The sequence below is a fragment of the Rhodococcus sp. LW-XY12 genome, assembly GCF_019317345.1.
In the GTDB taxonomy this organism is placed as follows: Bacteria; Actinomycetota; Actinomycetes; order Mycobacteriales; family Mycobacteriaceae; genus Rhodococcus; species Rhodococcus pyridinivorans.
On the sequence record NZ_CP079225.1, the window covers coordinates 3,392,247 to 3,507,589 of the forward strand.

Genomic DNA, 115,343 nt, shown 5'->3' on the forward strand with positions numbered 1-115,343 from the left:
GGCATCTGCTCGATGAACCGCAGTTCCACGCCCTCGTCCAGGCACCACGCGAGAAGATCGGCCGCACCTTCGAGGGTTTCCGGCATCAGGACAGCGTTGACCTTGACCCGACCCAGTCCGGCGGCCACCGCGGCGCGGATACCGTCGAGCACCGAATCGAGCCGATCGCGGCGCGTGAGCCGCGCGAAGTGCTCGCGGTCGATGGTGTCGAGGGAGATGTTCACGCGGGTCAGTCCGGCGTCCGCCAGCGCCCGCGCACGGTGCCGGAGACCGACCGCATTGGTGGTCAGCGCGATCGGCAGCCCCGGCGTCTGCTGCGCGCATCCGGCGACGATCTCCTCGAGATCGCGGCGCATGAGCGGTTCCCCACCGGTGAAGCGCACCTCGTGGACACCGAGTCGACCGGTCGCGATGCCCACCAGACGCACGATCTCCGCGCTCGCGAGCAGCTGGTCGCGCGGAATCTCGGGAAGGCCCTCGGCCGGCATGCAGTAGGTGCAGCGCAACGAGCACTTCTCGGTGAGGGACACGCGCAGGTCGCGGGCGATGCGACCGAAGCGATCGAGAAGCTCGGGCACGTCGGGCCGATCGGACGCGTCGTCTGCGCGATCGCGCACGACCGGGATGCCCATGTCCACCGCTGTCATACGACCATCGCTTTCATACAGCCCAGTATGCCCACAACCGCCGATCGTGACATCGCATCCGGACAGACGGGGCACACGCGGCGCGTCGTGGGCGGCGGGGCACGGCCCTCGTGTGCCTAGGATGGCGGCATGACGAGCGGCAGGCGGTCCGTGGAGGAACACGAACAGCACGTGGCGGCGTTGCTCGACCCGTTGCGGAAGAAGAGCCCGTTGCGTGTGCCGCTCGCGCACGCGCTGCACCGCACCCTCACGGAGGACGTCGAGTCGCCGCTGGACCTGCCACCCTTCCGCAACTCCCAGATGGACGGCTACGCCGTCCGCGCCGGCGATCTCGCGTCGACCCCCGCCGACCTGCCCGTCCAGGGCGTGCTGGCCGCGGGCGACACCGTCGCGGCACTCGAACCGGGGCACGCGCTGAAGATCATGACGGGCGCTCCCGTCCCGGACGGCGCCGACGCCGTCGTCCCGGTCGAGGACACCCGTGCGACCACCCCCGACTCGGACGGCGCCGGCAGCGTGACCGTCGAGCGCAGCGTCACGCCCGGAGCCTATGTGCGTGAGGCGGGAACCGACGTCTGCAAGGGAGATCTGCTGCTTCCCGCGGGCACGGTCCTCGCCGCCCGACACATCGCCGCGCTCGCCGCCGTCGGCCTCACCTCGATCCCCGTCCGCGCACGGCCGCGGGTCGCGATCATCTCGACCGGCAGCGAACTCGTCACGGCCGGGAGCGAACTCGGGCCGGGCCAGATCTTCAACTCGAACGGACCGGCGCTCGCCGCGAGCGCGTCGGCCAACGGTGCCGACGTCGTGACCATCGACCACTGCCACGACGATCCGGAGGAGTTCGTGACGATGCTCGAACATGCCGTGGGCGTCGCCGACGTCGTGTTCACCTCCGGCGGAGTGTCGAAGGGCGACTTCGAGGTCGTGAAGGACACGCTCGCGCCGCGGGGCGGGCAGTTCGTCTCGGTGGCGATGCAGCCGGGCGGCCCTCAGGGCACCGCCGTGGTCGACGGCGTGCCGATCCTGACCTTCCCCGGCAATCCTGTCAGCGCGCTCGTCTCGTTCGAGGTGTTCGCGCGACCCGCACTGCGGGCCGCCGCCGGCTATCCGCCCGTCGTGTGCGAGAGCTTGCCGCTCACCGAGGATCTCACGTCGATCCCGGGACGCCGGCAGTTCCTGCGCGGGCGACTCGACGAGAAGGGGGTGACCCCCTTCCGCGGGCACGAGTCGCATCTCGTCGCCGGACTCGCCGCCGCCGACGTGCTCCTCGACATCCCCGCCGACACCACCTCCCTCGAAGCCGGAGACCTCGTGAAAGTACGGATCCTGTGACCGACCTCAGCCACCTGGACGACCAGGGACGCGCCCGCATGGTGGACGTCTCCTCGAAGACCGACACCACACGGATCGCCGTGGCGGCAGGCGAACTCGTCACCACTCCCGAGGTGGTCGCGCTCGTCCGCGCCGACGACATGCCCAAGGCCGACGTCCTGGCCACGGCCCGCATCGCCGGCATCGCGGCGGCGAAACGCACCTGGGAGCTCATCCCCCTGTGCCACCAGCTGGCGCTGTCGTCGGTGAAGGTGATGTTCGACTTCACCGACACCTCGATCACGATCGAGGCCACCGCGAAGACCAAGGGCCCGACCGGAGTCGAGATGGAGGCGCTCACCGCGGTCGCCGTCGCCGGCCTGACCCTGCACGACATGGTCAAGGCCGTGGATCCGGCCGCCGTTCTCGACGGCGTGCGGCTGATCTCCAAGGAGGGCGGCAAGCGCGGCCACTGGACCCGTGACGACGCACCCGGCCGGGACGGGACCCCCGGGGCCGGCGAACAGCCCGTGGAGAAGACCGGACGCTCCGCCGCCGTGGTCGTCGCGTCGACCGGTGTCGCCGCGGGCACCCGCGAGGACCGCACCGGACCGCTCATCCGGTCGTGGCTCGAGGACAAGGGATTCGCGGTCCGCGGTCCCCTCGTCCACGCGGACGCCGACATCGCAGCCGGTCTCGCCGACGCGGTCCGTCCGGGCCCTGCCCTGGTCGTGACGACCGGCGGAACCGGGGCGTCGCCGACCGACGCGACCCCCGAAGCGACTCTCGCCCTGCTCGATCGTGAACTGCCCGGCATCGCGGAGTCGATCCGGCAGCGCGGACTCGAGGCCACCCCGCACGCCGTGCTCTCGCGCGGCGTCGCCGGTCTCGTCGGCCACACGGTCGTCGTGAACCTGCCCGGCTCGCCCGGCGGGGTGAAGGACGGTCTCGCCGCCCTCGACCCGATCCTCGACCATCTGTTGGCACAAGTCGCAGGAGGCGGCGCTCATGAGTGAACTACTGGCCCGGATCTCCTCGGAACCGCTCGATCCCGCGGCGGTGGACGCCGCGGTGGCAGGCGCCGAACACGGTGCGGTGGTGCTCTTCACCGGTGTCGTCCGCAATCACGACGGTGGACAGTCGGTGACCGCGCTGCAGTACCAGGCACATCCGGATGCCGAAGCGTTCCTGCGGCGGTGCTGCGAGGACGTCGCGGCGAAGTCCGGGCTCCCGGTCGCGGCGGTGCACCGAGTGGGCGATCTCACCATCGGCGATCTCGCGCTGGTCGCGGCGGTCGCCGCCCCACACCGCGCAGAAGCCTTCGCCACCTGCGCCGAACTGGTCGAACGCATCAAGGCCGAAGTGCCGATCTGGAAGCGTCAGCACTTCACCGAGGGTGCCTCGGAGTGGGTGGGTCTGTAGTCACATCAGGGACTGACGCACCCCGTGCGGTAGGGTGACATGGTTCGGGCGTCACGACGACGCCCACCGTCGTGGGATACCGGCGGCCCGGGATCGTGCCCGGCCCGCATGCACAGATGCAGTACGCACAGATGCACCGGCCTTCCTTGCGGCGATCGCACAGCACCACGGGCACACGGTCCGTCGAGTGCACACACGCCGCATCGAAAGGCAGCGCTGTTCCATGACCACATCTTTCTCCGATCTCGGGGTGCCCCGCCCGCTCGTCGCCACGCTGAACGACGCCGGGATCACCAGCCCCTTCCCCATCCAGGTGGACACCCTCCCCGACACCCTCGCCGGTCTTGACGTGCTCGGACGCGGACGCACGGGTAGCGGTAAGACCCTGGCCTTCTCGATCCCGCTCGCCGCTCGCCTCGCAGGCAGGAGCACCAGGGCGGCAGGCCGTCCGCGTGGCCTGATCCTGGCTCCCACCCGCGAACTGGCGACCCAGATCGCCGCGGCCATCGAACCGCTCGCGCATTCGTCGGGTCTGAAGGTCACCACGATCTTCGGCGGCGTGTCGCAGAAGCGCCAGGTCGAGGCCCTCCGCCGCGGCGTCGACATCGTCATCGCCTGCCCGGGCCGCCTCGAGGACCTCATGCGCCAGAAGTTCGTGGTGCTCGACGACATCGAGGTCACAGTGCTCGACGAGGCCGATCACATGGCAGACCTCGGCTTCCTGCCCGGCGTCACCCGCATCCTGACGGCGACACCGAAAGACGGTCAGCGCCTGCTGTTCTCGGCCACCCTGGACAACGGCGTCGACAAGCTCGTCAAGCGGTTCCTGAAGAACCCGGTCATGCACTCGGTCGACGAGGCCACCTCCCCCGTCGCCGCGATGACCCACCACGTCTTCGACGTCGCGGGCATGGATACGAAGAAGGACCTCGTCCGCACCCTCGCATCGGGAACCGGTCGCCGAATCCTGTTCATGCGCACCAAGCATCAGGCCCGCAAGCTCGCCAAGCAACTCACCGACTCCGGCATCCCAGCGGTGGACCTGCACGGCAACCTCTCCCAGAACGCCCGCGACCGCAATCTCGCCGCGTTCTCGTCGGGTGAGGCGCGGGTGCTCGTTGCGACGGACGTCGCCGCACGTGGTGTCCACGTCGACGACGTCGAACTCGTCGTGCACGTCGATCCCCCGGCCGAGCACAAGGCGTACCTGCACCGCTCCGGTCGCACGGCCCGCGCCGGCAGCACCGGCGACGTCGTCACCGTCGTCCTACCCGACCAGCGCAGGGATCTCGCGGCCATCATGCGCAAGGCCGCCATCGACGTCACCCCCATCAAGGTGACGGCGGATTCCGAGCACGTGCTGAAGCTCGTCGGCGAGATCGCGCCGTACGTCGCGCCGGCACCGAAGCAGGCTTCCGCGCCGTCGCGTCCGCAGCGCAACGGCGGCAGCCGCCGTTCGTCGGCTCCCCGCCAGGGCTCCGGTTCGGGTCAGCGTTCCTCGTCGAGCGGACAGCGTTCCGCCGGTGGTCAGCGCTCCTCGGGTGGGCAGCGCTCCTCGGGTGGGCAGCGCGCGGCCGGCGGTCAGCGTTCGACCGGTCAGGGCGCCGCAGCTGCCACCGGTGGCCGTCGTCGTCCCCAGCGCCGTACCTCCGCCGCTCGCTGAGCCGAAGGGCCGGCCTCCCGCGTCAGCGGGGGTGAGTCGGCCTGCCGCCTCAGCGGGATGAATCGGCCTGCCGCCTCAGCGGGATGAATCGGCCTGCCGCCTCAGCGGGATGAATCGGCCTTCCGCCTCAGCGGGGCGTGAATCGGTGTATCGCGTACATCGCGTCCGCGGACACCGGTTCGGTCGGCACGCAGCGGAGTAGTCGCTCGCGTACGTCGTCGGATTCGAGATCGGCCCCGATGACGACGAGCTGCGTCCCGTCGGGCACGTCGTCGCCGCGACCCGCCGGTTCGAACCTGATGTGGTCGCCGACGGTGTGCAACAGATAGGTGCCGGTGTCCAGTCCGGCAGCGACTCGCACGTAGCCCTTGATACGGAACACCCCTGCGGGCTGGTTCTCGAGGAAATCGACCAGCACGCGGGGGTGCAGTGCATCTGCTGACTCGAAGGTGATCGCGTCGTAGCCGTCGTGCAGATGGGTGTGCTCGTGGTCGTCCTGCTCGTAGAGCAACCGGTCGAGGGTGAGCTGCTCCCCCGGCTGCGGACCCGGCCGCTCCGGGATGTCGAACAGCAACGCCGGGTCGATGCGACCGTGATCGGTCGAGACGACCGCGGCGCGGGAGTTGAGCCGGCACAGGCGCGTCAGCAGATCGTCGTGGGCCTCACCGTCGATCCGGTCGGTCTTGTTGATCAGCACCAGATCGGCGAGCGCCACGTGCTGTTCGAGCTCGGGATGCTGCTCGGCGGTCGCGTCGAACTCCACCGCGTCGACGACCAGCACGAGGCCACCGTAGGAGACGTATTCGTTCTCCGAGCCGGCGACGAGCCGGATCATGTTGCGGGGCTCGGCGAGTCCACTCGCCTCGACGACGATCACGTCGAGATCGGACGAGCGGTGGGCGAGCTTGTCGAGCATCGCGTCCATGTCGCTGACATCGACTGCGCAGCACAGACATCCGTTGCTCAGCGAGACCATCGAGTCGACCTGCCCCGCCACCATCATCGAATCGATGTTGACGGAACCGAAATCGTTGACGATCACACCGATCCGCGCACCGCGGGTGTTGCGCAGCAGGTGGTTGAGCAGCGTCGTCTTCCCTGCGCCGAGAAATCCGGCCACCACGATCACCGGGATCTGCTTCTTCGCCATGGTGGTGAGACTAGCCGTGCGCTCGTACGCGGTTCGGACGGCAACCGCCGCCGGAACCGCGCACCGGCAGCATCAGCTGCCGCGCTTGATCCACTCCTCGAGGTGCGGCGACTCGGTGCCGATCGTGGTGCCGTCGCCATGACCGGTGTGCACCTTCGTCTCCGCGGGCAGGACGAACAGCTTGTCGCGGATCGACCCGATAATGGTCGGGAAGTCCGAGAACGAGCGGCCCGTTGCGCCCGGTCCGCCGGAGAACAGGGTGTCGCCGGTGAACAGCTCACCCGCTTCCGGCAGGTACAGGCAGGTCGAACCCGGCGAGTGACCCGGCGTGGCGATCGCCTGGATGTCGGTTCCGGCCACCCGGATCCGCTCCCCGTCCTCGAGCGTGCCGTGCGCGACACCCGGGTGGGTCATCTCCCACAGCACGTCGTCGGCCGGGTTGAGCAGGATCGGCGCGTCGAGCTTCTCGGACAGCTCCGGCGCCACGGTGATGTGGTCGTTGTGTGCGTGCGTGCACACGATCGCCACGACCTTCCGTCCACCGACGGCGTCGATGATCGGCTGCGCGGTGTGCGCGGCGTCGATCACCACGACCTCGGAGTCGTCGCCGACGAGCCAGATGTTGTTGTCGACCTCCCATTCGCCGCCGTCGAGCGCGAAGGTGCCCGACGTGACGACCCGGTCGACGCGGATCGGCGAGGTGCTCACAGGACCACCACCGAACGGAGGACCTCACCGCGGTGCATCGTCTCGAACGCCTTCTCGACGTCGTCGATGCCGATGCGCTCGGTGACGAACTTCTCGAGCGGCAGGCGTCCCTGCTGGTACAGGTCGACGTAGGTCGGGAAGTCGCGCTCGGGCAAGCAGTCGCCGTACCACGAGCTCTTGAGCGAGCCGCCGTGCGAGAAGAAGTCGATCAGCGGCATCTCGAGGGTCATATCCGGGGTGGGTACACCGACGAGGACGACGGTGCCGGCGAGGTCGCGGGCGTAGAAGGCCTGCTTGTAGGTCTCCGGCCTGCCCACCGCGTCGATGACGACGTCCGCACCGAAACCGCCCGTCAGCTCCTTGATCGCCTCGACCGCGTCGACCCCGCTGGAGTTGACGGTGTGGGTGGCACCGAGGTCGGTGGCCCACTCGAGCTTCTTGTCGTCGCGGTCGACGGCGATGATCGTGACGGCACCTGCCAGGCGCGCACCCATGATCGCGGCGTCGCCGACACCGCCGCAGCCGATGACGGCGACGGACTGGCCGCGGGTGACTCCGCCCGTGTTGACGGCGGCACCGAGACCGGCCATGACACCGCAGCCGAGCAGGCCGACGACGGCCGGATCGGCGCTCGGGTCGACCTTGGTGCACTGACCGGCGTGGACGAGGGTCTTGTCGGCGAACGCGCCGATGCCCAGCGCCGGAGTGAGTTCGGTGCCGTCCTCGAGTGTCATCTTCTGGGTGGCGTTGAAAGTGTCGAAGCAGTACTGCGGCTGACCGCGCTTGCATGCGCGACACTGGCCGCACACCGCGCGCCAGTTCAGGACGACGAAGTCGCCCACGGCGACCGAGTCGACGCCCTCACCGACGGATTCGACGACACCGGCGGCCTCGTGGCCGAGCAGGAACGGGAACTCGTCGTTGATGCCGCCCTCGCGGTAGTGCAGATCGGTGTGGCACACGCCGCACGCGGCGATCGCGACGACGACCTCACCGGGGCCGGGATCGGGGATCACGATGGGCACGACCTCGACAGGCGCTCCCTTCGAGCGAGCGACGACTCCGCGGACTGTTTGCGACATGCTGTCTCCGTTTCGTGATGCGACCGGCAGTATCCGGTGTTTCCGACTTCCGGTGATTCCGACCCTAGCCACTCCCGCGGCGCTCTGCTCCTGATCGTTCGGCGGGCCCGACCCAGCCGAACGGCCAGTCGCTGAGCGGCGAACTCGAATTGTCCGATTGGCGCATTTCCCTTGGATTTCGCGGCTCGGTGTTCGCGCCTGCATTTCTCCGTCGCCACCTCGGTAAACCCGTGTCGATGTAACGCTGCGAGCGACCTTCACGAAATCCGTTACGACCCGCCGCACTTCGGCGGGCCGGCAATTCCTCGGTCAGAAACGGATTGGTAGAGGCCCATGGCACTTCGAAAGTCGCTGTCGCGTCGGCGGATTCTCGCCGGCGTCTTCGCCCCCACCGCGCTCGGAGTCGTGGCAGCGGCCGCGATCGTGCTTCCGCAACAGGACACCCCCACCGTTGCCGACCCGTACCTCGCCGGCCTGGCGAAGACCACCGAATGTCACGACATGGTCAGCCTGGGTATCGGCGGTCGCGGTGACATCCCTCGCGACGAGTCGAAGATGCTCGTCGACGAGAACGGCAACCGCCTTCCCGCCGCCCAGCAGGGCGCCTACCGCAGCCATTGGGTCGAGCCGGTCATCAGCGCACCGCTCGAGAACCACGAGGCCGGCGACGGCTACGCGGCCATCTACATCGAGTACCCGGCCGACCTAGCCAGCTACGAGAACGCCGTGAACAAGGGCGCCGAGAACACCATCGAGGTCATGAAGGCCATCCGGCGGTCCTGCCCCGACACCCAGTTCGCCATCGTCGGGTTCAGCGAGGGCGCCGACGTCGCGCGCCGCGCCGCGATGCAGATCGGTGCGCAGGAGCAGAGCGAGGACGGTTCCTGGGAGATCATCGATCCCGACGCCGTCAGCGGCGTGGTCATCCTCTCCGACGCGGGCCGCGAGGCCGGAGAAGGCTTCTTCCCCGGCGCGGAAAACGGCACGAACCCCGACGGCTTCGATCGCCCCTACCAGCCGGGCAGCGACGCCGTTTCCGGACGCGGTGTCCTCCCCGACACGAACGGTGGTTTCGGTCATCTCGCCGGCAAGGTCGCCTCGTTCTGCTCCGAGGGCGACTTCACGTGCTCGGCACCCGAGAACATCGCGCTGATCGAACTGCTCGCGAACGTGGGTCGTCAGGTCAACGGCGACGCCCTCGAGCGTGAGGGACTGACCCCCGCGACCGGCGCCGACCTGGCCCAGGTCGTCGGCCGGGTCGCGCTGCTCGCCCTCGCCGACATCTCGGCGAATCCGGACTGGATGCGGTCGGACGAGACCTTCCTCGAGGTGCTGATCAAGGTCTCCGACCCGAGCTACGATCCCGCCGCCCGCCCCACCACGCCTGTGGCTGCCGACGCCGACTCCGGCGCCACCCGTGAGGACGGGGCCGAGGCGCCGATCCCCGCGGAGCGTCTGTCGAACCTGGCGTACCTGCCGGAGAAGATCGTCAAGGAGGTCGTCGGGTTCATCCGGAGCAACCAGAACACCCTCGCGGTGGTGCTTGCCGACCCGTACGACCAGACCTTCGGCTACGACCGTGAGAACGACGACCACTACGGGCACCACTTCGACTACTGGGACGACGACATCGACGGCAAGGGCACGTCCACCGTCGAGTACGCCGCCGCCTGGCTCGAGCACCTGGCCCGCCAGGCCAAGGAGGGCAACGCGGTCGATGCGAACAAGGTCGACAAGGCCGCGGTGCTGATGATCGCCGAGGAGACGGCGAAGGCCGAGACCGCCGAGGCGTCCACCACGCCGGAGACCTCGCCGTCCTCGACTGTGACCGACGATGCGACGGTCGCCGACAGCAGCGTGCCCACCCCCGTCGACGCTGTCCCGGCTCCCGCAGGCGACCCCGCTGCACCGGTGGCCCCGGCTGCACCCGAAGCGGGCGTGACGACAGCCACGCCCACCCCGATGACCACCACGGCTCCGGTCTCCACCCCGTCGGAGACCACGACTCCGGCCACGGGCGAGACCACCACGGGCGCCGGGTCGACCACCTCCTCCGGAACGCCCACGACGACCGTCGCCCCGACGACCACGTCGCCGGCACCGGCTGCCTGACCGTCCTCGACGGGCCACCCGCCGACCGAGAACTCGGCGTCAGCCCGCGGCGCGGACCCCGGCCTCTGCACCGAGAGCCGCGGCCTCACCGCGAGTGCTGACGCCGAGTTTTCGTAGTACGCCGGCCACGTGGAACTTCACCGTCGACTCGCTCACGCCGAGACGTTCGGCGATGACGCGGTTGCGCCGTCCGGCCACGAGATGTTCGAGGACCTCGATCTCCCGGGGCGCGAGCGCGGCGAGCGCATCGAGAGCGGGTCCGTCCGTCGCAGCGATCGGCAGGTCGAGCGGGAAGCTCACCGCGATCCGTGTGCCCCAGCCGGGGGTCGACTCGGATTCGATTCCACCGCCGAGGGTTTCGACGCGGTCGCGGAGCTGGCGCCCGAGTTCGACGACGTCGATCTCGCCGCTGCCGTCGTCACGCACGTCCACCAGCAGGGTCGAGTCGTCGCAGGTCCACGCGACGCGCACCCGCGTCACGTCGGTCTGACCGGACATCGCCAGCACGGCGCCCCGGGCGATCGCGCGGGCCGCGTGCGCGACCTCTCCGGGCAGTCCCCGTCCACCCACCGGCGGAGCGACCATCTGCAGGTCGAGCGGGCGGTGCCGCACCAGATCGCGCAGTTCACCGTGGAGTCGCGCGAACGCGGTGGTCAGTGCCTCCTCCGCGAGTTCGCGGTGCAGGTCCACCGCCGATCGCAGGCCGATCAGGGCCTCGGTCGCCGTCTCCCGCGCCGTGGTCCGGGCACGGGTGTCGTCGAGATCCTTCGACCGCAGGGTCGCGAGGATCGTCTCGAGGGTCACGGCATGGGATTCGGTGAGCTCGGCGACGGTGCGGGCCCGCTCCGCGGAGGCGGCCCGCGATTCCGCGAGATATGCCGGGCTGGCGGTGTGCACCTGCAACCGGATGCCGGTCGCGACCACGCCGAACGCCGCCCGCACGAGAACGAGGGCCGCGGAGGTGGCCCGGGCCCCGCGAGGCACGAACACCAGGAGCGTGTCGGTGCTGTCGAGGATCGCGCACACCTCACGATCGCGACCAGCGAGACGGAAGCTGCCGCGGCGGATCTCCCCCGCGACGAGGTCGTTCCGCACCCGGTCCAGCTCGGCGATGGTCACCCGGTCGACGATCGACGGGTCGCCGGCCACCTTCCGCGGCCGGCCGGTGCATTCCCTCGTGAAGATCACCAGGGCACTGTGCGGAGCGAGGTCGTCGACATAGGTGGAGAATCGCTGCGCGATCTCCGCGAGCGGACCGGTGAGGACGTCGCGCAGCTCGGCGATCAGGACCTCAGGGCGACGGGCAGCGGGACTCACATGCCCACGATATCGGCGTCCACCGGCGCCTTCCCGGAGGAGCCCCGGCCCCTGCCGACGCGTGCATCGCGTACTGCGCCACTTCGGCCCCTCGGACCCCGGCCGGCGGTAACATTCCGACCACTGGGGCGACTTCGATTCCTCGTCCGTGGGAGGTGCTGCGAACAGTGGCGGACCCCCGCGCGACGACGGGCACCGCGACCGCGATCGACGGTCGCGACGGGTTCCCCGCGACCGTGCCGGGTCTGCTGCTCGACCGGGTGTCCCGCTCCCCCGACTCCGTCGCCTACCTGTGCCCGGACGGTGAACGGTGGCGTCCTTCGACGTGGACGGACGTACGCCGCGAGGTCTTCGACCTCGCGGCGGGACTGATCGGTCGGGGTGTGGGAGCCGGATCGCGGGTCGCGATCTGCGCGACGACCTGTTATCGGACCGTCGTCGCCGACCTCGCGATCGCGTGCGCGGGCGGCGTCACCGTCCCGATCTACCCGGCGACCCGCGACGACGAGGTGCGGTCGCAGATCCGGCGTGCGCACACCGTCCTCACCGTCGCCGACCGGCCGGTCGCCGCCACCGACGTCCTGGGCATCGACGGACTCGACAAGCTCGCCGACGAAGGGCGCCGTCTGCTGCGCACCGACCCCGACGTCGTGGAGCGACGGATCGCGGCGTTGTCCCCGGACGACGAGGCCGCGCTGATATACACGGCGTGCGAGGACGGCCGCACCAAGGGCGCGTGCCTGACCCACCGGGGCACGACCTACGGCGCCCGTGCCGTCGCGCAGACCGGGATGATCTCGTCGTCCGACCGTCAGTTGCTGTGGTTGCCGCTCGCGCACGTCTTCGGCCGGTCGTTACTGCTCATGGCCATGCACACAGGTGTGAGCACCGCCGTCGACGGTCGCGCCGACCGCGTCACCGCGAATCTGCGCACGGTCCGGCCGACCTTCCTGGGATCGGTCCCGCACGTGCTCGAGAAGATCGCCCGGCTGGAACGGGACGAGCTCGGGGGTCGGCTCCGCTTCGTCGTCTCCGGATCGGCGCGATTGTCCGAAGACGTCGCCCGGCGGTTCGAGCAGCTCGGTGTACCGGTGCTCGAGTGTTACGGGATCACGGAGACCTCCGGACCGTCGTGCGCGAACCTGCTCGGCGCGCACCGCCCCGGCACGGTCGGCCGACCACTGCGCGGCACGGAGGTCCGGATCGCCGACACCGGCGAACTCCTCATTCGGAGTCCCGGAGTGATGACCGGTTACCACGACGATCCCGCGGAGAGTGCCGCCGCGCTCGACGCCGACGGCTGGTTCCACACGGGCGATCTCGCCGAGATCGACGCCGACGGATTCGTCGTCGTGACAGGGCACCGCAAGGACACCTTCAAGACCAGCACCGGAAAGTACGTCGGCCCCACCGCGCTCGCCGACCGCTGGCGCCGGATGTGTCCGGGCAGCGAACTCGTCGTGGCCGGGGAGCTGCGCCCGTACTGCGTCGGTCTCGTGTTCACCACCGCGCCGGAACCGGTCGTCGCGGCCGCGCTGGAACAGCTCGACGCCCGATCGGATCCGTGGGAACGCATCCGCCGTTTCGTCACGGTGAGCGAGCCGCCGGAGACCGACGATCTCGACCCGGCCGGGCGTCCGATCCGGGATCGCGTGCTCGCCCGGTACGCCAGTCTCGTCGACGAGATGTACGCGAACGGTCGTCGCGCGGGCCAGGACGGGTCGCGGCAGACGAATGCCCTCTGAAGTAAGGTTCGCCTAAACGCAGGTCACCGCGCGGGCGGAGAGACCGGTCGTTCCGCCGTCCACGATCCCCTGCCGAGGAGAACGCACCCATGGCCCGTAGTCTTCGCCCCCTCGAGGTCTTCCCGATCACCACGCGGTACCTGAAGGTGCTCCGCGTGACGGACGTGAGCCCCGGGATGCGGCGGGTGACCCTCGGGGGCGAACAGTTGCGGGCGCACGTCGCGCCGAACGGATTCCCGGTGGAGGCGTTCCGGTCCGACGGTGTGGACGACGAGTTCAAGCTGATGTTCAAGCATCCCGAACTCGACGAGGCCCTCGGCCCCACCCAGGCCGACGGCGTGGTGAACTGGCCGCGCGATCCGAAGCTGCTCATGCGCACCTACACCGTCCGGCGCTGGGATCCGGCCGCCGGCGAGATCGACGTGGACTTCGTGCGCCACGGCGTGGGTCCCGCGTCGAGCTGGTCGTACCGCGCGGAACCCGGTGAGACCATCCAGATCGCCGGACCGAAGTCGTCGGCCGGACACCCGCAGGGCGTGGACTGGACGCTCGTGGCAGGCGACGAGACGGCGCTGCCGGCCATCGGGCGCTGGCTCGAGAACTGGCCGGAGGGTGCACGCGGCCGGATCTTCGTCGAGATCGCCGACGACTCGAATCGGCAGGATCTTCCCGTTCCCGCCGGTGTGGAGCTGACCTGGCTGAGCCGCGACGGCGCCGAGCCGGGCACGACCACCCTGTTGTTCGATGCCCTCCGGGCCGCCGAGTGGTGGGACGGCACGGTCTTCGCGTGGGTGGCCGGTGAAGCCCTCACGCTCACCCCGATCCGGCGGTGGCTGCGCAATGAGAAGGGCCTGCCGAAGGAACAGGTGGAGGTCACCGGCTACTGGCGTCGTCAGGAAGTCGCGGTGTCGGAGGCCGACGCCTCCCTGCCCGATTTCGAGACGACCGAGGACGAACGCGACCGTTTCGACGAATTGACCGAGATCGCACCGGGTTTCGCGCTGCGGGTCGCAGCGACCATCGGACTGGCGACGGCCTTCGACGCGTCGCCGCGCACCCTCGACGAACTCGTGGCCAAGACAGGGACCGACCGCACCGGTCTGGGCAAACTTCTCCGTTATCTCGTCGCCGTGGGGGTGGCCGAGGATCTGGGCGAGGGCCGGTTCCGGCTCACCGGCGTCGGCCGTGAACTCGAGGACGACCACCACCTCGAGGAACTGCGACTCGACGGTGTGCACGCGCAGCGGGAACTGGCGGGCATGCTCGCACTGCTCGCTGCCGTCCGCACGGGTCGCGGGGACGACGCACATCGGTTCGGCAAGAGCTTCGCGCAGCGCGTCACAGACGACACCGCTCTCCTGACGGATCGGTACGAGCAGGAAACCGAAATGGCCGTCTACTTCGCCAGTGCCCTCGCGGCGAAGGTGCCCTCCGATGTCTCGACGATCGCGGTCTCCGGTGAGGCCGCCGGTTCCTACGCCCACGCCCTCGTCACGGCGAATCCGTCGGTACGGGCGACCGTGGTGGCCGCGCCGTCGGAGATCGAGGTCCTGCGTCGCGTCCACGGCGAGCACGAGCGCGTCGCCTATACGCCGGGCAGCATGCTCGAAACCCGCCCCGAACCGGTCGACGCGGTGCTGCTGACCGGGCGGTTGAACGAACTGCCCGATGCCGACGCCGTGCACGTGCTGCAGCAGGCGGCGGCGGGACTGAATCCGGACGGCCGGGTCCTCGTCTTCGGCACTGTGCTCGACGACATCGCCGGTGAGCACGACTACGAGGACGATCTCGTCGACTTCGCACTCAGCGGCGGCGGTGGTCGTACGCACGAGGACCACCTGGCACTGTTCGAGGCAGCCGGCCTCGCGGAACCCGAGCGCACGACGGTGGGTTGGGGCATGACGCTGTACACGTCCACCGGCTCGGCGGGCTGAGATCGTGAGAATGCAGCGGCCTCGCGACGCGCGGGGCCGCTGCAGAACGACGAGAAGAGCTGCTGCGAGGAAGTCTCCCGCGAGGAATGTCTTCCGAACGGTGGACCTAGCGGGAGGCTTGTCGAAACTTGCCCCAGCGCTGGCACGGATGGTCGCGAGCCACAGGGCCATTCGAAGCGTGCGTGTCCACCAGGCGCACCGAGGCGGAGCCTTCCTCAGCTGTCTCGACCGGATGAGGTTCGTCAGGTTCCGGAAGTTCAGGGCCGAGCCGCGGAGGCGCTCCAGGCACCCGTTGACGGTCCCGGTCGGGCCGTTGCACGTGCCGGTCCGGTCGAAGAACGCGAGGATGTCTCGTGGACGAGACGCCGCGTGTCCGTCCCGCGCGAGAGCGCCCGGCTACCGCATCCCCGGCACCACGGGTCCGGCTCGGCGACGCGGCACTCGATCACCGCGCGATCCGGCTCGAGCAGCTGACCGACGGCCACAAGACCGAGCTCGTCGAGGTGTCAGAAGACGGTCAGGTCGGGGGGCGCGAAGGTAGCGTGGTGCACGTCGAGGTCTTCCGGCGGATGGTCAGTGTGAGAACTTCCATCATCGGAAGGCCTCGACTTTCATCCGGCGACCGACGCGCTCAGCCACCCACCCCCTCAACTGCGAAGAGCCACAACACCGGCCACACCTGTCGCCGATCGCGTGCGTACGCCCTTTGCGGTCCGCAAGAAAATGAGTACACTCATTAATGTGAGCGAGGTGCAGCAGCTTTCAGAGCGCGGACGGCGCCCGGGCGTTCGGGAGATGGAGTCCCGCCGCGAGCAGAACATGCGGCTCAAGCGGGAGCGAATCTTTCGCGCCGCGTCCGATCTGTTGCGTGCGCGCGGGTTCTCCGCGGTGACGACGCAGGAGGTGTCCGCCGCGGCCGGGGTCGCAGCGGGGACCTTGTTCCGGTACGCAGCGACCAAGAGCGAGTTGCTGCTCATGGTCTACAACGAGGCACTCCGGGCATCGATAGATGAGGGCGCCGCGCGTGCGGCGTTGACGCCGGATCCTGCCGCCGCGGTCTTCGCCCGCCTGCACCCCCTCGTCGTCGCTGCCGCACGTGAGCCGGAGAACAGTGCTGCGTACCAGCGGGAGCTGCTGTTCGGCCCTCACGACGCGAAGTTCCGGGCCGAGGGCATGGCGTTGATCTTCGAGCTCGAGGCGTCCCTCTCCGACACGCTACGACGCGCCGCTCCGACCCTCAGCGACGGGGAGGCACGCGTCGCAGGATCCTCGCTGTTCGCCGTCACTCATCTCGCGATCGCTCGGATGACGGCCTCGGACATCCCCGAGGCTGACGCGATCGACGACCTCAGACGTCAGGTCACGCTCATCGTGACCGGCGTGCTGCACACACCCCGGCGGCCGATCCGCCGCCCGAGAAGGAATGAAGGAAACAGAACAATGAGCAACATCACACACGTGACCGTCCTGGGAACCGGAGTCCTCGGCACCCAGATCGCCTTCCAGACCGCCTACAGCGGCTTCCAGGTCACCGCATATGACATCAGCAGCGATGCCATCGAGGCAGCCAAGAAGCGGTTCGACGCTCTCGTCACCACCTACAAGGACGACGGAGTCGCGGGGGCAGCCGAGGGGAAGGCGGACGAGGCGCTCACCCGCGTCCGGTTCTCCTCCGACCTCGCCGACGCGGTCGCGGACGCGGATCTGGTCATCGAGGCGATCCCCGAGGTACTGTCCATCAAGCAGGACACCTACCGAAGGCTCGGCGAGCTCGCACCGGAGAAGACGATCTTCGCAACGAACTCGTCGACACTTCTGCCCAGCGACCTCAAGGACTCCACCGGACGCCCCGCCAAGTTCCTCGCGCTGCACTTCGCGAACCGGGTCTGGAAGTTCAACACCGCCGAGGTGATGGGCACCGCCGACACCGATCCGGCCGTGTTCGACGAGGTCGTCGCCTTCGCCGGCAACATCGGGATGGTTCCGATCCCCGTGTACAAGGAGAAGTCCGGCTACGTCCTCAACTCGCTACTGGTGCCGTTCCTCAACGCCGGGTACGCACTCGCCGCCGGCGGATACGCCGAGCCGAAGGACATCGACAACGTGTGGCGGATCGGCACGGGAGCGCCGATGGGCCCCTTCCAGATCACCGATGTCATCGGCCTGGTCACCCCGTACAACATCCTCGCCCACGGCGGGGAGGAGGACCAGGCGCTCGCGGCCTGGCTGAAGAGCGAGTACATCGACCACGGCAAGCTGGGCGTCGCCACCGGCGAGGGCTTCTACACCTACAACTGACCCACGACCGCGGCAGAACAGTCCACGAGAGGACGTGCAAGCCAGATGTACTACAGCAGTGGAAACTACGAAGCCTTCGCCCGCCCCCGCAAGCCCGAGGGAGTCGAGAACAAGACCGCCTGGTTCGTCGGCGCCGGGCTCACCTCGATGGCCTCGGCGGTGTTCATGATCCGCGACGGGCAACTCGCCGGCGACAAGATCACAATCCTCGAGCGCCTGGACCTGCCCGGCGGCGCGCTGGACGGTATCAAGAAGCCGGACAAAGGGTTTGTCATCCGCGGCGGGCGCGAGATGGAAGACCACATGGAGTGCCTCTGGGATCTGTTCCGCACCATCCCGTCGCTCGAGGTCGACGGATCCGTCCTCGACGAGTTCTACTGGCTCAACAAAGACGACCCCAACTACTCACTCAACCGGGTCACACACCGGCAGGGCGAGGAGTTCGTCACCAACAATGAGTTCGGCCTGAGCGAGAAAGCTCAGAAGGAGTTGGTCAAGGTCTTTCTCGCCTCGCGTGAGGAGATGGAAGACAAGCGCATCGACGAGATCTTCGGTGAAGAGTTCCTGAGCAGCAACTTCTGGCTCTACTGGCGGACGATGTTCGCGTTCGAGAACTGGCACTCCGCACTCGAGCTGAAGCTCTACCTGCACCGGTTCGTGCACCACATCGGCGGGCTCCCCGACCTTTCGGCGCTGAAGTTCACAAAGTACAACCAGTACGAATCGCTCGTGCTGCCCATGTACCGCTGGCTCCTGGACCAGGGCGTGAGATTCGAGTTCTCCACCGAGGTCACCGACATCGACTTCGTTTTCGACGGCGACCGTAAACAGGCCACCCGCATCCACTGGACAAAGGGCGGCGTGCCCGGCGGCGTCGACCTCGGTCCCGACGACCTCGTGCTCGCCACGATCGGTTCGCTCACAGAGAACTCCGACGACGGCACCCACCACAATGCGGCCAGACTCGACGAAGGTCCCGCGCCGGCGTGGGACCTGTGGCGGCGCATCGCGGCCAAGCACCCCTCTTTCGGACGCCCCGAGGTGTTCTGCGGCGACATCTCGAAGACGAAGTGGGAGTCAGCGACGGTCACCACCATCGGCACTGAGATCCCGAGGTACATCAAGAAGATCGCCAAGCGCGACCCGTTCTCCGGCAACATCGTCACCGGCGGCATCGTCACCGCGAAAGACTCGTCCTGGCTGCTCAGCTGGACAGTCAACCGCCAGCCGCACTTCAAAGCGCAAGCACCCGACGAGATCGTCGTGTGGGTCTACGGCCTGTTCGTAGACGTGCCCGGCGACTTCACCGGCAAGACAATGCAGGAGTCGACCGGCGAAGAGATCACCCAAGAATGGCTCTATCACTTGGGTGTGCCCGTCGAGGACATCCCGGAGCTCGCGGCAAACGGCGCGAAGACCGTGCCTGTGATGATGCCCTACGTCACCTCGTTCTTCATGCCCCGCACCGCCGGTGACCGCCCCGACGTGGTGCCCGAGGGCGCAGTGAACTTCGCGTTCATCGGCCAGTTCGCCGAAACCACGCGCGACACGATCTTCACCACCGAGTACTCGGTGCGTACTGCGATGGAGGCCGCCTACCAGCTGCTGGGCATCGATCGCGGCGTGCCGGAGGTGTTCAACTCCACCTATGATCTCAGGTTCCTGCTCGAGGCCACCGCGCGCTTGCGCGACGGCGAGGAGGTAGAGCTCCCCGGCCCGAAGTTCGTCGGCAACCGCATCATCAAGCACCTCGACCACACTCAGATCGGACAACTCCTCACCGACTTCGGAGTCATCCCCGAGCTCGACGGCACGACGAAACGAGTCCGTGCCGATGACGCCGGAGCCTGACCCGCAGACGCTGACTCCGTCCACCGAGCGAGGATCACCCCGCGCCGATCTCCGGCCTGAGTTCCACAACTTTTGGTGACCCGCGTTTATCGCATCGATGAGTTTGCGGGCGTCGTCGTTGATGCTCGGCTCGACGATCATCTCGTGGTCGCCGATGGCGACCACGATCGTGCGCAGGGGTTCGAGGGCGCCGACGACCTTCTTGATCGATACGCCGGTGATGTTCTGCAGGTATCGGGCAACCGCCAGCGCGGCGAACACCACGGTCAAGTGCGCCTCGATGGAATCCCTGGTCCGGTGGAATGTTAGGGACGTGCTTCGGATAGCAGGGTTCTGATGATCGGGTAGCGCGAGTATGAGCATCGGATAGCGGTGCCGGTCCTCGTGTGCTCGTGTCGGTTCTACGCGTGGCAACCAGGCTGCGCGTGGATCCGAACAGGAGGCACGGGTGACTGATTACCGATTGGTGATGTCGCTACTGCTGCAGGACAGGTCCTACCGGGACATCGAGGCGATCGCGGGTTGCTCGCATCGCACGGTCGCGAAGGCGAAGAAGGTCTGCCACGAGCACGGGTTGACCGCCACGAGCCAGGTCGAGGCGCTCAGCGTCGAGGAGATCGACGTCTTGTTCGCCGATGGGCGCAAGACGCCGTCGAAGGAGTTCGTCGCCTTCGACGTGGCGGCTGCCGTGAAGAAGCGCACGGGCAAGAAGAAGCTGCCGCTGCGGGTGCTGTGGGCCAACTACCTCGACACTGACGGCACGCCGGGGCAGCGGCACTACAGCTACCAGCGGTTCTGCCAGATCATCGGCGAGTACGTCGAGGTCAACGAGCTGACGATGCGGATCACGCACGTGCCCGGGCACACGATGCAGGTCGACTGGGCGGGCACGAAGATGGCCATCTTCGATCCCGTCACCGGCACCAAGACCACAGTGTCGGTGTTCGTGGCATCGCTGCCGTACTCGGGGATGGTCTTCGCCTGCGGCTGCCTGGACGAGAAGATGCCGAACTGGCTCGACGCGCACTTGCAGGCGTTCGAGTACTTCGGCGGCGCGGCGCAGGTGATCGTCCCGGACAACGCCTCGACGGCGTCGAACCAGATCGCCCGCGGTGACCGGGCCCGCGAGGTCAACCGTGAGTACCGTGACTTCCTCGAGTATCACCAGACCGCTGCCGTGCCCACTCGGCCGGTGCGCCCGACAGACAAGGGGCACGTCGAGGCTGGGGTGAAGGTGGTGACGAACTGGGTGATCGGACGGCTGGCCGATCGGCGGTTCGCTAGCCTGGATGATGCGAACGAGGCGATCGCCGCCGAGGTCGAGGCGATCAACGACCGGACCCCGTTCCGCGGCCAGAAGACCAGCCGCCGGGAGCTGTTCACCGAGCACGAGCAGTCGGAACTGTTCGACCTTCCCGAGGCCCGCTGGCAGCCAGTCATCTGGAAGAAGTCCAAGGTCAACAGGGATTACCACGTGGAGATCGCCACGGTGAAGTACTCGGTGCCCTACACCTTCGCTGGCCAGCACGTCGATGTGAAGATCACCGGCCCCACGCTCACTGTCATGGCTGGCGGGGAGGTCATCGCCTCCCACGCCGTCTCCGGTAGGCGGCACGCCTTCGTGACCGACCCTGACCATGTTCCCGCGCAGCATCTGCAGTCATCGGACCTGTGGTCGCGGGCGTATTTCGTGCGCCAGGCCCACAAGATCGGACCGCACACCGTGGCCGCGATCAGTGAGGTCCTGGATCGCCAGCGGATCGAGGCTCAGGGCTACCGCTCGTGCCAGAACATCCTCGCCCTGGCCCGCGGGGACAACAAGATGCTGCTCGAGCGGGCCTGCGGGCAGCTGGTCTCCGAGACCTCACGCCGGGCGATCAGCTACACCGCCGTCAAGCAGCAGCTGGCGGCCCTGAGGGCCCAGGCCGCCGCTCGACCCACCACCACGACCGCAGCGACGACGCCGGCGACCGCAACGCCTGTAGCGGTACCGCCGGATCGGCGAGATACCACCGGGGCGCATCTGGCCGGGCCGGAGCAGTTCAGCCTCGCCGTCCTCACCGGAGGCCCGAGCAGCGGCACCGCGGGGCGGGAGGAGCTGCAGTGACTGATCGTCATCTCACCGACGCCGACATGCCACTGTTCACCCAGTTGCGGATGACCGCGTTCGGCCAGACCGTCATCGACTTGGCCAACGATCCCGCCTGCGACGAGTGGACCTTCTCGGAGAAGATCTTCCACGCCCTGGACAAAGAGATCACGGCCAGGCAGGAACGCCGGACCCAGAAACTACTCAAGGCCTCCAGATCGCCAAACCCTGATGCTTGCGTAGAAGAGATCCGCTACCTGCCTGACCGCAACGTCAACCGCGAGCTAATCGCACGACTTTCCAGCTGTCAATGGATCGACGCCACCCGCAATCTCGTCGTGCTCGGCCAGTCCAGCGTGGGCAAGACCTACCTCGCCCAGGCGCTGCTCAATGCCGCGTGCCGAAAGTACTACACCGCGAGGTTCTTCCGGCTCGACGACCTGGCCAACCGGCTCGCCGTGCTGGAGCCGACCTCGCAGCGCAGGCTGGACTTCCTCACTGATCTGCACAACTGCGACCTGCTGGTTCTCGATGACTTCCTGACCACGCCGGTGGCTCCGCACACCGCGGCGGAGCTGCTCAACATCCTTGCCGCTCGGGAAGGGCGGGGCTCGACGCTGGTGACCTCGCAGTTCGATCCGCCAGATTGGTACAAGTCGCTCCAAGACGCGGTCATCGCCGAATCGATCCTCAACCGGATCGTCGCCGGCGCCGAGATCATCGCCCTCGACGGCCCGAACATGAGACGGCACCTCGCCACGGCAACGCCATAGCGGCCCAGCGGTCGGACGGGCAGATGCCGCTATCCGATGCCCGTCCGACCGCTACCCGATCATCAGAACCGCGCTTTCCGAAAGGCGTCCCAAACAGTGGAAGACCGGTCTGGCCTTGAGGTCGGACTTGGCCATCCGGAACGACTGCTCGACCTTCCACAGGTCGTGGTACGACGCCACCGCGGCGTGGCCATCCATGATCGTCGAGTCGATATTGGTGACGTACCCCTTGTATCCGGCCGCTTGGCGAGCCCGTTCGATCGAGGCCTCGTCCAAAGTGACGTTCTGTCCGATGAGCTTGACGAACCGCTGCTTCTTCAAGGGCTCGGCCCGGTGGGCCACTCGCTGAGCACGGTCGATCTGCGCGCTGAGCGTGCGGCGATCCCGCTGGGCGCGCTCCCACTTGTAATGCCACACCACTCGGCGGTCGCGCCTGTCGCGGCCTTGCCCCATCGGGCGGGTCAGCTCCACGATCTCGCCGTCGTCGATGCGTTGCCGCGGCGACCGAAGTGCTCTTCGAGCTCCTTGGGCGCTTTGGAGGTGCGGGAGCCGACGATGAACAGTAGACCTGCGTCTTCGAGTCGTTGAGGTTGGCCGCTGAAAGCATCCCGGCGTCCGCCACGACGACCATGTCCGCGATTGCGTGCCGCTCCTGGAAGGCGGTAATCACCGGGATCAAGGTCTTGGTTTCGGCCTTGTTGCCCTCGAAAACGTGCACGTCCAGCGGGAATCCGTCCCGGGCGACCAGCAGGGCGACGCCGGGGCCGCCGGCGGCCGTGACGTGGCGCCAACAAGCGGCCGCGATGAGAGTGCGGTAGTCGCGAGCAATTACCCGACCCAGACAGTTGTAAAGCGTGTTGACGTGCGGGGGATCTAGGCCAAGGCGCCCAAGCACCCGTACCGAATCTAGTTTGCTCGTCGGCTCGACCAGACGGGCCAGTACCAGGTCGCGGAATACCGAATCCGCCACCACGCCCAACCCCAGGCGCTCGTAGCTGCCAGCCAAGCCCTGCCACAAAATTCGTGGCGACGAGCGTTTGACTACGGCTGCCGTGCTGGCGGGCAGATCGATCACCGCCGAGGCTCGATCCTCCAGCCTGAGATCGAGTTCGTGCTGGTTAGCGTTGATTCGTTGCTTAGCAATCTCGATCAATGATTAGGTCGTCGGTTCGATTCCGACAGGCGGCTCCGGCGAACAGCCCCTGACCTGCGCAAACGCAGGGCAGGGGCGGTTCGGTTCTGGTGGTCGCGCGATGCGCTGGCCTCACGGTTCTGCCCGACACCGACGTCGCTCTCCTCTGCGACGGACCCCTCGCCGGCTGAGCGCTCGGGCCGGCATCCTGCCCGTGTGCCGATAGGCCTCGCTCCGCTCGGCAACGCAGCGTGGCGTTGTGTCGCGACCTGGACGTGCGAGGTGTCAACGGTGCGTCGGCGCAGCGATCGTTGTGTGCGCAGCGAGATGCTCCATGCCGCACGCGCGGCGCGCACGAACGCAACGCCCCGGAACGCCAACGACCCGTCATCGCTGCGACGCGCAACGCGTCTCCCGTCACGGCAACGGATCGCAACCACGACCCGCCCACGGCGCCTCGCGGGACGGAGGGCAAGTTGACACAGTTGCGCTGCCATGGAACCGCGCTGGCTCTCTCGATGACCACCGGTGAAACAGTGCCGCTCCAGGCTTGCGCCTGGTGTTGCCTGGCCTCCTCGTGATCGGCCCGTCGGGGATCGTCAACGTGGTGCGGGTGTCGAGGCGGTCGGGTCCGACGGCTCGGCGGGGCGCGATCGTCTCGTGCGTTGGCGGACTACGGGAGCTTGGACGCGAGGACGTCGGCCGCCAGGATCTCGGGTGCTGCGCCGAGGAGGTGCTGGTTGGCCATCAGGGCTGCGACGATGGCGCCGTTGGCGTGGGCGTCGCGAGCGGCCTCGTCGGGGAATGCATCGAAGATCCAGAAGGTGTCGGCGTGGGTCCTAGCCGCGAACCAGACAATCGTTCCTACTTCTTCGTTGGCGAGTGCGACAGCGCCGGCGAGCAGATCGGCGAGCGCGTCGTGCTGTCCATCGGCCGCGACGATCTTGGCGACGAATGCATACGGAAGTGATGCTGGTGTGGACATGAGGGGTTCTCCTTGAAGTCGGGGTTCTTCGTGGGGCGAGTTCAGCGTATGACGAGCGAGGGCCGGTGGGGAGTGGCGTATACGACAGTATTGCTATTGTTCGCGCCATGCGTATCGGACTGATCGCGATCGACGGCTGCTTCGGTTCGGCTGTCGCGTCGGTCATCGACATCGTGCGGGTGGCCGACGGAGCCCGCGGCGATGTCGACCCGCGGATCGACCCGATCGAACTCGCCATCCTCGGACCGAAACGGCGAGTGACCACGACGGCATCGATGACCCTGTCGGTAGACCACCCGCTGTCGGAGTCCGGAGAGTTCGACGTGGTCGTCGTCCCTGCGCTTGGAACCCTCACGGCCGCCGCTACCAACGACGCCCTCCAGAGCCGAGATGCACGTTCGGTCATCGCCTCACTCGGGCGCCTCGACGACGCGACCACCCGGATCGCCGCGGCGTGCACCGGCGTGTTCGCCGTCGCCGAGACCGGACGGATGCATCATCGGCGGGCGACGACCAGCTGGTTCCTGGGGCCGGAGTTCCTGAAGCGCTATCCGACCGTCGCCCTCGATCTCGACACCATGGTCGTGGTCGACGGGAACCTCGTCACCGCCGGCGCCGCGTTCGCCCACATCGACCTCGCGCTCTCACTCGTGCGATCGATCAGCCCCGACCTGGCCCAATATGTCGCCAAGCTCCTCATCATCGACGAGCGTCCGTCGCAGGCGGCCTTCGTCGCCTACGAACATCTCCGGCACGAGGACCCGATCGTCGTCGAGTTCGAACGCTTCGTGCGCGCCCGCCTGGACGAACCGTTCAACGTCGCCTTCGTCGCGCAGTCGCTCGGCACCAGCCGGCGCACCCTCGAACGACGAGTCCGTGCGGCGCTCAACCTCACTCCGCTCGGCTTCGTCCAACGGCTTCGCATCGAACGAGCTCGGCACCTCTCAGCAACCACGGACCTCACCTCCGCCGAGATCGCGCTACGGGTCGGCTACGCGAACGCCGAGACTCTGCGCTCCCTCCTGCGCAGGGAGCGACGCCGTTCCTGACCTATCGCCATGCCTGTAGCCGGTGTCCTAGCGCTCGGTTGGAACCACCTCTCAGCACGTCGCGTCGACGCTCCTGCGTCGCCCCTGGACGACCCACTCGACACGCCCGCAGCACAGGCCATGTGACGTGCCCCGGCTTCCCGGACGGTCGGGGTCGGGTGGCTGTGATGTCGCTGCGTTCTCGTCGAGGGGTCAGCAGACCCGATCAGGGTCGATTGGGATGAGCCGCGAAGGCGGTCAGGTCAGGTCGGCCGAAGCCGGCCGGCGGGGTAGCGTCGGACACGTCGAGGTCTTTCGGATGGATGGCGTAGGAACCTCCATCGTCGGGAGACCTCGACGTCTATCTGCGGACCGACGCGCCCGGCCGACCTACACCGTCATCTGGGAAGAGCCTGTAATGGTCGCACGGAATGCTCAGGCTGGGGAGAAGCGGTAGAAGTATTTGGTGACGTAGAGTTCGTCGACGATGGTGGTGACCATCAGGATGAGGTCGGGGCCGTCGGTGAACAGGTTGCTGTCCATGTCGAGGTCGCTGTCGGAGTACTTGCTCACCCAGGTGCCGTCCACGAGTCGCTCCATGCGGAGGTATGGCGCCACGCTGCTGACGATGCGTCCGTCCTGGTCCTCGATCGAGTCGGTCAGGACGCCCTGCTCCTTCTCGGCGGAGGTCCAGGGGACCTTGGCGCCGCCTCGCATGGAGAAGTGGACCTCGCCGTCGGAGTCGGTGATCTCGAGCGTTTCGCCTCCGGCGGGGGAGATGGTTTCCGGGGTGTAGAGCGAACGGTCGCGGAAGATGATCGCGTAGCTGCCCGAGCGGTGTCCGGCGTCCTGTTCGGAGAAGCCGGTCAATTCCCACCGGCCGAGCAGCGCTGTCGGGTCAGTCGTCTGGGGAGCGGGCATGGCAAGTCCTCTCAGTGGGGGTCGGGTCAGGGGGCCAGCGCGGCTCGAAGCTCCATGGAGTTGTCATCGTTGAAGCGCCAGGCCTCGGCTTCGTTGCCGAGGTGGTAGGTCACGGTTGCGGACTTCGCCTCGAGGTCGCACTGGATCACCCCTGCGACAGGTTCGCCGGGTTGGTCTTCCCGGTTGTCGAGCCAAGTGTTGTTGACTACCGCTTTTAGAATCCCAAACGTCTTGGGGTGGATGTCGCCGACGTTATCCTCACGCTGAGACCCATAAGCGGCGGCAAGGAGTTTTATTGTGTTTGACTCGTAAAAGAGGATAAAGGCAGCGTGGTCTGCGGGATATTCGGCGAGAAAATAGCGGTCGTTGGAGAGTTTCTCGACAAGAGCTTCGACTGTTTCGTTATCAACTGTCAATGTGGTTGGCATTGCTGTATCACTTTATCCTTGATCGGCTAAACGTCTGGCCTGCCTCGTTTTTGAATCTCTCGGTTATGGTTTCGGGGAGGCCAAGTGAACTGTATCCAACGGTAACTTCTGCTGCCCGAGAGCCATCCGGTGGGTGGCTCAAAACTATCTCACCTCGGACCACCGCCGAGGCTCGATCCTCCAGCCCGAGATCGAGTTCGTGCTGGTTAGCGTTGATTCGTTGCTTAGCAATCTCGATCAATGCCGCAAGCTCGCCGGCGTGTGAGCCGAGCCGATGTGCGCGATCATCTGGCGCCGACCGCGGATCTTCTCCCAGATCTGCACGCCGATGGCCCCGGAGGCGGTCTTGCACTGCACCACGTACAGATCCACCACCTCCAAACTCCGCTCGATTAGTGACCCGCGCGCCACATGCTCGAACTCGTGACCTGCAGCGATCCTAACGAATTGGCTAGAAACGACGTCAACTTGTGGAACTCAGGTATGACACGGGGTGATCCTCGCTGATGCCCTGCACCCGTTTGACGAATTCGTCGCCGGGCTGAACCTCGACCGCGTCGACACTCTCGTCGGCTCGTTCCTCAGCGTCGAGTGCGGTTTCGAGCACGGTCTTCGTCAACTGCCCGAGCAGTCCGTTCGGGCCCATCAGTTAGACGCCTTGTTCCTCGGCCTGGGCCAGTAGTTGCTGCGCCAACTCCAGCTGGTTCATCTCGTCCGCCATGGGCTCCAGTGTTTCCGTCATGGTCGATCCTTCCGCCAAGCTCGCTGCTCGGCGTGTCAGGCCGACCCGGATCACGTCAACACCGACATCCCCGATCCGGTGACCGCAGAAACGAGCCTGCCCCGCACTCAGGCGGGGCAGGTTTCGATTTTCTCAACTTACGTGGAGCTAAGGGGACTCGAACCCCTGACCCCCACACTGCCAGTGTGGTGCGCTACCAGCTGCGCCATAGCCCCTTGCACGGCCCTGACGGGGACCGCCACCGAAGACTACAGGCGAGAGCGTGAACTCTCGCCTGTAGCGATCTTGTGGAGCTAAGGGGACTCGAACCCCTGACCCCCACACTGCCAGTGTGGTGCGCTACCAGCTGCGCCATAGCCCCGTATTCGGTTGTACCGTTGCACTCCGGTTGACCCCTTCGCGCTGAAAGAAAACTACACCATCGCGCTCGACGCCAACAAATCGGCTGGTAGACAGCGTGACTGTGGCGGGAGCACGCACCGTGCGCAGCTCCCGCCACCGCTCCGTCTATCCGACGAGTTCGGTCACCCAGTTCTCGTCGCCGAGGGCGTCGATAACGGTCCCCTCGTACACGACAGCCGGCGTGCCGGCCGCTCCGGTCGTCGCGAGCAGACGGCGTCCCGCCTCCGCGTCGGCCGAGGCCTGATCGATCCGGGCGCCGTCGGTGATGCACTGCGCGACGTCCTCGGAGGCACCCGCGTCGCGCGCCATCTGCGCGAGACCCGCGTTGTCGATGTCACCGTCGCCACCCTCGGCCGGTTGGTTGTCGGGCGACAGCAGGGCGTCGTGGAATGCGGAGAACGCGCGGGCATCGCCGCTCTCGGCGACGCACTGCGCCGCCGCCACCGCGCGGGTCGAGTAGTCGCCGCTGCTCGACGCCCGGTCGAGGAAAGCGAGCATCCGGTACCGGATCGCCAATTGGCCGTCGTCGATCGCCTGGGCGAGCTCCTGCGAGTGCTTGTGTTCGAGTTCGGCGCAGTAGGGGCACAGCGGGTCCTCGAACAGGTCGACGGTCCGTGGGGCGTCGGGGCGGCCCAGCAGGATTGCGCCGTCGTCCTCGATCGACACTTCCACCGCGCCGTTCTGCACGGAGCCGTAACCATCGTTGCGGGGATCGCCGCTGCCCGACGACCACAGGACACCACCGATGACGAGCGCACCGATCACCAGGATCGCGATGCCGCCGAGAATGTAGGTGACCCTGTTCGACGTCGGCTGCGGTGTGTACTTGCCGGATGAGACCTTCTTCGCGCTCACGGATGCTGCCCTCTACTGCTCGTCGGTGGGGAAGGACGATCTCACTCTGCCATCGACGGCTGAGGGGCCGCTGAGAGGGAAGCACATGAACCCGGACCGAGCGCGAACCAGGTGCGCGGCCGGACGACCAGCCATATCGACATCGCCAGGAAGCCGACGTCGCGGGCGATCTCGATCGCGTAGTCGCGGCCGTCGACGCCCTCGACCACACCTCCTCCCCCGAAGCAGCCGCAATCGATCGACAGGCCGCGCGCCCACGCCGAGGCGATCGCGGCGACGAGCGCGACCAGCCCCAAGGCGCTGACGAGCGCTGCGAAGCGCGTCGCGAGACCGACGAGCAGGACCAGGCCCAGGGCCAGTTCGAGAACGGGGAAGGCGGCGGCGAACGGCCGCACCCAGCCGGCGGGCAAAATCTGGTACGCCCGTACCGCCACGACGGTCTGCGTCGGATCCGAGAACTTCACCCAACCGGAGACGAGCCACACCGCCGCCAGACCGTATCGGGCGAGCGTGGAGACGAGACCGACCCACATGCCGGCGACAATACCGGGCGGTCGTCTCACCGCGCCGTGTCGTCGGTCACCTGTGTCGCCTGCTCGACGACCCGGGGGCGTCCGACGACGAACCACGGCAGCGTCGCCGCTAGCATGATCACACCCGTGACCGCGAAGGCCGTCGAGTAGGACAACCGGTCCGCGAGGAAGCCTGCGGCGACCGGACCGATCACCGCGCCGACATCGGCGACCATCTGGAAGGTCGCGAGCACCGGCCCGCCCCGGGCCTTGCTGCCCACGACGTCGGCGACGGCGGCCTGCTGCGAGGGATTCGACAGCCCGGACCCCATACCCGCCACGAACGAGGTGATGAGGAACCAGACGACGCTCTCGGTGAATCCCATGGCGATCGTGCTGACCCCGCACACCACCAGACCGGCCAGGACGAAGGGTCGCCGCCCGAACCGGTCGGACAGCTTGCCCGACTTGATGAGGACGAGTGCGTTGCCCACCGCGAAGGCGGTCAGCGCGACACCCGCGAACGCCTCACCCTCGTCGAGCGCCTCGACGACGAACAGAGGCACCATCGCCACGCGGACCCCGAACACCACCCAGCCGTTGGCGAAGTTCGATCCCAGCGCCGCGCGGTAGACCGGCGAGCGCAGCGCGTCGCGCAGGCGCATGACGGGCACGCCGTCCCCACTGTCGGGACGGGCGAGTTCCGACGAGCGCAGGCTGATCCCCACGACCGAGGCCGCGACGAGCAGCGCCACGGCGTAGATGAGAAAGGGTGCGCGCAGCCCCAGTCCGATAAGGACACCGCCGAAGAGCGGGCCGAGGATGTTGCCCATGAGGAAGCTGGTCGCGTACAGGCCGGACACACGCCCGCGGGCGTCCGGGGGCGCGATCCGCACGAGCAGACCGAGCGCCGACACCGTGAACATCGTCGACCCGATGCCGCCGAGGGCCCGGAAGACGAGCAGCTGCCAGTAGCTCGCCGCGAATGCGCACGCGCCCGTCGACAGGGCGACGATGAGCAGGCCCGTGATGTAGACGGGCCGCTCCCCCAACTTCTGCACCAGCGACCCGCTCGCGGGTGCGAAGAGCAGTCGCATCGCCGCGAACGACGACACGACGACCGTCGCCGCCGTCACACCGACGTCGAAGCTTCGCGCGAATTGGGGCAGCGCGGGAGCGACGAGACCGAAGCCGAGCGCGATCACGAAACTCGCGACGACCAGAACCCAGATTTCCCGCGGCAAAGCCGCATCACGTGTCCGCATGATGCCCACGATGTTAGCGAGGCGCACGACCTCGCCCGGTCGCGCGGTGGGCGAGCGGGCTCAGGACAGGACGGACGAGACGAGTTCGCATGCCGCCTGCTGGACCTCGGCGAGATGGTCGGGGCCGCGGAACGATTCGGCGTAGATCTTGTAGACGTCCTCGGTGCCGGACGGGCGGGCGGCGAACCACGCGTTCTCGGTGGTGACCTTCAGGCCACCGATCGCGGCACCGTTGCCGGGTGCCGCAGTGAGCGTCGCGGTGATCGGTTCGCCGGCGAGCTCGGTGGCGCCGACCTGCTCGGACGACAGTTTCGACAGCACCGCCTTCTGCTCGCGCGTCGCCGGGGCGTCCACGCGCGCGTAAGCGGGGTCGCCGTACCGATCGACGAGTTCGGCATAGTAGCGGGACGGGCTCTTCTCCGTCACCGCGGTGATCTCCGCCGCGAGCAGGGCGAGGACGATGCCGTCCTTGTCGGTCGTCCACACCGAGCCGTCGCGCCGGAGGAAGGACGCACCGGCGCTCTCCTCCCCGCCGAAGCCCAGCGAACCGTCGCTCAGCCCGGGAACGAACCATTTGAAGCCCACCGGCACCTCGAGCAGGTCGCGGCCGAGGCCGGCGGCGACCCGGTCGATCATCGACGAACTCACGAGCGTCTTGCCCACCTTGCTCGACTCCGCCCAACCGGGGCGATTGCGGAACAGGTAGTCGATCGCGACGGCGAGATAGTGGTTCGGATTGAGCAGACCGGCGTCGGGGGTGACGATGCCGTGCCGGTCGGCGTCGGCGTCGTTGCCGGTCGCGAGGTCGTAGGCCTCGCGGTTGCCGATCAGCGATGCCATGGCGTTCGGCGACGAGCAGTCCATGCGGATCTTCCCGTCGGTGTCGAGCGTCATGAACCGCCAGGTGGCGTCGACGAGCGGATTGACGACGGTGAGGTCAAGGGCGTGCCGTTCGGCGATCTCGCCCCAGTAGTCGACGCTCGCACCGCCCATCGGGTCGGCGCCGATCCGTACCCCGGCAGCACGGACGACGTCGAGATCGACGATGTTCGGCAGATCGTCGATGTAGGCAGCGAGGAAGTCGTGTCGTCCGGCGGACGCGAGCGCCGACGAGAGCGGCACCCGCTTCACCCCGTCGAGTCCGGCGGCGAGCAGTTCGTTGGCGCGAGCGGCGATGACCGACGTCGCGTCGCTGTCGGCCGGACCACCCGACGGGGGGTTGTACTTGAAGCCACCGTCGCGCGGAGGATTGTGCGAGGGGGTGACGACGATCCCGTCGGCGCGGGCACCGGAGCCGGAATTGTGCTGCAGGATCGCGTGACTGACGGCCGGAGTCGGGGTGTAGCGGTCGCGGGAGTCGACGACCACTTCGACGCCGTTCGCGACGAGCACTTCGAGCGCGCTCGCCCAGGCCGGTTCGGACAGGGCGTGCGTGTCGCGGCCGAAGAACAGCGGGCCCGAAGTGCCCTGCTGGGCGCGGTATTCGACGATGGCCTGGGTGGTCGCGAGGATGTGGGCTTCGTTGAACGCACCGTCGAGGCTCGAGCCGCGATGACCGGACGTGCCGAAAGCCACCTGCTGCGAGGCGTTCTCGGGATCCGGTTGCACGGTGTAGTAGGCGGTGACAAGGTGTGCGAGATCTTCGAGATCCGCCGCGGTGGCCGGCTGTCCCGCTCGTTCGTGCGCCATGTGCTCTCCTCGTCGATGGTGGTGTTCTCATCTTGCCGCCGATCCGCGGCACGCGCGGGATGAGTACCCCGATCCGCGCGTCGGTACGGATACTGACGAAAAGGTCATCACGGCCATGGGACCAGAGTTTCTGACCCGAAAGTAGTATTGGCGTTCACAATTAGGTGGGCTAACTTCAGTGAACGAAATGAAGACGATGCCGGGGAGGACATTTCTTCGTTTCGCTCTCGCTGTTTCGGCGCCGTCTCCGACGTCTCCGGGACCGACAGCGACCGTGCCCGTCGTCGAGAACACTCACCCTCTGAGTCTCGACGGCGGGCACTGCCGTTTCCCGAAGCTGCCGATCAGGCTCACCCGGACAACAAGAAACCCGGGTAGGTGATCGATGGTCGATCACCTACCCGGGTCGATGGTGGAGCTGCCGGGAATCGAACCCGGGTCCTCCGCCGCCTCGCGAGGGCTTCTCCGTGTGCAGTTCGCTATGTCTCTACTCGGATCTCCCGTTCTCGCGAACAAGACGAGATGACGATCCCAGTCGCTGTTTGTTGTCCCGCACGTCTCCGCGACCGAGCCGTACGGTAGAGCTCTCTAGTCGATGCCAGGATCCGGGTCGAGAGCAAACCCGGGCTGACAGAGACGCGCTCGCTTAGGCAGCGAGGGCGTACTCGCGCTGAGTGGACTCGGCGCTTAATTGGTTGCAGCGACGCTTACGGTGGTCTCTTGCCTGCACCGACACGCTTCCCCTTGCTCAACGTACGCAGTCGAAACCGTTCAGCCCCGTACGCGCCTGCGACCTTCGCAGGACTACCTACTGTAACGACCCGAAGGCCCGATGTCATTCCCATTTTCGAAAACGATTCGTTGCCGGGTCATGAGCCTACTCACACCGCCGCTCACCGGCAACGGAACCGGGTCGGGGTGACCCGAGTCCGGCGTCGCCGGGTGTCACCCGTAGCGCTCCGTCCGGTGACGCGCTTTCCACGATGCCGGGTCCAGCGCCTCCAGGATTCGTGTTCTTCCCACCCCACCCCGGATCAGCCGGGCAGGCTGACGAGTGCGACGGCCAGTCCGGCTGCGAGCAGGCCGAGCAGTTTCACCCGGCTCACGCGCTCTCCGAGCACGATGACGGCGAGTAGCACCGTCACCGCCGGATACAGCGCCGCGATCACGCTCACCAGCGACAGCAGGCCGTGCTGGTAGGCGAACAGCAGTGCACCGTTCGCGATCACGTCGATCACGCCGATCCCGATCAGGATCGGCAGGAGCGACCGGATCGGCCACACCACGGTGCGCCACGAGAAGGCGATCACCAGCCAGACCACGAGGGTGGCGGTCGCGCGGGAGGCGGCGAGCGGCCACAGGCCGGTGCCGGTGCCGACCTGACCGAGGCCGATGAACGACAACGCGAAGGCGATGCCCGATCCGACCGTCCACCACGCGATCCTCGACGTGAAGCGCGGGTGTCCGACACCGGTGACGGTCTCGTCGGATTCGCGGCTGACCAGCCCCACCGCGATCACCGCGACGACGATGCCGAGATAGGCGAGAAGACCGGGCCGGTCCCCCGTCGCGATCCCGAACAGCACGGGGATTCCGGCCACGACGACAGCGGTGACCGGTGAGACGACCGACATCGGCCCGTTCGCAAGTGCGAGGTAGAACCACCAGACGGCGATGCCGCCGGCCACGCCCGCTGCGGCACCCCACGCGAGGGACGCCGCGGTGAGGTCGCCGCCGACGATCGACGCGGCGATCAGGGACACGACGAGCGAAGCCGGGTAGGTGACGGCGACGACGCCGAGTGCGCTCGCGCGACGGGAGGCGGCACCCCCGGCGAAATCGCTGAGGCCGTACCCGACCGCCGCGAGAAGCGCGAGCGCGACCGCGATCAGCGGCTCATGCCCTTCACTCGCCGGCCGAGCTCGCGGGTCACCTCACGTTCGGCGGTCCGGCGGGCGAGATCCTGACGCTTGTCGTAGTCCTGCTTGCCCTTGGCGAGCGCGAGCTCGACCTTGACCTTGCCGTCGGAGAAGTACATCGACAGCGGCACGAGGGTCTGGTTGCCCTCCCGGGTCTTGCCGACGAGCGCGTCGATCTCGCGACGGTGCAGCAGCAGCTTGCGGGTGCGGCGCGGAGCGTGGTTGGTCCACGTGCCGTGCCCGTATTCCGGAATGTGCAGACCCCGCAACCACACCTCGCCGTCGTCGACGGTCGCGAATGCGTCCACCAGGGAGGCCTTTCCCTCCCGCAGGCTCTTGACCTCGGTACCGACGAGGGCGATGCCCGCCTCGTAGGTGTCGAGGATGGTGTAGTTGTGGCGCGCCTTCCGGTTGGTCGCGATGACCTTCCGGCCCTTTTCCTTCACGTGCAGGCCTTTCCGGTCCACGATTGATCGAACAGAACACCGTCCAGCATAGGAACCTCGCACGACACCTTATTCACGCACGTACAGACGCAAGGTCACATACGAGGTGAGAGCGGCCATTCCCACGCCCACGAGGACCAGGAACGGCGAGACCAGAAGGATGTCGCTGTCGGTGATGCGGGCGACGATGTTCGCGTCGTAGACCTCGGTGAGCATGTCGTCGACGAACATGCTCTTGGCGACGAAGAGTCCGCCGATAGCGAGTGCGGCACCCACGATCGCGGCGATCACCGCTTCGAGGAGGAAGGGCAGCTGCGTGTACCAGCGAGTCGCGCCGACCAGCCGCATGATGCCGACCTCGGTGCGGCGGGTGAAGGCCGCGATCTGCACCATGTTCGCGATCAGAAGCACGGCCGCGATCGCCTGGATCGTGGCGATGGCGAACGCGCCGTTGCGGATGCCGCCGAGCACGCCGAACAGACGCTCGACGAGATCCTGCTGGTTGAGCACGCTGTCGACTCCGGGCCGGGTACCGAAATCGTCCTGGATCGCCGCGAATCGATCCGGATCGGACATCTTGATCTTGAAGGAGGCAGGGAAGCTGTCGGCACTCACGAGTTCGGCGAGTTCGGGCTGATCGGCGAAGACACGATCGGTGGCGTCGAGGACGGCGTCGTCGCGGCTCAGGTACTGGACCGACACCACGTCGTCGGTGCTCTCGAGGTCGCTGCGCAGGGTGGAGCAGAGATCCTGCTCGCACTCCGGATCGAGCGAGGAGATGTCCTCGGTCAGGAACACCTGCACCTCGACCCGGTCGAGGAAGATCCGTTCCGTTTTGCCCGCCATCTGGACCACGAGCAGCCCTGCACCGAACAGCGCGAGGGAGATCGCCGTGGTGAGGATCATCGCGATGGTCATGGTGAGGTTGCGGCGCAGGCCGGTGGTGACCTCGCTGAACAGGAAGCTGGCACGCATCGGGTGGGATTCCTTCGGTTGCCTGGTGGGGATGCTCGGGTGACGGGATCTAGCGGCCGACGCCGTAGACGCCGCGTGCCTCGTCGCGCACGACGCGTCCGAGATCGAGTTCGACGACCCGTCGCCGCATCGAGTCGACGATGTGGTGGTCGTGGGTCGCCATGAGCACCGTCGTGCCCGTGCGGTTGATGCGTTCGAGCAGCAGCATGATGTCCTGGCTGGTCTCGGGGTCGAGGTTGCCGGTCGGTTCGTCGGCCATCAGCACGAGCGGCCGGTTGACGAACGCACGCGCGATCGCGACACGCTGCTGTTCGCCGCCGGACAGTTCGGCGGGCAACCGGTCGGCTTTGCCGGACAGTCCCACCAGGTCGAGAACCTCCGGCACCGTCCGTTCGATCACTCCGCGCGGCTTACCGATCACCTCGAGAGCGAACGAGATGTTCTCGGCGACCGTCTTGCGCTGGAGCAACCGGAAGTCCTGGAAGACGCATCCGAGATTCTGGCGCAGCTTCGGTACGCGACGCGCCGGCAGCCGGTTGACGTGGAAATCGGCCACGTGGATGTCGCCGGTGGTGGGCTTCTCCTCTCGCAGGAGCAACCGGAGGAAGGTCGACTTCCCGGATCCGGAGGGACCGATGAGAAAGACGAACTCGCCCTTCTCGACGTGCACCGAGACCCCTTCGAGCGCGGGACGCGTGGACGTCTTGTAGGACTTGGACACATTCTCCAGCCGGATCACGTGGACATGCTAACCGTTACCGGACGGTGACCTACGGCACCGGCTCGTCGGTGCTCTACGACGACGGAGCGTCCGTGTCCTCGGTCACGTCGGATCCTGCTGGTCGTTCAGTCCGGGGATCGTGGGCAGGTCGAACGGGAACTGCCTGTTCGTCGTGGTGGGGGGCGCTGTCGTCGTGGCATCCTGCGGCGGCGTCCCGCCCTGTTCCCTGCCCGGCACGCCGGTCGCCGTCGTCGGCGGGAAGGTCGACGAGGTCGTCGGCGGATAGGGCGTGTCGGTGGTCTCCGGCACGGACTTCTCCTGCGGGGCGGTGGTCGCCGGCGGCACGTACGGCACGTAGGGCGTCTCGGAGATGATCACGGCGGTCGACGGCGCATCGGGGGTGTCCTCGGGCTGGTTGAGGAACAGGTAGGTCACCCACAGCGCAAGCCACAGGGTGCACAACGCGAAGGTCGTGGTCCTGATCCGCCCACCGAGGAGGTGCGACGGGATGCGCCTGCGGTGCTTCTCCTCCGGCTCGGTGGCCGCGCCCCCACCCGACGTCCCTCCACCCGGTGTCACTGTGCCTCCACTCGATCGACCACGCTGGCGGTGTCGAGCTGGGGCGTGACGGTGATGCCCCGTTCACGCAGTGCTCGCGCGATCCGCGCACGCAGCAGACGGCCCACCTGGAACTGCTTGCCGGGCAGCGTGCGCGCGACCATGCGGACGCTGAGCTGATCCACCTCGAGGCTCTCGACACCCATCACACTCGGTTCGTCGAGCAACAGCTCCCGCAGGCGGGGTTCCTTGTATGCGGCGACACCCAGTTCGCGCAGCATCTCGGTGACGTCGGCGATGTCGGCGGTCACCGGGATCGGCACGTCCACCACGGCGCGCGCCCAGTCCTTCGACAGGTTGACGGCCTTGTTGATCTGCCCGTTGGGGACGGTGATGACCTCACCCGCCGTGCTACGCACCCGGGTGACGCGCAACGTGACGTCCTCGACGGTGCCGATCGCGTCCTCGGACGCACCGGTCACGGAGATCTGCACGGTGTCGCCGAAGCCGTACTGCCGTTCGGTGATGATGAAGAACCCCGCGAGGATGTCCTGCACGATGCGCTGGGCACCGAAGCCGAGCGCCGCGCCGAGCACGGTCGCCGGCGCGACCAGGCTGCCGATGGGCAGCTGCAGATAGTCGAACACCTTCAGGGTCGCAACGATGTACACGAACGAGATCGCCATCCACGTGACCACCTGGGCGACCGAATGGCGATGCTTCGTCGCCTCGGACCGCACGAGGTCGTCGGACTGCGTGTAGCGCTCGTCGATGCGGCGCGTGATGCGGCTGCCGATCCAGGAGACGAACCGGGCGATCAGAACCGCACCCAGAATCGTGAGTGCGATCAGCAGCCCGCTCGTCGACAACCAGTCGAGCAGTCTAGCTCCGGGAAGAAACGGCACAGGCCCCTCTCCTGTTTCCGATCACGATTTCTGCTCTTCTCGCATACGCCAGCGGATGCCCGATTCGAGGAATCCGTCGATGTCGCCGTCGAGCACCGCCGAGGGGTTGTTGACCTCGTACTCGGTGCGCAGGTCCTTGACCATCTGGTAGGGATGCAGCACGTACGAGCGCATCTGGTTGCCCCACGAACTGCCGCCGTCGCCCTTGAGCGCATCCATCTCGGCGCGCTCCTCCTGGCGCTTGCGCTCGAGGAGCTTGGCCTGCAGGACACGCATGGCCGCGACCTTGTTCTGCAACTGCGACTTCTCGTTCTGACAGGTGACGACGATGCCGGTCGGGATATGCGTCAGGCGCACGGCGGAGTCGGTGGTGTTGACCGACTGGCCTCCCGGGCCGGACGAGCGGTAGACGTCGACGCGGACGTCGTTCTCGTCGATGTCGATGTGGTCGGTGGTCTCGACGACGGGCAGCACCTCGACCTCGGCGAAGGAGGTCTGGCGGCGGCCCTGGTTGTCGAAGGGGCTGATGCGGACGAGACGGTGCGTGCCCATCTCGACCGACAGGGTCCCGTAGGTGTAGGGCGCCTTGACGGCGAAGGTGGCGGACTTGATGCCGGCCTCTTCCGCGTAGGAGGTGTCGTAGACCTCGACGCCGTAGCCGTGCTTGTCGGCCCAGCGGATGTACATACGCATGAGCATCTCGGCCCAGTCGGCGGCGTCGACGCCACCGGCGCCCGCGCGGATGTTGACGAGCGCGTCGCGCTGGTCGTACTCGCCGGACAGCAGCGTGCGCACCTCCATCGCCTCGATATCGGCGCGCAGGCTCTCGCGTTCGGCCTCGGCGTCGGCCAGGGCGGCGGTGCGGGCCTCGCCCTCCTCGCCCTCGGCGAGCTCGTACAGAACCGGGAGATCCTCGAGCCGCTGGCGCAGGCCCTCGACCCGGCGCAGCTCACCCTGTGCGTGCGACAGTTCGCTGGTGACCTTCTGGGCGTGGTCCTGGTCGTTCCACAGCTCGGGGTCGGCGGCCTGGTGTTCGAGTTCGTCGATGCGCCGTCGCAGCTCCTCGACGTCGAGGACCGATTCCACGGTGCGGAGGGTCGTGTCGAGCTCGGTCAGGGCTGCGGAAACATCGGGATGCACGATTCAACAGGTTACCGGAGCGACGAACCGGCCCGCCGTGGGCAGCGATCGACACGGCAGGGCCCGGTCGGGTCGAGCACCGCGCCGACCCCGGAGTGGACGGCAAGCTGCTCGGCCCCGGACGACGGCGGCTAGCGTTTCCGCCATGACCACCGACTACACCGCCGACCTGGACCTCGCACTCCGACTCGCCGACGCGTCCGACGCCATCACCCGCGACCGCTTCGGTGCGCTGGACCTGAAGGTGGACGACAAGCCGGACCTGAGTCCGGTCTCCGACGCCGACCTCGCCGTCGAGCGCGCCATCCGCGAGATGCTCGGCGAGCAGCGACCGGACGACGCGGTGCTCGGCGAGGAGTTCGGTGGCGACGCGGTCTTCCGCGGGCGGCAGTGGGTCGTCGATCCGATCGACGGCACGAAGAACTTCGTGCGTGGCGTACCGGTCTGGGCGAGCCTGATCGCGCTCCTCGAGGACGGTGTGCCTGTCGTGGGCGTGGTCAGCGCCCCGGCACTGAACCGTCGGTGGTGGGCGGCCGCGGACGGCGGCGCCTGGGTGTCGCACGACGGTGCCGAGCCCCGGCGCATCTCGGTGTCGGAGGTGACCGACCTCGCGTCGGCGTCGCTGAGCTTTTCGAGCCTGAGCGGCTGGCACGAGCGTGGCATCCGTGATCGTTTCGTCGCCCTGACCGACGACGTGTGGCGGGTGCGCGCCTACGGCGACTTCTTCTCCTACTGCCTGCTCGCCGAGGGCGCCCTCGAGATCGCGCTCGAACCCGAGGTTTCGCTGTGGGATCTGGCCGCGCTCGACGTGCTGGTGCGCGAGGCAGGTGGACGGTTCACGAACCTCGAGGGTGCGGACGGTCCGCACGGCGGCAGTGCGGTCGCGACCAACGGCACGCTGCACGACGAGGTGCTCGGTCGACTGAAGTGAGTGGCCGGCCCCACGCACGGATGGTCACGCGTGGGGCCGGGTTCGTCAGCGGACCGGGCGATGCACAGCGGTCTCGAGGTCGGCTTCGTTCGTGACGCCCGGATCATCGAGGTAGACGTTGAAGTGGTGGGTGGCCACGTCGTCGTCGACCCGGGCCGCGGACAGGCCGTGTTCGGTCAGGAATTCGGCGATCGCCTCGTGGGCCCGCGGGATCGATTCGGCGTACGGCCCGGTCACGGTGGCGACGACCGCCCGGCGTGAGGGGAACTCGTGGACCGTCAGCGGCTCGCGGGCCGTGGTTCCCGGCGCCACCGGCAGGAACACCGATTCGTCGACGTCCGACTCACGGAACTCGCCGTCGTGTTCGATGCATCCGCCGGGTCCGGTCGGGACGATGCCCTGCTCCTGCAGGGCGGGCATGAAGCGTTGCCACAGTTCACCTTCGGCCGAGTAGTCGGCGACGGTGCCGCGGAGGCAGACGTAGGTCTGCGGCGGAATCTCGCGCGGCATCGGCGGTCTGCTCGGGGAGGTATCGGCGGTAACCGCTGACCTCGTCGACCACGGCGGGGATCAGCACTCCCTGCGAGTCGTAGTGCCGCAGCATCCGCACGCTGATCCGGGTCAGGGACGAGAACTCTCCGATGGACATCAACCTGGTGGTGTCGGCCATGGCGCCGAGTCTGCGACCTCACACGGTGTGAGAGTCAACTCGTGCTCGCGACACAGCGGACGATGCTGGGCGACACGCGTCCACCGCGGAACTTACTGCGCGGTAGACAGTGACCTTACTCAGAAGTAAGATCGGGAGTGTCCGCTGCCGCATCGAGAGACTTCTGGTGATCATGAGCAAGCAAGACAGCGTGGGCCGCCACACGCCTCGCGACACGTCCGCCGTCGGCCTCAATCCGATCAAACGCGACGCCATGGGTGCTGCCATGCGCGTGCTCACCCGGATCACGGGTTCCGAACTGGCCGACCGGTACAAGATCCGCGAGACGATCGACCGGATCACGTACCAGTCCACGAAGACCGGCTTCAAGACCCTCGGCGCCGCCACGCGCACCTTCAAGAAGATGTCCGGCGGCGCGAGCGGCCCGCAGCGTCTCACCACCGCGAAGAACGCCGACTTCTTCGATCTCACCCCGACCGACGATCAGCAGATGATCACGGAGACGGTGCGTGAGTTCGCCGCCGAGATCCTGCGCCCCGCCGCGCACGACGCCGACGAGGCCGCCGCGGCCCCGGCCGATCTACTCGCGCGCGCAGCCGAACTCGGCATCACCATGGTCAACGTACCCGAGGCGTTCGACGGCGCCGCCGACGAGCGCGGCGTGGTCACCAACGTGCTGGTCGCCGAGGCCCTCGCGCACGGCGACATGGGCCTGGCCCTGCCGATCCTCGCGCCGAGCGGTGTGGCCGTGGCGCTCACACAGTGGGGCACCGAGGACCAACAGAAGACCTACCTGCCGGCCTTCGCCGGCGACGATGTCCCCCAGGCGTCGGTCGTCATCGCCGAGCCGCGCGCCCTGTTCGATCCCTTCGCGTTGCAGACCAAGGCGGTGCGCTCCCCCAGCGGCTACCGGCTCAACGGCGTGAAGTCGTTCGTCCCGGCGGCGGGCAGCGCCGAACTGTTCGTCGTGGCAGCCGAACTCGACGGTAAGCCGTCCCTCTTCCTCGTCGAGGCGAAGAGCAAGGGCGTCGTGATCGAGGCCGATCCGGGCATGGGCCTGCGCGCCGCCGGACTGGGCCGCCTTCTGCTCGAGGACGTCGCGGTGCCGGAATCGGCACGTCTCGGCGACGACGACGCCGACGTCCGCGCCGAGCAGTACGCCGACGCCGTGCGCCTGTCGCGCCTGGGCTGGGCAGCTCTGGCGATGGGCACCGGTCAGGCCGTGCTCGACTACGTGGTCCCCTACGTCAACGAGCGCGAGGCGTTCGGCGAGCCCATCAGCCACCGGCAGGCGGTGGCGTTCATGGTGGCCAACATCAAGATCGAGCTCGACGGTCTACGTCTGGCCACCCTGCGCGGTGCGTCGCGGGCCGAGCAGGGCCTGTCGTTCGCTCGCGAGGCGGCCCTGGCCCGCAAGCTCGCCACCGACAAGGGCATGCAGTTCGGCCTCGACGGCGTCCAGCTGCTCGGCGGCCACGGCTACACCAAGGAGCACCCCGTCGAACGTTGGTACCGCGACCTGCGAGCAATCGGAGTCGCCGAGGGCGTCGTCCTCGTCTGATCGGCCCGACCCGAACAAGGAACCTGTGATGATCAATCTCGAACTTCCCCGGAAGCTCAAGGCTTCCGCGAACCAGGCCCATCAGGTCGCCGCGCAGATTTTCCGGCCGATCTCCCGCAAGTACGACCTCGCCGAGCACGAGTACCCCGTCGAACTCGACACCATGGCCGCGATGGTCGAAGGGCTCAACGACTCCGGCCAGGGCGCGGCGGGTGCCGCGCTCGGCCGCGACAGCAAGGCCGAGCAGGACGGCCCCGCCGGAAATGCCAACGGCGGCAACATGGCCGGACTCCTCAATGTCATCGAGACGTGCTGGGGCGACGTCGGCCTGACCCTGTCGATCCCCTACCAGGGCCTGGGCAATTCCGCGATCGCCGCGGTGGCCACCGACGAGCAGCTCGAACGCTTCGGCAAGGTGTGGGCCTCCATGGCAATCACCGAGCCCGGTTTCGGATCCGATTCGGCGGCCGTGACGACCACGGCCGTGCTCGACGGCGACGAGTGGGTCCTCAACGGCGAGAAGATCTTCGTCACCGCCGGTGAGCGTTCCACGCACATCGTCGTGTGGGCGTCCGTCGACAGGTCGAAGGGCCGCGCCGCGATCAAGTCGTTCGTCGTGCCGCGCGAGGCTCCCGGACTCTCGGTCGCGCGTCTCGAGAAGAAGCTCGGCATCAAGGCATCCGACACCGCGGTGCTCGTGCTCGACAACTGCCGCATCCCGAAGGACAACATCCTCGGCTCCCCGGAGGTGAACACCGAGAAGGGGTTCGCCGGGGTCATGCAGACCTTCGACAACACGCGTCCGATCGTGGCCGGCATGGCCGTGGGTCTCGGTCGTGCGGTACTCGAGGAACTGCGCACGATCCTGAAGGAGGCGGGCGTCGAGGTCTCCTACGACATCCCCGCGAACAACCAGCATGCCGCGGCCGCCGAGTTCCTCGCGCTCGAGGCCGACTGGGAGGCCGCCTACCTGCTCGCGCTGCGCGCGACGTGGATGGCCGACAACAAGAAGCCCAACTCCCTCGAGGCGTCGGTGTCGAAGGCGAAGGCCGGCCGCACCGGCACCGCGGTCTCGCTCAAGGCCGTCGAACTCGCCGGAACCTACGGGTATTCGCAGCGGCCGCTGCTCGAGAAGTGGGCACGCGATTCCAAGATTCTCGACATCTTCGAGGGCACCCAGCAGATCCAGCAGCTCATCGTCGCTCGGCGGGTGCTCGGAAAGTCGTCCTCCGAACTGAAATAGCGCTCGGGGCATGGGGTCCGTCCGCGGGCGCCGGAAGGATGGGACCGGTGTCTGCGCACGGTACCGGACGTGTCGGAGGATCCATCGGGGTAGAGCCCTCGCCGCAGGTGCGGCGAGGGCTCTACCCGTTCCAGGAAGATCATCCGTGGAAGATTGCCTGGAATGTGAGCTACGTCACGGCTACTGTGTGTGCTGACGCCGACACACAGCTAGGGGGACGGATGCTCGGTCAGGACATTCTCGGCAGGATCACGAGTGGGCGGATCACGCTCGACGACACGATCGGCCAGGTCAAGGACACCATCGGATCACTCGCGGTACTCCATCGCGCAGGTCTGCTGCACTTTCCGCGCGTGGACCACAGCATCGGGACGATCATGGCGGCCAACAAGTACGGCCCCTTCGCCGGCGCCGTGCACGCACAGGCCGAACGCGGTCTCGACGCCGTCGCCCTGATCGACGAGGCCGGCGATGTCACCTACAAGGAACTCGAGGCCCGCTCCAATGCCCTCGTGCGTGCGTGGCAACGCGCCGGGGTGGAGCCGGGATCGGTCATGGGCATCATGGCCCGGAATCACCGCGGTCTCGTGTTGACGATGCTCGCCACCGCCAAGCTCGGTGTGCGACTGGTGATGATGAACACCGGTTTCGCGCCGCGGCAACTCGTCGATGTCGCAGCGCGCGAACAGGTCTCGACGTTCGTCTTCGACAGCGAATTCGCCGAGGTCGCAGCCGCGCTCCCCGACGACGTGCGCCGGTACGTCTCCTGGGCGGACGACGAGGTCCCCGGCATCCCGACGCTGGAGCAGTCGATCGAAGGGCTGGACGGCTCGTCCCTGCCCGCGCCGGAGGTCTTCGGTGGATTCGTATTGCTCACCAGCGGCACCACCGGCACCCCGAAGGGCGCGCCGCGCGGCCGCACGTCACCGTTCGCGTCGGTCCAGTTCCTCGATCGGGTTCCGCTGCGCCCCGGGCAGACGATGCTCATGGCCGCCCCGGCCTTCCACGGCACCGGCGTCTCGCAGTTCGCGCTCGCCCTCGCACTGGGTCAGACCGTGGTGATGATGCGGCGCTTCTCCCCCGTCGACACCTTGGGCCTCGTCGAGCAGCACGGAGCGATCGTGCTGGTGGTGGTCCCGACGATGCTGCAGCGGATCCTCGACCTCGGACCGGAGAAGATCGCCGAGTACGACACCTCGAGCCTGAAGATCGTCTTCTCCGCGGGTTCGTCGCTCTCGCCCGACGTGTGTCGCCGGACGACGGAGGCGTTCGGACACGTGCTCTACAACCTGTACGGCTCCACCGAATGCGCCGTCGCGACGGTCGCGACCCCCGACGACATCCGGCAGGCCCCCGGCACGGCCGGTCGCCCTCCCGTGACGTGTCGGGTGGTGCTGTTCGACGACGACGGCAACCGCATCACCGAGCCGCACGTCCCCGGCCGCATCTTCGTCTCGAGCGGCCTGTCCTTCGCCGGCTACACCGACGGTCGCGACAAGGAACGCATCGGCGGGTTGCTGTCGATCGGCGACATCGGGCACTGGGACGAGAACGGCCTGCTCTTCGTCAACGGTCGCGACGACGACATGATCGTCTCCGGCGGCGAGAACGTCTATCCGCTCGAGGTCGAGAACCTACTCGCCGAGCGGGAGGACATACTCGACGCCGCCGTGGTGGGTGTCCCCGATCCCGAGTTCGGGCAGCGGCTGCGAGCCTTCGTGGTTCCCTCCCCCGACTCCTCCCGCAACGCCGAGGACATCAAGGCGTTCGTGAAGTCGAATCTCGCCCGGTACAAGGTTCCGCGCGAGGTGGTTTTCCTCGACGAGCTGCCGCGCAACGCCACCGGGAAGCTGCTGCGCCGGGTGCTGGTGGAGATGGATCTGCCCGAGGATCCCGAGAAGGGGTACACCACCGCTCGGGGGTGACCCCCTCGAACGAACGAAGGCCGGTCGTCCGAGACGACCGGCCTTCGTGGTGGTAGCGGGGACAGGATTTGAACCTGCGACCTCTGGGTTATGAGCCCAGCGAGCTACCGAGCTGCTCCACCCCGCGTTGCATGAATGAACCTACACGAGCACGGAAACGGAATGCAAATCGCCTCGTCGGACGCGGATGGGCCTCGACGACAACCGAAATCGCAACCCCGAGGTGTCTCGGTTCACATTTCCACCATGACTATCGCCACATAACGGCGGTGTAACGATCTTGCATCGACCCCCGTTATCACCTTCCTGAGCTGCGAAGACTCAATCGTCCCATCCCATCAGGTGGACAAACACCTCTCCCGGCGGGGGATGACGCGCCGCGGAGCGCTTTGTACTGTCGGTCCCGGCTCGAAACAGCCGAGCCACCACCGGCCCGTCGCCGCCACTCTGCCCCGCGGGATCCGGTGCCTACGAAGACCCGAGGGGCAGGGACGCAACCGACGTGGTCCCCGATCCGGACGGAGACATTTCTCCGTCGAGCGAGATCGACGAGGGCCGTCGCGCTCCGCGAGCGCGGGAAGGACTCCACAGAATGACCAACTTCAGCACGCGTGCATTCCGCACTGCCGTCGTCACCGGTGCACTCGCCGCGGTTCCGTTCGCGCTCGCCACCGGCACCGCGTCCGCCGCCCAGCACAACTGGGACGGCGTCGCCCAGTGCGAGAGCGGTGGCAACTGGGCCATCAACACCGGCAACGGCTACTACGGCGGCCTGCAGTTCTCGCAGAGCACCTGGGAGGCCAACGGCGGCAGCGGCCGCGCGGACCAAGCCTCGAAGGCGGAGCAGATCCGTGTCGCCGAGAACGTCCTGCAGACGCAGGGCCCCGGCGCGTGGCCCGTCTGCGGTCAGTACCTGACAACCGAATCCGCGCCGGCTCCCGCCGCACCCGAGGCGCCCGCACCGGCACCCGAGGCTCCGGCACCCGCGGCTCCGGCCGCCCCCGAGTTGCCGGCCGAGGTCACCCAGGCCGTCGATACCGCGAACCAGCTCGCCCAGCAGTACGGCTTCGGCGCCGAGTTCGCGCAGATCGTCGATATCACGCTGGCCGGTCGCTGACGCAGACCGTCTCTGCGAACACGACGAAGGCCCGCGGTGCGAACCGCGGGCCTTCGTCGTGTCGGTTTCCGTTACCGGATCAGCCGCCGGTGGATTCAGCCGCCAGTGGATTCGTAGGCATCGACGGCCTGCTGCACCCGCCGCAGCGCCCGTCCGTAGGCTTCGAAATCGCCGCTGGTCTGCGCGTTGGCCAGCTCCGCGAGTGCCGAATCGAGCTCCGCGACCGCGGCATCGCGATTCGCGGGAGTCGTCGGCGCCGGCGAGGTGGGCTGCTGTTGCTGCTGATCGGAAGGCTGGTTCTCGTCCGTGGTGCCCTCGATCACCTCGCCCCGCGTCTCGTCCTCCACCTCGGCGGTGGGCAGCGCCTCGCCACCGGGAGCGGTGGCCGCGTCGCCGACGCCGGGACCGAACACCTGGTCGAGCGCACCGGCGAGAGTCGGTGCGTAACCGATCCGGACGCCACCGCTGGCACCCGGCTCCCGGTAGCTGACGAGCACGCGCGACAGCTGCGGGAAGGTCGACGTGCTACCCGCCGTCGCGTTGCGCTCGGTGTACATCGGCTGGACGTACAGGATGCCGCCGTCCGCGATGGGCAGGGTGAGCAGGTTGCCGTATTGGATCCGGTTGGACCGTTCCAGCAGGGTCCGTTCCGAAGCCACTCGGGTGTCGGAGATCATCGCGTTCTGCGTCTGCTCCGGACCGAAGGTCTGCGTATCCGTCGGCAACTGCAGGATCGTGAACTTCCCGTAGTTCTCCGGATCGGATTCGACCGAGATGTACGCCGACAGGAACTGCCGGTTGTAACCCACCATCGCCGAGGTCAGCCGGAACCGGGGATCCGCCGTCTCGCGATCGCCCATGAGCAGGTAGTAGGGCGGCTGGTTCGCGCTGGTGTCGACCGTCGGGTCCGCCGGCACCGACCAGAACGCATTGTTCGTGAAGAACTCGCGCGGGTCGTCGACGTGGTACTTGGCGAGCATCTCGCGCTGCACCTTGAACAGATCCTCCGGGTACCGGAAGTGCGCCCGCAGCTCGTCGGAGATCTGGTCCTGCGGGGTCACCGCATCAGGGAAGACACCCATCCACGCCTTCAGGACCGGGTCCTCATCGTCGACCTGGTAGAGCGTCACCGTGCCGTCGTAGGCATCGACCGTCGCCTTCACCGAGTTGCGGATGTACGAGACCTCCTTGCGGGGCAGCAACCGGCCGGTGTTCTGGTCGATGCTGTCCTCGACGAGGCCCTCGAGCGACGCGCGCTGCGCGTACGGGTAGTAGTCGAGCGTGGTGTACGCGTCGACGACCCACTTGATGCGGCCGTCGATCGCGGCCGGGTAGGCGTCGCCGTCGGCCGTCAGCCACGGCGCGACCTTCGTCACGCGCTCACGCGGGTCGCGGTTGAACAGGATCTTCGAGTCGCTGCCGATGGCGCTCGAGAACAGGATGTTGCGTTCGCCGTACTTCGCGGCGAAGGCGAGCCGGTTGAACCAGTTGCCGATGTCGACGCCGCCCGAGCCGGTGTAGGTGTACTTTTCGGTGTCGGTGTCGTACTCGCGCGGACCGGACGAGTCGGCGCCGTTGCCGACGATCGCGTAGTCCGGATCGGCCTCGGCGATGACCTCGCCGTAGTAGATGCGGGGCTGCTCGACGGGGATGACCTGGTTCTCCGCAGCGAGCGACGCCAGGTCGCTGACGAAGTAGACGGGATAGCCGCTGTTGCTGTTGGCGGCCTCCTCCGCCGAGGCACTCGCGGCGGCGTTCACGCGGTTGGCGGGCGCCGCGACGAGACCGTTGCCGTGCGTGTACACGGTGTGGCGGTTGATCCAGTCGGTCTGGTTGCCGGTCAGGCTCGTCGGCGAGAGCTCACGCGCCGCGACGATGTAGTCCTCCATACGACCGTCGAGCTCGTACCGGTCGATGTCGAGCGACTCGGGGTAGCCGTAGAAGTTCTTCAGCTGCGTCTGCTGCGTGAACGTGCGGGGAAGCACGTTCGGGTCGAGCAGGCGGGCGTTCGCGATCGTGGTGATGTCGGCCGGGATGTTCTCGGGCGAGGTGGTGCCCACACCCGGGTAGTCCTCGTACGCCACCTTGTCGTCGGTGATGCCGTACGCCTCGCGGGTCGCGGCGATGTTGCGCTCGATGTACTCGCTCTCCTTGTCGGCAGCGTTCGGGCGCACCGAGAACTGCTCGACCATGAGCGGGTACACCGCGCCGACGAGGATCGACGAGAGCACGAGCAGCGCCGTCGCGAGCGCGGGGATCCGCAGGTCGCGCAGGAAGATCGCGGCGAAGAACGCGATCGCGCAGATGACGGCGATCGCGAGCAGGATGAGCTTGGCCGGCAACACCGCATTGATGTCGGTGAAGCCACCGCCGGTGAAGGTGGGTTCCTTGCGGCTGCTCCACAGCAGTTCGTACCGATCGAGCCAGTAGGCGAACGCCTTGAACGCGACGAACAGGCCGGCGAGGACCGCGAGCTGCACACGCGAGGCCGTCGACATGCTTCCCCCGCGACCGGCGAGGCGGATGCCGCCGAAGATGTAGTGGGTGACGAGGTTCGCGATGAACCCGAGCACGATCGCGACGAAGAACCAGTTGAGCAGGAAGCGGTAGAACGGCAGGTCGAAGGCGTAGAAGCCGACGTCGAGACCGAACTGCGGATCGGTGGTGCCGAAGTCGCCGCCGTTGAAGAACATCTGGACGGTGACCCAGCCGGCCTGGGCGACCAGACCGGAGAGCACACCGAGCACGACCGGGATACCGATCCCGAAGGCGCGCATGCGCGTCATCACGGTGGTGCGGTAGCGCGCCACCGGATCGTTGGGTCCGGTGGTCGGCACGAAGACCGGGCGCGACCGGTAGGCGAGCAGCATCGCCAGCCAGACGACACCGCCGATGAACAATCCGACCGCCAGGAACAGTGCGATCCGGGTCAGGAGAACCTTGACGTATACGTCCCGGAAGTCGACCTCGCCGAACCAGAGCCAGTTGGTGTAGGTGTCCACCAACCGTGGTCCGAGCAGGAGCAGCACTGCGGCCACCACTGCCAGGATCAGCAGAACTCTGCTCCGCTTCGACAATGTAGGTACTCCGGTCGGGGGCCTCATGCCCACGTGCCACGCTCCCAACTCGTCCGGCGGCGCGATCGCACCGCATCTGTACATCTCGCGCTCGACGAAAGCGTGCGAGCACGCCTCGTTCTCACGGAGTGACCGTTTCGCCCCACTCTACGGAATCCTCGTACAGGGGGTCGCACGACGCAGGTCCGGCAGCGCACACCCGCGTACGGGTGCCAGGATAGGCCGGTGAACCAACGTCTTCCCGTACCTTCCGAACAAGGACTCGCGCGCGCCGTCCACGAGATCATCGATTTCGCGGATGCGGAGGGTTGGGACCGCCCTCCCGTCATGTTCGCGCTCGTCCCGACCGTGCTTCTCGCAGCCGCCGAACCCGCCCTCGCCGACCAGCTCGACGAGGGACACGAGTACACCCCGATCGCGCAGGAATCTTTCCCCGACGACGTCGAGGGCGGCAGTCCCGCACTCGAGGAGTTCCTCGCCACGACCACCTGGCCCGGATCGGTTGCCGGGTGCGCTCTCGTGCAGGAGGTGGTCGTGCTGCCGCCGAGCGCCGAGAACGAACTCGACGACGCCTTCACGCCATTGCTCGCCGACGCCCACGCGGCAGACGAGGCGGCCCGGCTCGCAGCGCACAGTCACCCGGAACGACGCGCCGCCCGCCTCATCTCCGCGGTCCTGCGCGACGGGCCGTCACTCTCGCTCCTTCAGTTGCGCCCCCTCGACGACGACGATCCGTTCGCGGGCACTGAACTGCGGACCTACGACAACCTCGCCCCGCACGTCGTGGCCGCGTTGTACGCGACCCTCGAGGCGAGCGACGACGACTACTGAGAGGGCGATCACCGCACTGCCGGCCCCCGTGCGGCGCGCGGGATCGGCTGCCGACGGGCGGGATCAGCTGCAGGCGGGCGCGTCGCGTCCGTCCGCGATCGCTGCCAGCGCGTCGATCGCACCCTCGAGCGTCTCGACCTTCACGAGCTGCACACCCTCGGGGGCGCCGCTCTGCGCCTCCGCGCAGTTCTCGGCGGGCACCAGGAAGACGGTCGCGCCGTCCTCCGACGCCGCGGTGAGCTTGTGGGTGATCCCGCCGATCGGACCGACCATCCCGTCCGAGTCGATGGTGCCGGTACCGGCGACGTCCAGACCGCCGTTGAGCAGGCCCGGGCTGAGCTTGTCCACCACGGCCAGACTGAACATCAGGCCGGCGGACGGTCCGCCGATGTCGGCGAGGTTGAAGGTGACCTCGAAGGGCACCTCGGGAACCTCCTCGGTGGCGATGCCCAGGAAGCCCTTGTCCGGGTCGCCGGGCCGGGAACCGACAGGAACGTCGAACGACTCCTCGGCATCGCCGCGCCGGACGGTGACGTCCACCGACTCACCGGGCGGCACGTCGCCGACCGCGCGCTGGACCTGGCCGGCCGTGCGCATCTCCTCGCCGCCGACGGCGACGATCCGGTCGCCCGCCTCGAGCAACCCGGCGGCAGGGGCGTCCTGGCCCACCTCGGCGATCCGAAGGGTCACCGGCAGGTCGAGATAGTGCAGGGCGGCGAGTTCGGCGGACCGCTCCGACTGGGCGAACTGCGCCTGGTCGACGGCCTGGACCTCGTCCTTGCTGCGGTCGGGCGGGTAGACCTGCTCGCGCGGCGCCACGCCGTAGCGCCCGCTGATCCAGGCGGTGAAGGTCTGCGCGAGGGTGAGATTGTCGGTGACCCCGACGGTCGTCATGAACAGACTGCCCTCGGTCTCGTCCTCCTCGATCCCCTCGAGCGCGACGACCGGGGTGCCCTCGATCTCCCCGAGCGTGTCGAAGACGGGGCCGGGGCCGAGCGCCACGTACGGCGCCCGGACGTTGAACGCCACGACCACGATGACGAGGATCGGGAGCACGAGCGCGAGCGGCAGGACGTAGCGACGATTCACCCGGCCAGGGTAACGGTCGCCCGACCACCCCCTTCACACCACGACCGTGTCGTGTTCGCCATGAGCGTGACCACGACGCCGGTCCCCGCCCTGGACGCCTTGTACCGTTGGATACATGAGCGACACGCCCTTCGGATTCTCGAATCCCGACGACGACCCCGACCGTAGGAAGGACGAGGGTTCCGGTAGCGGCGGGGCCGGTGGCGGCATGCCCTTCGGATTCGGACTCCCCGGCAGCGGTGGGGGCGACAACCCGTTCGGCGGTCAGGGCTTCGATCCCGCGCAGTTCGGTCAGATGCTCAGCCAGTTCGGCCAGATGCTCGCCGGTATGGGCAGCGCCATGGGTTCCGGCGGCGGCTCGGGTCCGGTCAACTACGACATCGCGACGAAGCTCGCACGTCAGCAGATCGGGTCCGTCGACCCGGTCTCGCCCCGTACCGCCGACGCCGTGACGGACGCCGCGCGCCTCGCGGAACTGTGGCTCGACGCGGCCACCACGCTGCCCGCGGGTGCGTCGAAGGTCGTGGCGTGGACGCCCGTCGACTGGCTCGACAACACCCTCGAGACGTGGAAGCGCCTGTGCGATCCGATCGCCGAGCAGGTCAACGGCATGATGCTGAACGGTCTGCCCGAGGAGGCCCGTGCGATGGCCGGGCCCATGCTCGGGATGTTCTCGCAGATGGGTGGGGTTGCTTTCGGCTCCCAGCTCGGCCAGGCCCTCGGCCAGTTGTCGAAGGAAGTGCTCACCTCCACCGACATCGGTCTCCCCCTCGGCCCGGAGGGCACCGCCGCTCTCCTGCCGGCCGCGGTCGAGAGCTTCGGTGAAGGACTCGAGCAGCCCGCTCAGGAGGTGCTCGTCTTCCTCGCCGCACGCGAGGCCGCCCATCAGCGCCTCTACAGCCACGTGCCGTGGCTGCGTCAGCGGATGCTGGCGACCGTCGAGGAGTACGCACGCGGCATCCGCATGGACATGTCGTCGATCGAGGATCTCGCCCAGGGACTCGACCCGTCTGCACTCACCGACCCGTCCAAGCTCGAGGAAATCCTCAAGCAGGGCGCGTTCGAACCCCAGACCACCCCGGAGCAGAAGGCCGCACTCGAACGACTCGAGACGATGCTCGCGCTCGTCGAGGGCTGGGTCGAGACGGTCGTCGCCGACGCGCTCGGCGAGCGGCTCCCGGGTGCCTCGGCCCTCACCGAGACCCTGCGCCGTCGCCGCGCCACGGGCGGACCGGCCGAGCAGACCTTCGCTACGCTCGTCGGCCTCGAGCTCCGGCCCCGGAAGGTGCGCGAGGCCGCTGCGCTGTGGCGACGCCTCACCACCGACGCCGGCACCGAGGCCCGCGACCATGTGTGGGCGCATCCCGACCTGCTGCCGGACTCGTCGGATCTCGACAACCCGACGGCCTTCGTCGATCGTGTGATCGGCGGTGGCACCGGAGCCTTCGAGGATCCGATCGCCCAGCTTCAGGCGACCATGGAACGTGAGCAGGCCGAACGGGATCGCGCGGCCGAGGACGGATCCGGCGAGGACCGGCCCGGGGACGACAGCACCTCCTAGAACGACCCGATAGAGGCACCCGCGCCTGTGGACAAACTGCTCCTCGTGAGCCGTCCACGGGCGCGGATACTGTCAGTCTGTCTCCATGATCACCGCATCGCGCGAGACGACCACGAATCCCGCGCCGGCCGAGGCTGCGGTTCTCCGGGTCGATCCGGAACTGGCCGTGCTCGAGCGGTCCGACGGCTCGCTCCAGCTCGGCTGGGGTCCCGGCACCGCGACCGTCGTCCTGCCACCCCAGGGCATGGACAGCTTCGACCTCGGCGTTCTCGTCCGACTGCTCGACGGCCGGCTCACCCTCGACGAGGTGCTGGACGTCGCAGCCGAGCGCGGGCTTCCGTCCGGACGGGTCCGGCAGGTGCTCGATGAGCTCACCGCGACGGGTGCGGTCCGGCAGGTCCCCGCGTCGCACGGTCCGGCGCGACCGCGGCGGGTGCGGGTTCACGGCTCGGGTCCGCTCGCTTCGGCGATCGTCGAGGATCTCCCGGTATGGGATGTGCGGTGGGTGCGCTCGTCGTCCAGTGACGAACTGCAGGACCCGGCCGACTGTGTCGTCCTCGCCGACGGGCAGGTGCCCGACCCCCATCTCGTGAACATGCTCGTGCGGGCCGGTATCCCCCATCTCGCGGTGCGGATCAGGGACGGACGCGGCATCGTCGGCCCGTTCGTACTCCCCGGCCGGAGCAGTTGTCTGCGCTGCGCCGATCTCGTGCGGGCCGATCTCGATCCGTCCTGGCCGCGACTGGCGAGTCAGCTGTACGGGCGGCAGGGCCACGCCGGCAGGGCGGTGACGTCGGCGACCGCGGCGATGGCCGTCGGCCAGATCGAGGCGTTCCTCTCCGCAGATCCGTCCGTGACCCCGGCGGTCGACCGCACACTCGAACTGGACCTGCGAACCCACCGCATCGTCACGCGCCGATGGTTCCGTCACCCCCGGTGCGACTGCTCGGCCATCGCTCGGGTCGGTCAGGCATGATGGGGGGCGTGCCAGACATCCCTCGCAGAAGCTCGTCCCGCACTGCCAAGCTCGCGAGCATTCCTCTGGGAATCGCCGGGCGCGCCGCTGTCGGTTTCGGCCGTCGACTCGCCGGCGGAGATCGGGAGGAGATCGACGCCGAGATGACGGCGAAGGCCGCCGAACAGTTGTTCAGTGTGTTGGGCGAACTCAAGGGCGGCGCCATGAAGTTCGGCCAGGCCCTGAGCGTGATGGAAGCCGCCGTCCCGGAGGAGTTCGCCGAGCCGTATCGGGAGGCGCTCACCAAACTGCAGGCGGAGGCCCCTCCACTGCCCGCCCAAGCCGTGCACCGCGTGCTCGACCAGCAACTCGGAACGAAGTGGCGTGAGCGCTTCGAGTCGTTCGACGACGTGCCCGTCGCGTCGGCCAGTATCGGCCAGGTGCACCGGGCCGTGTGGTCGGACGGACGCGAGGTCGCGGTGAAGGTCCAGTACCCGGGCGCCGACGAGGCTCTGCGCGCCGACATGCGCACGCTGTCCCGGTTCGCCGGATTGTTCGCCACGATGATGCCGGGTGCCGATGTGCGTGCGCTGCTCGACGAGTTGTCCGCACGCACCGAGGAAGAGCTCGACTACCGGATCGAGGCCGACAACCAGCGAGCCTTCGCGAAGGCCTTCGCCGGCGACGAGAAGTTCGTGATCCCGCGTGTCGTCGCGAGCGCCCCGAAAGTCGTCGTGACCGAATGGCTTTCGGCCACTCCGCTGTCTGTGATCATCAGCGGTGGCACGCGGGAGCAGCGCAACCGGGCCGGTGCGCTGCTCGCGGAGTTCCACTTCTGTTCGCCCGCGCGCGCCGGTCTGCTCCACAGCGACCCGCATCCGGGCAATTTCATGCTTCTCGACGACGGCCGTCTCGGAGTCATCGACTTCGGGGCCACGGCGTCGATGCCCGACGGCTTCCCGCCGGTGCTCGGACGGATGGTCCGACTCGCCCTCGAGGAACGTTTCGACGAACTCACCCGGCTGCTCTACGACAACAAGTTCGTCCTGCCCGGCCGCACGGTCACCGACGAGGAGATCGCCGACTACCTCCGGCCGTTCACCGACCCGATCCACACCGAGTCGTTCCACTTCACCCGCACATGGCTGCAGCGGGTGGCGGGCACGGCCACGGACTTCTCGAGTTCGACCTTCAAGACGGCTCGGACGCTGAATCTTCCGCCCGAGTACGTGAGTGTGTTCCGGGTGCTGCTCGGCTCGGTGGGCATCTGCGCTCAGCTCGACGCCGAGGCACCGTACATGCGCATCCTCAGTGAATGGCTACCCGGCTTCGTCGAGGAGTGACAAAGCCGGGCAACCGTATTCACGCACAGACCAGTTCCTTGCGGGGTTCGGGCAGCGGATTCTTCCGCGGCCGGCCCCGCGGCCGCTTGCGGGCCACGACCACACCACGGTCGATGATCTCCCCGCCCCACACGCCCCAGGGTTCCTCCCGCTCGAGAGCGGCGTCGAGACACTGGGCACGCACCGGGCAGCCCGCACACAGCGTCTTGGCGTACTCGAGATCGGCCGGGGTCTCAGCGAACCAGAGGTCGGGGTCGTTGTCGTGGCACGGCAGGGTGTCGCGGTCGCGGTCGTTGCGGGAGACCGCGAAAGTGTCGCTGTGCGAAAGGATGTCGGTACAACGCATCTCGTCTCCTTCCGTTCGGTTCGGCAGGCTCGACGGGTATTCGCTCGGCACGTGAGCTCCTTCGTTGGTTCGGTGGAATGCGATGCGAACCCGGCCGGAGAACGAGAAAGGCCACGGTCCGCTGGGCGGGGTCCGTGGCCTGGAGGAGACGAAAGGTCTACCGGGAAACAGTTCCCGATCGACTTCCGACCACGGACGAGACGGCGGCGGCGTGCACACGTCGGCGTGCACGCGGCGCGGCTGCCACTGCGGGTGCCACAGATGTGGCGGTGCGAGTGGTAGCGGCGGCCCCAGCGACACGAGGGGCCGCTGCCGCTGCAAAAGCATCGAAACCGAGCATCGGGGCCACCTCACTTTCTCGTCGCGCACGGACCGTCTCCCGTGACATCGTCATCCAGACTAGATTCGTGAGCACGATCGGCACAAGTTATTTTCTACCTGCGGTTTCGTGCCGCGTTCTTCGTCCCCGCACCAAAGTCGGAGGGCATGTCCCTCGCGACCACGAGACTCCTGCCCGACCTCGACGAGGCCGAACGCCTCGTCCTCGGGCTCGATGCGTTGCGCGCCGACGACGGCTCGAACAACAGCACCTTCCGGGTGTTCCGCGACCGGCCGGGCACTACTTCTGCCTGTGCGCCGAATGAACACGGTCGGGTAGTCGTCAGAGGTCGAGGGTGTCGACGGTGCGCTCCCCCCGCACGAGGGCGAGCACGTCGGCACCGTACTGCTCGAGCTTCTTCGCCCCGATCCCCGGGATGGCGACCAGCGCACGATCGTCGCGCGGCTGCTGTTCGGCGATCGCGACGAGGGTGTTGTCGCTGAAGACGACGTAGGCCGGAACCTTCATCTCCTTCGAACGCTCCCGGCGCCATTCCTTGAGCGCGACCAGCAGATTCTCGTCGAGATCGGATGGGCAACCCTCGCAGCGGCCGAGCATGGTCGAGGTGGTGCCCATGAGCGGCTTGCCACAGACGCGGCATTGCGGGCGCTTCTTCCGCGGGGAGGACGGTTCGGCGATCTTCGACGCGGGTGAACTGTCGGGGATGAGCCCGTGAAGGAATCGAGAGCGTCGCCGCGACCGACGTCCGCCCGCCGTGCGGGACAACGCCCACGACAGTTGCAGGTGCACACGGGCTCGGGTGACACCGACATAGAGCAGCCGCCGTTCCTCCTCGATGCCGGCCTCGTCGGGCGGTGTGTCCTTGTCGCCGGTGACATGAGTGATCGGCAGGGTGCCGTCGGTGAGTCCGACGAGGAAGACGGCGTCCCATTCGAGGCCCTTCGCCGCATGCAGCGACGCGAGGGTGACGCCCTGGACCGTCGGTGGCTGGCGCGCCTCGGCACGGGCCGCGAGATCGCGCAACAGGCCCTGCAGATCGAGATCGGGTTCGTGCTCGAGCAGTTCCTCGGTGAGCTGCACGAGCGCGACGAGCGACGCCCAGCGCTCGCGTGCCTGCGCACCCACCGGTTCGGTGTCGGTCAGGCCCAGCGGCACCAAGGTGGCCCGGACGAGGCTGCGCAGCCCGGCACCGCGACCGGCATCCTCCGGCAGGTCGTCGCGCGTACCCACCTGACGCAGGGCGTTGACCGCCTGCCGGACCTCCGCGCGGTTGAAGAAACCTTCACCGCCGCGCACCTGGTACGGGATACCCGCCTGCGTGAACGCCTGCTCGTAGGCCTCGGACTGGGCGTTGATGCGGTAGAGCACCGCGATCTCGGCCGCCGGGACCCCCTTGCCCATCAGCTTCGCGACGGCCTTGGCGACCGCCTGCGCTTCGGCGGGTTCGTCGTCGAACTCGGCGAAGGTGGGCTCCGGCCCGGACGGACGCTGACCGATGAGCTCGAGCCGGGTGCCGGCGATGCGGCCCCGCGCCGCACCGATCACGCGGTTGGCGAGGTCGACCACCTCCGGCGTGGAGCGGTAGTCGCGTTCGAGGCGCACGACCGTGGCGTCGGGGAACCGGCGGGAGAAGTCGAGCAGGTGCTTCGGGGTGGCGCCCGTGAACGAGTAGATGGTCTGGTTGGCGTCGCCGACCACCGTGAGGTCGTCGCGCGCGCCGAGCCACGCGTCGAGCACGCGCTGCTGCAGCGGCGTGACGTCCTGGTACTCGTCGACGACGAAGCAGCGGTAGCGGTCGCGGAACTCCTCGGCCACCGCGAGGTTGTCCTCGAGGGCCGCGGCGGTGTGCAGCAGCAGGTCGTCGAAGTCGAGATACATCCCGTCGCCCGACCGGGTCTTGAGCTGCTCGTACGTCTCGTAGACACGCGCGACCCGCTCGGGATCGGCCGGTGGGGTGCGGTGGGCGCGGGCGGCCGCGGCGGGATAGTCCTCGGGCGCGACGAGCGTGCCCTTGGACCATTCGATCTCGGACAGCAGGTCGCGCACGGTGTCGGTGTCGGTCGGGAAGCCGCACCGGTGCGCCGCCTGCGAGACCGCCGCGAACTTGCGATCGAGCAGTTGCCAGGGTGTGTCGCCGACCACCTGCGGCCAGAAGTACCGCAGCTGCCGCAGCGCAGCGGCGTGGAAGGTGCGGGCCTGCACCTGCGTACCGTCGCCACCGATGCCCAGGGCGCGTAGGCGGGAACGCATCTCCCCTGCCGCGCGGGCGGTGAAGGTGACGGCGAGGACTTGGCTCGCGGAGACGTGACCGGCCGAGACGAGATGGGCGATGCGGCGGGTGATCGTGCGGGTCTTGCCGGTACCGGCGCCGGCGAGCACGCAGACCGGCCCGCGTGGGGCGAGCACCGCTGCTGCCTGCTCGGGGTCGAGACCGTCCACCACATCCGCACACATGGCCTCCATCATGACAGCGACCGCCGACAGCGCAGCCCACCGGTGAGATCACCCGGTGTGGTGAGGACCACAGCTCACCCCGTCGCGGAACATGTTCGGCGGCTGTGATGTTCTCGAAGACATGACGCCCACCGACGCACCCGCCCTCACCGTCTACTCCACCACCTGGTGCGGTTACTGCAGGCGGCTGAAGACCCAGCTCGACCAGAACGGCATCCCATACGCCGAGATCGACATCGAGTCGGATCCGGCCGCCGCGGAGTTCGTCGGCAGCGTCAACAACGGCAACCACGTGGTGCCCACCGTCAAGTTCGCCGACGGCAGCACCGCGACCAACCCGTCGCTCGCCGAGGTCCAGCGCGCTCTGGGTCTGTAGCTCCCGCTCTTCCGGTAAGGCCGGTCGCGTTCGTCGCGGCCGGCCTCTCCCGTGTCCGGGCCCGACTCGATCCTGTGCCCTCTACCGCAGTGCCCTCTACCGCACGGCCTGCTACTCCTTGGCCCAGCCCTCGAGCATCCCGCGCGCAATGGAGATCGAACCGGGCAACAACAGCGGGGCGTCCTCGGCGGACGCCCAGTCGCCAGTCGCCAGCGCCGCACGGACCTCGTCACGAGTGAACCACCGCGCCTCGGTGATCTCCCCGTCGCGGAAGTCCAGCGCCTGCTCGGGATCGGCGATCGCCGCGAATCCGAGCATGAGCGATCGAGGGAACGGCCAGGGCTGACTGCCGAGATACCGCACGTCGCGCACCTCGACACCGACCTCTTCACGGATCTCCCGCACCACGCACGATTCTAGCGACTCACCGGCTTCGACGAAGCCTGCGAGAACGGAGAAGCGCCGCTCGGGCCACACCGGTTGCCGGGCGAACAGCACCCGGTCGTGTCCGTCGTGTACGAGGCAGATGATCGCCGGGTCGGTGCGAGGGAACTCCTGGTGTCCGGTCTCGGTGCTGATCCGCGACCAGCCGGACATCGTCGGACGGGTGGGCGAGCCGTCGACCGCGCTGTAGCCGGCGTTGTCGTGCCAGTTCAGCAACGCGACCGCGCTGACCATCAGATCGGCGTCGGCATCGTCGAGACGCTCGCCGATGCGCCGCAGATCGGCCACCGTGCCCGTCTGCGCCAGGACGCGAGACGCCCAGACGTGGTGTCCGTCGCGGATACCCAGGAAGATCGCGCCCTCGACCGGTTCGGGACCGAGTTCGGACGCCTCACCGAGCACGAGCGCGTTGTCGGAGACACGGACCTGGTTGCGACGATCGACCCGCAGGAGTTTCGCACCGGCCCAGCCGGCGCGCAGGGCGTCCTCGTCCGAACGCAGTTCCTCCGCCCGGTCGACGACGGTACGTGAGAGCAGCGGGGTACCCGACAGAGCGAAACCGGTCACATCAGCACCCTAGCCACGCATGGCGCCCGGCGACGAACCCACCAGCCGGATGTAGAGCAGTTTGTCGTTCGCTTCGAGCGCGTCGACCTCGGGCGAACCGATCCGCCACATCCGCCCGTCGCGGACGACGGCGAGCACGATGTCCTTGAGATGCCGCGGGGATCCCCCGACCTCGCTGGGGTCGACATCGCGTTCGGTGATGGCGAACCCGGCTTCCGGGGTGAGCAGGTCCTCGATCATCTCGACAACGTTCGGCGTGGTCGTGGCGATGCCGAGCAGTCGCCCCGCCGTCTCCGACGAGATGACCACCGAGTCGGCACCGGACTGACGCAGCAGGTGGGTGTTCTCCGACTCGCGGATGGCGGCGACGATCTTCGCGCGCGGGGCGATCTCGCGGGCGCTGAGGGTCACGAGCACCGCGGTGTCGTCGCGGTTCGCGGCGACGATCACCGCCGACGCGTGCTGCACCCCGGCGAGCCGGAGCACATCGGACTTCGTCGCCGAACCCTGGACCGTCACGAGGCCCTGGCCGGCCGCGGACTCGAGAACCACCGGATCGGTGTCGACCACGACGATCTCGGACGGGGGTACCCCGTCGCCGAGCATCGCGTCGACTGCGGTACGGCCCTTGGTGCCGTAACCGATGACGACGGTGTGATTACGCACGCGGCGCCTCCAACGCTGGATCTTGAATGCTTGCCGGGAACTCTCGGTCAGTGCCGACAGAGTGGTACCGACGAGCACGATGAGGAAGAACACCCGGAGCGGGGTGATCAGCAAGATGTTGATCAGGCGCGCTTCGGGTGTGAACGGGGTGATGTCGCCGTAGCCGGTGGTCGAGAGCGAGACCGTGGCGTAGTAGACGCAGTCCAGCAGCGACAGTTCGTCGCCCTGGGCGTCGCGGTAGCCATCGCGATCGAGGTAGACCACGACGACCGCGAGGAACAGCGCCGCGAACGCGTAGCCGATGCGACGCGCGATCGCGAGTCCGGGACTCGTCTGTTCCTGGGGTACGCGCAGCACACCGACGAGCGCGAAGTCGGGGCGCTCGGTGAGCTGATCGGAGCGGCTGAACCGCGCACGCAACCTCCCGGGCATCGCGATGTCCCACCTTCCTGCTGTCGGCCTCCACTGGTGGCCACCCTCGGTCGTCGCGGTACCGAACGAACTGCGCCCGATACCGGATCGCAGCGTACCGCCGCGCGCTAGTGTGGCACGCATGTCCACGAAAGCGTCGCAGCGCTCTGCGATCCGGCTGGCAGGTCTACTTCTCGGCGTGGGGGTCCTGCACTTCGTGCGACCGGAACCGTTCGACGGCATGGTGCCCCGCGCCCTGCCGGGTGATGCCCGCACCTACACCTACGCCTCGGGGGTCGCGGAGATCGCCGTCGCCGGCGCGCTCGCCGTGCCCCGCACCCGGCGCCTCGGCGGTTCCCTGGCCGCGGCGCTGTTCCTGGCGGTCTTCCCCGCCAACGTGCAGATGGCCGTGACGTGGCTGCGCAGCCCGAAGCTCTCCCCCGCCGCCAAGGCGGTGTCGCTCGCCCGGCTCCCGCTGCAGGTCCCGCTCGTCACCGAGGCACTGAAGGTCCGCCGCACATCCTCCCGCTGAGCTGACCACACGCGGTGAGTGAGGTCACAGCGAGCGGGTATGCGTCGGTATGGACACCGCACGTGGTCTGAAGGTGGTCGTCGTCGGCGCGACCGGAAATCTGGGAACCGGGATCGTCGAGGCGCTCGGACGCGAACCCGACGTCGCCGAGATCGTCGGCGTCGCGCGACGACCGACGGAATGGACGTCCCCCAAGGCGACCTTCACGGTCGCCGACACCACCACCGACGACTTCCGCCCCATCGTGCGGGGCGCGGACGCGGTGATCCACCTGTCCTGGCTGTTCCAACCCACGCACCGCCCGGAGGTGACCTGGGAGAACAATGTGCTCGGCGCGATCTCTGTCTTCGAGGCGGCTGCCTCGGAGAAGGTTCCCGCGCTGATCTACTCGTCGTCGGTCGCGGCCTATTCGCCCGGACGCTCGGCGGATCGCGTTACCGAGGACTGGCCCACGCACGGGTGGCCGGGTGCCGCCTATCCCCGCGAGAAGTCGTATCTGGAACGTTTTCTCGACACCCTCGAACTGCGGGCGCCGGAGATGCGCATCGTACGGATGCGGCCCTACTTCCTCTTCAAGCGCGAATCGGCGACCTCACAGCGACGCCTGTTCGTCGGCCCCCTGCTCCCGGGAAACCTGCTGCGCAGCGGACTGCTCCCCGTGATGCCGCTGGTCGAGGATCTGCGTGCCCAGGTACTGCACACGAGCGACGTGGCCGACGCCTTCGTCCGTGCGACCGTCCGGCCCGTCCGCGGCGCGTTCAACCTCGCCACGGAACCGCCCGTGGACGGCGCGTTCCTGGCAGAGATGTTCTCCGCCAGGAAGATCCCCGTGCCGCGTGCAGCACTCCGCAAGGCCGTGCGGGCGGCCTGGCACGCGCATCTCGTTCCGGCCTCCCCCGGCCTGCTCGACACCGTGCTGCAACTTCCATTGCTCGACAGCACGCGCGCCCGCACAGAACTGGGCTGGGAACCGCAGTATTCGCCGCCCGAGATCCTCGAGGAATTCCTGTCGGGACTGCGGGAGGGAGCCGGGATGCCCACCGCTCCCCTTGCACCCGATACCGCCGGACGCCGGGCACACGAAGTGGCCACCGGTATCGGGCAGCGCCCCTGAGGTTGCGTCACTCGCCGTCGGCACGCCCTCGCAGATTCCCCGCCTCGAGCACGAGGCGTTCGAGCATCGCCGCATTCGGCAGTTCCTCGGGCGCGACGGTGCGTCCCGTGCGGACGTAGTGGAAGGCCGCTCGGACCTTGTGCAGCGGCAGTTCGGCCGGTCGGCCGGTGAGCCGCTCGGTCCGCGCTGCCATCAACTGGGCCCAGGCGAGCCGGTAGGCGGCGAGCTGCACACCCACCGCGGCGAGCTTCTCGCCTTCCGGTTCGGCGCCGGTCTTCCAGTCGATGACCGTCCAACCGCCGTCCGGATCCTCGAAGACGGCGTCGATACGTCCGCGGATCACGGTGCCGCCCAGAGCCGTTTCGAACGGCACCTCGACCTCGACGGGGTTGCGCGACGCCCACTTCGACCGCAGGAATGCCTCCTGGAGCCGGTCGAAGTGCGAATCGTCGCCGTCCTCGTCGTCGGCACCGGGAAGCTCGTCGAGGTCGAGCAGGCGCGTCGCGCCGAATCTGCGCTCGAGCCACGCGTGGAAGGCGGTGCCGCGACGCGCGAGCGGATTGGGCCGGAACGGCAACGGACGACGCAGACGCGCGGCGAGGGCGTCGGGATCGGTGGCAAGATCGACGAGTTGGCTGACTGACAGCTGTGCGGGCAGCACCACCTCGGCGCTCTGCTCGGCGCGCTGTTCGCGTTCGGCCAGGAGCGCATCGACGTCGGTGGCCCACTCGTCGGGATCGTCGTCGTATTCGGTCGGGAGGTCGGTCCGGTCGAACTCGGCGAGGACCAGTGCCGCGCCGCGTTCGACCTCGGTGCGCCGGGCACCGAGCGGGTCGCGCGGCCACAGTGCGCTGCGCGGTGAGGCCGTGAGCGGGTTCTCCTCCTCCGGTTCGGGTTCCGGAGCCCAGTGGTCGATCGCACCGAGTTCGGGCCGGGCCGTGACGATCTCGTGCAGTTCCTCGAGGAACTGCGAGGGTCCCTTCGGTTCGGATCCGGTGTCTGCCCAGTGGTGGGCGGAGACGAACAGTGTTCGTTCGGTGCGGGTGAGAGCGACGTAGAACAGCCGACGGTCCTCGTCGAGCTTGCGGCGCTTGAGCGCGTCCTTGTGGGAGTCGATGGCCCGCTCGAGCATCTTGCGATCGGAGAGGTCGTCGAGCTCGAGCACGGGCACACCGTCGGTGCTGCCCGGATCGTCGGCGGGCAGCACCCGGTCGCCCCGCAAGTGCGGGGGAAGTTCGGTCGTCGAACCGAGCCAGGTCGCGGCGGCGGTGGAGGATGGGAAGACCCCGGCAGCGACATGTGGGACGGCGACGACCTCCCATTCGAGGCCTTTCGCGGAGTGGACGGTGAGGACCTGCACGCGGTCGGGGTCGACTTCCACCTCACCGGGCGCGAGCCCCTGCTCGATCTCCTCCGCCGCCGCGAGATAGGACAGCAAACCGGGCAGGGTCGCGTTGGTCCGCCCCGCGTAGGACGCGACGACCGAGGCGAAGGCGTCGAGATGCTCGCGGCCGGCGACACCGCGTCGGCGGCCCACGCGGGCCTCGGTCTCGATGCCGATACCGAGCACACGCTCGACCTCGGCGACGAGTTCGGTGAGCGGCTGGCCGAGCCGCTCGCGCAGGGAGGTCAGCTCGCGACCGAGCGCGACGATGCGCGCGTAGCCGAACTTCGAATAGCGGCTGCTGTCGCCGGGATCGGAGATCGCATCAGCGAGACCGGCCTGGTCGGCATATTCACCGGGCAGCGCCGAATCGAGGGCGTCCTCGAGCGCGTCGGGATCGGTCACCGCACCGGCGACACCCCAGCGTCCCGCGATGGCCAGTTCCTGGGCGCGCTCCCACAGTGCCTTCAGGTCGGCGGCACCGAGCTGCCAGCGGGCGCCGGTGAGCACCCGCACAGCTGCGCTCCCGGCCAGCGGATCCGCCGCCAGGCGCAGCATCGCGAGCACGTCGGCGACTTCGGGCGTGTGCAGCAACCCGCCGATGCCGACGACCTCGACCGGAAGGTCGCGGGCGCGCAGCGCCTCGGCGATCGGAGCGGCGTCGGCGTTGCGTCGGATGAGGACCGCAGCGGTCGGCGGTGTGCGTCCGGACTCGCGGGCGGCGGCGTACTCGTCGGCGATCCGGTCGGCGACCCAGTCGCGTTCCACCGCGACGTCGGAGTGCAACGCGAGGCGGACGTCGCCGGCGGCCGCGTCGGGGCGGGGACGCAACCGGCTGACCGACACCCCGCGATCGCGCAGAGGTTCGGACGAGACGTTCGCCAGTTCGAGGGCCTGCGGCGGATTGCGCCAGCTGGTGAGCAGTTCGCGGGTGGGTGCCGGCTCGCCGTCGGCCGCCGGGAAGTCGGTCGCGAACCGCGGCAGGTTGGCGGCCGACGCGCCGCGCCAGCCGTAGATGGACTGCATGGGATCGCCGACCGCGGTGACCGCGAGACCGGGATCGGCGCCACCGCCGAACAGGGCGGCGAGTAACACGCGCTGGGCGTGCCCGGTGTCCTGGTACTCGTCGAGCAGCACAGCCCGGAATCGTTCCCGCTCCCCGGCTCCCACCTCGCGGTGATCGCGGGCGACCCGCGCGGCGAGCGACATCTGGCTCCCGAAGTCGAGAGCACCTTCGCGGCGCAGTGTCTCGGACAGCCGTTCGACGAGCGGAAGCAACTGCAACCGCGCGTGCTGGGTCTCGAGGTAGCCGAGCAGCGTCTTCGACGGTGCTCCGCGCTGCCCCGGGCCGGGCGGGAGGGTGTGCACCAGCTGTTCGAGTTCGACGTGGGCGTCGCGCAGCAGATCCGGCTCGACGAGGTGCTCGGAGAGCTGGCCGGACAGGGCGAGAACGGCCTCGGTCACCGATGCGGGATTGCGGTCGGTGTCGAGTTCGCCGTCCCACGAGCTGACCACGCGGTGCGCGACCTGCCACAGCTCGGTCTCGGACAGCAGGGTCGCCGACGGTTCGATGGGCAGCAGCAGACCGTGCTCGGTGAGCAGGCGACCGGCGTATGCGTGGTATGTGCTCACCTCGGGTTCGCTGCCGAGGATCCGTGCGCGCAGCCCACCGCTCGGGTCGAGGTCGCGCAGGAGCGCCGATCCGGCGAGCTTGGCCAGGCGCGCCCGGATGCGGGCCGTGAGCTGCTGCGCGGCCTTACGCGTGAAGGTCAGGCCCAGCACCTGCTCGGGTTCGACGAGACCGTTGGCGACGAGCCACACCACCCGCGCGGCCATCGTCTCGGTCTTGCCGGCACCGGCCCCGGCGACGACCAGCATCGGGCCGGGCGGGGCCTCGATGACGGCGGCCTGCTCGGTCGTCGGCGGCAACTGTCCCAGTGCCTCCGCCAGGCGCTTCGCGCTCACCCGTGGTGCGCTCATTCCCCTGTCACCTGCCTGCCTTCGTCGTGTGCCGGGCAGCTCGACAGCACCGGGCAGTGCCGGCACCCGTCGTTGACCCTCGCAACGAAGCGGGGGCCACGGGTCGCGGCCGCCGCGTCGTGGATGATCTCCCGCCACTGCGCGAGACCGTCCTCGTCGAGGGGCGGTTGCACGCGCTGCGTCGCGCCTTCCTTGTTGTGCGGCTTCGCCACGAAGACCAGGCGCGCGCCACCGGGCTCCGATGCCGGTTCGCCCTCGATCGCGCCGGCCACCGCGGCCACCTGGTAGGCGGCGAGCTGGGCATGATCGCGCGCGGCGTCCTTCGACACCGGGTTCTTCGCGGTCTTGACGTCGATGACGACCGGGCGGCCCTCGGCGTCGCGTTCGAGCCGGTCGATGCGACCACGGAGCCGCACGCGGGGCTTGTCGTCGGAATCGGGTTCGAGGATGCCGTCGACCTTGATCTCGACGCCGATCTCGGTGAGCTCTCCGCGTGTGCCCTGCAGCCACGTCGAGAAGGTGTCGAGCATGCGGCGGGTGCGTTCGAGCTCGCGGCGGGCATACCATTCGGCACCCAGATCGACCGAGTCCCATGCCTTCTCGAGGGCCTGGTCGATGCGGTCGGGAGGGATCCGCCCGGCGAGCGCCTGGACGAGGGTATGTACCAGCGTGCCGGTGACGGCATGGCTGTTCTCGCCGTCGGAACCGCCGTGGCGCTCGAACATCCACCGCAGCGGACACGTCGTGAGCTGTTCGACCGTGGACGGCGACAATCGCACCGCGTCGTCGTCGGGATCCCACAGCGGGTCGGCGGTGCTGGGATCGGCCGTGCCGTACCAGTCGTCGGGGTGGGCGCCGCGCACCCCGGCGCGCGCGAGCCGCGCGAGTTGCTGGGCGGCTCGCTGCTGTCGTTCGGGTTCGGTCTCGGCGATCTCGGGATCGCAGACCACGCTGCGCAGTTCGGCGACGAGGGCGGGCAGGGCCAGCACGCGGGTGCGGACCTCGTCGGGCACCGGTTCGGCCAGGAGGTCGTCGGACGCGTCGAGGTCGTCGGTGCCGACACCGCGCAGTTCGTCGACGAAACGGGACCGGACCAGTTCGCTGTCGCCGCTCACCGAATCGACGGCGGTCACCAGAAGGTGGGTGCGGGCGCGACTGCACGCCACCAGGAACAGGCGCCGCTCCTCGGCGAGCAGCGGTGCGGTGCGGGAGAGCCGCGCACCGGCCTCGTCGCCGCCGTCGGCACCGGAGACCGCGTCGATCAGGGCCTCGATGCCGAGCAGGGTGCCGCGGGCGCGCAGGCTCGGCCACAGCCCTTCCTGGACACCGGCGACCACCACGACGTCCCATTCGCGACCGGCGGCGGAGTGCGCGCTGACGACCGTGACCGCTTCGGATTCGGCGGCGACACGGGTGCGAGCCGTCGCAGGGATCTCCTGCTCGGTGAGATAGTCGACGAACCCGGCGATGTGTGCGCGGGGCAGACGGTCGACGTAGTCGGCGGCGGCGTCGAACAGAGCCACGACGCCGTCGAGATCGCGGTCGGCCTGCGCCCCGATCGGCCCACCCCAGGCCGACGCGGCGGCCCATCGCCGTTCGAGTCCGGTGGCCTGCCATGCCTCCCACAGCACGTCCTCGAGACCGCCCCCGCGCAGCGCCGCCGAGCGGGCCTTGCGCAGCACACCGAGCACCTTCCTCAGCGGTGCCGCCTCGACGTCGGTCAGCCCGCGGATCAGATGCGAGTTCCCGGCGGTGTCGTCGCCCTCGGTGAGCAGGATGCGCAGCAGTTCGGCGGAGTCGCGGTCGTTGCCCGATGCTAGCTCGACCCGCCGCAGACCACGCCGCAGTCTCCGCAGCGCGACCGGTTCGGCACCGCCGATGGGCCCGGACAGCAGGGCAAGTGCTTCGTCCCCGCCGAAGCCACTGTCGGATACCGCGCGCAGCACGAGCAGCAGTCCCGCGACGCTGTGCTGGCGGGCCAGCGGGAGTTCGGAGGCGGCGGTCGTCATCGGGACGCCCGCCGCGAGCAGCGCGCGACGCAGCGGCGCGAGTACCCGCGGCACGGACCGGACAACGATCGCCATGCGCGACCACGGCACACCGTCGACGAGATGGGACCGGCGCAGGGTGTCGGCGACCAGTGCCGCCTCCTTGGCCTGCGACGAGCACACCGCCACGCGGACCTGCCCCGGATCGCCCTCCTCGACGCGGTGCCCGGCCATACCCCGGTGCGGCGGCAGGCCCGGCAGTCTGCGGGTGATCCCGTCGGCGAGGGACGCCACCTCGGGAGCGGCGCGATGGTTGACACCCAACACGATGCGGCGCGATCCGTCGGCCTCGCCGAGGCTCTCGAGGAAGGAGGTGTCGGCGCCGCGGAAGCCGAAGACGGCCTGATCGGGGTCGCCGGCGATCGTGCTCGTGCGGGTGCCGGTACCGATCACGCGGACCAGGTCGGCGGCCTGCGGATCGAGATGCTGGGCGTCGTCGACGAGCAGGTGGCGGATGCGGCCGCGCTCGGCGGCCAGCAGATCGGGATCGGTCGCGAACGCCGCGAGCGCCGCGCCGACGAGTTCGGCCGCGTCGAGTGCCGGAGCGGTGGCCTCCGGAGCTTCGAGACCGACGGCACCGCGAAGCAGCATCACCTGCTCGTAGCGCTCCGCGAAACGCCCGGCCGCGACCCATTCGGGCCGATTGCGGCGCTCCCCGAGCGCGACCAGATCCTCCGGGCCGAGACCGCGCTCGTTGGCGCGCAACATCAGGTCGCGCAGTTCGACGGCGAAGCCCGTCATGCCCAGTGCCGGACGCAACCGCTCGGGCCACATCCCGGCGCCGTCATCGATATCGCCGCGCAGCAGTTCGCGCAGCACGGCGTCCTGTTCGGCGCCGGTGATCAGACGGGGCGGCGGATTGCCGTGCGCCGAGGCCTGCAACCGCAGCACCGCGAAGGCGTAGGAGTGGACGGTACGGACGAGCGGCTCGCGTGTGGCGCGGGGCACTGCGCCGTCGCCGAGCGCGATCAGACCGGCCGTGATCGCCTCGCGCACGGCGGTGGCGGCCCGCCGCGAATGCGTGAGGATGAGCACCGACTCGGGATCGGCGCCGGAGGCGATGCGGTGGACCGCGAGGTCGACCAGCAGGGACGTCTTGCCCGTGCCGGGACCGCCGAGGACCTGCCACGGCCGCCAGCGGAGGGAGGGCGGGGCGTCGTCGAACAGCACGCGCACGTCGTCGGGCCACTCGCGGGCCACCGGCGCCTCGGCGGACCTGCGCACGAGGCGCGCGGCCGGGCGGCGGACGCGATCGGGGATCTGCGGTTCGGACATGCGCGAGACGGTGGCGGGCAGGTCGGTGACCTGCGCCCGTGGTGGGTGCAGGTCGGGGATGCCGGTATCGACGTCGAGCATGACCCCATCCCACCAGACGGGTACGACAGCGTCCGGGGCACACCGCGGAGTCACGACTGGGATAGTGGTCGGCGTGAGTGCCACGGATCTTCTGCACACCCATCTGTTCGGCCCCGTCGACGGACCGGAGGTCCTCGCCCTGCACGGACTCACCGGTCACGGCCGACGCTGGCGGAACCTCGCCGAACGACACCTGCCCCACCTGCGGTTCGTCGCTCCGGACCTCCGGGGTCACGGCCGGTCGCCGTGGACTCCCCCGTGGTCGTTCGAGGCGCACATCGCCGACCTGAAGGCCGTGCTGGACGCACACACCACCGGTCCCGTCACCGTGGTGGGCCACTCCTTCGGTGGTGCCCTCGCGCTGCATCTCGCCGCCGCGGTGCCCGACAGGGTGCGGGCGCTGGTACTCCTCGATCCGGCGATCGGCCTCCCGGCCGACCGGATGCTCGAGATCGCCGACCTCACCCTCCACAACCCCGACTACACGGACGAGGCGGAGGCGCGGGCCGAGAAGGTCCACGGCGACTGGGGCGAGGTGGCCCCCGAGTTGCTCGACGAGGAGATCGCCGAGCACCTCGTCGAACTCGACTCGGGGCGTGTCAACTGGCGGATCTGCGTACCTGCGCTGGTGACCTCGTGGGGCGAGCTGGCCCGCGGACCCGTCCTGCCGCCGGCCGGTATCCCGACGATCTTCGTGCAGGCCGGGAAGGTGCAACCCCCGTACACCACGTCAAATTTCCGTCGCGACCTGGCGGAACGACTCGGCGACGACCTGACCCTGCTCGAATTCGACTGCGACCACATGATCGACCAGGCGCGTCCCGCCGAGACCGCCGAACTCGTGGCCCGGATGGTGTAGCCGGTGGTCACCACGGACGAGCAGATCGAGCGGGTCCGCGAACTCGTGGCCTCCGTGCCCGCAGGCCGGGTCGCGACCTACGGCGACATCGCCGGTGCCGCGGGCCTGTCGAGTGCACGCACCGTCGGATGGATCATGCGGACCGATTCCGCCGACCTGCCGTGGCACCGCGTGGTCCCGGCGTCCGGGCGACCGGCCTCGCACCTCGCGCGCCGGCAACTCGCGCGTCTCGAACTCGAGGGCGTCCCGATCTCCGGCGACCGGATCGATCTCACCCGTGCTCGACACCGGTTCCCGCCGGGCTCAGGCGAGCACGGCGGCGAGCCACGCGCAGACGACGAGTAGGTCCGGTCCCCGCGCCCACTGCCGGAGCAGATCGACCGGAATCTGCCCGACGGCCGTCTCGAGGATCAGACCGTCGTACCCGATCGGAGGTCGCGTGCGCATCCGATAGCCGGCCGCGCACCCACCGACGATGACGATCACGACGCTCGCCACCGACGCACTCCCGGCGAATCCCGTCACGGCACCGGCGACGACCGCGGCCGACCCCGGGACGGCCGAGAGTGCGCGACGCAGATACGTGTCGCTCGTACCGAGCAGGACGGCGAAATCGGGATCGCAGCTCACGTCGCGCAGACCCGCACCGAAGATCGTCGCCACGGTGAAGACGGCGACGAGCTGCACCACGACAGCGGCGGGCGGCGATACGACCGACATCAGCACCACGACGCCGAGCAGCGCCACGCACGCGACGAGCACGGGTGTGGGCCTACGGACATGGCGGAGCAGATCGGAACGGACGAGTGCCGCGATCCGGCGGCGCGGCAGGGCCCGCGAGCGGCGGGATCCGATGCGCAACCAGGCCTTCCGTTCGACCACGCCTGTCAGCAGCGAAGGATCGAGTGCCGTGAACGACGCCGACACACCGACCGCGGTGTCCGATCCCACCCTCCACTCCGGTGCAGCGATCCTGTCGCATCGACGCAACGCCGAGACCGCCGGTGCCGCAACGGCGATCCACGCCCCCACCACGAACAACGGTCCCGGCGGTGGCACCGCGACGCCGACGGCGGCGACCGTCACCACGCCCGGAACGGCGACGAGGCACAGCCCGACCACGACCCGCACGACCGCGGGCACGAGTACCCGGCACTGCACGAGCATCGGAAGGGCGACGGCACCGACACCGAGAGCGGCAGCGAGACATGTGAACGCGACGCGCCCCTCCGGGGTGGTCACGAACGTCGCGAACCGTCCCGCGAGAGCACCCGCGATTGCACCGCAGATCAGGAGCGCCGCGACTCTCGGGCGGAGTGCCGCACCGCGATCCACCGGTGTGGACAGCAGCCAGAACTCCGTCTCGGTACCGCACGTCACCGGACCTGCGGCCCGGGTGGACGCCGTCCCCGCAGCGACCGCGATCGCGACGACGGCCCATCCCCACGCCGAGGTGCACCCCGAATCGCGCACGATCGGGTCCCCGCACGCGAAGGTCGTCGCCGGAAGGGAGAACAACCACCACGCCAGTCCCCCGCCGACATACAAGCCGAGGACGACCAGCACAGCGAGGGCCGGACGATCCACCAGCGGCGCGCGCCGGCGCTCGAAGGCGTGACGGAGCGCGCGGAGGTCGCGCGCGCCGGGGACGGTTCCGGTCAGCTCCATCGGTCCGCCTCCACCACCTGGTCGGCGACCGCGTCCACCAGCGCGACATCGTGCGAGACCATCAGCACGGTGCCGCCCGCGCGCTTCTCGGCTTCCAGTGTGGACGCCAGCCACCGGCGACCGGCGTCGTCGAGATGCTGTTCGGGTTCGTCGAGGACGAGCAACCGCCGGGGCCGTACCAGCGCGGAGGCCAGCGCGAGCCGGCGGCGTTGCCCGCTCGAGAAGGCCAGCGGCAGTCGATCGGCCGACGCGGCGAGACCGACCTCCTCGAGGACCTGTGTCGCCGCGTCGAACGGGTCGGTCACGCCGTGACCGGTGGCGACGAGTTGCAGGTGTTCGTGCGCGGTGAGATGCGCGAATGTCGCCACGTCGCCGAGGACTGCGGCGACCTGCCGTCGCAGCGTCGGCGAGCTCTCGTCGACGGGGACGCCGTGGATCTCGACAACGCCCTCGTCGAGTCGGTCGACGCCGACGACGCATCCGAGCAGGGTGGACTTGCCGGTGCCGTTCGCGCCGATCACGGCGCAACATCGGCCGGGGGCGACGTCGACGTTCACCCCGGTGAAGACGGTCAGGTCACCGAACGAGCGGTGGGCGTTGCGGACGGACACGGCGGGTGTGCCGTGCGGATAGGGATCGAACATGGAAAATCTCCCGGTGTTCCTCGTCGGACGGAGTGTCGAGGGCGAGGACGGAACCGGGTGAGCGCGGACGTGGCCGTCCGGCGGTGTCGGGGTGGGAGTGGCGGCGGAACCCGCCGCGCAGACGTCGTTCCTCGGAGGTCGGGCCCCGGATGCTGCGACCGAAGGCGAACAGCGGATCCTCCGCGGCGGCGACGAACGCGAGTGCTGCGACGACCACCACCAGCAGGCCGAGGAGCAATCCGGCGGTGTCGCCGGTGGAGACCGCGGTGACCGGAACGACCGCGGCGGCGAGCCAGGACATGAGGACGACGAACACCGCCGCGCCGTTCCGCCAGCCGAAGAACATACCCGCCAGTCTATCCGCGACACGGCAGTGCGATCGGTGCCGGACACGGCAGTGCGATCGGTGCCGGACACGGCGAGTACAGACGATCACGAGCGCGGCGGATGAGGCAGCATGAAGGCATGAGCACGCTCACCCACGTCGAAGCCGTGATCGTCGCGGGAGGCCGCGCGACCCGCATGGGAGGCGTCGACAAGCCCGCTCTGACCGTCGGCGGCCGCAGGATGCTCGACACCGCCCTGGGCGCGGTCGAGGGGTGCGCGCGGGTGACGGTGGTGGGTCCGCACCGCGACGATCTCGACCTCCACGTGCTGCAGATCCAGGAAACACCGCCCGGCGCGGGTCCGGTCGCGGCGCTGGCAGCGGCGGATCCGGTCGCCGATCTCGTGGTCACTCTCGCCGCCGACCTTCCGTTCGTCACACCGACGACGGTTGCGGCCCTGCTGGAGGCCCTGAACGAGGATGCGACGGCCGAGGCCGCCTTCGCGGTGGACGACACCGGCCGGGTGCAGTTCCTGCTCGCCGCGTGGCGGACACCGGCGCTGGCCGCGCGTCTGGACTCTCTCGGTGGAGACGTCGCGAACCGGCCCATGAAGGCGTTGTTGCCCGAGCGGTACGTCACCGTCTCGGTGTCCGAGGCGACCGACTGCGACACCCCTGCCGATCTGGAGGCGGCGCGCGCCGGATCCGCGACCGCCCGTGTGGCCGCCGATCCGGACCGGGCGCGGAGAATCCTACGGGAAGCGTTGTCGCCGTTGCCTTTCCGCACCGTCCCGGTCGAGGAGGCGCGGGGCGCCACATTGGCGGCTCCGCTCGTCGCGGTGGAGGCGTTGCCTCGCGTCCGCACCTCGGCGATGGACGGTTACGCGGTGGCGGGCGACGGACCGTGGTTGTTGCGCAACGAGATCCGCTACGCGGGCGACGGAGGCTCGCTCACGCTCGGCGACGGGGAAGCGGCCCGGATTGCGACGGGCGCCCACCTGCCGGCCGGCGCGACCGCCGTCGTGCGCGACGAGTTCGTCCGCGTGGAAGGCGGTCTCGTCAGTCGCCTGCCCGATGCGCCCGTGCGCGACGACGCGCGGCGCCGCGGGGAGGACTGGGAGTCGGGGACGGTCCTCGCCGAGGCCGGCACCGCCGTGAGCCCGGCGGTCGCCTCCGCGGCCGCCAGCGGTGAGGTCACCGAACTCCGGGTGCGAGGTCCTCTACGGGTGCATATAGTGCTCACCGGCGACGAGATCCGACGCACCGGCCCTCTGCGCGAGGGGCAGACGCGCGACGCGCTGGGTCCGGTACTCCCGGACTTCGTCCGCTGGTGCGGCGCCACGGTGGTCGGTGAAGGGCATCTCCGCGACACCGCCGACGGATTCGATGCGTTGTTCACGGGCACCGATGCCGATGCGATCGTCATCGTTGGCGCGACGGGCGGTGGCGCCGCCGATCAGTTGCGCGGTGCGCTGGCGCGGGCCGGCGCGCAGGTGGTCGTCGAACGGGTGCGGTGCAAGCCCGGCGGATCACAGGTCGCGGCGACGCTGCCGGACGGCCGTGCCGTGCTGGGACTGCCCGGGAATCCGGTGGCGGCGGTGTCGACGCTGCTGGTGCTGCTGCCTGCGATCGTCGACGGCCGCACCCTCCGCACCCCGGCGACTCCTGTGACCGCTCCGCTGGCGAACGCCTCGGAGGTCGTCGGCGACATCACGCGGTTGCTCCCCGCCCGCCAGGACGTGCAGGGACGATGGTTGTGCGACAACACGATTCGTACCGCGCATCTCGCCGGCCTCATCGGGCGCAGCGCGATCGCCGTGGTGCCACCGGGAGCGGTGGACGGCGACCGCGTCGAATTGCTGCCGCTCCCCCGCTGATTCAGGCGCGGTGGCGAGCCGCTCCCACGGGAGCGAGGCGCAACGCGTCGACTGCGGAGCGGTAGCGCCGGGCCACGAGGTCGACGACGGGTTCGGCGACACCGATCGGCGCAGCGACGCCGTCGGCGCCGACCTCCGCCAGGCGGTGGTGGAACAGACCGTCGGCGAGAAGATACGACGCGACGAACACCCGGTGTGCGCCGCCGGCGCGGACCTCGTCCACGACGGTCGCGACCCGCGGTTCTCCGGTGGCGATCCATCCGACGCGCACCGGGGTGTGCACGAGCGACGAGACCATGCGGGCCGTCACGTGGACGTCGTGGCGGGCGCGAGGGTCGGACGAGCCGGCGGCCGCGAGAACGACGTCGTCGCCCTCGACCCAGCCGGCCTGCCGCAACCGCTCGACGAGGACACGGGCGAGAGCAGGATCGGGACCGAGCGCGGGGGTGATCGTCACCGCGTCGTTCCCGCCGGCCGCGACCTCGCACGGAACGTCGGTGTGCACGTGATAGCCGGAGGCGAGGAAGGCGGGGACGAGCACGGTCGGACGGCCGGTGTCGCGCAGGACCTCCGAGGGCGACGGTCCGAGGACGTCGACGAAGGCGACACGGGTGGGGCCGACGCGGGAGGAGACGGCATCGGCGAGCGCCGCGATCATGTCGACACCGCGCGGATTGCGGGTGCCGTGCGCAACGAGCAGGAGCGCCGGGTCGGCGTGTGTACCGGTCATGGATGCATTCCTTCCGGGTCGACGGCGAGGCGGTAGCCGCGCTTGACGACGGTCTGCACGATCGCCGGTGCGCCGAGAGCCGAGCGCACCCGGGCGACCGCGGTTTCGACGGCGTGAGTGTCGCCGCCACCGCCGGGCAGGGCCGCGAGGAGTTCCTCGCGGGAGACGACGAGACCGGCGCGCGCGACGAGTGTGCGCATCAGGGCCATCCCGGTAGGGGGAAGGCACCGCACGGTGCCGTCGACGATCACGCAGCGCCCTCGCGGGCTGAGTACGTGACCGCCGGCCTCGATGCGCACAGCCCGCCGGGGCAGTTCCTCGGCGATGTGCCGGGCCAGCGAGCCCAGCCGGGATCGGGTGGGCATGCTGACGGGTACGTCGAGTTCGGTGAGCGGTGCCGCGGTGACGGGACCGACGCACACCGCGGTGACGCCGGTCCGCAGCGACCGGAGCATCGGCTCGAGCCAGCCGGTCTCCTTGGCCCGCATGAGCATCGACGCGACGGCCGGTGCACTGGTGAAGCTCACGGCGTCGAGTCCGCGTTCGACGATCTGCTCGATCATCCGGTCGAGCGCGGTGAGATCCTCGGGGGCCGTCCATCGGTAGACCGGGACGGGCACGACGTCGGCGCCCGCAGCGCGCAGCGCATCGCACACGTCGGTCCCAGGCTCCCATTCGGTGCGCTCGCCGTGCAACTGCACCGCGATGCGGCGGCCGGCGACCCCCTCCTTCAGCAGAAGTTCGAGCACCTCGGCGGACGATTCCGAGGAAGGAGACCACTCCTCGCGGAGTTCGGCGGCCCGGATCGCGCCCGTGACCTTCGGGCCACGGGCGAGGATCCGGCTCGAGCCGAGTGCCTGCGCGAGGTCGTCGGCGAGTCCCCAGCCCTCCGCTGCACCCATCCACCCGCGGAATCCGATCGCCGTGGTGGCGATCGTGATGTCCGGGGGCTGCGCGACGATGCAGCGGGTGACGCGCTCGAGCTCGTCGTCGTCGGACAGCGGGATGATGCGGATGGCGGGGGCGTGCACGACCTCGGCCCCACGCCTGGTGAGGAGCGTGGCGAACTCGTCGGCACGCCGAGCGGCCGTCACGCCGATGGTGAATCCCCGCAACGGCGCGTTGTCGTCGCTCACGAACCCTCTCCGGTCGGCCCCTCGTGCCGCTGGTCACGGGGGACGAGGCTGTGGATCTGGACGACTCCCGCCCATACGCGCACCTCGTAGACGGGCAGACGCACCGACGGATCGTCGAGGTACCGGCCGTCGTCGAGGGAGAAGACCTGCTTGAGCAGCGGCGACGCCACGGTGGGCTCTCCGCCCCGGTCGCCCACGATACCGCGGGACATCACCGCGGCGCGGCCGAACGGATCGAAGTTGCTTACTGCGCGCAGCGTTCCGTCGTCGAGCAGGAACAGGGCCACCTGCTCGCCGCCGCGCAGCAGCACGGCCACGCCGCGGCCCGGAATGAGATGGCTGAGTGGACAGGCCGAGGTCCATTCCAGTCGCCCGTCGAACACGCTGTCGCGCGTCGATCCCCCTACGGTGTGCGTCTCGATGACGGTCATCGCTGTCCTCCTTGAAACTGCTGTCCTGAAGTGTGGGTGCCGGGTGTTTCGAGCGCGTTACCCGCTCGTTCCCTCGGGGTAAGCGGTCGTCACGCCCCGGTTCCGGGTCCGATGCCCGGCATACCCACGAGGACGGGGACCTTGCGGGGGCCGCTGTCGTCGAAGCGGACCGTGGGGTCGGGCTGCTCGGGCGCGTTGACGAACGAGACGAACCGCGCCAGCTTCTCCGGATCCTCGAGGACACCGGCCCACTCGTCCTTGTAGCCCTCGACATGCTTGGCCATCGCGGCCTCGAGATCGTCGGCGATGCCGAGGACATCGTCGCACACGACCTCCTCGAGGTGCGCGAGACCGCCCTCGAGTGCGTCGAGCCACGGCGCGGTGCGCTGGAGCCGGTCGGCGGTGCGGATGTAGAACATCAGGAACCGGTCGATGTAGCGGACGAGGGTCTCGTCGTCGAGACCACCGGCGAGGAGCTGTGCGTGCTTGGGCGACTGGCCGCCGTTGCCGCACACGTACAGGTTCCAGCCGTTCTCCGTCGCGATGACACCGACGTCCTTGCCGCGTGCCTCGGCGCATTCACGGGCGCAACCCGACACACCCATCTTGAGCTTGTGGGGCGATCGCAGTCCGCGGTAACGCAATTCGAGGGCGACGGCCATCCCGACCGAGTCCTGCACGCCGTAGCGGCACCAGGTGGAGCCGACACAGCTCTTGACGGTGCGCAGCGACTTGCCGTACGCCTGGCCGGATTCCATGCCGGCGTCGACGAGACGCTTCCAGATCTGCGGGAGCTGTTCGACGCGGGCACCGAACAGGTCGACGCGCTGACCGCCGGTCATCTTCACGTAGAGACCGAAATCGCGTGCCACCTCACCGATCACGATGAGCTGCTCGGGGGTGCACTCGCCACCGGGCATGCGCGGCACGACCGAGTAGGTGCCGTTCTTCTGGATGTTGGCGAGGAAGTGGTCGTTCGTGTCCTGCAGACCTGCCTGCTTCGGGTGCAGGATGTGGTCGGAGTCGGTGGACGCGAGGATCGAGGCGACCACCGGCTTGCAGATGTCGCAGCCGTGTCCGGTTCCGTACTGCGCGATGAGCGCGGAGAAGGTGCGGATGCCGGTGGCCTGGACGATCTCGAACAGTTCGGCGCGCGACTGCTCGAAGTGCTCGCACAGGGCCTTCGACATCTGCACACCCGACTGGGCGAGCAGTTGCTTGATGCTCGGGAGGCAGCCGCCGCAGGTGGTGCCCGCACTCGTGCACGACTTGATCTGCGCGATGTCGCAGGCGCCCTCGGAGATCGCGCCGCAGATCGCGCCCTTGGTGACACCGTTGCACGAGCACACCTCGGCGTCGTCGGGCAGCGCGCCGGCGCCCGGCTTCTCCCCCACCGGGGAGATCAGCGTGGCCGGATCACCCGGCAGTTCGCGGCCCACCAGCGGTCGCAGCGTGCCGTAGGCGGAGGCGTCGCCGACGAGGATGCCACCGAGCAGGGTCTTCGCGTCGTCGGAGACGACGAGCTTGGCGTAGGTGCCCTTCGCGGAGTCGGACAGCACGACCTCGAGGGCGCCGGGCGTCGTCGCGTGGGCGTCGCCGAAGCTCGCGACATCCACGCCGAGCAGTTTGAGCTTCGTCGACAGGTCGGCGCCGGGGAACTCGGCGGTGCCGCCGACGAGCCGGTCGGCGACGACCTCGGCGGTGCTGTAGCCGGGGGCGACGAGTCCGTAGCAGGTGCCCTCGACGGCCGCGCATTCACCGATGGCGTAGACGGCCTCGTCCGAGATGCTCCGACAGGTGCGGTCGGTGAGCACACCACCGCGGCCGCCGAGTTCGAGTCCGGCCTCGCGGGCGAGTTCGTCCTGGGGACGGATGCCGGCGGAGAAGATCACGAGCCCGGCTTCGAGGACGGAGCCGTCGGACAGGGTCACCTGGAGCGCCTCAGGTCCGGCCTCGATCTTCTCGGTGCCCACACCGGTGTGGGTGACGAGGCCGAGGTCGGTGACGAGACGGTCGAGGACACGGCCGCCGCCCTCGTCGACCTGGGCGGGCATGAGCCGGTTGTTGTACTCGACGACGTGCGGGGTCACGCCCAGCAGGCGCAGCGCGTTGGCGGCCTCGAGTCCGAGCAGGCCACCACCGATGACGATGCCGGCGAGGCCGGCGGCCTTGGCGCGTTCGGCGGCGGCGCGGATGCCGTCGAGATCGTCGAGCGTGCGGTAGACGAAGCAGCCGGGCAGGTCGTGGCCGGGCACGGGGGGCACGAAGGGGTACGAGCCGGTCGCGAGGACGAGGCTGTCGTAGGGCAGAACGTCGCCGCCGGCGGTGGTGACGGTGCGGGCCGCGCGGTCGATTCCCACGGCGCGGGTGCCGACACGCAGGTCGACGAGGTCGTCTGCTGCGTAGTCGTTTCCGGCGAGGGCGAGTTCCTTGCGGTCCCAGGCTCCGACGTAGGACGACAGTCCCACGCGGTCGTAGGCGGCGTCGGCCTCCTCGCCGAGCACGGTCACCGACCAGCTGTTCTGCTCGTCGCGGACGCGAAGGGCTTCGACGAAGCGGTGGGCGACCATTCCGTGTCCGACGACGACGACGTTCTTGCGGCTCATGATGTTCTCTTTCTTCGTGCCGGGATCGGTCAGACTGCGACGCGGGCCGGGGCGGGAGCCTCGCTGGACGGCTCGCTCGTGGGGGTGGTGTGAGGGCGGCGGAGGAAGACGAACCAGGTCACCGCGATGCACACGAGGTAGAAGATCGCGAAGACCCAGAAGGCCATCGTCGCGGACTGCGCCTCGCCGCCGTAGGAGGCGCGGAAGACGAGGTTGATGCCCACGCCGCCGAGTCCGCCGATGGCACCGGCGAAGCCGATGAGGGCACCGGACATGCTGCGCGACCAGGCGGCCTTCTCGTCGCGATCCAGTTCGTCGAGATCCTGCGCACGGGCCTCGAAGATGGACGGGATCATCTTGTAGACCGAGCCGTTGCCGAGCCCGGAGAGCAGGAACAGGGCGATGAAGCCGAGCACCATGGCGGTCAGCACACCGCCGGTCGCGGCGCCGGTGGTGCGGTCGTCGAGGGTGCCGGCGACGATGAGCACCGCGGCGGCCAGGGCCATCGCGACGAAGGTGTAGAGGGTGATCTTCCCGCCGCCGATGCGGTCGGCGAGCTTTCCGCCGAGCGGGCGCGAGATGGATCCGAGGAGCGGGCCGATGAAGGCGATCTGCGCGGCGTGCAGTGCGGCCTGGGCGGGGGTGTCGCCGCCGGCGAGGAAGTTGATCTGCAGGACCTGACCGAAGGCGAAGCTGAAGCCGATGAACGAACCGAAGGTGCCGATGTAGAGGAAGGAGATGATCCACGAGTCGCGGAACTTCAGCGCGGCGCCCATGGCCCGCAGGTCGGCCTTCTGATCACGGAGGTTGTCCATGAACAGGGCGGCACCGAGCGCGGCGACGGCGCACAGGACCAGGTAGACCGCGCACACGATCCAGGGCTCGGTGTTGCCGACGGTGGCGATGACGAGCAGGCCGATCAGCTGAACGGCCGGGACACCGATGTTCCCGCCGCCGGCGTTGAGTCCGAGGGCCCAGCCCTTCAGTCGCTGCGGGTAGAAGGCGTTGATGTTGGTCATCGACGAGGCGAAGTTGCCGCCGCCGACACCGGCAAGTGCCGCGACCAGCATGAACGTCGTGTAGGAGTGACCCGGGTTCAGCATCAGGTACAGCGCCCCGATGGTGGGGATCAGCAGTACGAGGGCACTGAAGATGGTCCAGTTGCGGCCACCGAAACGGGCGGTGGCGACGGTGTAGGGGATGCGGAGGATCGCGCCGACGAGTGTGGGGACGGCGACCAGGAAGAACTTACCGGCGGCGTCGATGCCGTACACCTCGGTGGGCATGAACAGCACCATCACCGACCAGATCGACCAGACGGAGAAGCCGACGTGCTCGGCGATCACCGACCAGATCAGGTTGCGCTTGGCGACCTGCCTACCGCCGGCCTCCCACGCCTCCACATCCTCGGCGTCCCACCGCTCGATGTTGTGCTTGCGCGCGAATTTGTCTCTGAGACTTTCCTTTTCGATGAAGGTCGTCATCGCCGTTCCTCCTCGGGTCCGTGTTGATCCCCAAGGTAGGAAACGGGTGTTGCTACGGTGCTGCCCGCGGTGACCGTCGCGTCAAGAGTTGCTCACCCCGGCCCCGGCCCCCCTGTGAGGTGTTACAGGAGGAACCGCACGAGGTCGGCGGTGTGCGCCAGGCCCGGGAAGGCGTCCTCGGTCGAGCGCGGGTGCAGCGCGTGCACGGCCAAACGGAAGATGACCGCGCGTAGCAGCATCTGCGGCCATTCCGGCAGGTCCTCCCAGCGACCGATGAGCCCTTCGTCGGCACCGCCCCACGACAGTGCGTCGACGACGGCGACGGCGGCCGCCCACGAGGCCGGACGCCAGTAGGGGGTGATGTCGGTCAGCCCGGGTGCCGCGCGCCCGGCGAACAGGACGGTGCCGAACAGGTCGCCGTGGACGAGCTGGTCGGGCAGGTGCACGGGCTTGCGGAAGGTCGCGAGCTGGTTGATCAGGTCGAGACTCTTACGGCCGTCGGGGGTCACCGTCTCGGGCGCACCCGCCGCGCGGGCGCTGCGCAGGGGCACGGTTTCCCAGGCCGCGCGGTCGGCCGCGACGAAGACGTCGACGTCCTCCCAGGGTGCGACCGGAGGCTGCATGAGGAAACGGGGACGTTCGAGCTGCGCGGTGGCGGTGTGCAGCCGCAGCGACAGCGAGACCACTTCGTCGTGCCTGGGCTCGGACGTACCGACGATGTAGGTGTCGGCGCGCCATCCGGAGACCACGTAGCGACCGTCGGTGGACCGCACCGGACGGGCCAGCCGCACACCGTCGACGGTCAGGGTCTCCCGCACTTTGGCGGACCAGGCCGCGCGAGCATGATCGGCGACTCGGGACAGCACCACGTCTCCACACCGGAAACCGCCGTCCCAGTCGGGCCCGAGCGGGACCGGTTCGACGTCGCGGAGACCGAATGTGGAGCACACGTGCTGAGGCGGTTCGAGTGAGCTCACGCAGCTCAACCTACCGCCGCACACCGCTCGGATCGGGAAGGCACTCCGCTGTTTCAGGTCACAACGAGGTCACCGTCAGTAGACCGGTAGCGAGGGATCCACCTGCTGCGCCCACGCGATCACCCCGCCGTGCAGATGTGTCGCGTCCGAGAATCCGGCTCGCACAAGCACTTCGAGCGCCTCGGCCGATCGGATTCCCGTCTTGCAGTACAGCACGATCGGCGTGTTCTGCGGCAGGTCGGCGAGGACCTCACCGGAGAGGATGCGGTCCTTCGGCACGAGCCGGGCACCGTCGATGCGGACGATCTCCCACTCGACGGGTTCGCGCACGTCGATCAGCGCGATGTCGCGGCCCTCGTCGAGCATCCGGCGCAACTCGCTGGGGGTGACGGCCGAGCGAGCCGACGCGGCGGCATCGGGAACGATCCCACAGAAGGCCTCGTAGTCGACGAGTTCGGTGACGGGCACCCGTCCCGGATCCCGGCGCAGGGTCACCGTCCGGAACGACATCGCGAGCGCGTCGTAGATCAGGAGGCGACCGAGCAGCGGCTCGCCGATCCCGGTGACGAGTTTGATCGCCTCGGTCGCCATGACGGTGCCGATCGTGCCGGGCAGGACACCGAGTACCCCGCCCTCCGCGCAGGAGGGAACCATCCCCGGTGGCGGTGCCTCGGGGTAGAGGTCGCGGTAGTTCAGGCCGCGCCCGTCCGGGGCGTCCTCCCAGAACACCGACACCTGGCCCTCGAAACGGAAGATCGATCCCCACACGTAGGGCTTGCCCGCGAGGACCGCGGCGTCGTTGACGAGATAGCGGGTCGCGAAGTTGTCGGTGCCGTCGAGGATGAGGTCGTACTGCTCGAACAGCTGCACGGCATTGCTCGACTCCAGGCGCGTCTCGTGCAGGCGCACAGTCACACCGTCGTTGATCGCCAGGATGCTGTCGCGGGCACTGTCCGCCTTGGGCCGTCCGACGTCGGAGCGGCCGTGGATCACTTGGCGCTGCAGGTTGGACGTCTCCACGTCGTCGAACTCGACGATGCCGATCGTGCCGACCCCCGCCGCCGCGAGATACAGCAGGGCGGGCGAACCCAGGCCGCCGGCGCCGATACACAGCACCCGCGCGTTCTTCAGGCGACGCTGGCCGGTGACCCCGACATTCGGGATGATCAGGTGACGGCTGTACCGCGCGACCTCCTCGTGACCGAGCTCCGGGCCGGGTTCCACCAGCGGCGGAAGGGATCGGCGCGTCGACGGTGTCGTTGCGGTCACGGGTTCTCCTGTCGCGATGCGTCCTGCGTCACCGTCCATGGTGCCATTCCCTGCTGCGACCCCCACTCCGCCCGTCGACCCCCACCTCGCCCGTCGACTCCGCCCGGCCCGTCGACCCCGACCGGCGCCTACGCCCGCGGGTACGGCCACGGGTTGAACCGGCACCGCGCCCCGTCGGCGGGGACCGTGCCGCCCGGGTCCAGGCGCGCGATGTCGTCGTTGGCGGTGCCGAAGGTCTGCTGCATCATGATCGGCGCGAGGCCGCCGTCGGTGGTGCAGGCATCGTGTTGCGCCAGGCCGATGGCGTGGCCGACCTCGTGGTTGACGACGTACTGGCGGTACGACCCGATGTCGCCCTGGAAGGCGACGGCCCCGCGCACCCACCGCGCTTCGTTGAGGAACACCCGCTCCATCGAGGGGTTGAAGCACGATCCCTCGAGCGGGATGTCGTAGCCGCATCCTTCGCGAATGGTCATCTGCGAAGTGAGGGAGATCCGGAAGTCCGGCTCGCCGGTGTCGATCCGGCGGAAGGCGACCGCCTCGTCGCCGATCCAGCTGCGCGGGTCGGCGAGGGTCCGGTCGACCATCGACGCGAAGGCCGCGTCGCCGCCGTAGCCGGTGGTGTCGATGCCCTCCTCGAGTTCCACCGTGTAGGTGAACACACGGGTCTGCCCCGCGCCGACCTGACCCGTGGTGCCGGGCACGACCCGCCACTCCCGCGCACCGACCTCCGTGAACGGGCCGCCCTCCGGCAGCGCACCGGACTCGAGCGACTCGGGGAAGGTTCCCTCGGGTTGCGGGGCCTCGACGATGATCTCGGTGACCTCGCTCGCGTCGGTCTGGTCGGCGGGCTCCTCCGCTCCGGCGCCACGCGCGGCGTCCCACAGCACGATCAGGGTCACGACGGCGAGGATCGGAACGGCGTAGGCGCGCCAGCCGTAGGTGGCGACGAACCTGCCCACGCGGGTCTGCTTGCGGACGTCCCGTTCGGGTCGCGGTCGGCGCGGCGGCCGGTCCGGCCGTCCCACCGGGTCCCACACGGCACGCAGGGGCTGGTGCGACCGGCGACCCACCTCGGGTCGTTCCGTTCCTCGCGACCGGGACGAACCGGGCAGCGTCGGGGAAGGATCTGTCGGCGAGGAGCCCTGCGGGCCCCTGCTCTCGCGCACTCCTCCACGCTCGATCACGGATGTCAGGATGTCATATCGAGACCATTTCGATATCCGAAGCGCCGAACCTGCGCCCCCATTCGTGCACCGGGAACTGATACTGGGCGGTAGGCCGATCCGTTCGACACGCGACTTCACCTGTAACGTGCAGAGACGAGGAGCGCCGAGGTGGTACAGGCCACGTTCGGAAGTAGTGCAGATTGGGAGTAAGCATGACCGACGTCACCGAACGAGCATCCGGCCGGGGTTCCAACGGCAAACGGGGCGCCCGGATGCCGCGTGACGAGCGTCGTGCCCAGTTGCTCGAGGCTGCCAGCGAGGTATTCGTCACACGCGGTTACCACTCGGCCGGCATGGACGAGATCGCCGAGTGTGCCGGAGTGAGCAAGCCCGTCCTGTACCAGCACTTCCCCGGCAAGCTCGAACTGTATTGCGCCGTGCTCCAGAACTACGTGGACACCCTCATCAACGGCGTACGCCAGGCCCTGCGGTCCACCACCGACAACCGTCAGCGCGTGCGCGCCGCAGTGCAGGCCTTCTTCGATTTCGTCGACAACGACAGCCAGGGATTCCGGCTCGTCTTCGAATCCGATCTGATGGGCGAACCGCAGGTGTCGCGGCGAGTGGAGCAGGCCACCGAGGCGTGCGTCGACGCCGTCTTCGACCTCGTCAGCCACGACTCCGGTCTCGATCCGTACCGGGCCCGCATCCTCGCGGTCGGCCTGGTGGGAACGAGCCAGTTCACCGCACGCTACTGGCTCGACGCCGCACGTCCGATCCCCAAGGAGGACGCCGTGGACACCACGGTCGCGCTGGCCTGGGGCGGTCTGAAGCACGTGCCGCTGCAGCCGGAACTCCGTCGTCGCTGACGACACAGAGGCGCACCGTCGTCGCTGACGACATATGAGCACCGTCGTCGCTGACGACACATACCGAGAACGACGAACGGGCCGGGCGACATGCCCCGGCCCGTTCTCGTCGGTCGCTCTCAGTTGGCGGCGAAGCCGACCTTGCCCAGCGTGGCAGGACCGATGTCCACGTAGCTGATCTTGGCGGCCTGCACGAGAACCTTGCGGCCCTTCTCGTCGACAAGGGCGAGCACCCCGTCGTCGGCGCCGTTCAACGCGGCCCGGACGAGCTTCTCCACCTCGTCGGGCGTCTGGTCGCTGACGACGACAACTTCGCGCGGGCTGTCCGCGACGCCGATCTTGACCTCCACGGTGGACCTCCGATTCTCATGCATTGAAACCGAGCTGGTACTGCTATCAGCCCCAGGCTAATGCAGTCCGAGCACCGACATCCGCTCGGCGTGCTCGACCTGCATGCGATCGAACAGCGCGGCGATGTTCGCCAGGTCACCGGACGCGAGAATCACCAGCTCGGCGAGTTCCTCGTTCTGCGCGAGGACGTACTGCGCCTGGGTGATGGCCTCGCCGAGCAGCCGGCGTCCCCACAGCATCAGGCGGTCCTTCTGCAGCGGGCTGCGCTCGACGACCTCGCGGACCTCATGCACCACGAACTCCGAGTGGCCGGTCTCGGCGAGGACCTCTCGGACCACCGTGGACACCTCGGGAGCAAGCATGTCGGCGATCTCACAGTAGAAATCTGCGGCGATCCTGTCACCGACGTATGCCTTCACGAGAACCTCGAGCCACGTCGACGGAGTGGTCGAGGCGTGGTAGGCGTCGAGGGCTTTGCGGTAGGGCTCCATCGCCGCGTAGATCTCCACACCACGATCGGTGAGCGCGGTGTGGAGCGTCTCGAAATGGCTCATCTCCGCAGCTGCCATGCTTGCGAGGGCGACCCGCCCGCGCAGGGACGGGGAGAACCGTGCGTCCTCGGCGAGCCGGTAGAACGCCGAGATCTCGCCGTACGCGAGCAACGCGAAGAGCTCTGCGACACCGGGGTGATCGGCGGGGACTGCGGGTCCGCCCGGCGTCGTGCCGGACTCGGAGGTGGACTGCGGCGTATCGGCTCCCATGACGACGAAGCGTAGTACTACCTCGTGGAATGCGCCGGAACCGGTACAATGGATCGGGAAGCCCGCGCTTCGAGCCGCCGACCGTGGCCCGCGAGCTTCCCAGATAATGTGCGCGCACCCGAACTGCGGATCGCTGCCGCGCTTCGCCGAGCCTGGTGGAAACCGCTCGCGCTGAGGTGCAGGCCGGTCGCCTTTCCCCCTCGTGCGTGCGTGCCGAGACCAGGAAGGCCGGACCCCTGAGCAAGATCACCATCGACCACGAAGACGACGCGAGCGAAACGACCGTCTCCGCACAACTCGACTCCACCCACGTACCCCCCACCTTCGGCGAACTCGGTGTCCGCGACGAGATCGTCCGCGCCCTCGCCGAGGTCGGCATCGAACGCACCTTCGCGATCCAGGAACTCACCCTGCCGCTGGCCCTCGCCGGCGACGACCTCATCGGGCAGGCCCGTACGGGTATGGGCAAGACCTTCGGCTTCGGCGTTCCGCTCCTGCATCGCATCGCCACCGAGGGCTCCGGCACGACCACCCTCGACGGCACTCCCCGTGCACTCGTGATCGTCCCGACCCGCGAGCTGTGCATCCAGGTCACCAACGACCTCGTGAACGCTTCCAAGCACCTGCCCGGCAGCCGCAAGTCGGGCCTCGAGGTCCTGTCGATCTACGGTGGGCGCCCCTACGAGCAGCAGATCGACGAACTGAAGAAGGGTGTCGACGTCGTCGTCGGTACTCCCGGCCGTCTGCTCGATCTCGCCAACCAGGGCCATCTGATCCTGGGCAAGATCGGCGTGCTCGTCATGGACGAAGCCGACGAGATGCTCGACCTCGGCTTCCTGCCCGACATCGAGCGCATCCTCACGATGGTCCCCGACCGTCGTCAGACGATGCTGTTCTCGGCCACCATGCCCGGCCCGATCATCACCCTCGCCCGCACGTTCCTGAACCGCCCGACGCACATCCGGGCCGAGGAGGCCGAATCGTCGGCCGTGCACGAGCGCACCCAGCAGTTCATCTACCGGGCGCATGCACTCGACAAGGCCGAACTCGTCGCCCGCGTACTGCAGGCCGAGGGTCGCGGCGCCACCATGGTCTTCACCCGCACCAAGCGCACGGCGCAGAAGGTGGCCGACGACCTCGTCGAGCGCGGTTTCGCGTGCGGCGCGGTGCACGGCGACCTCGGTCAGATCGCGCGTGAGAAGGCACTCGACAAGTTCCGCAGCGGCAAGATCGACGTGCTCGTCGCCACGGACGTCGCCGCCCGCGGCATCGACATCGACGACGTCACCCACGTCATCAACTATCAGTGCCCCGAGGACGAGAAGACCTACGTCCACCGCATCGGCCGTACCGGTCGCGCCGGACGCACCGGTATCGCGATCACCCTCGTCGACTGGGACGACGTGCCGCGCTGGCAGCTCATCGACAAGGCTCTCGATCTCGGTATCCCGGATCCGATCGAAACCTACTCGAGCTCCCCGCACCTGTTCGAGGAGCTGAACATCCCGTCCGACGCCACCGGACGCGTCCGCAAGGCCGCTCCCGCCGCCTCGGAGAACGGTGAGAAGCGCGAGCGCGTCGAGCGCGAGGGCGGATCCCGCCCGAAGCGCAACCGGGTCCGCCGTCGTACCGTCCGCGGAAAGTCTGCCGACGGCTCCGCAACGGATGTGGCCGCAACCGGTTCGGACGACTCGGTGAATGCCGAGAACGAGCCTGCCGCAGCGGAGACGGGTGAGGACACCGGGGCGGCCGCTCCGGCACGTCGTCGCCGTCGTCGCCGTCGCACCCGCTCGGGCGAGGGCCCGGCCGGTCGCGCAGAGCAGCAGGACACGTCGAACGTGGAAGCGGTCTCGACGTCGTCTGCCCGATAACCACGTGCTCGCGCCCGAGCGCCGCACCCGCACCGACCTTCTCGTCGCAGCCGCACTCGTCGTCACCGCTCTGGTGGCGGCGAGTGTCGTCTGGCTGAACTCGGATGCGCGGGGCACCACGTCGACCACCTGGGACGGCCCTGTCCCCACTCTCGCTGCCGCGCAATCTCTTCCGCGCACGCTCGCCGAACTCTGGCGTGCTCCGAGTACGGCGACGACCGCACCGGTGGTGTCCGGCGGCACGGTCGCCACGGCAGACGGTGGTGCGGTCGTCGGCCGCGACCCGCAATCCGGCGAGGAACGCTGGCGGTACGACCGCGACCGGGCGTTGTGCGCGGTCACCGAGGCCTGGGGCGACGTGGTCTCGGTCTATCGCGGCCCGCGGGGATGCGGTCAGGTCACCGCGCTCGACTCGGGCAGTGGCTCTCGGGGCGCGCAACGGTCGAGCGACGCCGACGATCCGATCCGGGTCGTCGGCGCCGGTTCGCACCTGATCGCCTTCGGCGAGTCACGTCTCGAGATGTGGCGCTCCGATCTGGTGCGCACGGTCGAGTACGGGCGCGTCGACGCACCGGTGAACCCGAACGCGCAGCCACGATCGGGTTGCGAACTGCGCTCGGCGGATTCGGGCGCCGAAGTGCTGGCCGTGCTCGAGCAGTGCGCGAACGAGCCGACCAATCGGCTCACCCTTCTCGATCCCACCCCCGACGACAGCACCAAGCCCGAGGAGTTCGCGTCGTCGGTGCTGCCGGAAGCGGGCGGGGACTCCCGCATCGTCGCGGTGGTCGGCGACCGCACGGCGGTCTACCTGGCCCCGGACGACAACGACGGGCCGCGCATCGAGGTCTTCGACAGCGAGGGCGTCCTCCTCGACACGCACGCCCTGTCGCGTCCTGCCGGCGAATCGGACGACCCAGCCCTCGAGCGCGGCGGCGTGCTCGTGTGGTGGACGGGCCGCGACACCGTCGCATTGTCCACCACCGATTTCGCCCCGCAGTGGACCGTCGAGGACACTCTCGGCAACGGCGACATCATGGCCGGTTCGCTGCTCCTTCCCGTCGAGGACGCCCTCCTGGGAGTCGACTCACGGACCGGTGAACCCGGCCCGCGCATCGACGTCGAGCGCGGGACGGTCTCCACGGTGAACGTCGCCGTCGCCGGGGATGTCGTGGTCGAGCAACGCGGCGATGAGCTCGTGGCACTGCGCTGATGGCGAGCCGTCCCGGTCGGTGCTGAAAGCGAGCCGTCCCGGTCGGTGCTGAAAGCGAGCCGTCCCGGTCGGTGCTGACGTCTCAGTCCGCGACGGCGGTCTCGAAAGTCTCGAGTTCCGCCTCCCCCGACCAGTAGCGCAGCAGGTTCTCGGAGAGCGCCCGGTACGCCTCGGCGCCCTTGTTCTTGCGTCCCGCCAGCACCGTCGCGCCCGAGGCGGAAGCCTCCGCGAAGCGGACCGTGCGGGGTACGGGCGGGGCCAGCACCGGCAGGTCGTACCGGTCGGAGACATCGGCGAGCACGTCGCGACTGTGCGTGGTCCGCGAGTCGTACAGGGTCGGCAGCGCGCCGAGCAGCTCGAGATCCGGATTGGTGATCTGTTTCACCTCGTTCACCGTGCGCAGGAGCTGCCCGACTCCCCTGTGCGCGAGCGTCTCGCACTGCAGCGGAACGAGCACGGACCGCGCCGCGGTCAGCCCGTTGAGGGTGAGGACGCCCAGAGAGGGCGGGCAGTCGATGACGACGACGTCGTAGTCGTCCTCCACCGACGCCAGCGCCCGCTTCAGGGTGTATTCACGCCCCGGCTTCATGAGCAGCATCGCCTCCGCACCCGCGAGGTCGATGGTCGCCGGCAGCAGCGACATCCCCTCCGCTGTCCCGAGCAGAACGTCCTTCGTCTCGACACCGCCCACGAGCACCTCGTGCACGGATTGTTCGAGCTTGTCGGGGTTGTGCCCGAGAGAGAAGGTCAGGCACCCCTGGGGATCGAGATCGACGACGAGCACCCGCCGGCCCAGCGCCGACAGCGCGGCCCCCAACGACGCGACGGTGGTCGTCTTGGCGACGCCACCCTTCTGATTTGCCACTGCAAGTACCGTTGCCACGACCCCGATCCTCGCGCACTCGGCGGCGCAGCGCGAGGTGAATCCGCCCACGAGACCGCAGGAGGCAGCCCGCCGTGATCCGCAGAGCCACACCCGAGGACGTCCCCGCGATCACCGGGCTGATCTACGACCTCGCCGAATACGAGAAGGCCCGGCACGAGTGCACCGTGGTGCCCGAGCAGATCCACGAGGCTCTTTTCGGGCCGCAGCCCTCGGTGTACGCGCACGTCGCAGAGGAATCCGGAGAGGACGGCACCGAAGGCCGGGTCGTCGGGGTGGCGTTGTGGTTCCGGAACTTCTCCACCTGGGACGGCGTGCACGGGATCTACCTCGAAGATCTGTTCGTCCGTCCCGAACACCGCGGCAAGGGACACGGACGGGCACTGCTCGCGGCGCTCGCCCACGAATGCGTGGAGCGCGGTTACACCCGCCTGAGTTGGTCGGTGCTGGACTGGAACGAGCCGTCCATCGGTTTCTACCGATCCCTCGGTGCCGTCGCGCAGGACGAGTGGACGACCTTCAGGCTCAGCGGCCCCGCCCTGCAAGCGCTCGGCAGCTGAGCCGGATCACTCGTCGACGTCGGGCGCGTACTCGTGCGCGAGCCACCGCGACGTGGGCGGGCTGAACAGCAGCACGAGCGTGGGGACCACGACGAGCGCCAGCACAGTGCCGATGACCGGCTGGTGGGAGTCCGTCAGCAGCGACCACACCACGGGCAGCAACAACAGCTGCGCGAGTATCGCCACGGCACGTCCCCAGCGCACACCGCGCACGAGCGCGATCCCGCCGGCCAGGACCCCGCCGAACAGGATGAACAGCCACAGCGCGAAGCCGTAGCCATTGGTGACCGACTGATCGTGTTCGCCCGAGGCGGCGCGGATGATCGAGTACACCGCGAATCCCATCGCGACGACGCCCTCGAGGACGACGAGCCAACCGGCGGCACGCACGGTCGACGGAACGCTGCTGCGAGGTGTTTCGAGAGGCACCCGTCCAGCGTAGTGGACCCGCCGGGCACCACTTAGGCTGATGTTCCGTGCGCGCCCTGCTGATCGTGAACCCGAATGCGACGACGACCACCCCGGCCGGTCGCGACCGCCTCGCTCACGCCCTGAGAGGCCGGCTCGCGCTGACCGTCGCGCACACGACCCACCGCGGGCACGCCGCAGAACTGGCGCGTTCGGCGCACGCCGACGGGATGGACGTCGTCGTCGCGCACGGTGGCGACGGCACCGTCAACGAGATCGTCAACGGCCTCCTCGGCCCCTCCCCCGACCGAGGCGCCGATCCGACCCTGCCGCGACTCGCGGTGGTGCCCGGCGGCTCGGCGAACGTGTTCGCGCGATCCCTGGGACTGTCCGCCGATCCACTCGAGGCCACCGAGCAGGTACTCGAGTCGTTGCAGGAGGGCAGGACCAGCCGGATCGGCCTCGGCCACTGCGACGGGCGGTGGTTCACCTTCAACGCGGGCCTCGGTCTCGACGCCCAGGTGTGCGAGGCCATAGACCTGAGCCGCGCCGAGGGCAAGAAGGTGACGACGGCGCGCTACGTGCGGCACGCGGTGGCCCGGTTCTTCGCGTCGAAGCGGGCCGAACCGGCGCTCACGCTCGAGATGCCCGGATCCGAACCTGTTTCGGGGGTGCACTATGCGTTCGTGTCGAACTCGAGTCCGTGGACCTATCTCGAGTCCCGGCCGGTGCACACGAATCCCGGCACCTCGTTCGACACCGGTTTGGGCGTGTTTGCTATGACGACGACCCGGGTACTTCCGAGCCTGCGGGTGGTGAGACAACTTCTGGCCGCCCGCGGCGAGCCGGCGTCGCCGCATCTGGTGCGTGCGGACGATGTCGCGCGCGTGCGCGCCCGGGCCTCGCGCCCGATCGGACTTCAGGTCGACGGCGACTATCTCGGACTCCGGACCGAGGTCGAGTTCGTGTCCGTGGCGTCGATCCTCGATGTCGTCGCGCCCCGCTGACGATCCCCCCAGCGGGACAGCGACAGAAAGAGAAGCACGAATTCTGTGATTGCCACTACCTTCTCGGCTCGAGGGGAGTAGAAAGAGGGATTGGCGAACCCGTAGCCCACACCAGCGTGAGCTTCCCCACGATCGTGGTCGATTCTATTGACTCCACGCTCGTTCGTGAAAGCATTCACAAGTAACCGCGCGGAAACACTCCGTGCCACAGGCGTGAACACGCATTGACCAATCAGCCGGTGCACACGCACCATCGAAGGAGAGTAGAAGCATGGACTGGCGCCACAAGGCCATCTGCCGCGACGAGGATCCGGAACTGTTCTTCCCCGTGGGAAACAGCGGCCCGGCTCTCGCGCAGATCGCGGATGCCAAGCTCGTGTGCAACCGTTGCCCCGTCACCGCCGAATGCCTCTCCTGGGCGCTCGAATCCGGCCAGGATGCCGGCGTCTGGGGCGGTATGAGCGAGGACGAGCGCCGCGCCCTCAAGCGTCGCAACGCCCGCACCCGCGCTCGTACGGCGGTCTGAGCAACTCCGATAGACGTTCGAAGGCCCGGCTCCCCTACGGGGGAGGCCGGGCCTTCTTACGTGCACGGTCGTAAGGACGATCAGGCGACCGGCACCTTGCCCAGCGGTAGTTGCAGGCGTGCATCGGTCCCGCCGAACTCGTTGGACGTCAACTCCAACGATCCGCCGAGCTCGGCAGCCACGAGGGTCCGGACGATCTGCAGACCGAGCCGGTTCGACGCCTCGAGGCTGAACCCCTCGGGAAGACCCTTCCCCTCGTCGCGGACCACGACGTCGAGCATGCGGGCCGAACGCTGGGCATTGACGGTGACCGTGCCGTTCACGCCCGGATCGAAGGCGTGCTCGACGGCGTTCTGGACGAGTTCGGTCAGCACCATGACCAGAGGCGTGGCGCGATCCGCGGGGAACACGCCGAGATTCCCCTCCCGCACCACCCGGATCTGGCTGCCGACCGTCGACACGTCGACGACGATGGGGATCAGCTGGTCGAACACACCGTCGAGATCGACCTCCTCGTCCACTGACATCGACAGCGCCTCATGGACCAGGGCGATGGATGTCACGCGACGGACCGCCTCCCCCAGGGCCTGCTGGGCTTCCGCGTTCCCGGTTCGGCGCGCCTGCAGTCGCAGCAGCGCGGCGACCGTCTGCAGGTTGTTCTTGACACGGTGGTGGATCTCGCGGATGGTCGCGTCCTTGCTCAGCAGTGCCCGGTCGCGTCGCTTGACCTCGGTGACGTCGCGGACGATCACCGCGGCGCCCCGGATCTTCCCTCCCGGGTTCAGGACCAACGCACGGATCAGAACGGTGGCCCCGAGTGCCTCGATCTCCATGCGCTGCCCCAGACGGCCCTCCACGGCCCCGCGGAGGTAGTCGGTGACGTCGCGACTCTCGAAGGGGTCGGTGACCAGTGCGCGGGTCGTCTCGACGAGATCCTGACCGATCAGGTCGGAGTTCAGACCCATCCGGTGATAGGCCGACAGCGCGTTGGGGCTCGCGTAGACGACCTTGCCCTTCCGGTCGAGCCGGATGAATCCGTCGCCCGCACGCGGACTCGACTTGGTGTCCGAGCGCGCCTCGGGCGTCGGGAAAGTGCCCTCGCTGATCATCCGGTAGAGGTCGTCGGCGCATTCGAGATAGGCCGTCTCGAGCGCGCTGGCCGACCGCCGCGACACGCGGGCGGCGTCGCGGCTGAGCACCGCGACGACCCGACCGTCCCAGCGCACCGGCACGGCCTGACGGATGTTGATCCCGGCGCCCGGGGACGACTTGACGTCGACGATCTCTCCGGTTTCGAAAGCCTTACGGACGTAAGGATGTTCGTTGTCGGAGACGAGCGTGCCGACGGCGTCCTCGGGGATCACCGTCGAGGCGGTGGTGGGTCGGCACTGTGCGACGCACACGATTCCGGACGGCGCCGCGTCGACCCACAGGAGGACGTCGGCGAACGACAGGTCGGCGAGCAACTGCCACTCGCCCACGACACGTTGGAGGTGATCGACGGCCGCGCCCGGAAGATCCGTGTACCTCGCGAGCAACGAACTGAGTGTGGACACGGGAACCGCTTTCGTACTCAGGAGATACCCGCCGTCAGGAGATCACGGCGATGAGGTCGCCCTGCTGGATGACATCCCCGACCGAGACTCCGACGGAGGTCACGGTGCCCGCCGACTCGGCGAGCACGGGAATCTCCATCTTCATCGACTCGAGGATCACCAGCGTGTCGCCCTCGGCCACCACGTCACCCTCTCGCACGACGACCTCGAACACGGTCGATACCATCTCCGCGCGTACGTCTTCCGCCATCGAACACCTCGTTTCACGCTCCGGCGGCGGACCTGCCGACAGGACCACTCGACCGCACGTGAAACACTGTAATGAACGAGAAAGGAGATCCCACCATGGGTAAGCGAGGTCGCAAGAAGCGCAGCCGCAAGGGTAACGCCGCCAACCACGGCAAGCGTCCCAACGCCTGAGACGCGGACAGGGGCCGGAAAGCAGCAGCTTTCCGGCCCCTGTCACGTTCGGGGGTCTCACCCAGGACTCGGTACGAGTGAACTCGCCTACGACTCGGTACGAGTGAACTCGCCTACGACTCGGCGCTGTCCGTCTCGGTGATCACCACGGTGCGGCGGATCTGCAGCATGAGCCGCTCCCGCAGGCCCTCGGGTGCGTGTTCCCCGCCGCACTTGCGGCTGAGCAGCGATTTGATCTTCTCCTCGATCCCGTAGGCCTCGAGGCAGGTGCCGCACTCGTCGAGGTGCCGCTGCAGCTTCTCGCGGGAACCGGCGTCGCATTCGGAGTCGAGAAGCAGGTAGACGTCCGCGATGACCGCCGAGCAGTCGAGTCGATCGAAGTCGGGTTCGCTCACTGCGGTGCTCCCTTTCCGCTCTCGGGCTGATCCGATGTTCCGGTTGTGGCGTCCACGGCCTTCTCCCGCATGAAACCGCGATCGCGCGCCACGTCGGCCAACAGGCCCCGCAGCTGCTTGCGACCCCGGTGCAGTCTCGACATCACGGTGCCGATCGGCGTCCCCATGATCTCGGCGATCTCCTTGTAGGGGAACCCTTCGACGTCGGCGTAGTAGACGGCCATGCGGAACTCCTCGGGAAGCTCCTGCAACGCCGCCTTGATGTCGTCGTCGGGAAGCGCGTCGAGTGCCTCGACTTCCGCGGACCGCAGACCGGTCGACGAATGCTCGGCCGTGGCGGCGAGCTGCCAGTCGGTGATCTCGTCGGTCGGGTACTGCGCGGGTTGCCGCTGACGCTTCCGGTACGAGTTGATGTAGGTGTTGGTGAGGATCCGGTACAGCCAGGCCTTGAGGTTGGTGCCCTCGCGGAACGACCGGAAGGCGGAGAACGCCTTGATGTAGGTCTCCTGTACGAGGTCCTCGGCGTCGGAGGGATTGCGGGTCATCCGCAGCGCAGCGCCGTAGAGCTGATCGAGCAGGGGAAGCGCGTCCCGCTCGAACCGCTCGGTCAGTTCTTCCACAGACTCCTCGATCACACCGATCCCTTCATCGACGCCTGTCGAGAAGGCTACCGGTCCGACGGCGTCCGGATCGGGGGGACGTCCGATGGCGTCCGGTCGAGGCGGGCACAGCACTGCCACGAATTCTCCGATCGTCGGGTCTCGGGTGGCCGGTGGATCCACCCGTCGGTGTGCAACGCCGTGCCCACCGCGCTTGTTCCCCACCTCCGGTTCTCTAGAGTGATCGGATGGCCTCGACATCCACTCCCGCGACGGTGTTGTTGAAGCGCGAGAAGGTCGCCCACCGGGTCCACGAATACGCACATGACCCGAGGTCGTCGTCCTTCGGCGCCGAAGCCGTCGAGGAACTCGGCACACACCTCGGGGTTTCCGCCGAACAGATCTTCAAGACGCTGGTGGTGTCGCTGTCCGACGGCAAGTTCGCCGTCGCGGTGATCCCGGTCCCGGCGACGCTGTCGCTCAAGGCCGCAGCCGGGGCGCTGGGCGGCGGCAAGGCCGTGATGGCCGATCACACCGCCGCCGAACGCGCGACCGGGTACGTCGTCGGCGGCATCTCCCCGCTCGGGCAGCGCAAGCGTCTGCGCACCGTGATCGACGTCTCCGCCGAGCAGTGGGACCGGGTGCTGTGCAGCGCGGGTCGGCGAGGGCTCGAGATCGAACTGGATCCGCACGATCTGATCCGGCTGACCGGCGCCGTCGTGGCACCGATCACGGCCGGTCCGTAGGGCCCGTCCGCTCCGGCAGCGCCTACAACAGCACCATCTGATCGCCGGCGCCGTCGTCGGGTTGCAGCAGTTCGGGGCCATTGTTGCGGATGCTGTTGACCTTCGCGGACACGCGGCGGATCTCGATCGCCGAGATCGCGTCGACGCTCGGCACGATCAGATCCGGATGGCCGAGACTGTCGGGGTCGAGCCACGCATCCCACCGCTCCGGCGGGAGGATCAGCGGCATCCGTTCGTGCACGTTGCCGAGTTGCTCGACCGACTGCGCGGTGAGGATCGCCGTGCTCGACAGCGGCGGTGCCTTCGGGTTCCGCGGGTCGCGCCACTCCGCCCACACCCCGGCCATGCAGATCCGCGATCCGTCGGCCGGCGCCATGAAGTACGGCACCTTGCGAGGCTTGCCGTCCGGCGCGGGTTCGACCTGCCATTCGTACCAGCCGTCCATCGGGACGAGGCACCGCTTGTAGCGCAGCGACCGCGCGAAGCTCGGCTTGATGGCGACCGATTCGGATCTCGCGTTGATCAGTGGTGCGCTTCCACCCACCTCTTCGGCGAAGTGCGGCACGAGTCCCCATCGCATGCGGCGGATACGGCGGCGGACGGGACCGTCGGGATCTTCCCCGTCGTGCCGGGCGACAACGGTGAGCACCTCGGTCGTCGGCGCGACGTTGTAGTCGGGCCCCCGCCCGTCCCGGCTGCTGTCGTCGCCGGTCTCGTCGAGTGCGTCGAGTTCGACGGCGAGCGTCGCCGGGTCGGCGGTGGAGACATACCTTCCGCACATGCCGTCGAGTGTGGCATCGCCGGGTGACGGAACCGACACCGGCGCGCACCGGGTGGGCGAGGGTGCCCGCACCGGTCCGGATGGGCGAAGATGGTCGGGTGAGTCTGTGGAGAGCACCCCGCGCCGTGTCCCCGGTTCGAGCGTCGGTGACGCTGCCGGGATCGAAGTCGATCACCAACCGTGCCCTGATCCTGGCCGCACTCGCCGACGGGCCGTCCACCCTGACCGGCGCGCTGCGCAGCCGCGACACCGACCTGATGATCGGGGCCCTGCGCACGCTCGGCACGACCGTCACCGAGCGCGACGGCGGCACCACCCTCGACGTGACCCCCGGCCCCCTGCGCGGAGGCGAGGTCGCCTGCGGACTGGCCGGCACCGTCATGCGGTTCGTACCGCCGCTGGCCGCACTGGCCGACGGCGACGTGCGGTTCGACGGCGACGAACAGGCCCGCGTCCGCCCGATGAGCACCGTGCTCGACGCCCTGCGCGCCCTCGGCGCCGACATCGACGGCGACCGGCTGCCCTTCACCGTGCACGGCCGCGGTGCGGTGCGCGGCGGTTCCGTGACCATCGACGCTTCCGCGTCCTCGCAGTTCGTCTCGGGTCTGCTGCTGTCCGGGGCCGCCTTCGACGAGGGCGTGGTGGTCCGCCACGCCGGTGAACCGGTGCCGTCGATGCCGCACATCGAGATGACGGTCGAGATGCTCCGAACGGCCGGGGTCCCCGTCGACACCTCCGAGACCGACACCTGGCGGGTGCCCCCGACGACGATCAAGGCCGTCGACGTCACCGTCGAGCCCGACCTGTCGAACGCCACGCCCTTCCTCGCGGCCGCGGCGGTCACCGGTGGTGTCGTCTCGGTGCCCCTGTGGCCCGAGTCGACCACCCAGGCCGGCGACGCGATCCGCGGCATCCTCGAGCAGATGGGCGCCGAGGTGACGTGGGCCGACGGGACGCTGACCGTGCGCGGCCCGGGCGAATTGCGAGGCATCGACGTGGACCTGCACGACGTCGGCGAGCTGGCGCCGACCGTCGCGGCCCTCGCCGCGGTCGCCGCCTCGCCCTCCGACCTGCGCGGTATCGCGCACCTGCGCGGTCACGAGACCGACCGGCTGGCGGCGCTCGCCACCGAGATCGGTCGTCTCGGGGGTTCGATCACCGAGACCGAGGACGGCCTGCACATCGAGCCGACGCCGCTGCACGGTGGTATCTGGCACTCCTACGCCGACCACCGGATGGCCACGGCCGGTGCGATCCTCGGGCTCGTCGTCGACGGGATCGAGGTCGAGGACATCGGCACCACTGCCAAGACGCTCCCCGATTTCGAAGGCCTGTGGGAGTCGCTGCTGACGGGGAGCGACTCCTGAGGCGGCGGGAGTACGACGAGTCCGACGTCCGGGTCCGCCCCGGGCGCGGCTCGCGGCCGCGCACGAAGGACCGCCCGGCCCACCGCAATGCCGAGGAGGGCATGGTCGTCTCCGTCGACCGCGGGCGGTGGGGTGTCGCGCTCGGCGGTGATCCCGACCGGATCGTGACGACGATGCGGGCACGCGAGCTCGGCCGGACCCCGATCGTGGTGGGCGATCAGGTGGGTGTCGTCGGCGATCTCTCCGGTCGCCCCGACACGCTCGCGCGCATCGTGCGGGTCGAGGACCGCAGCACCGTCCTGCGGCGCACGGCCGACGACACCGATCCGTTCGAGCGCATCGTCGTCGCCAATGCCGAACAGCTGCTCATCGTGGTCGCGCTCGCCGATCCCCCACCACGGACCGGACTCGTCGAACGCGCACTCGTCGCGGCCTATGCCGGCGGTCTCGCTCCCCTGCTGGGACTGACCAAGAGCGACCTCGCCGATCCCGACGAGTTCGCCGCGCACTTCGCGGATCTCGACATCCCGGTGCTGCTCGTCGGTCGGGACGACGATCTCACCGCCCTGCACGAGCGGATCGACGGTCGCGTGACCGCCCTGATCGGGCACTCGGGGGTCGGCAAGTCGACACTGGTGAACAGGCTCGTCCCCGACGCCGACCGCGCCACCGGCGAGGTCTCCGGGGTGGGCAAGGGACGTCACACCTCCACCCAGTCGGTGGCCCTGCATCTGCCCGAGGGCGGGTGGGTGGTCGACACCCCGGGCATCCGGTCGTTCGGGCTCGCGCACATCGGGCCCGACGACGTCGTCGCGGCGTTCGGGGACCTGGCCGAAGCGGTCGAGGACTGCCCGCGCGGGTGCACGCATCTCGGCCCGCCCGCCGATCCCGAATGTGCCTTCGACTCGTTGGAGGGCAAGTCGCACAACCGGGCGATGGCCGTGCGCGAACTGCTCACGGCGCTCGCGTCCAACGACCCCTGGTGAACCGACGAACCCCGGCCGAACGCACGAACCCCGGCACCTGTAGGTGCCGGGGTTCGTGCTCGTTCTCGTGACCGTCAGCGCATGCCGAGCGCGCGGCGGACGAATCCGCGCTTGCGTGTCTTCTCGATGGTGGTGGCCAGACCCACGCGGCGGCCGGTGGCCGGATCGATCTCCGGCGCTCCGCCGAAGCCCCGCTCGGAAGCGGTCTCCGGGGCGGCGTCGCGGTCGTCCTTGAGGTACTTGTCGGGCAGCGACAGCTTGGCGATGGTGCGCCAGGACTTCCAGTACTGCACCGCGAGCGGGCCGGTGGTGTACGGCAGGTCGTACTTCTCGCACAGCTCACGCACGCGCACCGCGATCTCCGCGTACCGGTTGGACGGCAGGTCGGGGTAGATGTGGTGCTCGATCTGGTAGCTCAGGTTGCCGGTCATGAAGTCCATGACCTTACCGCCGGAGATGTTCGCGGAGCCGAGCATCTGACGCAGGTACCACTCGGCACGCGTCTCGGTCTCGATGTCCTGCTTCGTGAACTTCTCCGCACCGTCCGGGAAGTGACCGCAGAAGATCACCGCGTTGGTCCAGATGTTGCGCACGAAGTTGGCCGTGGCGTTGGCCCTCATCGTGGACTTCCAGGACTTGCCGGTGAGCGCCGGATAGATCACGTAGTCCTTGAGGTGCTGTTTGCCGAGCTTGGCGAGCACCTCCTTGCCGCGTGCCTTGGTGAGCTCGCGGTCGTCGCGCCCCTGGACGACCTTGCCGAGCTCGAGCAGCTGGATGGCGATGCCGTACTGGAACAGCGCTGCGAGGATGGCGTTGTACGCGACGTTGCCGAGGTAGAACGGCTTCCATCGCTGGTCGCGGGTGACGCGCAGCAGGCCGTATCCCACATCGTCGTCCATGCCGAGGATGTTGGTGTACTTGTGATGCAGGTAGTTGTGGGTGATCTTCCAGTGCGCCGACGGGTCGACGTTGTCCCACTCCCAGTTGGCCGAGTGCACCTCGGGGTCGTTCATCCAGTCCCACTGCCCGTGCATCACATTGTGCCCGAGTTCCATGTTCTCGATGATCTTCGACAGGGAGAGCATGCCCGTGCCCAGCAGCCACAGCGGACGCTTGTTCGAGCCGAGCAGCACGAGGCGCCCGCCGATCTCGAGGCCGCGCTGCAGCCGGATCGTGTTGCGGACGTACCGAGCGTCGCGCTCACCGCGGGACTCCTCGATATCGTGCCGGATGGCGTCGAGTTCGCGGCCGATGGCCTCGACGTCCGCCTCCGTCAGGTGCGCGTACTCCTTGACATCCGATATCGCCATGCCGGCTACTCTACCGTAGGTTACGGTCCCGTAGGTTAGCCGGATTCGGAGCTGTGGCGCGAATCACAGAGTGACGGAAGGTCGCCGGTGACCCGATTCACCAGGCGACGACGACGTTCTGCTACCGCATGCTCGGCATGGACCCGCAGCGCCGTGAGCAGACCCCGGCGACGTCCGGTGGACGCCTCGGTGACCACCGCGGGCGCCTCCGGGCGCCACCTGTCGAACTTGCGCTCGGAGGAGGTCTCGGGGGCGTCGTCGGCCGTCGCCTTGAGGAATCGGTCGGGCAACGCGAGCTTGTGGATCGTGCGCAGGGCGAGCCAGTACTGCCGGGCGAGCGAACCGGTCGTGTACGGCAGGTCGTACTTGCCGCACAGCGCCCGTACACGGGCGGCGATCTCCGGGTAGCGGTTGCTCGGCAAGTCCGGGAACAGGTGATGCTCGATCTGATAACTGAGATTCCCGGTGAGGAAATCCATCGCACGCCCACCGGAAATGTTTGCGCTACCGAGCAACTGGCGCAGATACCACTCTCCGCGCGTCTCGTTCTCGTAGTGCTCGGTCGTGAACTTCTCTGCGCCGTCGGGGAAGTGGCCGCAGAAGATCACGAGATACGCCCAGATGTTGCGGATCACGTTCGCGGTGAGGTTCGCCGACAACGTGCTGCGCCAGGCCGGCCCGGTGAGCGCCGGGAAGAACACCAGGTCCTTGACGACCTGCCGGCCGGCCTTCGCTGCGAATTCCTTGTTGGGCCCCGAATTCCACTGCACGGGCGGGACGCCCTCGAGTTCCTTCTTCGCCGAGAGGTCGTGCAGCGCGATCCCCCACTCGAAGGTCAGCGCGAGGACGATGTTCGCGATCGGCTGCGCGAGATTGCGCGGACGCCACTTCTCGTCGCGCGTCATCCGCAGGATGCCGAATCCCACGTCCTCGTCCATGCCCACGATGTTCGTGTAGGTGTGGTGCGCGTAGTTGTGGGCGCGCTTCCAGTGCTCGGACGGACCGGTCTGATCCCATTCCCACGATGTCGAGTGGATCTCGGGGTCGTTCATCCAGTCCCACTGCCCGTGCATCACGTTGTGCCCGAGTTCCATGTTCTCGATGATCTTCGCGAGCGACAGCGCAGCGGTACCGATGATCCAGCGCGACCGTCGACGCGAACCGAACAGCGCGCAGCGTCCGACCACCTCCAGCACACGCTGCGCACGGATGACGGAATGGATGTAGCGGGCGTCCCGCGGGCCGCGCGAATTCTCCACATCCCGTCGAATCGCGTCGAATTCGTTTGCAAGAGCAACGATGTCGTCTTCGGTCAGATGAGAGAACGCGCGGATGTCGGTGATGGCCAAGCGGGATCCTTCGGAGGTTTGCTGTCGGTGTCTACACGTCCAGTGTGCAGTCGCCGGCAGCGGCGGAGATGCAGGTCTGGACGCGTTCGCCTTCTGCGTGCTCCTTGCCGGATCGCAGATCGACGACGTGCCCCTTCTCGAGCGGCACAACACAAGTCTGACAGATTCCCATGCGGCAACCGAAAGGCATCAGCGCACCGACGCTCTCACCGGCCTCGAGAATCGTCGTGGCGCCGTCCACAGTGACGGTCTTGCCGGACTTCGCGAACGTGATCGTTCCGCCCGAGCCAGAGGTGTCGGCGCGGCTGACGGCGAAGCGCTCGAGGTGGACCTGATCCTCGATGCCCTCCGCGGCCCAGTGCGCGGTGATGTCGTCGAGCATCTGCTGGGGACCGCACGCCCAGGTCTGACGCTCGCGCCAGTCGGGGCACACCTCGTCGAGCTCCGAGAGCGCGAACTTGCCCTTCTCACGGGTGTGACGCACGTGCACGCGGAAGCGATCGTGGGTGGCGTCGAAACGCTCGAGTTCGGACCGGAACATCACGTTCTCGGCCGTCGGCGCGGAGTGGAGGTGCACGACGTCGGGCAGGTCGAGTTCGCGCTCGACCGCACGCCGGTCGAGCGTCCGCAGCATCGACATGATCGGCGTGATGCCACTGCCGGCCGTGAGGAAGAGGATCTTCGCCGGCGGCGGGTCGGGCAGGACGAAATCGCCCTTCGGGGCGGCGAGGCGCACGACGGTGCCCTCGGGAACCCCACCGACGAGGTGGCTGGACAGAAAACCCTCGGGCATCGCCTTCACGGCGATGGAGATGACCTTGTCGTCCCAGGTGGGCGAGGAGGTCAGCGAGTAGGAGCGCCAGTGCCAGCGACCGTCGACATGCAGACCGATGCCGATGTACTGGCCGGGCGCGTATCCGAAGTCGAAGCCCCAGCCGGGACGGATGACGATCGTCGCGGAATCGGGGGTTTCCTGGCGCACCGAGACGATGCGCCCGCGCAGTTCACGGGCGGACCACAGCGGGTTGACCAGATGCAGGTAGTCGTCGGGGAGCAGAGGGGTGGTCAGCCGGGCCACCGCGCCACGCAGGACGTTGGAGAGCGACTTCTCCCCTGGCGCGACGTGTGCCGCAGGCTTCTCGATCCATTCCTTCAGGCCCATCCGACCGTTTCTCCTCACTCCGGTTACGGCTCCGTAGGTTATCAGAGGTTACGGAAGCGTAGGTTGAGCGAGAGACGGTCGTCACACCTATGACGTGGCGATATGCGAGGTCAGAGCAGTTCGAGGAGGAAGGGCAGTTCCTGGGCCGCGTACCACGCCAGTTCGTGGTCCTCCGCGTCGCCGAGGACGAACTCGGCCTCCTCGTCGCCCAGTTCGGCGGCATCGACGATCTCGCGTGCCCGCGCGACGTCGGCCTCCGCCTCCTGCAGGTCGATGTGCACCGACGCGACCGCACGCATCGTGATCGGCCCGGCGAGCTTGACGACCGCATCGTCGAGATCCGGTCGCGGCTTCACCTCGTCGACGTCGGCCGCGATCACCACCCGACGCGACGCGAAGGACGGATGATCGTTCGGCTCCTCCGACCCGAGCAACCGCAGCGACGCGCGTGCCGCCTCGGCCATAGCGACCTCGGCGAGCTCCTCGTCGTCGCCCGCCGTGTAGGCCTCGCGCAGAGCGGGGGTCACCGCGAAGGCCGTCCGGCCCACCGCGTCGACCTCACCGTCGGCGACGAGGCCCTGCAACATCGCGAGCGTTGCCGGTACATAGACACGCGTCACTTCTCACCTGCCGGCATCCGTCAACTCCTCGAGAGATTCCTGGATCAGCGTCGCTGCCACGTCCACATCGGGCATCGCATCACGATCCGCATTCAAACCGTAGTAGATCTTGCCGTCGTAGGACGTCAACGCGATGCTCAGGGCCTGATTCTTCAGCAGCGGCGAGACCGGGAAGATCTCGAGCAGCCGGGCTCCGGTGAGGTAGAGCGGGTGCTGCGGACCGGGCGCATTGGTGATCATGAGGTTGAACATCCGCTGCGAGAAACCCATCGCGACCCGGGCTCCCACCGCGTGCATCGTCGCCGGGGCGAAGCCCGACAAGCGGACCATCGTCTGCGCCGCCACCCGCCGCCGCTGCCGCGAGTAGGCCTCGCCCGCATGCGCGATGTGCGACAACCGGACCACCGCGTTCGGCTCCCCCACCGGCAGATCCAGCAGGAAGGACGACACCTCGCCCTGCGGGTGCACCTGGATCGTGTCGTTGTCGCCGCAGTCGTCCGGATCCTGGGTGTACACCGACATCGGGACCATCGCCCGCACCACCGTCGCCTCGGTGACCGGCTCCCCGCGGGAGAGCAGCCAGTACCGCAACGCGCCGGCGAGGACCGCGAGCACCACGTCGTTGATCGTGCAGCCGTAGCGGGAGTGGATCTTGCGGTAGGGCTCCAGATCGGAGCGCACCACGGAGAACCGACGACTCCTCGAGATCTGCGTGTTCAGCGGAGTCTCGGGCGCCGACTGCGCTGCCGTGCGGGCGATCCGGCCGACGGCGTCGACGAGCGCCGAATGCGACTTCGTGAACAGCGCCACCCGATCGTTCGCGAGCCCCTCGACGAGATACATCTCCCAGAGCGGTCGCGTGCGGTCGAGCGGTCGCGAGACCAGACGCGCGACGAGGTCGTGCAGCTGTTCGTCGGAGCCGGGTTTCGGCAGCGCGGAGCGCCGCACGTGGTAGGTGATGTCGAAATCGCGGTCGTCGACCCACACGGGTCGCGAGAGCCCGAATGCGACCTCCCGCACCTTCTTCCGGTAACGGGGCACCTCGGGCAGTCGCTGCTCGACCAATCGCAGCACGCTCTCGTAGTCGAGACCGCCCTCGGGGGGTTCGAGGATCGCGAGCGACCCGACGTGCATCGGCGTGTTGCTCGTCTCCAGGTAGTAGTACGACGCGTCCTGCGCCGTCATCCGGCTCGTCATCGACCCCGTTCTCCCTCCTGACCCGAACCTCCCGAACATCGCCACCACGACTCGGCGCCGTCCGTGGCTCCGCTCCCGATCTCCTCGGGATCGAGATCGAAGAGTACGGCCAGTTCGCCCGGCGCGTCGTGTGAACCATCATGGTGTACGCCGACCATCCCCGCAGCGGCGGCGCCTCGCACATTGCCGACCGAATCGTCGACGAAGACGCACTCGCCGGGTTCGAGGTCCAGCAGCCGGGCGACCAGCAGGTAGCTCTCGGGGTCGGGTTTGGCGACACGTGCGTCACCCGAGAGCACCACGCGGTCGACGAACGGACCCTCGAGATCGCGCAGCCACTGCGCGCCGGGCCCACCGGGATCGTTGCTCAGCAGGGCGGTCCGCACCCCACGCGCGCGCAGGACCGTCACGGCCGCGCCGAAGGTGTCGGGGTCGCTTCCCGGCCCGACCAGGACGCCACCGACGTCGAGTACGAGTCCTCGCATCACGACACCACCGTAGGTCCTGGACGTCCTGCTCGCGCAGCGCATCCCGCGCGCGTCGAACCGGGACCGTCGCCCGGAGATGTGGCATCATGTGCGCGGTTCGTCCTCTCCCGAACCGATCCGCCGTCACGGTGTCACCGTGACGATCCGTTCTCATGCCCTTCGGGAGAGCCCATGTCGCATCACACCGGGCGCTACGTGCGCCGCCTCACCCGCCTCGAACCTCCGGTCGAGGAGAGCTGCCACCGTCCCCGCAGCCACGTCGCCCGTCGGCCCACGCCGCACGACGGACGCTCGGGACGCGCCACGCTCCGCCGCGACGGAACCGGACGTCCGGCCGAGGGCCCGAGCATCGAAGGTCCGGCCACAGGGCCGAGCGACCGACCCGCGATCGTGCTCGATCCGGGTGTCGTGCGGGTCGCGGAGACGGCGGTGCGCCTGGTCCTCGAGGTCGTCGACGGCCGCCGTCCCGCGGTGCAGTCCACCACGGTCCTCGATCCGCGTCTCGTCGCGACGATCACCGCGGGCCGGCCTCCGCGTGCCGGACGCAGCACCGCGATACTGCTGCGGACGCGGGTGCGTCCCGTCGACGCCGACACCGTGGAACTGTTCGGCAGCTACGGTCGCGGGGACCGGGTGTTCGCCTTCGCCGGCCGGATGGTGCGCAAGCGTCCCCGTCCTCGTGCTCCGCACCGCTGGACGATCACGACCCTGTGGCTCGGGTGAGCCACAGGGTCGTGGGGTGATCGTGAGTCCTCGACTCAGCGCCGACGTGAGTCTTCGACTCAGCGCCTACGTGAGTCTTCGACTCAGCGCCTACGTGAGTCTTCGACTCAGCGCGTTCAGCGTCGCCGGTTGGTCTTCGCATCGCGCCGGGCCGCGGCACGACGCTCCTTGCGGGTGCCCGCCTGCCTGGGCGCGGAGCCCGCGTCGGAACCGGCGGTCGTACGCGCGACGTGGGCGCGGCCGTCCTCGTCGGGACCGGTGTAGGTCAGACGCCGCTCGGTCTCGTCGAGACCCTTGGCCCGCAGCGCGGCCGGTGCGGGCTCCGCCTGCGCCGCCGGGGCCGGCTGTGCCTGTTGTGCCGCCGGGGCCGGCTGTGCGGGTCGGGCGGGAGCAGCCTTGGCGAGGCTCGGGGACGCCTGCGCGGCGGCCGCCGCAGAGGCCGGCGTGACCGCCACACCCGCGGCCTGCTGCTGTTGCGCGGCCTCGACCTGGAGGTTGAACAGGAATCCGACCGATTCCTCCTTCAGGCCCTCGAGCATCGCGGTGAACATGTCGAAGCCCTCGCGCTGGTACTCGACGAGCGGATCACGCTGCGCCATCGCGCGCAGGCCGATGCCCTCCTTGAGGTAGTCCATCTCGTAGAGGTGCTCGCGCCACTTGCGGTCGAGAACCGACAACAGCACGCGACGCTCGAGTTCGCGCATCGCGTTCTCACCGGCAATGGCCTCGAGTTCGGCCTCGCGACGTGCGTAGGCGGCGCGGGCGTCCTCGAGAAGGACCTCGAGCAGACCGTTGCGGTCGAGGTCCTCGTTCTCGGCGACGAGCGTCTTGTGGTCGACACCCACCGGGTAGAGGGTCTTGAGCGCCGTCCACAGCTGCTCGAGATCCCAGTCCTCGACGTAGCCCTCGGCGGTCGCACCGTCGACGTAGGCGGTGATCACGTCGGTGAGCATGTGCTGCACCTGACCCTCGAGGTCCTCGCCGCGCAGGATCCGGCGACGCTCCTCGTAGATGACGGTGCGCTGCTGGTTCATCACCTCGTCGTACTTGAGGACGTTCTTGCGGATCTCGAAGTTCTGCTGCTCGACCTGCGTCTGCGCGCTCTTGATGGCCTTGGAGACCATCTTCGCCTCGATCGGCACGTCGTCGGGCAGGTTCAGTCGCGTCATGATCGACTCGAGCGCGGCGCCGTTGAAGCGTCGCATCAACTCGTCGCCGAGCGAGAGGTAGAACCGCGACTCGCCCGGATCGCCCTGACGACCGGAACGGCCACGGAGCTGGTTGTCGATACGACGCGACTCGTGCCGTTCGGTGCCGAGCACATACAGGCCACCGGCCGCTCGCACCTTTTCGGCGTCGGCCTTCGACTCGGCCTTGATCCGCTCGAGGGTCTCGTCCCAGGCCGCCTCGTACTCGTCCGGCGTGTTGACCGGGTCGAGGCCGCGCTTGCGCAGCTCGATGTCGGCGAGGATGTCGGGGTTGCCGCCGAGCACGACGTCGGTACCGCGACCGGCCATGTTCGTCGCGACCGTCACCGCGCCGGACCGGCCGGCCTGCGCGATGATCTGCGCTTCCTGCTCGTGGAACTTCGCGTTGAGCACGCTGTGCGGCACACCGCGCTTGGTGAACTGCCGCGACAGGTATTCCGACCGCTCGACGCTCGTCGTACCGATGAGGACCGGCTGGCCCTTCTCGTGACGCTCGACGACGTCGTCGACGACGGCCGCGAACTTCGCTTCCTCGGTCTTGTAGATCAGATCGCCCTGGTCGACGCGCACCATCGGGCGGTTGGTCGGGATCGGGATGACACCCAGGCTGTAGATCTGGTGGAGCTCGGCGGCCTCGGTCTCGGCCGTACCGGTCATGCCCGACAGCTTGTCGTACAGGCGGAAGTAGTTCTGCAGCGTGATCGTGGCGAGCGTCTGGTTCTCGGCCTTGATCTCGACGCCTTCCTTGGCCTCGATCGCCTGGTGCATGCCCTCGTTGTAGCGGCGGCCCGACAGGACGCGGCCGGTGAACTCGTCGACGATGACGACCTCGCCGTTGCGGACGATGTAGTCCTTGTCCTTGGCGTAGAGCTCCTTGGCCTTGATGGCGTTGTTGAGGTAGCTCACCAGCGGCGAGTTGGCCGCCTCGTACAGGTTGTCGATGCCGAGCTGGTCCTCGACGAACTCGACGCCGGCCTCGTGCACACCGACGGTCCGCTTGCGGATGTCGATCTCGTAGTGCACCTCGGGCTTGAGCAGCTTGGCGATGCGCGCGAACTCGGAGTACCACTTGCTCGACGCGTCGGCGGGACCCGAGATGATGAGCGGGGTCCGGGCCTCGTCGATGAGGATCGAATCGACCTCGTCGACGATCGCGAAGTTGTGGCCACGCTGGACGAGATCGTCGAGCGAGTGCGTCATGTTGTCGCGCAGGTAGTCGAAACCGAACTCGTTGTTGGTGCCGTAGGTGATGTCCGCGGAGTAGGCCGCGCGGCGCTGGGCCGGGGTCATGCCGGACAGGATCACGTCGGTCTCGAGTCCGAGGGAACGGTGCACGCGGCCCATCCACTCGGCGTCGCGCTTGGCGAGGTAGTCGTTCACGGTGACGACGTGGACGCCGTCTCCGGAGATCGCGTTGAGGTAGGCCGGCAGCACGCAGGTGAGGGTCTTGCCCTCACCGGTCTTCATCTCGGAGATGTTGCCGAAGTGCAGCGCCGCGCCACCCATGATCTGGACGAGATAGTGCTTCTGGCCGAGCACACGGAAGGACGCCTCCCGGGCGGTCGCGAAGGCTTCCGGAAGCAGATCGTCGAGCGTCTCGCCGTCCTGGTAGCGGCTCCGGAACTCGTCCGTCTTGGCCCGGAGCTCGGCGTCGGTCAGGGCCTCGAAGTCCGGGGAGAGGGAATCGACATGCTCGGCGATGTGCTTGAGCCGCTTGACCATGCGACCTTCACCGATCCGGAGCAGCTTCGTCAGCGACAGCACTGGTGTGTTCGTCCTCAATCTCGGGTACCTGCACGGACAAGAAATCCGGCCGAGGCCTTGTCGGACCCCGGCCGGATTCCATGGTAGGCGCTGCGCGGGAGTGACCGCGATGGCGAGGTGCCTTCGGTCACTCCCTGCAGTGTCACACGAGCCTGATCAGACCGTAGTCGAAGGCGTGTCGCCGGTAGACCACGGACGGCTTGTCCGTCTCCTTGTCGTGGAACAGGTAGAAGTCGTGACCGACGAGTTCCATCTCGTAGAGGGCGTCGTCGACGGTCATCGGCGCAGCGTTGTGTTCCTTCGTCCGGACGATGCGACCGGGACCGTCCTGAGGCTCCTTCTCGCTGTCGCCGAGCGACAGGTCGGGCGAGATCGCGAGCTCGTCATCCTGGGCGAGGGCCGCGGTGGCTTCCGCCACGGACACGGGCGTCTTCTCACCGTAGGAGACCTTGCGGCGCTCCTTCGTCCGTCGCAGGCGCGATTCGAGCTTGCTGATCACAGACTCGAAGGCAGCGTAGAAGCTGTCGGCACTGGCCTCGGCGCGTACGACAGGTCCCTTTCCGCGGGCAGTGATCTCGACCCGCTGACAACTCTTCCTCTGACGCCTGTTGCGTTCGTGTTGCAACTCGACGTCGAAGATGAAGATCGTCGGATCGAAACGTTCGAGCCGAGCGAGTTTCTCGGAGACGTAGATCCGGAAGTGATCGGGGACCTCGACGTTGCGTCCTTTCACGACAACGTCGGCACGTGGGCCTTCCGTGGCTGCATCGGCCTCTGCAACGGAACCTCTGGACTTCGAAGGGGTCGTCACGCGTACCTCCCGAGTTACGGCCGGCGCAGCCCGCGCGCCGGCATGATGTATGAGCGCGAGAGCGCGCTCACCCGAAATCGGAAGAACAGGCGTTTCCACCCGTCTACCTTGTTGTTTCCGGGTCTGATGGCGACGGTAGTACGTAACGCGGAGGTGTGCCACCGTTCCCGCGCGATTTCCCATCGCGTCGCCTTCCGGTCACTCGGTGAGGTACTTTCCGGGCCCGTCCGCGGGCTCACGCGTGGGCGATCACGAGCACTCCGAGAGGGTCGAATCCGGCGCGTCGGAGTGCCCGCACCGACTCGCGCGCGGTGGTTCCGGTGGTGAGCACGTCGTCGACGACGAGGACCGGGATCGTGCGCGGCAGACCGTCGGCGCGCACCCCGACACGGCCGGCGAGGTTGCGCTGCCTGTCGGCTGCCGAGAGCCCCACCGAATCACGCACCCCGGCCGCCACACTCAGGATCGGATGCACGTGGAGGCGACGGTCGTGGGTCGCGGCGGCCCGGGCGGCACGCGTGACGGGATCGCCTCCGCGTGCCCGCGCCGCACGCGTCCGGGTGGGGGCGGGCGTCACGATCAAGGGACCCTCGGGCAGCTCGCTCCATCGGCGCAGCCGCGCGATCGCGACGGCCCACGCGAGCCCGAGCGGCTCGGCGAGATCCCGGCGGGCACGCTCCTTCGCGACGATCACCGCGCGGCGCCTGGGGCCGGTGTACGGGCCCAGGCTCCACACCGGGGTCCCGGGGTCGACGCGCGGCGCGACGGCCACGGGGTGATCGGAGAGCTCGCGTGCGCACGCCCGGCACCAGCTCGCTCCGGGAGCGGCGCACCCACCGCACCGGGCGGGCAGGACGAGATCGAGAAAGGCGGTGAGCACACCGGGAGTGTGCCCGAAGTCACCGACGCCTGGGCGTCACCGTCGGCACGCTCTAGCCGGGAAGAACCGGGATCGCCGCCATCCCGGCCAGTCCGGGTACCTCCCGCCAGTACCGGTCGCCGGCGGGGTCGCGGTTGTTGAGCTGGAAGACCGTCCGGGAATCCGCGACGAACTCGCTCGCCGTGGACGCCTCGACCGCCACCACCGGGGGCGTGAGATTGCGGCTCGGCAGTGCGTCGATGTGTGAGCCGTCCACCGCGACCTGCACGACGGGCACGTCGGCCGACGCTCGGGAGACGACGATCGTGTCGGCCGTGCTCCAGTCCAAGGCGAGCGCGGGACCGCCGAGGCCGAAGCCGATCTCGCGCGGGTTGGCGAGCGAGTACTCGCCGGTCGTGGTCGGTACGACCGTCGCGACGAAGACCCGTCCGTCGATGATCAGGGCGGCGCGGACACCGTCGCGCGACAGGCGCAGCTCGGTGATGCGGCCCCCGAGGGCACGGATCGCACCCGCTTCGACGCCGACCACGGTGACCCGCCCCGTGCCGGGCTCGCGCACCGCACGCACTACCGCCGTGCCGTTGACGACGGCCCACACCGAGTTGTTGTTCGGTGACCAGGACGGCCGGGTGATCGACTCCCCGTCGACCGCGGGTTCGGCAGCGCCTTCGCTGTAGGCACCGACCATCAGCTGCACGGCCGGCTCCGGTGCCGGTTTCCCGGTGTTCTCGACGGCGGCGACGAGTTCCCCGTCCAGCGACAAGGCGACGGACTGCAGATCGTCGGACATGCCGAAGAAGCTGCGGACCGGTGTCACGCCGGTCTCGGCGACGCTCACCAGCGTCCCGTCGAGCAGCGCGTGCAGGCCCACCGTCACGCTCGATGCGGCAAGGGGGTTCATCGATGCCACGTCGGCGGTGGTCCACCCGTTCGGGAACCGTTCGTCGAGGGGCTGGCCGTCGGCGAGGAGCTGGTACGGGCCGCTGATGTCTGCGTTGGCGAGGGTCCAGATCACCTGCGCGGCGAGCAGTTCGCGATCCTGCCGGCCCATCGAGCCGACCCCCTGGAAGTCGATGCGGATACCGCCGAGTCCGACGCCGACGTCGGTCGTGCGGCCGTCCGCCTTCGTCACCGAGCCGATGACGGTGACGTCCTCGAGGAGATTCTTGACCGCAGGCGCGAGGACCTCTTTCGGCCCTTCGACGAGCAACCCGATCAACTGCGACGCCGTCTGTTCGGGGGTACCCGTGATCCAGCGCGGGTCGGGGACGACGGCGGTGCCGGTCGGGTCGAGGAAGTACAGCGAGCGGCGCTGATAGGTGTTGAGGAAGCGCGGGCGGTCCATGATGACGCCGGCCGGCAACCGGTCGATGCGCCACTCCCCGTCCGTGCGGACCAGGGAGAACCGCGCCTCGAACTCCCCGTCGGCGGGACGGTAGATGCCGCCCTCCTCGAGGTAGCCGACGGTGCTGGCCCGCACCACGTAGGTGGCGCTGTCGCCGTCGCGTTCCTCGACGAGGACGTCGACCTTGTCGACGATCGTCGCGCTCGCCGCGTCGTCCCAGGACTCGGACATCGTGGGGGTGAGGAACTGCCGGGCCGCGCGGTGGCGGTTGGTCGGATCCGTGCTCGCCTGCAGGAAGTCGCGCAGGAGCAGGTCGGGTTCGCGACCGGGCACGGGAGCGGCGACCTCGGTGGTCGCGGGGCCGCGTTCAAGGGTTCCGATGGCCTGCGGTGACGACGAATCCGGCAGCGTGGCGCATCCCGACAGCACGAGTCCGGCCACGGTCAGGAGTACGACGAGCACGCCCGCTGCACGCGGAGTCGAGCGGCTCATGTATTGGCTCCTTCGGACGATGTGCTCGCAGGGTCGGTCGGGATCTCTCCCGTCGAAGGCCGCTCCGGGGTGTCGTCACCCGGCGGGGGCTTGCCCTGCACGGCCTTCGCGGCGCTGGGCACGAGAGGCAGGGGGCTGCGACCCACCTTACGTCCGCGTTCGCGCGGGAGGGTGAGCCGGAAGCTGGCACCTCGTCCCGGTTCGCCCCACGCTTCGAGCTTGCCGTTGTGCAGGTTGGCGTCCTCGACGCTGATCGCGAGACCGAGGCCGGTGCCGCCGGAGCGCCGGACCCGCGACGGATCGGAGCGCCAGAACCGGTTGAAGACGAGTTTCTCCTCCCCCGGTCGCAGGCCCACGCCCTGATCGCGCACGACGAAGGCCGCGGCCGCGTCGTCGGCGCGCAACCGCAGCAGGATGGGTTTGCCCTCGCCGTGATCGATCGCGTTGGCGAGCAGGTTGCGCAGGATGCGTTCGACGCGGCGCGGATCGACGTCGGCCTCGACGGACTCGTCCGGAAGGTCGACGATGAGCTCGGTGGCGGTCTCGCGGGCGAGGTGCCGCACGGTCGAGACGGCGGCACGCGCGCACATCCGCAGATCGAGTCGTTCGGAGGCGAGTTCGGCGACACCCGCGTCGTGCCGGCTGATCTCGAGCAGGTCGTTGAGGAGGCTCTCGAAGCGGTCGAGTTCGGCGACGAGCAGTTCGGAGGACCGCTTGAGGACGGGGTCGAGCTCGTCGCTGCCGTCGTGGATGAGGTCGGCGGCCATACGGACGGTCGTGAGCGGGGTGCGCAGTTCGTGGCTCACATCGGAGGTGAACCGTTTCTGCAGGTTGCCGTACTCCTCGAGCTGGGTGATCTGCCGAGACAGGCTCTCGGCCATCTCGTTGAACGACATCGCCAGGCGCGCCATATCGTCCTCACCGCGGACCGGCATGCGTTCCTTGAGCCGTCCGTCGGCGAAGCGCACGGCGATCCGGGAGGCCGACCGGATGGGCAGCACGACCTGCCGCGCGACGATCATCGAGATCGCGGCCAGCAGTACGAGCAGGACCACGGCGCCGACGAGCAGTGTGCCGCGGACGAGGGCGAGGGTGCGTTCCTCACCGCCGAGCGGGAAGACGAGGTACAGCTCGAGTGTCGAGATGTCGGAGTCGGTGGGGCTGCCCATGATCAGGGCCGGCCCGGTGTAGCCGTCGGGATCGGCGACCGTCGCGAACTGGTACGCGATCTGCCCGTTCTGGACGAAGGCGCGCAGGTTCTGCGGGATCTGGTCGGCGGGTCCGCTCGAGGTGGGGGCCCGCGGACCGTCGCCGGGGACGATCAGGACGGGGTCGAAGGTTCCGGCGACGCCGGTGTCCTGTCCCCCGTCGCTGCCGCGGCTGGTGAGGATCGCCGCGGCACCGTCGAGGCGGACCGCGAGCGAGCCGGAGTCGTCGGCGCCCGCGAGTTGTCCCTCGACGAGTGCGCGCGAGCGATCCATCTCCTCGGTCGCCGCGTCGATCTTCACTTCGAGCAGTCGGTCGGTGATCTGGCTCGTGAGTACCACTCCGAGCACGAACATGACGATCAGCGACAGCGTGAGGGTCGAGGTCACGACCCGGAGCTGCAGGGATCGTCGCCAGGTGTGCGCGAGTCGGCTGCTCATCGACCGCGACCACCTCACCAGCGGCAGCGTCCTACGCGTGATACGCCGCCGAAGCCGGTAGGTTCGAATCACGGCGGTCCGGCCTTGTAGCCGACCCCCCGCACCGTGAGCACCGCCTCGGGATTCTCGGGATCCTTCTCGACCTTCGCGCGCAGACGCTGGACGTGGACGTTCACGAGCCGGGTGTCGGCGGCGTGCCGGTAACCCCAGACCTGCTCGAGCAGGACCTCACGGGTGAACACCTGGCGCGGCTTGCGTGCGAGCGCCACGAGCAGGTCGAACTCGAGGGGCGTGAGCGAGATCGCCTCGTCGCCGCGGGTGACCTTGTGGGCGGGGACGTCGATGGTGATGTCCCCGATGTTCAGGACCTCCGCCGGCTCCTGCTCGGTGCGACGCAGCCGGGCCCGCACGCGTGCGACGAGCTCCTTCGGCTTGAACGGCTTGACGATGTAGTCGTCGGCGCCCGATTCGAGGCCGAGCACGACGTCGACGGTGTCGGACTTGGCGGTGAGCATCACGATCGGCACACCGGAATCCGCGCGGAGCACACGGCACACGTCGATGCCGTTCATGCCGGGGAGCATGAGATCGAGCAGGACGAGGTCGGGCCGGATCTCGCGCACGGCGCCCAGCGCCTGAGTGCCGTCCCCCACCACGAACGGTTCGAATCCCTCGCCGCGCAGCACGATCGTGAGCATCTCGGCCAGCGCGGTGTCGTCGTCGACTACCAGAATCCTCGGCTTCATAGCCTCTATCGTGTCACCCCTTCACCGTCGTGAAGCAGATTTGAGATGTCAACGGCGAGTTGTCGCGGGGAGGTCTGCGGGC

103 protein-coding genes, 4 tRNA genes, 1 other RNA gene and 3 pseudogenes (2 of these 111 cut by a window edge) are annotated in these 115,343 nt (G+C 68.6%); 41 read left to right on the forward strand and 70 right to left on the reverse strand.

The window, feature by feature from the left end; genetic code table 11:
* Positions 1-647, reverse strand: the 5' portion of a protein-coding gene (moaA, locus tag KXC42_RS15805) for a GTP 3',8-cyclase MoaA (protein WP_094980266.1). It extends 412 nt beyond the left edge of the window; only the first 647 of its 1,059 coding nucleotides appear in the window; the start codon lies at positions 645-647; the stop codon falls past the left edge of the window.
* Positions 648-776: 129 nt separating this feature from the next.
* Here moaA and glp point away from each other — a divergent pair, with 129 nt between their 5' ends.
* From glp to KXC42_RS15825, 4 genes are all read left to right on the forward strand, one after another.
* Positions 777-1,982, forward strand: coding sequence for a gephyrin-like molybdotransferase Glp (glp, locus tag KXC42_RS15810; protein WP_219129254.1), 1,206 nt, complete (start codon positions 777-779; stop codon positions 1,980-1,982).
* Entirely contained in the window at positions 1,979-2,977 is a 999-nt protein-coding gene (moaCB, locus tag KXC42_RS15815) for a bifunctional molybdenum cofactor biosynthesis protein MoaC/MoaB (RefSeq protein ID WP_024101436.1), read from the forward strand. The genes glp and moaCB overlap by 4 nt, the downstream gene beginning before the upstream one ends.
* The gene (locus tag KXC42_RS15820) at positions 2,970-3,383 is read left to right on the forward strand and encodes a molybdenum cofactor biosynthesis protein MoaE (RefSeq protein WP_006550376.1); all 414 of its coding nucleotides are present in this window, start codon (positions 2,970-2,972) and stop codon (positions 3,381-3,383) included. Before moaCB ends, KXC42_RS15820 begins: the two co-directional genes overlap by 8 nt.
* Before the next feature lie 223 nt (positions 3,384-3,606).
* Positions 3,607-5,046: a DEAD/DEAH box helicase gene (locus tag KXC42_RS15825; protein WP_219129255.1), complete on the forward strand. Its 1,440-nt coding sequence runs from the start codon at positions 3,607-3,609 to the stop codon at positions 5,044-5,046.
* Between the two features lie 127 nt (positions 5,047-5,173).
* On the opposite strand, the gene KXC42_RS15830 is transcribed toward KXC42_RS15825, so the two are convergent.
* The 3 genes from KXC42_RS15830 to KXC42_RS15840 all read right to left on the reverse strand — a co-directional run bounded on the left by KXC42_RS15830 (position 5,174) and on the right by KXC42_RS15840 (position 7,986).
* Entirely contained in the window at positions 5,174-6,196 is a 1,023-nt protein-coding gene (locus tag KXC42_RS15830) for a GTP-binding protein (RefSeq protein ID WP_219129256.1), read from the reverse strand.
* A 72-nt stretch (positions 6,197-6,268) separates the two neighbouring features.
* Positions 6,269-6,904 carry an MBL fold metallo-hydrolase gene (locus KXC42_RS15835; RefSeq protein WP_006550373.1) on the reverse strand — a complete coding sequence of 212 codons (636 nt, stop codon included), beginning with the start codon at positions 6,902-6,904 and terminating at the stop codon, positions 6,269-6,271.
* Entirely contained in the window at positions 6,901-7,986 is a 1,086-nt protein-coding gene (locus tag KXC42_RS15840; protein ID WP_006550372.1) for an S-(hydroxymethyl)mycothiol dehydrogenase, read from the reverse strand. The genes KXC42_RS15835 and KXC42_RS15840 overlap by 4 nt, the downstream gene beginning before the upstream one ends.
* A 333-nt stretch (positions 7,987-8,319) precedes the next feature.
* Between KXC42_RS15840 and KXC42_RS15845 the strand changes: the two genes are divergently transcribed.
* Positions 8,320-10,098 carry a cutinase family protein gene (locus tag KXC42_RS15845; RefSeq protein WP_019288440.1) on the forward strand — a complete coding sequence of 593 codons (1,779 nt, stop codon included), beginning with the start codon at positions 8,320-8,322 and terminating at the stop codon, positions 10,096-10,098.
* A gap of 39 nt (positions 10,099-10,137) precedes the next feature.
* On the opposite strand, the gene KXC42_RS15850 is transcribed toward KXC42_RS15845, so the two are convergent.
* Positions 10,138-11,415, reverse strand: coding sequence for a LuxR C-terminal-related transcriptional regulator (locus tag KXC42_RS15850; protein WP_006550370.1), 1,278 nt, complete (start codon positions 11,413-11,415; stop codon positions 10,138-10,140).
* A 167-nt stretch (positions 11,416-11,582) separates the two neighbouring features.
* Here KXC42_RS15850 and KXC42_RS15855 point away from each other — a divergent pair, with 167 nt between their 5' ends.
* On the forward strand, positions 11,583-13,160 hold the full coding sequence (locus KXC42_RS15855; RefSeq protein ID WP_052040091.1) for a long-chain fatty acid--CoA ligase: 1,578 nt from the start codon (positions 11,583-11,585) through the stop codon (positions 13,158-13,160).
* Between the two features lie 89 nt (positions 13,161-13,249).
* Positions 13,250-15,094 carry a siderophore-interacting protein gene (locus KXC42_RS15860; RefSeq protein WP_219129257.1) on the forward strand — a complete coding sequence of 615 codons (1,845 nt, stop codon included), beginning with the start codon at positions 13,250-13,252 and terminating at the stop codon, positions 15,092-15,094.
* A 350-nt stretch (positions 15,095-15,444) separates the two neighbouring features.
* On the opposite strand, the pseudogene KXC42_RS15865 reads toward KXC42_RS15860, so the two are convergent.
* A pseudogene (locus tag KXC42_RS15865) lies at positions 15,445-15,645 on the reverse strand (ISL3 family transposase); the annotation flags it as partial.
* Positions 15,646-15,913: 268 nt separating this feature from the next.
* Between KXC42_RS15865 and KXC42_RS27360 the strand changes: the two are divergent.
* From KXC42_RS27360 to KXC42_RS15895, 6 genes and pseudogenes are all read left to right on the forward strand, one after another.
* Positions 15,914-16,009: pseudogene (locus KXC42_RS27360) on the forward strand (TetR/AcrR family transcriptional regulator); the annotation flags it as partial.
* A 525-nt stretch (positions 16,010-16,534) separates the two neighbouring features.
* Positions 16,535-17,392 carry a 3-hydroxyacyl-CoA dehydrogenase gene (locus tag KXC42_RS15875; RefSeq protein ID WP_006550366.1) on the forward strand — a complete coding sequence of 286 codons (858 nt, stop codon included), beginning with the start codon at positions 16,535-16,537 and terminating at the stop codon, positions 17,390-17,392.
* 45 nt (positions 17,393-17,437) lie between these two features.
* Entirely contained in the window at positions 17,438-19,243 is a 1,806-nt protein-coding gene (locus tag KXC42_RS15880; RefSeq protein WP_219129258.1) for an oleate hydratase, read from the forward strand.
* Positions 19,244-19,318: 75 nt separating this feature from the next.
* Positions 19,319-19,552, forward strand: coding sequence for a hypothetical protein (locus KXC42_RS15885; protein WP_219129259.1), 234 nt, complete (start codon positions 19,319-19,321; stop codon positions 19,550-19,552).
* Positions 19,553-19,691: 139 nt separating this feature from the next.
* On the forward strand, positions 19,692-21,350 hold the full coding sequence (istA, locus tag KXC42_RS15890; protein ID WP_257605819.1) for an IS21 family transposase: 1,659 nt from the start codon (positions 19,692-19,694) through the stop codon (positions 21,348-21,350).
* Entirely contained in the window at positions 21,347-22,105 is a 759-nt protein-coding gene (locus KXC42_RS15895) for an ATP-binding protein (protein WP_007633699.1), read from the forward strand. Before istA ends, KXC42_RS15895 begins: the two co-directional genes overlap by 4 nt.
* A gap of 51 nt (positions 22,106-22,156) precedes the next feature.
* Here KXC42_RS15895 and KXC42_RS27365 read toward each other — a convergent pair whose 3' ends face one another.
* Entirely contained in the window at positions 22,157-22,576 is a 420-nt protein-coding gene (locus KXC42_RS27365; protein WP_257605830.1) for a hypothetical protein, read from the reverse strand.
* A 624-nt stretch (positions 22,577-23,200) separates the two neighbouring features.
* Here KXC42_RS27365 and KXC42_RS15905 point away from each other — a divergent pair.
* Positions 23,201-23,293: transfer RNA gene (locus KXC42_RS15905), tRNA-OTHER, on the forward strand.
* Between the two features lie 617 nt (positions 23,294-23,910).
* Here the strand turns inward: KXC42_RS15905 and KXC42_RS15910 are convergent.
* Positions 23,911-24,222: a putative quinol monooxygenase gene (locus tag KXC42_RS15910; protein ID WP_006247389.1), complete on the reverse strand. Its 312-nt coding sequence runs from the start codon at positions 24,220-24,222 to the stop codon at positions 23,911-23,913.
* Positions 24,223-24,329: 107 nt separating this feature from the next.
* On the opposite strand from KXC42_RS15910, the gene KXC42_RS15915 reads away from it, so the two are divergent.
* Positions 24,330-25,271, forward strand: a complete 942-nt coding sequence (locus tag KXC42_RS15915; RefSeq protein ID WP_039586057.1) for a GlxA family transcriptional regulator — start codon at positions 24,330-24,332, stop codon at positions 25,269-25,271.
* A 414-nt stretch (positions 25,272-25,685) separates the two neighbouring features.
* On the opposite strand, the gene KXC42_RS15920 is transcribed toward KXC42_RS15915, so the two are convergent.
* The 18 genes and pseudogenes from KXC42_RS15920 to prfB form a co-directional block, all read right to left on the reverse strand.
* Positions 25,686-26,171, reverse strand: coding sequence for a hypothetical protein (locus KXC42_RS15920; RefSeq protein ID WP_219129260.1), 486 nt, complete (start codon positions 26,169-26,171; stop codon positions 25,686-25,688).
* A 26-nt stretch (positions 26,172-26,197) separates the two neighbouring features.
* Positions 26,198-26,599 (reverse strand): hypothetical protein, encoded by a 402-nt coding sequence (locus KXC42_RS15925; protein ID WP_219129261.1) that lies wholly within the window; start codon positions 26,597-26,599, stop codon positions 26,198-26,200.
* A gap of 237 nt (positions 26,600-26,836) precedes the next feature.
* Positions 26,837-26,971: a hypothetical protein gene (locus KXC42_RS27370; protein ID WP_255312731.1), complete on the reverse strand. Its 135-nt coding sequence runs from the start codon at positions 26,969-26,971 to the stop codon at positions 26,837-26,839.
* A 208-nt stretch (positions 26,972-27,179) separates the two neighbouring features.
* Positions 27,180-27,320 (reverse strand): annotated as a pseudogene (locus KXC42_RS27375) (IS256 family transposase); the annotation flags it as partial.
* Between the two features lie 163 nt (positions 27,321-27,483).
* A tRNA-Ala gene (locus KXC42_RS15935) sits at positions 27,484-27,556 on the reverse strand.
* Between the two features lie 73 nt (positions 27,557-27,629).
* Positions 27,630-27,702: transfer RNA gene (locus KXC42_RS15940), tRNA-Ala, on the reverse strand.
* Between the two features lie 146 nt (positions 27,703-27,848).
* Positions 27,849-28,598, reverse strand: coding sequence for a DsbA family protein (locus KXC42_RS15945; protein ID WP_006550359.1), 750 nt, complete (start codon positions 28,596-28,598; stop codon positions 27,849-27,851).
* 41 nt (positions 28,599-28,639) lie between these two features.
* Positions 28,640-29,131: a MauE/DoxX family redox-associated membrane protein gene (locus KXC42_RS15950; protein ID WP_006550358.1), complete on the reverse strand. Its 492-nt coding sequence runs from the start codon at positions 29,129-29,131 to the stop codon at positions 28,640-28,642.
* A gap of 26 nt (positions 29,132-29,157) precedes the next feature.
* On the reverse strand, positions 29,158-30,375 hold the full coding sequence (locus KXC42_RS15955; protein ID WP_200358282.1) for an MFS transporter: 1,218 nt from the start codon (positions 30,373-30,375) through the stop codon (positions 29,158-29,160).
* Positions 30,376-30,435: 60 nt separating this feature from the next.
* Positions 30,436-32,064 carry a phosphoglucomutase (alpha-D-glucose-1,6-bisphosphate-dependent) gene (gene pgm / locus KXC42_RS15960; RefSeq protein ID WP_219129262.1) on the reverse strand — a complete coding sequence of 543 codons (1,629 nt, stop codon included), beginning with the start codon at positions 32,062-32,064 and terminating at the stop codon, positions 30,436-30,438.
* 410 nt (positions 32,065-32,474) lie between these two features.
* Positions 32,475-32,843: a transfer-messenger RNA gene (ssrA, locus tag KXC42_RS15965) on the reverse strand.
* 255 nt (positions 32,844-33,098) lie between these two features.
* Positions 33,099-33,956 (reverse strand): DMT family transporter, encoded by an 858-nt coding sequence (locus KXC42_RS15970; RefSeq protein ID WP_051121498.1) that lies wholly within the window; start codon positions 33,954-33,956, stop codon positions 33,099-33,101.
* The gene (gene smpB, locus KXC42_RS15975; protein ID WP_024101458.1) at positions 33,953-34,429 is read right to left on the reverse strand and encodes an SsrA-binding protein SmpB; all 477 of its coding nucleotides are present in this window, start codon (positions 34,427-34,429) and stop codon (positions 33,953-33,955) included. The genes KXC42_RS15970 and smpB overlap by 4 nt, the downstream gene beginning before the upstream one ends.
* Positions 34,430-34,498: 69 nt before the next feature.
* Positions 34,499-35,404, reverse strand: a complete 906-nt coding sequence (ftsX, locus tag KXC42_RS15980) for a permease-like cell division protein FtsX (RefSeq protein WP_006550352.1) — start codon at positions 35,402-35,404, stop codon at positions 34,499-34,501.
* A 49-nt stretch (positions 35,405-35,453) separates the two neighbouring features.
* Positions 35,454-36,143 (reverse strand): cell division ATP-binding protein FtsE, encoded by a 690-nt coding sequence (gene ftsE / locus KXC42_RS15985; protein WP_006550350.1) that lies wholly within the window; start codon positions 36,141-36,143, stop codon positions 35,454-35,456.
* 84 nt (positions 36,144-36,227) lie between these two features.
* A complete protein-coding gene (locus KXC42_RS15990; RefSeq protein WP_257605831.1) occupies positions 36,228-36,704 on the reverse strand; it encodes a hypothetical protein in 477 nt (158 codons plus the stop codon).
* Positions 36,701-37,588 (reverse strand): mechanosensitive ion channel family protein, encoded by an 888-nt coding sequence (locus KXC42_RS15995; protein WP_006550346.1) that lies wholly within the window; start codon positions 37,586-37,588, stop codon positions 36,701-36,703. Before KXC42_RS15995 ends, KXC42_RS15990 begins: the two co-directional genes overlap by 4 nt.
* A gap of 21 nt (positions 37,589-37,609) precedes the next feature.
* Complete coding sequence (prfB, locus tag KXC42_RS16000) at positions 37,610-38,728, reverse strand: peptide chain release factor 2 (RefSeq protein WP_006550345.1); 1,119 nt, start codon at positions 38,726-38,728, stop codon at positions 37,610-37,612.
* A gap of 145 nt (positions 38,729-38,873) precedes the next feature.
* Here prfB and hisN point away from each other — a divergent pair, with 145 nt between their 5' ends.
* On the forward strand, positions 38,874-39,659 hold the full coding sequence (gene hisN / locus KXC42_RS16005; RefSeq protein ID WP_219129263.1) for a histidinol-phosphatase: 786 nt from the start codon (positions 38,874-38,876) through the stop codon (positions 39,657-39,659).
* 45 nt (positions 39,660-39,704) lie between these two features.
* Here hisN and KXC42_RS16010 read toward each other — a convergent pair whose 3' ends face one another.
* Both KXC42_RS16010 and KXC42_RS27380 read right to left on the reverse strand, forming a co-directional pair.
* Positions 39,705-40,169: a GyrI-like domain-containing protein gene (locus KXC42_RS16010; RefSeq protein WP_257605832.1), complete on the reverse strand. Its 465-nt coding sequence runs from the start codon at positions 40,167-40,169 to the stop codon at positions 39,705-39,707.
* Complete coding sequence (locus KXC42_RS27380) at positions 40,096-40,329, reverse strand: MerR family DNA-binding transcriptional regulator (RefSeq protein WP_230826275.1); 234 nt, start codon at positions 40,327-40,329, stop codon at positions 40,096-40,098. The genes KXC42_RS16010 and KXC42_RS27380 overlap by 74 nt, the downstream gene beginning before the upstream one ends.
* 166 nt (positions 40,330-40,495) lie before the next feature.
* Between KXC42_RS27380 and KXC42_RS16015 the strand changes: the two genes are divergently transcribed.
* From KXC42_RS16015 to KXC42_RS16025, 3 genes are all read left to right on the forward strand, one after another.
* Positions 40,496-41,890: an acyl-CoA dehydrogenase family protein gene (locus KXC42_RS16015; RefSeq protein ID WP_219129264.1), complete on the forward strand. Its 1,395-nt coding sequence runs from the start codon at positions 40,496-40,498 to the stop codon at positions 41,888-41,890.
* A gap of 28 nt (positions 41,891-41,918) precedes the next feature.
* Positions 41,919-43,133 carry an acyl-CoA dehydrogenase family protein gene (locus KXC42_RS16020; RefSeq protein WP_219129265.1) on the forward strand — a complete coding sequence of 405 codons (1,215 nt, stop codon included), beginning with the start codon at positions 41,919-41,921 and terminating at the stop codon, positions 43,131-43,133.
* Between the two features lie 221 nt (positions 43,134-43,354).
* On the forward strand, positions 43,355-45,058 hold the full coding sequence (locus KXC42_RS16025) for an acyl-CoA synthetase (RefSeq protein ID WP_064851513.1): 1,704 nt from the start codon (positions 43,355-43,357) through the stop codon (positions 45,056-45,058).
* Between the two features lie 50 nt (positions 45,059-45,108).
* On the opposite strand, the gene KXC42_RS16030 is transcribed toward KXC42_RS16025, so the two are convergent.
* A tRNA-Met gene (locus tag KXC42_RS16030) sits at positions 45,109-45,185 on the reverse strand.
* Positions 45,186-45,650: 465 nt separating this feature from the next.
* On the opposite strand from KXC42_RS16030, the gene KXC42_RS16035 reads away from it, so the two are divergent.
* Complete coding sequence (locus tag KXC42_RS16035; RefSeq protein ID WP_006550275.1) at positions 45,651-46,175, forward strand: transglycosylase family protein; 525 nt, start codon at positions 45,651-45,653, stop codon at positions 46,173-46,175.
* Between the two features lie 95 nt (positions 46,176-46,270).
* Here KXC42_RS16035 and KXC42_RS16040 read toward each other — a convergent pair whose 3' ends face one another.
* Positions 46,271-49,285, reverse strand: a complete 3,015-nt coding sequence (locus tag KXC42_RS16040; protein WP_219129266.1) for a UPF0182 family protein — start codon at positions 49,283-49,285, stop codon at positions 46,271-46,273.
* A gap of 192 nt (positions 49,286-49,477) precedes the next feature.
* Between KXC42_RS16040 and KXC42_RS16045 the strand changes: the two genes are divergently transcribed.
* Entirely contained in the window at positions 49,478-50,083 is a 606-nt protein-coding gene (locus tag KXC42_RS16045) for a PPA1309 family protein (protein ID WP_006550273.1), read from the forward strand.
* Positions 50,084-50,146: 63 nt separating this feature from the next.
* Here KXC42_RS16045 and KXC42_RS16050 read toward each other — a convergent pair whose 3' ends face one another.
* A complete protein-coding gene (locus KXC42_RS16050; protein ID WP_006550272.1) occupies positions 50,147-51,172 on the reverse strand; it encodes a PDZ domain-containing protein in 1,026 nt (341 codons plus the stop codon).
* A 115-nt stretch (positions 51,173-51,287) separates the two neighbouring features.
* Here KXC42_RS16050 and KXC42_RS16055 point away from each other — a divergent pair, with 115 nt between their 5' ends.
* From KXC42_RS16055 to KXC42_RS16065, 3 genes are all read left to right on the forward strand, one after another.
* Positions 51,288-52,733: a zinc-dependent metalloprotease gene (locus KXC42_RS16055; RefSeq protein ID WP_024101466.1), complete on the forward strand. Its 1,446-nt coding sequence runs from the start codon at positions 51,288-51,290 to the stop codon at positions 52,731-52,733.
* An 85-nt stretch (positions 52,734-52,818) separates the two neighbouring features.
* Positions 52,819-53,709, forward strand: coding sequence for a hypothetical protein (locus tag KXC42_RS16060; protein ID WP_219129267.1), 891 nt, complete (start codon positions 52,819-52,821; stop codon positions 53,707-53,709).
* Positions 53,706-55,031 carry an AarF/ABC1/UbiB kinase family protein gene (locus KXC42_RS16065; protein ID WP_033097113.1) on the forward strand — a complete coding sequence of 442 codons (1,326 nt, stop codon included), beginning with the start codon at positions 53,706-53,708 and terminating at the stop codon, positions 55,029-55,031. Before KXC42_RS16060 ends, KXC42_RS16065 begins: the two co-directional genes overlap by 4 nt.
* 19 nt (positions 55,032-55,050) lie before the next feature.
* Here the strand turns inward: KXC42_RS16065 and KXC42_RS16070 are convergent, their stop codons facing one another.
* Together KXC42_RS16070 and KXC42_RS16075 are read right to left on the reverse strand one after the other, a co-directional pair.
* Positions 55,051-55,377, reverse strand: a complete 327-nt coding sequence (locus KXC42_RS16070; RefSeq protein ID WP_306834897.1) for a WhiB family transcriptional regulator — start codon at positions 55,375-55,377, stop codon at positions 55,051-55,053.
* A gap of 661 nt (positions 55,378-56,038) precedes the next feature.
* The gene (locus KXC42_RS16075) at positions 56,039-58,180 is read right to left on the reverse strand and encodes an ATP-dependent DNA helicase UvrD2 (RefSeq protein WP_170318475.1); all 2,142 of its coding nucleotides are present in this window, start codon (positions 58,178-58,180) and stop codon (positions 56,039-56,041) included.
* Positions 58,181-58,292: 112 nt separating this feature from the next.
* Between KXC42_RS16075 and KXC42_RS16080 the strand changes: the two genes are divergently transcribed.
* The gene (locus KXC42_RS16080) at positions 58,293-58,547 is read left to right on the forward strand and encodes a mycoredoxin (protein ID WP_024101470.1); all 255 of its coding nucleotides are present in this window, start codon (positions 58,293-58,295) and stop codon (positions 58,545-58,547) included.
* Between the two features lie 111 nt (positions 58,548-58,658).
* On the opposite strand, the gene nudC is transcribed toward KXC42_RS16080, so the two are convergent.
* Both nudC and KXC42_RS16090 read right to left on the reverse strand, forming a co-directional pair.
* Complete coding sequence (gene nudC / locus KXC42_RS16085) at positions 58,659-59,558, reverse strand: NAD(+) diphosphatase (RefSeq protein ID WP_219129268.1); 900 nt, start codon at positions 59,556-59,558, stop codon at positions 58,659-58,661.
* 9 nt (positions 59,559-59,567) lie between these two features.
* Positions 59,568-60,656 carry a TrkA family potassium uptake protein gene (locus KXC42_RS16090; protein WP_006550264.1) on the reverse strand — a complete coding sequence of 363 codons (1,089 nt, stop codon included), beginning with the start codon at positions 60,654-60,656 and terminating at the stop codon, positions 59,568-59,570.
* A 121-nt stretch (positions 60,657-60,777) separates the two neighbouring features.
* Between KXC42_RS16090 and KXC42_RS16095 the strand changes: the two genes are divergently transcribed.
* Both KXC42_RS16095 and KXC42_RS16100 read left to right on the forward strand, forming a co-directional pair.
* On the forward strand, positions 60,778-61,167 hold the full coding sequence (locus KXC42_RS16095) for a MauE/DoxX family redox-associated membrane protein (RefSeq protein ID WP_033097208.1): 390 nt from the start codon (positions 60,778-60,780) through the stop codon (positions 61,165-61,167).
* Positions 61,168-61,216: 49 nt separating this feature from the next.
* Positions 61,217-62,281, forward strand: a complete 1,065-nt coding sequence (locus KXC42_RS16100; protein ID WP_219129269.1) for an NAD-dependent epimerase/dehydratase family protein — start codon at positions 61,217-61,219, stop codon at positions 62,279-62,281.
* A 7-nt stretch (positions 62,282-62,288) separates the two neighbouring features.
* Here the strand turns inward: KXC42_RS16100 and KXC42_RS16105 are convergent, their stop codons facing one another.
* Both KXC42_RS16105 and KXC42_RS16110 read right to left on the reverse strand, forming a co-directional pair.
* The gene (locus KXC42_RS16105; protein ID WP_219129270.1) at positions 62,289-65,645 is read right to left on the reverse strand and encodes an ATP-dependent helicase; all 3,357 of its coding nucleotides are present in this window, start codon (positions 65,643-65,645) and stop codon (positions 62,289-62,291) included.
* Positions 65,642-68,968, reverse strand: coding sequence for an ATP-dependent DNA helicase (locus KXC42_RS16110; RefSeq protein ID WP_219130500.1), 3,327 nt, complete (start codon positions 68,966-68,968; stop codon positions 65,642-65,644). Before KXC42_RS16110 ends, KXC42_RS16105 begins: the two co-directional genes overlap by 4 nt.
* A gap of 154 nt (positions 68,969-69,122) precedes the next feature.
* Here KXC42_RS16110 and KXC42_RS16115 point away from each other — a divergent pair, with 154 nt between their 5' ends.
* Both KXC42_RS16115 and KXC42_RS16120 read left to right on the forward strand, forming a co-directional pair.
* Positions 69,123-69,908 carry an alpha/beta fold hydrolase gene (locus KXC42_RS16115; RefSeq protein ID WP_219129271.1) on the forward strand — a complete coding sequence of 262 codons (786 nt, stop codon included), beginning with the start codon at positions 69,123-69,125 and terminating at the stop codon, positions 69,906-69,908.
* Positions 69,909-69,911: 3 nt separating this feature from the next.
* A complete protein-coding gene (locus tag KXC42_RS16120; RefSeq protein WP_006550258.1) occupies positions 69,912-70,253 on the forward strand; it encodes an MGMT family protein in 342 nt (113 codons plus the stop codon).
* Here the strand turns inward: KXC42_RS16120 and KXC42_RS16125 are convergent.
* Genes KXC42_RS16125 through KXC42_RS16135 form a run of 3 tightly spaced genes read right to left on the reverse strand, consistent with a single transcriptional unit; the run spans position 70,212 to position 72,566 of the window.
* Entirely contained in the window at positions 70,212-71,576 is a 1,365-nt protein-coding gene (locus KXC42_RS16125) for a DUF6297 family protein (RefSeq protein WP_219129272.1), read from the reverse strand. The genes KXC42_RS16120 and KXC42_RS16125 overlap by 42 nt on opposite strands.
* Complete coding sequence (locus KXC42_RS16130) at positions 71,567-72,220, reverse strand: ABC transporter ATP-binding protein (RefSeq protein WP_039584788.1); 654 nt, start codon at positions 72,218-72,220, stop codon at positions 71,567-71,569. The genes KXC42_RS16125 and KXC42_RS16130 overlap by 10 nt, the downstream gene beginning before the upstream one ends.
* Entirely contained in the window at positions 72,153-72,566 is a 414-nt protein-coding gene (locus tag KXC42_RS16135; RefSeq protein ID WP_219129273.1) for a DUF6412 domain-containing protein, read from the reverse strand. The genes KXC42_RS16130 and KXC42_RS16135 overlap by 68 nt, the downstream gene beginning before the upstream one ends.
* 119 nt (positions 72,567-72,685) lie before the next feature.
* Between KXC42_RS16135 and KXC42_RS16140 the strand changes: the two genes are divergently transcribed.
* Complete coding sequence (locus tag KXC42_RS16140; protein ID WP_219129274.1) at positions 72,686-74,422, forward strand: NTP transferase domain-containing protein; 1,737 nt, start codon at positions 72,686-72,688, stop codon at positions 74,420-74,422.
* A 1-nt stretch (position 74,423) separates the two neighbouring features.
* Here the strand turns inward: KXC42_RS16140 and KXC42_RS16145 are convergent, their stop codons facing one another.
* From KXC42_RS16145 to KXC42_RS16180, 8 genes are all read right to left on the reverse strand, one after another.
* On the reverse strand, positions 74,424-75,152 hold the full coding sequence (locus KXC42_RS16145) for a sirohydrochlorin chelatase (protein ID WP_219129275.1): 729 nt from the start codon (positions 75,150-75,152) through the stop codon (positions 74,424-74,426).
* The gene (locus tag KXC42_RS16150; RefSeq protein WP_006550252.1) at positions 75,149-76,288 is read right to left on the reverse strand and encodes a uroporphyrinogen-III synthase; all 1,140 of its coding nucleotides are present in this window, start codon (positions 76,286-76,288) and stop codon (positions 75,149-75,151) included. The genes KXC42_RS16145 and KXC42_RS16150 overlap by 4 nt, the downstream gene beginning before the upstream one ends.
* Complete coding sequence (gene nirD / locus KXC42_RS16155; RefSeq protein WP_006550251.1) at positions 76,285-76,719, reverse strand: nitrite reductase small subunit NirD; 435 nt, start codon at positions 76,717-76,719, stop codon at positions 76,285-76,287. Before nirD ends, KXC42_RS16150 begins: the two co-directional genes overlap by 4 nt.
* Positions 76,720-76,808: 89 nt before the next feature.
* Positions 76,809-79,325: a nitrite reductase large subunit NirB gene (nirB, locus tag KXC42_RS16160; RefSeq protein ID WP_219129276.1), complete on the reverse strand. Its 2,517-nt coding sequence runs from the start codon at positions 79,323-79,325 to the stop codon at positions 76,809-76,811.
* 29 nt (positions 79,326-79,354) lie between these two features.
* Positions 79,355-80,809 (reverse strand): NarK/NasA family nitrate transporter, encoded by a 1,455-nt coding sequence (locus KXC42_RS16165; RefSeq protein WP_033097105.1) that lies wholly within the window; start codon positions 80,807-80,809, stop codon positions 79,355-79,357.
* A gap of 122 nt (positions 80,810-80,931) precedes the next feature.
* Positions 80,932-81,786, reverse strand: a complete 855-nt coding sequence (locus KXC42_RS16170) for a TIGR02569 family protein (protein WP_006550248.1) — start codon at positions 81,784-81,786, stop codon at positions 80,932-80,934.
* Positions 81,787-81,861: 75 nt separating this feature from the next.
* Positions 81,862-83,094: an adenylyltransferase/sulfurtransferase MoeZ gene (gene moeZ / locus KXC42_RS16175; protein WP_257605833.1), complete on the reverse strand. Its 1,233-nt coding sequence runs from the start codon at positions 83,092-83,094 to the stop codon at positions 81,862-81,864.
* A gap of 89 nt (positions 83,095-83,183) precedes the next feature.
* Entirely contained in the window at positions 83,184-84,242 is a 1,059-nt protein-coding gene (locus KXC42_RS16180) for a DUF3152 domain-containing protein (protein WP_373922158.1), read from the reverse strand.
* Positions 84,243-84,436: 194 nt separating this feature from the next.
* Between KXC42_RS16180 and KXC42_RS16185 the strand changes: the two genes are divergently transcribed.
* Positions 84,437-85,093 (forward strand): TetR/AcrR family transcriptional regulator, encoded by a 657-nt coding sequence (locus tag KXC42_RS16185; RefSeq protein WP_006550245.1) that lies wholly within the window; start codon positions 84,437-84,439, stop codon positions 85,091-85,093.
* Positions 85,094-85,212: 119 nt separating this feature from the next.
* On the opposite strand, the gene KXC42_RS16190 is transcribed toward KXC42_RS16185, so the two are convergent.
* Together KXC42_RS16190 and KXC42_RS16195 are read right to left on the reverse strand one after the other, a co-directional pair.
* A complete protein-coding gene (locus KXC42_RS16190) occupies positions 85,213-85,443 on the reverse strand; it encodes a DUF3107 domain-containing protein (protein ID WP_006550244.1) in 231 nt (76 codons plus the stop codon).
* A 57-nt stretch (positions 85,444-85,500) separates the two neighbouring features.
* Positions 85,501-86,205: a ferritin-like fold-containing protein gene (locus tag KXC42_RS16195; RefSeq protein WP_006550243.1), complete on the reverse strand. Its 705-nt coding sequence runs from the start codon at positions 86,203-86,205 to the stop codon at positions 85,501-85,503.
* Between the two features lie 206 nt (positions 86,206-86,411).
* Between KXC42_RS16195 and KXC42_RS16200 the strand changes: the two genes are divergently transcribed.
* Complete coding sequence (locus KXC42_RS16200; RefSeq protein WP_219129278.1) at positions 86,412-88,076, forward strand: DEAD/DEAH box helicase; 1,665 nt, start codon at positions 86,412-86,414, stop codon at positions 88,074-88,076.
* Positions 88,077-88,080: 4 nt separating this feature from the next.
* Positions 88,081-89,286 carry a hypothetical protein gene (locus tag KXC42_RS16205; RefSeq protein ID WP_219129279.1) on the forward strand — a complete coding sequence of 402 codons (1,206 nt, stop codon included), beginning with the start codon at positions 88,081-88,083 and terminating at the stop codon, positions 89,284-89,286.
* An 82-nt stretch (positions 89,287-89,368) separates the two neighbouring features.
* Here KXC42_RS16205 and KXC42_RS16210 read toward each other — a convergent pair whose 3' ends face one another.
* Positions 89,369-90,169: a ParA family protein gene (locus KXC42_RS16210; RefSeq protein WP_024101487.1), complete on the reverse strand. Its 801-nt coding sequence runs from the start codon at positions 90,167-90,169 to the stop codon at positions 89,369-89,371.
* A gap of 74 nt (positions 90,170-90,243) precedes the next feature.
* On the opposite strand from KXC42_RS16210, the gene KXC42_RS16215 reads away from it, so the two are divergent.
* Positions 90,244-90,729, forward strand: coding sequence for a GNAT family N-acetyltransferase (locus KXC42_RS16215; RefSeq protein ID WP_006550239.1), 486 nt, complete (start codon positions 90,244-90,246; stop codon positions 90,727-90,729).
* 6 nt (positions 90,730-90,735) lie between these two features.
* Here KXC42_RS16215 and KXC42_RS16220 read toward each other — a convergent pair whose 3' ends face one another.
* Complete coding sequence (locus tag KXC42_RS16220) at positions 90,736-91,158, reverse strand: hypothetical protein (RefSeq protein WP_024101488.1); 423 nt, start codon at positions 91,156-91,158, stop codon at positions 90,736-90,738.
* A gap of 47 nt (positions 91,159-91,205) precedes the next feature.
* Here KXC42_RS16220 and KXC42_RS16225 point away from each other — a divergent pair, with 47 nt between their 5' ends.
* Positions 91,206-92,144 (forward strand): diacylglycerol kinase family protein, encoded by a 939-nt coding sequence (locus KXC42_RS16225; RefSeq protein ID WP_006550237.1) that lies wholly within the window; start codon positions 91,206-91,208, stop codon positions 92,142-92,144.
* Positions 92,145-92,415: 271 nt separating this feature from the next.
* Entirely contained in the window at positions 92,416-92,670 is a 255-nt protein-coding gene (locus KXC42_RS16230) for a WhiB family transcriptional regulator (protein WP_006550236.1), read from the forward strand.
* Between the two features lie 80 nt (positions 92,671-92,750).
* On the opposite strand, the gene KXC42_RS16235 is transcribed toward KXC42_RS16230, so the two are convergent.
* Together KXC42_RS16235 and KXC42_RS16240 are read right to left on the reverse strand one after the other, a co-directional pair.
* Positions 92,751-94,226 (reverse strand): sensor histidine kinase, encoded by a 1,476-nt coding sequence (locus tag KXC42_RS16235; RefSeq protein ID WP_064060261.1) that lies wholly within the window; start codon positions 94,224-94,226, stop codon positions 92,751-92,753.
* A 34-nt stretch (positions 94,227-94,260) separates the two neighbouring features.
* Positions 94,261-94,476: a biotin/lipoyl-binding carrier protein gene (locus tag KXC42_RS16240; protein ID WP_006550234.1), complete on the reverse strand. Its 216-nt coding sequence runs from the start codon at positions 94,474-94,476 to the stop codon at positions 94,261-94,263.
* Between the two features lie 95 nt (positions 94,477-94,571).
* Here KXC42_RS16240 and KXC42_RS27775 point away from each other — a divergent pair, with 95 nt between their 5' ends.
* Positions 94,572-94,646 carry a 50S ribosomal protein bL37 gene (locus KXC42_RS27775; RefSeq protein ID WP_022597109.1) on the forward strand — a complete coding sequence of 25 codons (75 nt, stop codon included), beginning with the start codon at positions 94,572-94,574 and terminating at the stop codon, positions 94,644-94,646.
* 113 nt (positions 94,647-94,759) lie between these two features.
* Here the strand turns inward: KXC42_RS27775 and rsrA are convergent, their stop codons facing one another.
* Together rsrA and KXC42_RS16250 are read right to left on the reverse strand one after the other, a co-directional pair.
* The gene (rsrA, locus tag KXC42_RS16245) at positions 94,760-95,041 is read right to left on the reverse strand and encodes a mycothiol system anti-sigma-R factor (protein ID WP_006550233.1); all 282 of its coding nucleotides are present in this window, start codon (positions 95,039-95,041) and stop codon (positions 94,760-94,762) included.
* On the reverse strand, positions 95,038-95,682 hold the full coding sequence (locus tag KXC42_RS16250) for a sigma-70 family RNA polymerase sigma factor (RefSeq protein ID WP_371683125.1): 645 nt from the start codon (positions 95,680-95,682) through the stop codon (positions 95,038-95,040). Before KXC42_RS16250 ends, rsrA begins: the two co-directional genes overlap by 4 nt.
* Before the next feature lie 206 nt (positions 95,683-95,888).
* Here KXC42_RS16250 and ybaK point away from each other — a divergent pair, with 206 nt between their 5' ends.
* Positions 95,889-96,386, forward strand: a complete 498-nt coding sequence (ybaK, locus tag KXC42_RS16255; protein ID WP_219129280.1) for a Cys-tRNA(Pro) deacylase — start codon at positions 95,889-95,891, stop codon at positions 96,384-96,386.
* Positions 96,387-96,408: 22 nt separating this feature from the next.
* On the opposite strand, the gene KXC42_RS16260 is transcribed toward ybaK, so the two are convergent.
* A complete protein-coding gene (locus KXC42_RS16260) occupies positions 96,409-97,167 on the reverse strand; it encodes an SOS response-associated peptidase (RefSeq protein ID WP_219129281.1) in 759 nt (252 codons plus the stop codon).
* A gap of 80 nt (positions 97,168-97,247) precedes the next feature.
* Here KXC42_RS16260 and aroA point away from each other — a divergent pair, with 80 nt between their 5' ends.
* Both aroA and rsgA read left to right on the forward strand, forming a co-directional pair.
* Positions 97,248-98,534, forward strand: coding sequence for a 3-phosphoshikimate 1-carboxyvinyltransferase (gene aroA / locus KXC42_RS16265; protein WP_033097204.1), 1,287 nt, complete (start codon positions 97,248-97,250; stop codon positions 98,532-98,534).
* Positions 98,501-99,520, forward strand: a complete 1,020-nt coding sequence (rsgA, locus tag KXC42_RS16270) for a ribosome small subunit-dependent GTPase A (RefSeq protein ID WP_219129282.1) — start codon at positions 98,501-98,503, stop codon at positions 99,518-99,520. Before aroA ends, rsgA begins: the two co-directional genes overlap by 34 nt.
* A gap of 74 nt (positions 99,521-99,594) precedes the next feature.
* Here the strand turns inward: rsgA and KXC42_RS16275 are convergent, their stop codons facing one another.
* The 6 genes from KXC42_RS16275 to KXC42_RS16300 form a co-directional block, all read right to left on the reverse strand.
* The gene (locus KXC42_RS16275) at positions 99,595-100,830 is read right to left on the reverse strand and encodes a fatty acid desaturase (protein WP_006550227.1); all 1,236 of its coding nucleotides are present in this window, start codon (positions 100,828-100,830) and stop codon (positions 99,595-99,597) included.
* Positions 100,831-100,865: 35 nt separating this feature from the next.
* A complete protein-coding gene (locus KXC42_RS16280; protein WP_019288491.1) occupies positions 100,866-102,179 on the reverse strand; it encodes an acyl-CoA desaturase in 1,314 nt (437 codons plus the stop codon).
* Positions 102,180-102,210: 31 nt separating this feature from the next.
* Positions 102,211-103,341 carry a ferredoxin reductase gene (locus KXC42_RS16285; RefSeq protein ID WP_019288492.1) on the reverse strand — a complete coding sequence of 377 codons (1,131 nt, stop codon included), beginning with the start codon at positions 103,339-103,341 and terminating at the stop codon, positions 102,211-102,213.
* 110 nt (positions 103,342-103,451) lie between these two features.
* Positions 103,452-103,961 carry a hypothetical protein gene (locus tag KXC42_RS16290; protein WP_006550224.1) on the reverse strand — a complete coding sequence of 170 codons (510 nt, stop codon included), beginning with the start codon at positions 103,959-103,961 and terminating at the stop codon, positions 103,452-103,454.
* 3 nt (positions 103,962-103,964) lie between these two features.
* Positions 103,965-105,158, reverse strand: a complete 1,194-nt coding sequence (locus KXC42_RS16295; RefSeq protein ID WP_219129283.1) for a wax ester/triacylglycerol synthase family O-acyltransferase — start codon at positions 105,156-105,158, stop codon at positions 103,965-103,967.
* On the reverse strand, positions 105,155-105,643 hold the full coding sequence (locus KXC42_RS16300) for an HAD-IA family hydrolase (protein WP_024101497.1): 489 nt from the start codon (positions 105,641-105,643) through the stop codon (positions 105,155-105,157). The genes KXC42_RS16295 and KXC42_RS16300 overlap by 4 nt, the downstream gene beginning before the upstream one ends.
* A gap of 174 nt (positions 105,644-105,817) precedes the next feature.
* Between KXC42_RS16300 and KXC42_RS16305 the strand changes: the two genes are divergently transcribed.
* Complete coding sequence (locus tag KXC42_RS16305; RefSeq protein ID WP_019288495.1) at positions 105,818-106,369, forward strand: Rv3235 family protein; 552 nt, start codon at positions 105,818-105,820, stop codon at positions 106,367-106,369.
* 116 nt (positions 106,370-106,485) lie between these two features.
* Here the strand turns inward: KXC42_RS16305 and secA are convergent, their stop codons facing one another.
* The 7 genes from secA to KXC42_RS16340 form a co-directional block, all read right to left on the reverse strand.
* Positions 106,486-109,299: a preprotein translocase subunit SecA gene (gene secA, locus KXC42_RS16310; protein WP_373922198.1), complete on the reverse strand. Its 2,814-nt coding sequence runs from the start codon at positions 109,297-109,299 to the stop codon at positions 106,486-106,488.
* 184 nt (positions 109,300-109,483) lie between these two features.
* Entirely contained in the window at positions 109,484-110,152 is a 669-nt protein-coding gene (hpf, locus tag KXC42_RS16315; protein WP_024101500.1) for a ribosome hibernation-promoting factor, HPF/YfiA family, read from the reverse strand.
* A gap of 235 nt (positions 110,153-110,387) precedes the next feature.
* Positions 110,388-111,032, reverse strand: a complete 645-nt coding sequence (locus tag KXC42_RS16320; RefSeq protein WP_039584801.1) for a ComF family protein — start codon at positions 111,030-111,032, stop codon at positions 110,388-110,390.
* Between the two features lie 52 nt (positions 111,033-111,084).
* On the reverse strand, positions 111,085-112,869 hold the full coding sequence (gene lpqB / locus KXC42_RS16325; protein WP_219129285.1) for an MtrAB system accessory lipoprotein LpqB: 1,785 nt from the start codon (positions 112,867-112,869) through the stop codon (positions 111,085-111,087).
* Positions 112,866-114,515: an MtrAB system histidine kinase MtrB gene (mtrB, locus tag KXC42_RS16330; protein WP_019288499.1), complete on the reverse strand. Its 1,650-nt coding sequence runs from the start codon at positions 114,513-114,515 to the stop codon at positions 112,866-112,868. The genes lpqB and mtrB overlap by 4 nt, the downstream gene beginning before the upstream one ends.
* A gap of 68 nt (positions 114,516-114,583) precedes the next feature.
* Entirely contained in the window at positions 114,584-115,261 is a 678-nt protein-coding gene (gene mtrA, locus KXC42_RS16335) for an MtrAB system response regulator MtrA (RefSeq protein WP_024101503.1), read from the reverse strand.
* Positions 115,262-115,266: 5 nt separating this feature from the next.
* Positions 115,267-115,343: the 3' portion of a dTMP kinase gene (locus KXC42_RS16340; protein WP_006550215.1), read on the reverse strand. Its footprint extends 589 nt past the window's final position; 77 of the gene's 666 nt are visible here — the last part of the coding sequence; its start codon lies beyond the right edge, outside the window; it ends in the stop codon at positions 115,267-115,269.

What these genes read in the sequence shown, in the direction of transcription:
- lpqB (WP_219129285.1), bottom strand. Translation starts at nt 112,869, where the DNA reads ATGAGCCGCTCGACTCCGCGTGCAGCGGGCGTGCTCGTCGTACTCCTG.
- mtrA (WP_024101503.1), bottom strand. Translation starts at nt 115,261, where the DNA reads ATGAAGCCGAGGATTCTGGTAGTCGACGACGACACCGCGCTGGCCGAG.
- KXC42_RS15910 (WP_006247389.1), bottom strand. Translation starts at nt 24,222, where the DNA reads ATGTCCACACCAGCATCACTTCCGTATGCATTCGTCGCCAAGATCGTC.
- nirB (WP_219129276.1), bottom strand. Translation starts at nt 79,325, where the DNA reads ATGAGCCGCAAGAACGTCGTCGTCGTCGGACACGGAATGGTCGCCCAC.
- KXC42_RS16185 (WP_006550245.1), top strand. Translation starts at nt 84,437, where the DNA reads ATGACCGACGTCACCGAACGAGCATCCGGCCGGGGTTCCAACGGCAAA.
- KXC42_RS15915 (WP_039586057.1), top strand. Translation starts at nt 24,330, where the DNA reads ATGCGTATCGGACTGATCGCGATCGACGGCTGCTTCGGTTCGGCTGTC.
- KXC42_RS15840 (WP_006550372.1), bottom strand. Translation starts at nt 7,986, where the DNA reads ATGTCGCAAACAGTCCGCGGAGTCGTCGCTCGCTCGAAGGGAGCGCCT.
- KXC42_RS16070 (WP_306834897.1), bottom strand. Translation starts at nt 55,377, where the DNA reads ATGCGTTGTACCGACATCCTTTCGCACAGCGACACTTTCGCGGTCTCC.
- KXC42_RS15875 (WP_006550366.1), top strand. Translation starts at nt 16,535, where the DNA reads ATGAGCAACATCACACACGTGACCGTCCTGGGAACCGGAGTCCTCGGC.
- KXC42_RS16300 (WP_024101497.1), bottom strand. Translation starts at nt 105,643, where the DNA reads ATGCGAGGACTCGTACTCGACGTCGGTGGCGTCCTGGTCGGGCCGGGA.
- KXC42_RS16140 (WP_219129274.1), top strand. Translation starts at nt 72,686, where the DNA reads ATGAGCACGCTCACCCACGTCGAAGCCGTGATCGTCGCGGGAGGCCGC.
- KXC42_RS16105 (WP_219129270.1), bottom strand. Translation starts at nt 65,645, where the DNA reads ATGAGCGCACCACGGGTGAGCGCGAAGCGCCTGGCGGAGGCACTGGGA.
- KXC42_RS16090 (WP_006550264.1), bottom strand. Translation starts at nt 60,656, where the DNA reads ATGCCCGGGAGGTTGCGTGCGCGGTTCAGCCGCTCCGATCAGCTCACC.
- KXC42_RS16065 (WP_033097113.1), top strand. Translation starts at nt 53,706, where the DNA reads ATGATGGGGGGCGTGCCAGACATCCCTCGCAGAAGCTCGTCCCGCACT.
- KXC42_RS16230 (WP_006550236.1), top strand. Translation starts at nt 92,416, where the DNA reads ATGGACTGGCGCCACAAGGCCATCTGCCGCGACGAGGATCCGGAACTG.
- secA (WP_373922198.1), bottom strand. Translation starts at nt 109,299, where the DNA reads ATGGTCAAGCGGCTCAAGCACATCGCCGAGCATGTCGATTCCCTCTCC.
- KXC42_RS16135 (WP_219129273.1), bottom strand. Translation starts at nt 72,566, where the DNA reads ATGTTCTTCGGCTGGCGGAACGGCGCGGCGGTGTTCGTCGTCCTCATG.
- KXC42_RS16080 (WP_024101470.1), top strand. Translation starts at nt 58,293, where the DNA reads ATGACGCCCACCGACGCACCCGCCCTCACCGTCTACTCCACCACCTGG.
- KXC42_RS16125 (WP_219129272.1), bottom strand. Translation starts at nt 71,576, where the DNA reads ATGGAGCTGACCGGAACCGTCCCCGGCGCGCGCGACCTCCGCGCGCTC.
- ftsX (WP_006550352.1), bottom strand. Translation starts at nt 35,404, where the DNA reads ATGCGTGCCAGCTTCCTGTTCAGCGAGGTCACCACCGGCCTGCGCCGC.
- KXC42_RS15925 (WP_219129261.1), bottom strand. Translation starts at nt 26,599, where the DNA reads ATGCCAACCACATTGACAGTTGATAACGAAACAGTCGAAGCTCTTGTC.
- KXC42_RS15825 (WP_219129255.1), top strand. Translation starts at nt 3,607, where the DNA reads ATGACCACATCTTTCTCCGATCTCGGGGTGCCCCGCCCGCTCGTCGCC.
- KXC42_RS16025 (WP_064851513.1), top strand. Translation starts at nt 43,355, where the DNA reads ATGCTCGGTCAGGACATTCTCGGCAGGATCACGAGTGGGCGGATCACG.
- KXC42_RS15820 (WP_006550376.1), top strand. Translation starts at nt 2,970, where the DNA reads ATGAGTGAACTACTGGCCCGGATCTCCTCGGAACCGCTCGATCCCGCG.
- hisN (WP_219129263.1), top strand. Translation starts at nt 38,874, where the DNA reads ATGACCACCGACTACACCGCCGACCTGGACCTCGCACTCCGACTCGCC.
- KXC42_RS15860 (WP_219129257.1), top strand. Translation starts at nt 13,250, where the DNA reads ATGGCCCGTAGTCTTCGCCCCCTCGAGGTCTTCCCGATCACCACGCGG.
- KXC42_RS16095 (WP_033097208.1), top strand. Translation starts at nt 60,778, where the DNA reads ATGTCCACGAAAGCGTCGCAGCGCTCTGCGATCCGGCTGGCAGGTCTA.
- glp (WP_219129254.1), top strand. Translation starts at nt 777, where the DNA reads ATGACGAGCGGCAGGCGGTCCGTGGAGGAACACGAACAGCACGTGGCG.
- KXC42_RS16035 (WP_006550275.1), top strand. Translation starts at nt 45,651, where the DNA reads ATGACCAACTTCAGCACGCGTGCATTCCGCACTGCCGTCGTCACCGGT.
- KXC42_RS16110 (WP_219130500.1), bottom strand. Translation starts at nt 68,968, where the DNA reads ATGTCCGAACCGCAGATCCCCGATCGCGTCCGCCGCCCGGCCGCGCGC.
- KXC42_RS16165 (WP_033097105.1), bottom strand. Translation starts at nt 80,809, where the DNA reads ATGACGACCTTCATCGAAAAGGAAAGTCTCAGAGACAAATTCGCGCGC.
- KXC42_RS15845 (WP_019288440.1), top strand. Translation starts at nt 8,320, where the DNA reads ATGGCACTTCGAAAGTCGCTGTCGCGTCGGCGGATTCTCGCCGGCGTC.
- KXC42_RS15880 (WP_219129258.1), top strand. Translation starts at nt 17,438, where the DNA reads ATGTACTACAGCAGTGGAAACTACGAAGCCTTCGCCCGCCCCCGCAAG.
- nirD (WP_006550251.1), bottom strand. Translation starts at nt 76,719, where the DNA reads ATGACCGTCATCGAGACGCACACCGTAGGGGGATCGACGCGCGACAGC.
- moeZ (WP_257605833.1), bottom strand. Translation starts at nt 83,094, where the DNA reads ATGGACGGTGACGCAGGACGCATCGCGACAGGAGAACCCGTGACCGCA.
- KXC42_RS16055 (WP_024101466.1), top strand. Translation starts at nt 51,288, where the DNA reads ATGAGCGACACGCCCTTCGGATTCTCGAATCCCGACGACGACCCCGAC.
- KXC42_RS16010 (WP_257605832.1), bottom strand. Translation starts at nt 40,169, where the DNA reads ATGCCGCGCGAGATTCCGCCGCAGACCTACGTCTGCCTCCGCGGCACC.
- mtrB (WP_019288499.1), bottom strand. Translation starts at nt 114,515, where the DNA reads ATGAGCAGCCGACTCGCGCACACCTGGCGACGATCCCTGCAGCTCCGG.
- KXC42_RS16240 (WP_006550234.1), bottom strand. Translation starts at nt 94,476, where the DNA reads ATGGCGGAAGACGTACGCGCGGAGATGGTATCGACCGTGTTCGAGGTC.
- aroA (WP_033097204.1), top strand. Translation starts at nt 97,248, where the DNA reads ATGGGCGAAGATGGTCGGGTGAGTCTGTGGAGAGCACCCCGCGCCGTG.
- KXC42_RS15955 (WP_200358282.1), bottom strand. Translation starts at nt 30,375, where the DNA reads ATGCGGACACGTGATGCGGCTTTGCCGCGGGAAATCTGGGTTCTGGTC.
- KXC42_RS16195 (WP_006550243.1), bottom strand. Translation starts at nt 86,205, where the DNA reads ATGGGAGCCGATACGCCGCAGTCCACCTCCGAGTCCGGCACGACGCCG.
- KXC42_RS16295 (WP_219129283.1), bottom strand. Translation starts at nt 105,158, where the DNA reads ATGACGAGCCGGATGACGGCGCAGGACGCGTCGTACTACTACCTGGAG.
- ybaK (WP_219129280.1), top strand. Translation starts at nt 95,889, where the DNA reads ATGGCCTCGACATCCACTCCCGCGACGGTGTTGTTGAAGCGCGAGAAG.
- KXC42_RS16285 (WP_019288492.1), bottom strand. Translation starts at nt 103,341, where the DNA reads ATGGGCCTGAAGGAATGGATCGAGAAGCCTGCGGCACACGTCGCGCCA.
- KXC42_RS16060 (WP_219129267.1), top strand. Translation starts at nt 52,819, where the DNA reads ATGATCACCGCATCGCGCGAGACGACCACGAATCCCGCGCCGGCCGAG.
- pgm (WP_219129262.1), bottom strand. Translation starts at nt 32,064, where the DNA reads ATGGCGCACGAACGAGCGGGACAGCCGGCCACCGCGGCGGATCTCGAA.
- KXC42_RS16275 (WP_006550227.1), bottom strand. Translation starts at nt 100,830, where the DNA reads ATGGCGATATCGGATGTCAAGGAGTACGCGCACCTGACGGAGGCGGAC.
- KXC42_RS27380 (WP_230826275.1), bottom strand. Translation starts at nt 40,329, where the DNA reads ATGGCCGACACCACCAGGTTGATGTCCATCGGAGAGTTCTCGTCCCTG.
- KXC42_RS16130 (WP_039584788.1), bottom strand. Translation starts at nt 72,220, where the DNA reads ATGTTCGATCCCTATCCGCACGGCACACCCGCCGTGTCCGTCCGCAAC.
- KXC42_RS16020 (WP_219129265.1), top strand. Translation starts at nt 41,919, where the DNA reads ATGATCAATCTCGAACTTCCCCGGAAGCTCAAGGCTTCCGCGAACCAG.
- KXC42_RS16100 (WP_219129269.1), top strand. Translation starts at nt 61,217, where the DNA reads ATGGACACCGCACGTGGTCTGAAGGTGGTCGTCGTCGGCGCGACCGGA.
- KXC42_RS15920 (WP_219129260.1), bottom strand. Translation starts at nt 26,171, where the DNA reads ATGCCCGCTCCCCAGACGACTGACCCGACAGCGCTGCTCGGCCGGTGG.
- KXC42_RS15950 (WP_006550358.1), bottom strand. Translation starts at nt 29,131, where the DNA reads ATGTGGGTCGGTCTCGTCTCCACGCTCGCCCGATACGGTCTGGCGGCG.
- KXC42_RS15830 (WP_219129256.1), bottom strand. Translation starts at nt 6,196, where the DNA reads ATGGCGAAGAAGCAGATCCCGGTGATCGTGGTGGCCGGATTTCTCGGC.
- KXC42_RS16075 (WP_170318475.1), bottom strand. Translation starts at nt 58,180, where the DNA reads ATGGAGGCCATGTGTGCGGATGTGGTGGACGGTCTCGACCCCGAGCAG.
- KXC42_RS16145 (WP_219129275.1), bottom strand. Translation starts at nt 75,152, where the DNA reads ATGACCGGTACACACGCCGACCCGGCGCTCCTGCTCGTTGCGCACGGC.
- KXC42_RS16260 (WP_219129281.1), bottom strand. Translation starts at nt 97,167, where the DNA reads ATGTGCGGAAGGTATGTCTCCACCGCCGACCCGGCGACGCTCGCCGTC.
- KXC42_RS16305 (WP_019288495.1), top strand. Translation starts at nt 105,818, where the DNA reads ATGTCGCATCACACCGGGCGCTACGTGCGCCGCCTCACCCGCCTCGAA.